The sequence below is a fragment of the Streptomyces sp. NPDC002671 genome (genome assembly GCF_053592475.1).
Map to the genome: position 1 here is coordinate 112,484 of NZ_JBSFVU010000007.1, position 112,537 is coordinate 225,020.

Consider the following 112,537-nt stretch of genomic DNA (forward strand, 5'->3'; position numbering starts at 1 on the left):
GCAGCGTCACGCTCGGTCAGCCGGTCAACGGACATTCCGTAGACGCGATCATGCAGAATCCCGATGGTAACGCGACCGCGGTGTTCCTTGACACAGGCCCTGACAACAGCAGCGATGCGGCACGCCATCTACGACTGACGCTGCGCCGCATGAAGCTGGTGAGCAACAGCCACGGCGGTGGCGACGCGGTGCGCTACGCCGCGTGCAAGCTCTACGACCTGGCCCAAGGCTGACTCAACGGTGATGGGCCTGATCGGCGCGCTGGGGGCCGGAAGGATCGGACGTCATCATCCGCTCATACTCCCCGTCTGGCAGGTACCGCCGCCGCGTCGTGTCCGAATCCGGCAGGGTGCCATGCCCGAACGAGCCGCTGCATAGGGTCCATTCCCACGATCATGTTCCAGTGCTCGTACGAGGCCGTGGAGTTGTTGTCCGAGCTGCCGCAATCGTCCTTGCGAGGTCGTCGATGCGCGCCGTGAGCGCCTGGGGCGGCAGAGACAGGTCCACCACATGCTGGTAGAGCATGATCGCACCGCCGGGAACGGGCACGCGTATCCCCGTGCCGTCCTCGTTCCCCGCGACGGATACGAGATGTCCTTCGGACAGTCCGAAGCAGGTGCAGTACGCCAGCATCTGGTACAGGTTGGCCCGCTTGACGCCGTCCTGGTACTTGGCGTCCACGAGGATGGCCGGGTGCAGGGCCCCGTCCTCACCCGGCAGTTTGTGCACGAGGTCCGGCAGGAGGGGGTACTCGCTCCGGTCGTCCAGGAAGTGAGTGTTCGCCTGAGCTTGGAAGCGCCCTCCGATCTGCCGTTCGAGTGCGGACCCGAGGGCCTTCGCGAGGAACTCCTCGAAGGCTTTCTCCATGTTGAGGAGGAGGCCGTCGACCCTGACCGGCCGGCCGTCGGTGTATTCGAAGGAAGCACCCTTGAGGATGATCTCGGCGAGGCGCAGAGCCGGGATGTAGTGGGCATTGAGTCTGCTAGGGGTCCACGCCGCCACGGGAGCTCCGAGCACCGGTGCGGTCACGCCGTCCAACAGGGCGTCCAGCCTCCGAAGTCTGGCACGGTCCTGCGACTGGACTTCTGGAAGCCGGGTGAGGCGGCGGGCCGCACCGAGCAGCAGTTGGTTTTCGGGGATGTCGGGGGTGTGTTCGTCGTATGAGATCTCCAGCGGAAGGGCGAGACCCGGGCGGCTGCGGAGCTGAGCGGCTGCGCGCAGCCGCCCGCGCAGCATCATCGAGGTATCCTCGCGCCCCCGGTATCCGGACAGCGGGCCGCGACGGAGTGCCTGTTCGGCTGCTCGAGCGAAAGTGTGGGCGATCGCCGGGAACAGTTCGTTCCGTACGGCCGCGTCGACCGGGTCGGGCTGCCAGCGCGCCCAGCGCGGCGCGTAGGCCAGCAGATATAGCAGCCGGTCCACCGTGACCTTCGGGGCGATACGCAGTTGGACGGCGCCCTCGGCCGTGCCGAGCCGGACCGCACCGACCGTCCGTCTGGCCCTCAGCTCCCAGCGGGAACGGTCCGTGCCCCGGCTGGCTGGACGAACCTCGATGAGCTTGCGGGCATCCTCGGAGCTGAGCGTGTCCACCTGTGCGGCGGTTAGGGTCCAGGCACTCCATCCGCCACCCTCGGCTACATCGACGGGGAAGGGGTCCCGACCGCGCCGAGCCGTTGTCACACCGGTGGCGCGCGGCACGGCCTCGACGGTGGCGCCGACAGGCGCCGTAAGAGCGGCCCGCACCGCGATGTCGGGCCGCTGCCGCCCGCTGACCTCCGTCACTCAGCGGCCCCTCGCGCCGCCGGAACGCCTTCGCCCGGCCCCTCCTCAGTGGCCGGGGTAGCGGTGGGTGCGCCGAGTCCGAGCTCCTCCCGCAGCCCTTCCAGGCCGTACTCGGATGAGATGTCCACGTCGTCCCCCCAGTGGAGCTCCTTGAGCAGAGGCAGGATCTGGTGGCGCCAGACCCGGTCGAGGCCCTTGGGGTGGGTGTGCACGGACGTGCGCATGAAGTAGGACGGGCCGATCCGGAAGTCGCGGTCGTCGAGCCGGGCCCGCTCGATGCGGTTGTTGAGGGCGTCGAGGAGACGAGCGGCATCCTGCGGGTACTGCTTCTTCGCCAGCCAGTCGGCGAGAACGGTTTCCACCGGCCCCTCGGACGGGTGCAGTTCCATGAAGGAGAAACGCCTGCGCATGGCCGCGTCCATGAGGGCGATCGAACGGTCCGTCGTGTTCATCGTGCCGAGGATGACCAGGTTGCGCGGCAGCCTGAAGCGGCGCCCCTTGTCCGAGCCGTACAGCAGGTGCACGAACTCACGGCGGTATTCGAGGAGGAAGTACAGCTCGCCGAAGACCTTGGCGAGATGGCCGCGGTTGATCTCGTCGATGACCAGGACGAAGTTCTCCCCGGGGTTATCGTCGGCCTTCTCGGCGAGGTTCTTGAGGGGGCCCGGGACCAGGTCGAAGACGATGCCGGACCCGGCGTCCGAGAGATCCTTTCCGGCGGGTCCTCCCGTCACGGCCTTCGGGCCGCTCCCGCTCTTGGTCTCCTCCGGCGCGAGAGGGACCGCGCGCGGGCGGAAGCCCTCGAAGAAGTCCTCGTACGAATAGGCCGGATGGAACTGCACCAGCTGGACGTTGGCCGACCGGCCCGCCGTGAGGTGGCGGGCCAGGGCGAGGGCCGCGAAGGTCTTTCCGGTGCCCGGCGGTCCGTGCAGGATCAACTGGGGCCGATCACGGAGCAGTTCCACGCAGTCCTGAAGCCATTCGGTGTCGCGCATGGTCAGTTCGTCGGCCAGCTCCTGTGTGGCGTCGGGCAGTTCGGCGGCGTCGACCGCACCCGTGGGGGTCTGCTCGGGGTCCTCGTCGAGAAAGACTTCGAGGTCGCCGGTGAACTCGGAGAGTTCGAGCAGGCCGGAGTTCGGGTTGCCCAGCGGGCCGGCAAGTGCCTCGGGCAGGTCGTCCATGGTGAGCGGGCTGTCCAGGTTGCTCCAGTCGACCGCCCTCTGCAGAACGGTCCCGTCCCCCGTGACGGTCGACACGGCCGGGCCCCTGACCTCACCGAGGTAGATCTGGTCGCCATCGGTGGTGACCACGATGTCGCTCTCCCTCATCCGTGACAGGAAGGCATAGAAGGCGGTGGCCGTTTCGGTGCGCCGGGACTGGCTGAGATCGGTGTAGTACAGGTCGACGACCTGCCGGACGTGCTCCGGTTCATCCCCCTCGGCCAGCCCGGGAAGCCGGTCCGCCGAGAGCGTGCAGACGCCCTTCTCCCGCCACAGCGAGCGGATCAGCGTCGCTCCCCTCCCATCGGTCCCACGGATGAGCCAGGCCCGCCGACGCGGCTTGTCCTCCGGGGCCGCGGCCTTGAGTTCCTGAGGAACGAGGTCCTGAAGCTCCTCCCCCCGGATTCTCTTCGTGAGCAGTGCGCGCACCGCATGTGCCCCTGAGGCAGCCGGGTCATAGACCCGACTCTCCTCAAGGAGTGTGCGCCACTCGTCGTACTCGTTCTCCGCCAGACCGAGTTGCTCGGGAACTTCCCCGTCCGCTCCCAGCGCGAGATGCCAGCCGGTCGGGCGATGACTCTGGAGCCATGCCCGCAGCGGCTCTTCGTCCAGGCCGACAGCCTGCGCCAGGTCGGCGATCTCCACCCACTGGTTGGCGTCCGGCAGGGTCTCAAGGATCTCCGCCGCCCGGTCGAAGGCCGCGCGCTCGGTACTCCAATACCCGTACCTCTCGTACGCGCGGGTCAGGAGTGCCGCCGGATCACCCTCGCACGCCAGGAACGCCTGACGTCCCGGGCCGGTCAGCCTCCACGTCCGGCCCGTCTTGCGCAGCCAGCCCGCCTTGCCAAGGTTGATGCTCTCGTACCGCAGCTTGGTTCTGATCGTGGTCGACAGGTCCGGGAAGGCCGCCTCCCAGTCCGCCTTCAACGACGGGTCCAGCTCCTGCACCCGCTCCCACACCTCGCGGAACGCCAGCCCATGACCTTTCGGCAGCTTGGCGAGCACCTGCATGGCGCCGTGCACCGCACGCGCGTTCAACTCGAAGACCACGGTCATGACATCCCCCAGCCCCTCCGTTCTCGCCCCACCCCGGCGCATACGCCCCGGTCACAGGCCGATCAACTCCAGCGCCACCAACATAGCGGCGCCCACTGACAATCCGGCGATCGGACGGTGTTCAAGCCTCGCCGAGATCCGGTCGGCGCGGACGGAGACAACGGCGGGTGCCTGCATCCGGGCGCGGTCGCCGGTGACGATGCCGCTCCGGCAGGAGCGGTGTACTTCCGGATCGCGCCGCACGCCCGGCGGCATGCCCTACCGCGCGGGTATCGCCGTTCAATTCTGGATCGGCTGAGCGGGCACGGGCACCCGGCAGCGCACCTGCTTCCCGATCGCCGACCGCCGTACCTGCCAGTCCGGCGCGAGCAGATCGACCAGGCCGAGCCCCCGCCCCGTCTCCGCCTCGGCACTGTCCAGCGGTGTCGCCCTTCGCCGTGGCAGGGCCCCGGGGTCCGGGTCGTGCACGTTCACCGCGATGCCGTACGACGTCACGTACACCTCCACGACGAGCGGTACGTGGTCTCCGCAGGCCCGCACCGAGTTGCCGACCAGCTCGGAGACGACGAGCTGCACGGCGTCGACGACGTCGGACCCCACGCCGTGCGCGAGCAGCGCGGAGCGCGTCAACGCCCTTACCCCGCAGAGGTTTTGAGGCGATGCACAGATGTGGGCGGCCAAGCCCTGGGGGCGGGGGCGGAGGTAGTAGCCAGGGGTGGTGGGGGCGAGTTCGGGGGGATCGGGGGTGGTTGTGGCGGGGGTGGCATGGGCGGGCGTGGCCTCGGTGGGGGTGGGGTGCATGGCGCCTCCTCGCGGCGACAGACGTGCCAAGCGCAGCAATTGCTAGCTGAGCACACCAACTTGACTTCAGCGTGACGCTTGAGCACCTGAACTCGCAACTTTGTCACCCGAATTGCATACTCGACCATTCGTTCCCATCGCCACACCTCAGCGGGTGGTGCCATGCTGCCGACATGCCAAACATGCGCCCCGTTCCGACCGTCCGCCGCCGACGCCTCGGGCAGGCCCTGCGCCAGTACCGCAACACGGCCGGTCTGAGCCTCGATGCTGCCGCCGCGACCGTGGGCTGGATCGGGCCGAAGCTCTCCCGCATCGAAACCGCCAACGGATACATCCGTCCCGGCGAGGTGGCTCCACTACTGAAGGCGTACGGCGCGCTCGACCCGGAAGTCGTGGCGGCGCTGGAGGCACTGGCCAAGGACGCCCGCAAGCAGGGCTGGTGGCAGACGTACAGCGGCATCGTCTCCCCGTCCTACGCCGACTACATCTCACTGGAATCGGATGCCGAGAGCATCCGCGAATTCGCCCCGCTGCTCATCCCGGGGCTGCTGCAGACCGCCGCGTACGCACGCGAGAGCATCGCGGCGAACGCGATCACGCGCACACCGGAAGAAGTGGCGGCCCTGGCCGAGGTGCGCCAGGCGCGGCAGTCCGTACTCACGCGCCCCGATGGCCCGCTGAAGCTTTGGGCGGTCATCCATGAGGCCGCCCTGCACCAGCGGTTCGCTCTCCGCCCCACGACCATGCGCGAGCAGTTGCAGCGGCTGCTCGATGTCGCCGACATGCCCCATGTGACTCTTCAGGTCATGCCGTTGGATGCCACACCGCACCCGGGGAATGTCGGCGGTTTCAGCCTGGTCAGCTTCCCTCCGCCGATGCCCGACGTGGTACTACTGGAGAATCTGATCGGCTCGTCCTACGTTGAGGGCGTCGGCGATGTTCGGACTTTCGCTGATGCCTTCGAACGCATCGTCGCGGCAGCGCTCCCGACCGATGACTCGTTGGCTCTGATCACGCGCATCGAGGAGAAACAGCGCAAGTGAACGGCAACCGCAAGTCGGACCTGTACGCCGTCGACCTGGCCACGGCGGTGTGGCGCAAGGCGTCAGCAAGCGGAGGGGAAGGGAACTGCGTAGAAGTCGCCCAACTCCCCAGCGGCGCCAGGGCCGTCCGGGATTCCAAGAACCCCGGACGGGAACCCCTGCGCTTCACGGCCTCGGAGTGGGCCGCCTTCCGGGAAGGGGTCATCGCCGGCGAACTGTGACCGGCGCTGATCCACCCGTGCCGCGCCTCAGCTCCAGAAGCCGAGCTGCTCGTCCACCCCTATGTCCGCCATGCCGAACAGGACGTCCTCCGCGTCAGGCCGACCCACGTCGGCGACCGCCCGCCCGCCCGAGTCCGGCGGCTCCGGGGCCGGGGGCACCGACCGGGTGAGTGGACTCGTGCCGGGCCCGTGCCGGCGGCCCCGGCCGGGAGCCGGGCTCAGCTCGGCATGGACGTACCGTGTGCCCTGCTCCGCCGCCTTCGCCATCTCGCGGTAGATCGCCAGGATCTCGTCCTTCGTACGTTGGAACAGCTCCGGCTTCTTGTTGCGAAACGCCCGGAAGCTGTCCAGCACGAGGGCGGCCTCCCCCTCGGACACGCCGTACAGGTGGAAGTACGCGGCGTCCAGCTCCGCCCGCATCAGGAAACGGCGTTCCTCGTCCCAGACGAACGGGGCTCCCTCGTCGCCCAGGTGGCGTGCGAAGGGCGCCAGTTCGTGGGAGGTGTAGGTGAGCTCGAGGACTCGGTCGCGGATCCAGGGGGCGGGGGGCTCGTTCGCGAGCCAGGGGGTGGGGCGCGCGTAAGCGTCGGGGTCGAGGACGGGGAGTTGTTCCACTACGAAGTACGTCAATGAAGCGCCGGCGTATTTCTGCCGAGCGGAGAAGTCGAGAACACGACTCGAAAGGTTCGCCAGCAGCAGCTCAGGCAGTTGCTTGGCCTGGAGCAGCGGGAGCTTGTGCCCCACCGCCGTCCGAGGCACCACCGAAGCGATCACCGTACGCTCGTCCGACGCTCGGCACACATCGCGCCAGCCCATCAGCCAGTCGTACGGCCACTCCGTCTCGGGCTTCAGCGGCTCCGCCGCGAGACGGGCGTCGACCAGCCTCTCCGACACCCAGTACCGGGGCAGCGGCACCGCATAGGGATCCTCATGCGCCCCCGTGTCCAGCCGGGGCAGCGTCCCCTTGTTCATCTGCGCCTGCGTCGCGTTCTCGTACGTCGCGAAACGCGAGTCGTAGTGGTGCACGAACTTGCCCTCGTAGAGCGGCAGGGCACGCTCGTCCTCGCGCACGAACGTAGTGCCTGCGCGAGTCCAGCCGTCGTTGAGCGCTATCTCGTCCGTCAGGAACCGCTTCGAGTCGCTAGCCATGTCGAACATACGCATGAACCGCAGCCCCCAAGCATTCCGCTCACCCCCCATCCCCTTGTCCGCCCACAGCACCGGCACCCGCTCATGAATCCCCCGCAGCACGCTCAGGTGCTCCGGGCTCTCGCACACAGGTGAGGTCCGTGTGTTGGGGTTGATGTCGCGGAAGCCCTGCGCGTCCAGTTCGAAGGTGCGGGCATCCAGCTGGTCGGGCCTGCGGGCCCGGAACGCGAGCCGCGCCCGCTCGTGCCGCCTGGCCGGACCGGAGATGGTGAACAGGCAGAAGCTGTACCGGTTGGTGACGTCGGGAAAGAGCTTCTCCTCGTTCTCCATGTCCAACACCGTCACCAACTGCCGCCGCTCCACCAGATCCCCGAAGAACCACGACGTCGTCATGTCCGTCGCGATCCCCGTCGGCAGCACAAGCCCCGACATGCCCTTCGGGGCAAGCAGCATCCGGGCGCGCTCGGCGAACACCGCGTACGTGTTGACGTCGCCGTGTCCGGTGAGCGGGAAGATGCCGGAGTTGCGGAGCATCAGCGTCGTACCGGCCGCCTCGCGCAGCGCCACCTGGAAGTCGTCGTAGTGCTCGCGGTCGACGGCGTCCTCGCTCGTCTGAAGCGCCGCGATGAGCTTCTTGCGCTCGTGGGCGTTCAGCGCGTCGGCGACGGTCTCATCGCGAGAGGCGAACCACTCCTTCTCCTGGATCTTGACGCGCTCCCAGGGCGGGTTGCCGAGGATGCAGTCGAAGCCGCCTTGCCAGCCGGTGTCCGGGTTGTGGTCGTCGTCTTCGTCGTTCTCGACGCGGAAGACGCGCGGGAACTCCAGGTGCCAGTGGAAGAACTGGTTGCGGGAGGCGATGTTCTGGAGGGTCTCGGTCTCCTCCTCGTCGAGGATGCCGCCGTCTGCCAGGTGCAGCAGGGTTGTGCTCGTGATCGCCGAGGGAGCGCCCTCGTACTTGGGCCACAGGAAGGCCGCGCACCATGCGTCCGCGACACGCTGATGGCGTTGGCGTTCCTCGGACTCCTGTACGAACTCCTCGTAGCGGCGGGCCTGTTCACGTACCTGGGACAGACTGCGGCCCGGCAGCTTGGCCAGTTCTTCGGCCTCCTGACGGAGTGCGCCCGTCCCGACCCGTAGCGGGCTGCGCCCCAGGGACGTCTGGATTCCGTCGCCGCCCGCGCGCTCCTTCTTGTTGGTCGCCTTGAGCCGCGTGAGGATCTTGCCGTCGTCGCCCGCGAGCTTCTTGAACGCGCCGTCCGGGATCGCCTCCGCGACAAGTTTCGGCGTCGTACCGAGCAGGGCGTTGCCCACCTTGACGCGGTCGTCGAGGAAGGCGAGGGGCCGACCGGGCTCCAGCGACTCCAGCCACAGGGAGACCTTGGCGATCTCCACCGCCATCGGGTTGATATCCACGCCGTGCACGCAGTGGCGTACGACCTCGGCGAGCGCGGCTCGCACCCGCTCCGGGGCCGGTTCTGGGTCCCCGGTGTCGAGCTGGGCGTAGCGGAGGGCGACGCGGCGCGCGGCAGCGACCAGGACGTGGCCCGAACCGCAGGCGGGATCGATGAACCTCAGGTCGAGGAGACGGCGTGGGTCCGTCGTCGCGAAGCCGTCTATGACCGGGTCGAGTGCCTCGTCCAGGAGTTTCTCGATGACGCTTACGGGCGTGTAGTAGGCGCCGGTCGTCTTGCGCTTGTTGCCGGCGAGGGTCTGGAGCCAGAACCGTTCCGGCTGGGCGCTGCGCCGGGGGCGCAGTTCCAGCAGGGACTCGTAGACGCTGCCGAGTTCGTCGGCGCCGAGGTGGCGGTAGTCGACGCGCTGCCAGCGGCGGTTCGCGTCCTGGACCTGGCACAGCAGCCGTACGGCCTCCAGAAGGCGGTCGTTGGGCAGCCTGGCGGTACGCAGCGGTTCGGCCGAGCCGAGCCGGGTGGCGGCGACGTCGTCCTCGTCCCGGACGTCCCGGAAGTACAAGCCGCCGAGTTCAGGCAGGGCGAGAGCGGGTGCCCCGCCGTCGGTGCCGAGGGCGTCGAGCACTCTGCACAGGGTGGGCCACAGGTCGGTGTTGCGGTCTCCGGGGCGGCGGAAGGCGATGCGGCGCAGGCGTCTGGTGGAGAAGTAGGCCATGTACCGCTTACGGGCGCGCGCCACCTCCTCGGACTCCTCCGGGTCGAGGAGAATGCCTCGGTCCTCGGCTACGAACAGGAAGATCAACTGGTAGGCGAGGCGCAGCAGTTCGTGGTGGAACTCCTCCAGGGTCTCCTGGCCGCCGCGTGCGACGGCGTCCCGCAGATGCTCGTTGGTGTCCAGGAAGCCGGTACCGAGCACGCCGAGGGCGTCGGCAACCTGGTCACGGAGGTGGTCGCGGGCGCGCAGGCCGGTCTCGACGGAGTGGGTGCGCAGCCACTCGATGCGGCAGTCGGCCGGGGTGAGGGCGGGGGCGTCGGGGTCCCCGGTCTCGTCGAGCGTCGGTTGCGCGGCCCCGCCGACCGCGTCGCCACGGGAGTCGTACTCGCCCTCGTCCTCCTCGCTGTCTCCTTCGTCGCTCTCGGACGTCTCCGCCGACTCCGGTTCTTCGGCGGCGTCGCCGTCCGGTTCCTCTCCCCCATCCCCGACGGCTCGCCCACGACCGCGTTTGCGCGGCTTGACCACCAGCTCGAAACGGGAGGCGTGCAGCAGGGAGTACAGGAGGACGAAGTCGGCGTACTGGTCGTTGTCGAAGATCGCTTCGAGGTCGAACTCCAGATACGCAGAACCGACGAGGGAGGTGGAGTCCCGCAGGACACGCAGGAGCTGGCCGTTGGAGAGGATGCCCCAAAGGTGGCCGGGCGAGACGTTGAGAAGTTCCTGGAGGACGGACTGCGGGGCGCGCCGGTTGCCCACCTTCCGGTCGAGCGGCTTGTCCCAGGCCAGCAGGTGCACCGGAAGGTGGTCCTGCCAGCGGTGGCTCGTGTGCAGCCGCTCGCCCCGGCCCGGGTGCTCGACGGTGACGCCGTCGGCGGCCAGCGGCCCGTAGCCGAGTTCCGTGAACAGACGCAGCAGCCACGCCCTGCGGGTGAGCGTGGTCGCGGACTTCTCTCCGGGCAGCCGGTCGAGGTCGTCGCGGAAGGCCCGGTAGGCGCCGGTGAGCGCCGTCCAAGCGCGGCCCGCCGCGTCGCCGATGCGTTCGCCGCGGTACAGGCCGTAGTCGGCGGGGGCGCAGCCGGGCAACTCGCGGTCCCCCGCGGTGACCCGGGCGAGCAGATCAGCCGTGAAGAGCCGGCCCTCGACCCGAACGGCGGACGTGGACGTGGACACGGAGGGGACGGCGGCCCGCGGGTCGGGCAGTACGGCGGTCAACGGCGGACTCCGGCGGGTACGAAGGCGTAGACGCCGAGCTCGTCGGGCGGCCCGGCAGGGGTGACGGTGATACGGCGGGCCGCGGCAGCACCGAGCGCACGACCACGCTCGCCCGCGGCCTCGCGCACCCGCAGATGCGCGGTGGTGAGCTGCGCGGCGAGCTGATCCCCGTAGGCGTGCAGATGGTCGCGCACCTCGGGAAGCCTCAGCTCGCCCAGGGCACGGCTGACGGCGCGCACGCGTTGCTCGGTGATGACGCTGCCCTTGGGTTCGGCAGCGAGGAGACGGGCGGTCTCCTCGTCGGTGAGCCATTCGATACCGCCGTCGTCGTCAGGGCGCCAGCCCAGCACACGGGCGTCCTCGGCGACCAGTTCCTTGGACTCGCCACTGCGCTTGAGGGGCAGTTTGAGCTGGAGGCGGTAGCGGGCCAGCAGGAGCACGGTGTAGGTGTCGACGGATTCCGTACGGATCACGCCGAGACGGCGGGCGGGCCGGTCCTCGGTCGATACGGCGGGGTCGAGTGCCGAGTCAAGGACGTAGCGGGCGATGGCGCGAACCGCGGGGTCGGTGCGTACCAGCGCGTGCTCGTTCGGCGGAACGGGCAGGTCCCGGTGGAAGACCAGGTCGCGGGGGCCGGACGCGGAACCTGCGGTCTTCTTCGGGGACTTGGTACTCCGAGGGGCCTTCGCCGTCGTTCGGCGCGCGGTCCTTCCGGTGCCGGCGGCAGCCGCCGCCTGGTCCTCGGTCTCGTACACGCCGAGCGAATGGCGCAGGCCGGCGGGGAGCGGGCCGGGCTGGGCGGCGAAGCCCGGAGCATGCGGGAGACTCCGCACCGGGGCGCGCAGCGCGGCGAGGGACTCCCGGGTGAACTCGACGATGTCGCCGGGTACGCCGAGGACCTGCCGCAGCGCGGTCAGCTCGTCCTCGACGTCCTGCGGCCGCATACCCGAGTGGGAGAACTTGGTCGGAATCCGTGACTCCCGTTCCGCGGCGCTCTCCCATTCGCGGTGCAGCGCGTCGCGAGCCGCCCCGATCTGTTCGTCCGCCCCGAAGTCGAAGGACATCTGGCCGACGGCCGCCGCTTCGGGCCGACCGCGCAGCAGCAGGCTGTTGGTGAGCGCCTCCAGGACGCGCTCACCCGCCTTGGGCACGGGCAGGGCGACACCGGTCTGCTGGGCGATGTCGCGGTGTTTGCGGATCAGGACGTCCAGGACGAGTCCGTCGATACCGGTGTCGGTCTCGTAGAGCGTGACGGCCATGACACGTTCGCTGCGCTGGCCGAACCGGTCGACCCGGCCCTCGCGCTGCTCGTGGCGGGTCGGGTTCCACGACAGGTCGTAGTGGAGGACGGCGCTGAAGCGCTCCTGGAGGTTGACGCCCTCGGACAGGCAGTCGGTGGCCACCAGGACCTGACGTCCGGGCCGTACGGTGAGCTCCGCGACGCGTGCCTCTCGCGCCTCGGGGGGCAGGTTGCCGGTGATCGCCTCGACGTGGGCTCGGCCACCGAGAGCATCGTGGAGGTGGGTACGGACGTAGTCGGCGGTGGGAATGTAGCGGCAGAACACGATGGGATCGTGGCCGTCGGCGATGAGTGCCTTGACCTCGTCGATCAGCAGGCGCAGCTTCGCGTCGTGCTCAGGGCCCGCGAGTTCGGCGGCACGCTGGGCGAACTCCTTCAGACGGCGGTCCGCCTTGCGAGGGCGGGTGGCCTCCTCGGGCGCCCCCGTGCTCGCCGCATCCTCGGTCTTCGCGTCCGTGACGGGCGGTTCCCCTCCATCGAGGAGTGTGCCGGGAACGGCGTCCAGGCCCTCCGACGCCTCCGCGTCCGGGGCTTCCAGGACCGCGTCGCGGCCGATGCGGTCGGCCTCCTGAGGGGTGCGTGCGGCGCCGACCGCGGAGCGGGTGGTCAGGGTCGCCCGGCCCGCCGCCGGGGAGGACAGCACACAGCGCAACAGCGCGAGGACGGACCACCAGCTCATGCGCTGGCGCAGCTCGCCGTCGGGCCGGCGGATCTGCTCACGGGCGTACGTGATCACGTCGGAGACGAACTCGGCGTACGAGGAATCGAGCCGGTACGGCACCTCCCGCAGCATGCGATCGGCCGGGAAGGGAGTGTCCTCGTCGAGGAAGTGGCGGATGTCGCGGCGGCGGCGCTGCACCAGGTGACGGGCGATCCGGTCGCGATGCGCGGGTACGGTCGGATCCAGCTGGGCGAGGCTCTCGTCGAGCAGGCCGGTGAGTTTGGCGAAGGCGTCGCGGTCCCCGCTGTGCGGGGTCGCGGTGATCAGGATCAGATGGCGGTCACGATCGGCGGCCAGGTCCTTCAGCAGCTCGTAGCGCTGCTGGCGGCCCGCACCGGCTCCGATGCAGGTGTGCGCCTCGTCCACGATCAGTAGGTCCGGGCAGGTGCGCAGGAAGGCGTCGCGGCGATCGCGTTGCTTGATGAAGTCCGTGGACACGATGGTGTACGGATACCGGTCGAAGATCGTCTGATCGGTCTCGATGATCGACCGCTCCAGCTTGCCGGCTGTGGAGGGCAGCACGAGTTCAGCATCGAGGCTGAACTTGTCGTGCAACTCGCGCTGCCACTGCTCGGCCAGCGCCGGGGAGCACAGCACGGCCATCTTCGTCGCGGAGCCCTGTTCGATGAGTTCCTTGGCGATCAGCGATGCCTCGACGGTCTTGCCGATCCCGACATCGTCTCCGATCAACAGCCGTACGGTGTCCATACGCAGAGCGGCCATCAGCGGCACCAGCTGGTACTGACGTGGCTGAACGGCGATTCCGGACAGACAGCGGAACGGGCCCGCACTGCTGGACGCCGATACCCGAAGGGCCGTACGCAACAAGGAAGCGGAGGCGAAGTCGCCGATGTCGTCGCTGTCGACAGCCTGGGGCCGACCCGTTCCGTCATCCTTGACCAGCAGCTCAGGGGCGGAGAAGTGCGGGTCGCCGGTCTCTTCGGGGAACAGTAGGGTGTCGAATTCGCTGTCGCCGTCGAGTGGGCGGGCCAGCACGAAGTCCGCCGTGGTGCCGGGCAGCACCACCCAGTCCCGGTTGCGAGCGCGGACCAGTGCACCGGGCGTGTAGAGGCTGGTCATCGCGGCGCCCGTCCCGGGCCGAAGACGTTCGGGTACGCGCGCACGGTGGTGTGCCACTCCTCTTCGCTTTCGTCGCTCATCTCGATCACGAGCCAGCCGCGGTTCTCCAGCCAGGTTCTGGCCTTGGTGTCGCGCGACTCGTCGGGGACGCCGTTGCCGGGCAGGTCCAGGAAGACCGCGACGTCGGCGTCGGGTAGACGGTAGACGAAATCGGGCACGGCCCGTGCCGAAGCCGTCTCCTCGCCGGTCTCATCCGGCAGCCGGTAGCCGTGGCCGCGCAGCCACTCCACGAATCCACCGCCGCTGTCGTGCGACGAACGCAGCGCCAGTGCTGCCGCGTGCTCGACGGGGCTCGCCGCCTGGGGCTGGTCCCTGACTGCCCGGCACTGAGCGAGTTCTTTCAGCACCTCGACGGCCGTCTGCCTGCGGATCATGGGGTGGAAGAGCTGGTTGTGGTAGGTGAGCAGGCAGTCGTAGCAGCCGAACTCACAGGTCTCGCGGGCTCCCCTGGCGTGCTTCCGGTCGTGCCACTGCCCGTCCTCCCACTCGTAGTGAATGATTTCCAGGGCTTTGGCGGCGACCTTGGCGATCGTCTCATGGTCGTCGTGCAGCAGCCTCAGCACTCCGGCGCCGCCCTCCGCACCCTCGACGAACAGCATGCGGGCCCGGTCCTCGGGATCGGGCAGGTCCTCGCTGTGCAGCTCGGCGTCCTCCAACTGGAAGTGCGCTTCGATGCCGCGCTCCAGCGCGTAGCGGAGCGTGACACGCGTGTAGTGGTCGACCGGGGTGGACAGCCGCAGCACGGCGATGTTCTTGCTGTCCTCCGCGTAGGGCACGACCTTCTCGGTCCGTGTGGTGAGCCGGAAGGTGCCGAGCGCCTCCTGCTCCGCCGAGGTCTCGGCGCGCTCGGCGGCCTTGGTGTCGCTCAGCCAGCGCCCCGAGACCGGGTCGAGCCAGAAGCCCTCGTCGCCAGGGGGGCGACGGGTCCGCCGCCCCAGGTTGATGACCTGCACCGCCGCGTCGCCATAGGTGAGTTCGGCGATCGCGCGCCCGGCGTCCGCGGTGCCGGGAAGGCAGAACCGGGCCGTGAGTTTGCCGTGGTGGAAGCGGTAGGCAGTCTTCAGGTGGAAGGGCTCCCGCAGGCGCTCCTCCTCGTCGGAGGAGATACGGCGTCGGGGTTCCGCGTACACGGTGGTCAGCTGCATCAACCGGCGCAGGACCGGTACGAGGCGGGCTCCGCAGCCGAGGCAGTCGTCACGCTTTTCCCGGGTGTCGTGCCAGTAGCCGCAGTCGCCGCACACCTTGGCGTCCACCGTGGCGATCCGGCCAGGGGTCTCCCCCATCGGGACCTGGACGTTGGAGACGGTGTAACGGCGGCCCTCGTGGTAGATCAAAGCTCCAGGACCGAATTCGCCGATGGCGATGAACCGCGGCCGCTGAATGTAGGCACCGCGCTTCTGACCGTACTTGCTCTCGCCGGGCTCTCCGGGAACGTACGCGGCAAGCGGCAGCCTCGGGAACGAATAGCCGGGCAGGAACCCCTCGGAGGCAAAGTAGCGGTAGGTGTAGAAGTCGGAGCGGGCGCCCTCGTTGTCATCCGAGTCGTTGCGTAGCAGGTCGAGCTGCTGCTCGGCCTGAATACGGCGGGACCTCGCCTGCCTGCGGTCCCGGGCGCCGATCGAGGAGTCGTTGGCGAGGCGGTCCTGCTCGTCACGTTCGTCGTGCGCGTTGCGGTACAGCCGACGCCAGCGGTCGCAGGCCCGGTCGAAGGTGCGCAGCGCGTCTCGTACCTGGTCCTCGATCCAGCCGTCATACCACCAGGCCGTGTCGGCGAGATCCCCCTGCAGCGGGGCGAGGATCCGTACGCAGCGTGCGATGGCGTTGCGGCGGTAGGCGTCGGTCTCCAGGGTCTTGCGCAGTTCCTTGTCGAGCGGCAGCGGAAGAGGGCCGCTCGCCGCGCTCGCGGGCGCGGCGACGTCGAGTACCTCCGTCATGCGGTGGCCCAGGCTGGCTCCCGTCTCGGCCAGCCACACCGCCTGTACATGGGAACGCAGCAGATCCTCGTTGGTGAGGTCGATACGCGGAGGTACCACACTGCCGGACACCATGAGTTCAGGACGGCGGAAGTAGTACTGATCATGGGCGCTGCCCGTCGAGCAGTACGTCGTCACCAAGGCCGGCTGACCCGACCGTCCGGCACGGCCCGAGCGCTGCGCGTAGTTGGCCGGGGTCGGCGGGACGTTACGCATGGTGACCGCGTTGAGTTCCGCGATGTCAACGCCCAACTCCATGGTGGGTGAGCAGAACAGCAGCGGAAGATCGCCGTCTCGGAATCCCCGCTCACGCTCCCGTCTCATCTCCGAGTCCACCTGAGCGGTGTGCTCCCTGGCCTCCAGCCCTCGCAGTTCGTCGGCCGCGTCCCGGTACAGGTCCCGGAAGAACGGATTCACCCGGGCTCCGGCGCCGGAGTCGAACGTCTTGCGTACGAGGTCCGGTTCGCCGGTCTCGCCGTCACCGGGCAGCCAGATCAAGGAAGAGACCTTGAGCTGGTGGCCGAGGCTGCCGTCGGACCGCTCGTCCACGACCTGAAGCAGACCGGCGGTGCGCAGTGCCCGGAGGAGGTCGCCGATGATGACATCGGCGTCAGCCTCACCGAGACGTTTGCCCGCTAGCTGCGGCAGTGCTCCGAACTCTCCCGGCCTGCGCAGATAGCGGCCGTAACCACCGCGGGCGCTGAAGTACACGGTGTCCGCTGTCGAGGAGCGCTTCGGCCGCGGCCCGGCGTACGCGATCCGGGCAGGTGTGCGCGGATCCGTGTCCGGCACGGCCCAGATACCGGCGAGGTGTTCCTTGCTGAGAGCAACCAGTTGCTCGTGTCCCAGCTGGGTCAGCCACTTCTCGTTGACGGCGAGAGCCCGGCGCAGTTCGTCGAGCAGGGTGCGCGCGATCTCCTGCCGGTGAGCGGGGTCGTCGTTCTCCAGAGCCCAGTGGGTGCCGCGCCAAAGGTCGGCGTCGGCGGCGATGTCAGCGAGCGAGGTGTAGTCGAAGCGCAGCAGGCCGGTCTGGGAGAGGTTGGGCATGGTCAGCCGCCAGCCACGCTCCAGGTCCGCGTAGATGCGGTAGGCCAGTGCGGAACGCAGGGCCGCCTGGGTGTCCTCCAGCGGCCCGTACTTGACCTGGGCGTTGCGGGCGTAGGCAGTCAGCGGCAGGTTCAGCGCCTCGGTGACGGCCTGAGGCAGCGCGTCGTGGCGCAGCCCCGCCGTACCCGCCTTGTCCAGGGCCCGGTACAGAGCGCCCCTGATCTGGGTGACCTGGACGAAGTCGTTGAAGTGGCCGGCCTGGAGACTGGCGTCCTGACGGTTATCGACGAACGTCAGCAGCTTCTGAGCGCGCTTGCCGAGGTCGGCTTGGCCACGCAGTGACCGCACTACGCTCGCGCTGACCAGGGACACCGCGGAACTGCGCCCTTCGGCCGAGAAGGTGGCGAGCTTGGCGAAGTCCCGGACGCGCAGCTGCTCGTATCCGACGCGGCAGCGGGGGCAGAAGCGGAACGGTGCCCTGATCCACCAGGCGCGCAGTCCGGTGCCGGGCTGCGCCCGCCGCCCGTCGGGGCTGATCCACACCTGTTCGGGAAGGTCGTCCTTGCGGGCTTTGACGACCGTGCGCTGTCCTTGGTCGTCCGTCTCGATCCAGCTTGCCGGAAGCCGGTCCAGGATCTCCTCGGGGTCGCTGGGCCAGGGACGTTCCTTGTCCACGTAGAGGTAGCCGTCACCTGCCTCGGCCGGGGCCTCGGGGTCCTTGCGTGCGAAGTAGCGCTCCTGCCGCCCGTCGTGGGTCACGGCCAGGTAGTCGTGTCCGCATTCACGGCAGAAGTGGAGCGGGACCAGCGGCCGATCCTGGTGTCCGGGTACCCGCAGCTGGTACTGACTCGTGAGATGGCGAGGGGCTGCGGGCGCCTCAAGGCTGGCGTAGACCGTGTCGCCCTTGGAGAGGAACTGGTGGAGCCTAAACGCGAACAGGGGGCGGCGGGTGCCGGAATCCTTCACCCGTGCGCCGGCCTCCAGCATCGCCTTGATCGCTTCCCTGCAGTCGGCCTCCGACACGGTCTGTTCACCGCACGCCCGGCGCAGGTCGACGGCAGCCCGCGGAATCGTGGTGGGACTGCGGCGGCGGAAGCGCCGCGGGGCTCCGTCCGTGGGGCCCGGCTCCAGTTCAAGGCCGAAGGCATGCTCGACCCAGACAGCGAGCGGATCACGGCTGAGGACCTGATACGAGGACGGCAGGGCATCGGGACCGGAGACCGCACGGCGCACAGCGGCGGCGAGGGCGACCGCATGTTCCTCGGGCGCGAGTGGCCGGCCGGGATCAGTGGCCCTCTCAAGCGTCTCTCCGATCACCCGGTCCGGGTCGACCGAGGTGCCGAAGAGCCGCGTGGCGACCTCGGCCACCGTCTCTTGGGCCTCGGCGAACGTCTCCGTCGTGGCCATGGTCGCGGACGTCCCGACGCAACGCAGATCCGTCGCCTCGCACGCCTCCCTGAGCCTACGCACCAGGATGCCCACGTCAGCTCCCTGGCGGCCGCGGTAGGTATGCAGCTCGTCCAGGACGAGGAAGCGCAGGCCCCTCGCCGCCTTGATCAGCTCCTTGCGCTCATCGGGGCGGGTGAGGAGGTACTCCAGCATCATGTAGTTCGTGAGCAGGATGTCCGGCTTGCTGTTGAGTACGGACTCCTTTTCCTTGCGCTTCTCCTGCCCGGTGTAGCGGGCGAAGGTGACGCGGCGGTCCTCGGAAGCCACCCCGTTCTCGAGATAGTGCTTGAGCTCGTCCATCTGGCTGTTGGCCAAGGCATTCATCGGATACACGATGATCGCGGAGATGCCGTCGGGGTTCGGGTTCTCAAGGACCTCGTTCACGATCGGAATCAGGTAACAGAGGCTCTTTCCAGACCCGGTTCCGGTGGTCAGGACGTACGAACTCTTCGATGCGGCGATCTCGATCGCCTGGCGCTGGTGGTAGTGCAGGGTAAGAGTGATGTCTTCGTCCGCGGCCGTATCACCCGCGCGGTTCTTGTTGCGGAAGTACTGCGCGCACAGGGGATGAAGGAGCCTGGTGTCATCGGATCCCGGTTCGGTCAGTTCCGCGACCGTTCCGCCCTTGCGGAATGTGGGATTGAGCGAGATCCATGGATCAGGCCACCTGGACTTTCTGTCCCGCTCCACCTTGAGGTGCTCACGAATGGCAGGATCCCTCACCCAGACCAGGGAACGCGTGAACTCGTCGTAGTCCTCGATGAGCCGCTCATGCGCGCCGAACACATCCATGGCGTTGCCAATCCCCCTCATGCACGACTCGTATCTCGCGGTACCGCTGCTCTTGCGTCTGGCTGATCACAACCGCACAACCACCCACCCTTGAGCCCGCCCGAGCAACCCTACCCGCGAGATCGACGGTGACAGCAGGGGGCGCAGACCCTGGCTTGATCAGGATCCGGTGTGCGCGGGCGGCTGGGCGACATTGCTGTTCGGCTGCAGCAGCCAGGCCGCCGAATCGAACACAGCAGTCCTTACTACCTTGAGTTCGCCAGGCCTGACCATGACCCCATCGGCAAGGAAGAAATCCAGACCAGACACGATCAGCCGCGACGCACCCGCGAGACGTATCAGTACGGACGTCGTGTGCCGTGTGCGCCACTGCAGCGGGCGACACCCTCGTTCCTCAGCAGCAACAAACGAACTATTCAGGCCACCGCGCCCGCAGTAGCAGCACGGCGGCCATTCCACCAAATCCGGTCAGGACCGGGAAGACGAAGTCGCCAGGCGCTCCTGAACCTTCCCCTTGCCCCAGGACACCCGAGGATTGGGACGTGAGCTTCCAGAGGAAGCAGTGCCAGGTGGGAAGCGAGAGCAACCGCAGCAGACCGTACACGGAGGGGTTCGAACGGAATGCGGTCGCGTTCGTGCGCTCGTCCGGGAAGCCCGTCACGATCGACCGTGGGCAGGGGGCGCCGGGAGAGCTGACGACCGAGCGTGAAGTGCTGCGCCGGCTGCGGAGGCTGGCCGCCGAGCGCTTGACCGCAAGTTCAAGTCCTGCCGAGGACTCCTACCCGCGCCCTTCACAGCCCGCAGCCCCACCCAACAGCACCCCACCTCCGGCACATCCAGTGCACAACCGCCCGAGAACTCCCAGGAAACCCCAGGTAGAAGCGGGCACTCCAGCCGGACACGGAAAGGCCCCGGCCAGGTTGTTTTCCCTGGTCAGGGCTCCAAATGGCAGACGAGTCGGGCTGTACGCCGGGTTCTGTTCCCCGGTGTCCTCGCGGACGCCGGGGCGACGGCCATCCATCTAGGGCCGACGTTGCCGTCGGCCTCGTGCGGTCTACCCGCGGACTCGGGCGGGCAGCCCTCGAACGTCCGCGCAGAGCGCGTTTTACGGCGCTCCTTTTGACCTTGCTCCGGGTGGGGTTTACCGAGCTGCCCAGGTCACCCTGGGCACTGGTGGTCTCTTACACCACCGTTTCACCCTTACCGAGGACTGAGGTCCCCGGCGGTCTGCTTTCTGTGGCACTGTCCCGCGGGTCACCCCGGGTGGCCGTTAGCCACCACCCTGCCCTGTGGAGCCCGGACGTTCCTCGGGAAGCCCCCTAGGGGGACTCCACGCGGCCGCCCGCCCGGCTCGTCTGCCGTGTCGACCATGGTACCCGGCCCGTGGTCCGGCGCGGACCGGCGGAGGCCGTCGCCAGGACCGAGCCGGCCAGGATGAGGGTGAAGGCCAGGAGGACGGTCGGGGTCAGTGGCTCGTCCAGGAACAGGGCGCCCGCCGCCACCGCGACGGCCGGGTTGACGTACGTGATCACCGTCGCCCGGGTCGGGCCCGCCTCCTTGATCAGTTCGAGGAAGGCCACGAACGCCACCGCCGTGCAGAGCACGCCCAGCGCGGCGAGGGCCGCCAGGACGGTGGCGGAGGGGACCGCGGACGGGTGGGTCAGCGCGGCTGCGGGGGCGTAGACGACCGCCGCCAGGGTCAGGCAGGCCGTCGTCAGGTGCAGGGACGGTACGTCCTTCATGCGGCGCGCGGCTATGAGGGGCGCGGTCGCGTAGCCCAGGACCGTGAGCAGCACCTCGGCCAGCGAGCGCGTGTCGCCGCCGGTGAGGTGCGGGAGGGTCAGGACGGTGACGCCGGCCAGGCCCAGGGCCAGGCCCGCGAGGCGCCGGGCGCCGAGGTGTTCCGCCCCGCCGAAGAAGCGGGACAGGAGCACGCCCGCTATCGGGACGCCCGCGATCAGCAGGCCGGCCGTCGAGCTGGACAGGTGCCGTTCGGCGTCGGTGAGGGTGAGCCAGGGGCCCATGATCTCCAGGCACGCGAAGGCCAGCAGGGGGCGCCAGTGGGCTCGTACGGTGTCGGCCAGGCCGCCCTGGCGCAGGGCGAACGGGAGCAGCAGGACCGCGCCGAGCGCGCAGCGCGTGAAGACCACGACCGGCGGGGACACCGCGTCCACCGCCACCTTGATCAGCAGATAGGGGATGCCCCAGACCACTCCCATCAGGGAGAACAGAAGCCAGCCGCGTGCAGTCATGCGCCGAGTTTCGGCCACTTCACCCGCGGGCGTCTTGAACGCTGTTGCGGTAGGCCGCCGGGGTCACCCCGAGCACCCGGCGGAACCAGCGGGTCAGGTGCGCCTGGTCGGCGAAGCCGACGAGGGTGGCCACCTCGGCGGGGCGCAGGCCCGCCTCCAGCAGGCCGCGGGCGCGGGCGACCCGGTGCTGGGCGAGCCAGGCGTACGGCGGTATGCCGAGCGTCGTACGGAAGGCCCGCAGGAGCTGGTAGCGGGACAGGCCGAGGTCGGCGGCGAGCAGGGCGAGGGAGGGCGGGGCGGTGAGTTCGTCGGCCAGGCGGTCGCGGACGGTGAGGGCGATGGCCTGGGCGCCGGGGATCCGGTCGGCGACGGGCCGGGCCGTGGAGTGGCGGCGGGCCAGCGCGGTCAGCAGCCAGGGGACACGGGACTCGGCCTCCAGCGGGTCGGGGCAGACGCTGAGTTCCGTGTGCGCGGCGCGCAGTGCGGCGGCCAGCTCCGGGTCGTCGAGGACGGGCTCGCGGAAGTGCGGGAGGCCGCCGAGGGTGCCTTCGGTCAGCAGGGCGGGGTCGGCGTACAGGGCGCGGTAGGCGTAGCCGTCGCCCGCGCTGCCGGGGCCGCCGGTGTGCATCTCGCCGGGGTCGAGGACGACGATCGAGCCGGGGCCGGTGCGGATGTGGCCGCCCCGGTAGTCGATCACCTCGGAGCCGCCGACGCAGACCCCTATCGTGAACTCCTCGTGGGCGTGCGGGGCGTAGACGTGCTTGTCGAAGGAGGCGGTCAGCAGGTCGAGCGGGGGTCCGCAGCGGCCCAGTCGCGCCCGTGTCCACAGCGCCCGTTCCGCCATGGCGCACCCCCTTGTCGTACCACTTGCTGCTTCCTTGGGGTGCAACGTCGTGAGGCCCCGCTTCCATGCCGGGCAAAACCTCACGCGGGGGCGAAAAGGATCTTCGTCGTACCCGGATCGGCCTGGGTGAGACGGACGCGGAGGCGTTCGCCCAGCGGCAGGCCCTCGCCCTCGATGCGGCCGACGACCGCCGGGGACTCCAGATGCACGGTGCCGACGGTCGGCCGGTGCTCGTCCAGGTCCACCACGCAACCGTCGAAGACCTCCCCGATCCGGTCCTTGAGCAGGGCCGCCTCCACGATGTCGACGCACTCCCGCTCGACCGTGCCCGCGAGCCGGGCGCCTTCGGCCATCTGCCGCGGCAGCTCGTCCAGCGCGGCGAGCACCCAGTAGGGCGGGGCCTGCCCGGCGACGGCCGCGAGACAGAGCTCGGCGGCGTAGCGGTCGGCGAGGCGGCGCAGCGGGGCGGTGCAGTGGGTGTAGGGGGCGGCGACCGCGGCGTGCGTGGTGATCGCGGGCAGGTCGCCGTCGCGGAACACGGTGTATCCGGCGCCGCGCAGCAGGGTCGTGCAGTCCTGGAGGAAGGCCGCGTGGCGGGGGTCGTGCGGGTCGAGCATGCGGATCAGGGCCGCGTACGACACGTGGTGCGGCCAGTCGATGCGCAGGGCGACGGCGGTGCGGCGCAGCCGGGCCACGGCGCCGTCCGGGGCGGCGGGCAGGGTGCGCAGGACGCCGGTGCCGTGCGCGAGCATCAGGTCGGCCGCGGCCATGCCGGTGAGCAGGGAGAGCTGGGCGTTCCAGCGCTCGGCGGGGAGGGGGGCGCGGTAGCCGAGGACGTAGGTGTGGTCCCGCGCCGTGATCTCCTGCTCGGGCACGTTGAGGGAGATGCCGCCGCGCTCGACCTCCAGCCGCTCCCGGGCCTCGCCGATCTCCTTCAGCAGCGCGACCGGCTCCTCGGCCGTCGCGGTGTCGAGCTGCTTCTGTACGCCGCCGTAGTCCAGCTTGGCGCGGCTGCGGACCAGGGCCCGGCGCACGTCGACGGCGGTGGTGCGGCCCTCCGCGTCGAGGTCGAGCGTCCACAGCACGGCCGGCCGCGTCCGGTCCGGCAGCAGGCTGGCCGCGCCCTCGCTGAGCACGGCGGGGTGCAGGGGCACCTTCTCGTCGGGGAAGTACAGGGTGTTCACCCGCTGGTGCGTCTCCGCGTCCAGCGGCCCGCCGGGTACGACGAAGGCGGCGGCGTCGGCGATGGCGTACCGGACCCGGTATCCGGTGCCCTGCCGGGACAGGTGGGCCGCCTGGTCGAGGTCGGTGGAGGTGGGAGGGTCGACGGTGAAGAAGGGGATGTCCGTGGCGTCGTATGCGGGGAGCGTGGGCGCCTCGGCGGAGCGTTCGGCCTCCTCCTGCACCTCGGCCGGGAAGCCCTCCGGGATGCCGAGTTCGGCCCGGAGCGCGGTGAGGGCGGCCCGGAGAGGCCCCTCGGGGGCGCCGGTCACGCGGATGTGGCGGCGGGGCATACAGCGAGCGTAGGACTGAGGCGCGGGCGCGGCACGCCGTACGCTGTCGCGGAGGTCTACGTAAGGAGTACGTGTTGCTGGTCCTGCTGCCGCCCTCCGAAGGCAAGGCGAGCCCGGGCAGGGGTGCCCCTGTGAAGCTGGAGTCGCTGTCCCTGCCGGGGCTGACCGGTGCGCGGGAAGCCGTGCTCGGGGAGCTGGTCGGGCTGTGCGCCGGAGACCCCGAGCACAACGAGAAGGCGCGCGAGGTGCTCGGGCTGAGCGAGGGGCTGCGCGGCGAGGTCGCGAAGAACGCGGGGCTGCGCACGGCCGCGGCCCGTCCGGCCGGGGAGATCTACACCGGTGTGCTCTACGACGCCCTCGGCCTGGCCTCGCTGGACGCGGCGGCGAAGAGGCGGGCGGCGCGCTCGCTGCTGGTCTTCTCGGGGCTGTGGGGCGCGGTGCGCGTGACGGACCGCATCCCCTCCTACCGCTGCTCGATGGGCGTGAAGCTGCCGGGTCTCGGCGCGCTGTCCGGGCACTGGCGCGCGCCGATGGCGGAGGCGCTGCCGGAGGCGGCCGGGGACGGGCTCGTGCTGGACCTGCGGTCCTCCGCGTACGCGGCGGCCTGGAAGCCGAAGGGCGAGGTGGCCGGGCGGACCGCGACCGTACGGGTGCTGCACGCGCCGACGCGGAAGGTCGTCAGCCACTTCAACAAGGCGACCAAGGGCCGGATCGTACGGAGCCTGCTGACCGCCGGGACCTCGCCGAAGAACCCCGCCGAACTGATCGACGCGCTGCGGGAACTGGGCTACGTCGTGGAGGCGGAGGCGCCGGACAGGGCCGGGAAGGCGTGGTCGCTGGACGTGCTGGTGGACGAGATCCACTGACGTCGATCGGGGCCCAGCAGGGCTTCCGCCCCTGGCGCGGGTCCGGGGTGCCGTTCCTGCCCGGGGCTCAGGGCCGCAGGTGGGACGTGTCGTTGAACAGCCGTACGCTCGCGTTGCCGTCGGCGTAGTACGCCACCGCCGACAGGGAGGCGGCGGAGAGCTCCATCCGGAACAGCGACTCGGGCGGAGCGCCGAGGGCGAGCCGGACGAGGGTCTTGATGGGCGTGACGTGCGTGACCAGCAGGACCGTACGGCCCCGGTGGGCCGCGACCAGCCTGTCGCGGGTGGCGGCCATCCTGGTGGCGGTCTCCGCGAAGCTCTCGCCACCGCCGGTGGGGTGGGCCTCGGGGTCGGCGAGCCAGGCGTTCAGGTCGTCCGGGTAGCGCTCGCGGACCTCGCCGAAGGTCAGTCCCTCCCAGGCGCCGAAGTCCGTCTCGCGCAGGCCGTCCTCGACGGTCACGTCCAGGCCGAGGCGGGCGGCGACGATGGCGGCGGTTTCGCGGGTGCGGGTGAGGGGGGAGGCGAGGACGGCCTGGATCGTGCCGCGCCGTGCGAGTGACTCTGCGGCTCGGTGGGCCTGCTCCCGTCCTGCGTCCGAGAGGGCGGGGTCGGTGCCGCCGCTGCCGGAGAAGCGTTTCTGGGGGGTGAGGGGGGTTTCGCCGTGGCGGAGGAGGACGAAGGTGGCGGGGGCGCCCAGGTCGGGGGCGGCGCTCCAGCCAGGGGCTGAGGTCGCGGGGGCCGGGGTCGTGGTCGGGCGCGGCTCGGTGGGGGTGGTCGGGCGCTGCTCGCTTCGAGGTGCCGCTTTCTGGGGGACGGGCGCCGCCCCAGCGGCACGACTGCCCGCGGCTGCGGCGGCTTCCAAGCCCGCCCGCGAGTCCGACGGCAACCACTGCTCGCCCTTCGCGCCCGCGTCCATCGCCTCGTTGGCCAAGCGGTCCGCGTGTTTGTTCTGCTCGCGGGGGATCCACTCGTACGTGACCTGGCCGGCGGCGAAGACGCGGTTGGACTCGGCGGCCAGGGGCTTCAGGTCGGGGTGTTTGATCTTCCAGCGGCCCGACATCTGCTCGACGACGAGCTTGGAGTCCATCCGGACGTGGACCGTGGCGGCCGGGTCGAGGGCGTGGGCGGCGCGCAGGCCGGCCAGCAGGCCCCGGTACTCGGCCACGTTGTTCGTGGCGACGCCGATGTACTCCGCGGCCTCGGCCAGGGTCTCCCCGGTCGCGGCGTCGCTCACCACGGCGCCGTAGCCCGCGGGCCCCGGGTTGCCCCGCGACCCGCCGTCCGCCTCGACGATGAACTCCCCCACGCCCAAAGCTCCTTACCGGTACCTACAGATCCCTACAGACCCGACTCGGCCGTGCGCACCAGGATGCGGCGGCAGTTCTCGCAGCGGACCACCACGTCCGGAGCCGCCGCGCGGATCTCGTTCAGCTCGGTGATGGCCAGCTCCTGGCGGCAGCCCTGGCAGGTGCGGGCGTACAGCTTGGCCGCGCCGATGCCGCCCTGCTGCTCGCGCAGCTTGTCGTACAGCTTGAGCAGGTCCGCCGGGACGGACGCGGCGACGACCTCGCGCTCCTTGGTCACCGTGGCGGCCTCGCCGTCGATCTCCTCGAAGGCCGCGTCCCGGCGCCCGGTGGCGTCGTCGATCTTCGACTGTACCGACGCGACCCGCGCGGTCAGCTCGGCCACCCGCTCCTGGGCGGCCTCGCGGCGCTCCATGACCTCCAGGACGACCTCCTCCAGGTCGCCCTGCCGCTTGGCGAGGGAGGTGATCTCGTGCTGGAGGTTGGACAGGTCCTTCGGCGAGGTGACGGCGCCGGAGTCCAGGCGCTGCTGGTCGCGGGTGGCGCGCTGGCGCACCTGGTCCACGTCCTGCTCGGCCTTGGTCTGCTCGCGGGCGCAGTCGCTCTCCTCGGTCTGCGCGGCCACCAGCAGGTCGCGCAGCTGGGTGAGGTCCTTGTTCAGCGACTCGATCGCCGCGTGCTCGGGCAGCGACTTCCGCTTGTGCGCGAGCTGCTGGAGGCGCACGTCCAGGGCCTGGACGTCGAGGAGTCGGATCTGGTCGGCGGGCGCGGCGTTCAGTTGGGGGCTCCAGGTGTTTCGGTGGTGGAGGACGCCGCGTGGGCGGTCCAGGGGTCGGTGACCGTCTTCGACACGTGGACGCGCAGGTCCCAGCCGTGGCGGTCGGAGAGCTCGTCGAGCTGGCTCGCGGCCAGCTCGCACCAGGGCCACTCGGTGGCCCAGTGTGCCGCGTCGAGCAGTGCGAGGGGGCTTTGCGCGCCAGCCGCCATGAATTCCGCGGCGGGGTGGTGGCGCAGGTCGGCGGTGAGGAAGGCGTCGACGCCGGCCGCGCGGACCTGGTCGAAGAGGCTGTCACCGGAGCCGCCGCTGACGGCGATCGTGCGGACCGTGGCCTCGGGGTCGCCGGCCACGCGGATGCCCTGCGCGGTGGCGGGCAGCCGCTCGGCGGCGCGGGCGGCCAGCTCGCGGACGGTGAGGGGGTGGTCCAGCTCGCAGATCCGGCCCAGGCCCCGGCGGCCCGCCGGGTCGCTCGGGTCCGGCACGAGGGGGCGTACGACCCGCAGGTCGAGCGCCGCGGCGAGCGCGTCGCTCACGCCCGGGTCGGCCGTGTCGGCGTTGGTGTGGGCGACGTGCAGCGCGATGTCGTTCTTGATCAGCGTGTGCACGACCCGGCCCTTGAAGTGCGTGGCCGCGACCGTGGTCGTTCCGCGCAGGTAGAGCGGGTGGTGGGTGACCAGCAGGTCGGCGCCGAGCTTGACCGCCTCGTCGACGATCTCCTGGACGGGGTCGACGGCGAACAGGACCCGGGTGACCTTCTGGTCGGGGTCGCCCACGACCGTGCCGACCGCGTCCCAGGACTCGGCCCGCTCGGCGGGCCACAGGTTCTCCAGCGCGGCGATGACTTCAGACAGACGGGGCACGGGAAAAGGCTACCTGGATGATCTGCCGGGCTGTACCGCCTCCGCTCCCCCGGGTCCCGTTCAGCACACATGCCCCGGTTTCCACGGGCGAATCGGTTCTGCGCCACACGTATGTGTGAAGCGGCCATCGGCCGGTCCCACGGCCGTGCGTACGAAAACTAGCTTCGTCGCCGGAGGTGACCGAACGATGACGGCCTGTGCGATCGAATCCCCTTCGACGGAATCCCCTTCGACCGGCGAGTCCGGGGAGTCCGGGGAATCCCGGGGATCCGGCGAGTCCTGGGAGTCCGGCGAGGACGACGGTGTGCCGGAGGCGGGGTGCACCCTCACGGCGGACGGCGCGTACGGCGCCCGGCTCGCGCTCTGCGGTGAGTCCTGGTTCCCGGAGCGCTGGACGCTGGACGGCCCCGAGCCGTACGCCGTCCCGCTGCCCGGCAACCAGCCGGAGGAGCCCGGCACCGAGGTGCAGCCGATGGCGGACGGACGGGTGCTGATCCACCGGCTGGTGGAGCGGCGGCACGCCTTCTCGCTGCTGTACCCGACCGGACCCGGCACCGGCGAGTTGCCGCTGGGCACGGTGGAGTGCCCCGAGCCCGACGCCCGGCTCACGCTGTTGCCGCCCGCGCCGGGGGGCGTGCGGGCGTACGCCCGCACCGTCGGCCCGAACTCCACGGCGGTGTGGCTGGTGGCGGGTGGCGCCCTGGGGCCGGAGCGGCTCGCGGTGATCCCGGGGCGCTGCTCGGGCGGGGTGTGGCTGGATCGCGCCGGGCGGTTGCTCGCGCTGGACCAGGAGCTGGCCGGGCGCACCAAGACGGTCGTGGTGGACCTGGAGCGCGGCGGCGAGATCTCACCTCTGCTCCAGATCACGGACGACAGCGACGACCGGCTGCTGCTCGCCGACCCCGACAGCGGGCTGCTGCTGATCTCCTCCGACGCGCCCTCCCCCGGGCGGGAACGACTGGGCTGGGGGGTCCTGGGCAGCACGCTGCCGGTCCGCTTCCCGGAGTGCCTGCGGGTGGCGGTCCCTCAGTCTCGGCTTCGCCCGACGGGGGGCGCCCCCATCGCGGTGACGCCGTTCGCGATCCAGCCGGGTCAGATGCTGATGCCGGAGAGCTGCGCGGTGGCGCTGCGCATCGACGGGCCGTCCGGCAGCTGGGTGGGGACGTGGCGGCCGGCCGAGCGGCAGGTACGGCATCTCCCGGCGCCCGATGGGTGGTTGACGGGGGCCGGGCTGTGGACGCGCGACGGGGTGCTGCGGCTGCCGTACGCCACGGAGGAAGTCCCGTGCGGCGTGGCGGAGCTGACGGCGCCCAGGGGGGAGCCGGCCCGGAAGAGGGCCGGGGTGGAGATGGGGGGACCGAAGCCGGGGGAACCGGGGGACATGGGCCCGGAGGATCCGGTCCGGGACGGCACCGCTCGCGAGACGCCACCCGTGGCGGCGCCTCGGGACGCGGCGGAACCGGATCCTCCGGCGCCTTCGGCGGTACGTCCTGTGCCGCTCGGGAAAGCACCCCTGGGACGTCTTGTAACGAACTAGTGCCGGTTGGCGTGTGCGCCTGGATTCGACCCGTGGTGTGCCGGTTACACTCGCCCGGCTGTACGAAAGATCATGTCTACGGGGTGAAATCGTCCGATGAGCGACACCAGCACGACGCAGCAGCTGTCTGCCAACTCGCAGAAGACCGCCGGCCACGGCCGGCACCGGGGTCCGGTCGCGGCCCACGACTCTGACGCGACTCCGCAAGGCCGGCACCGTAAGCCGTCCGCGGAGAAGGTCGAAGCGGCTGCCTGACACAAAAAGGCGTTACCAGGCGCCATAAAGGGGAGAGGGGCTTTCCGTCACCGGACGGGAAGCCCCTCTCTCGTTCCACCCGTTTCGATTCACCCGCGTTTGAGTCCCAGCACCTCCGCCGCCGCGAACGTCTCCCCCGGCGGCCGGTCCGCGTAGTGCGGGGTGAGCAGCGCGTCCAGCTCGTCGTACGTGAACGTGTCCTGCTTGCTGTCGAACTGCGCCCGGACCCGGGGCCGGTCGACGACGGCGACCATGCCGCCGTGCACGACGAGCAGCTGGCCGTTGACCCGGGCGGCGGCGGGCGAGGCCAGGTAGCCGACGAGCGGGGCGACATGCTCGGGGGCGAGCGGGTCGAGGCCCTCCTCGGGCCTGGCGAAGCCCGCGAAGACGTCCTCCGTCATGCGGGTGCGGGCGCGCGGGCAGATCGCGTTGGCGGTCACGCCGTACTTGGCGAGGGCGAGGGCGGTGGAGGTGGTGAGGCCGACGATTCCGCCCTTCGCCGCCGCGTAGTTGGGCTGCCCGGCGGATCCGGCGAGGAACGCCTCGGAGGAGGTGTTCACGATCCGCCCGTACACCGCTCCCCCGGCCGCCTTGGACCGCTCCCGCCAGTGCGCGGCGGCGAAGTGGGTGGTGTTGAAGTGTCCCTTGAGGTGGACGCGGATCACCGAGTCCCACTCGTCCTCGGTCATGGAGAAGACCATGCGGTCGCGCAGGATGCCCGCGTTGTTGACGAGGATGTCGAGCTTCCCGAACTCGGTGATTGCCAAGTCGACGAGTTCGCGGGCCTGTTGGAAGTCGGACACGTCTCCTTTGTGGGCGATTGCCCGGCCGCCGTCGGCGCGGATCGCGGCGGCGACCTCCTCGGCGGGTCCGGCCGACGCCTCGCCGGAGCCGTCGCGGCCCGGCCGGCCGTAGTCGTTGACGACGACGGCCGCGCCGAGCCGGGCGAGTTCCAGGGCCTCGGCCCGGCCGAGCCCGCGTCCGGCGCCGGTGACGACGGCGGACAGACCTTCAAGTGGCAGTGACATTCCAGGAGTCCTCACAGCCGCGTTGGATCTCTCAGATGTTGGATCTCACAGATATTGGATCTCTCAGATCTCGATGCACGTACGCAGGGCCGACCCGGTACGCATCTGGTCCAGCGCCTCGTTGATCTCCGCCAGGGGCACCCGGTGGGTGATCAGGCCCGCGAGGTCGACGCGGCCCGCGCGCCACAGGGCGATCGTGCGCTCGTAGGAGCGCAGCACGTCGCCGCCGCCGTACATGGACGGCAGGATGCGCTTCTCGTCGAAGAACAGCTCGAACATGTTGAGCTGGAGGAAGTCGTCCATGGCGCCCGCGCCGACCACGACGAGGGTGCCGCCGCGCCGGGTGTTCTCGTAGGCGGTGCGCGCGGTGGCGGAGCGGCCGACGACCTCGAAGACGTAGTCGAAGCCCTCGCCGCCGGTGACCTGCTGCTTGGCGTCGGCCAGCTCCTCCGGCGAAATCGCCCTCGTGGCACCGAACTTGAGCGCGGACTCGCGCCGGGAGGCGACCGGGTCGACGGCGACGATCTCGGCGGCGCCCTTCAGCCGCGCCCCCTGCACCGCCGAGATGCCGACGCCTCCGCACCCGATGACGGCGACGGACGAACCGGCCTGCACATCAGCGGTGTTGAGGGCAGCTCCGAGGCCGGTCGTCACCCCGCAGCCGATCAGCGCGGCGATGTCGAAGGGCACGTCGTCCGGGATCGGCACGGCGCAGCCCGCGTCCACGACGACCTCCTCGGCGAAGGTGCCGGTGCCCGCGAAGCCGAAGACGTCCCCGCCGGGGCGCCTGAAGTTGGGGCTGCCCGCGTTCATGAACCCGGCCAGGCACAGCTGGGTCTGGCCGCGCTTGCAGGCGGGGCAGGCGCCGCAGGCGGGCAGCCAGCAGATGACGACCCGGTCGCCGGGCTTCAGACCCCGTACTCCGTCGCCGACTTCGAGGATCTCGCCCGCACCCTCGTGGCCGGGCACGAACGGCGCCGGCTGCGGCAGCACGCCGTTCATCGCGGACAGGTCCGAGTGGCACAGCCCGGTGGCCCGCACCCGGACCCGCACCTTGCCGGGCCCGAATCCCGTCGCCTCGACGTCGTCGAGGACCTCCAGCTTTTCCTGGCCGATCTCGTGCAGTACGGCTGCGCGCATGGTGCGGCTCCCCTCGGAGGCTCTTCAGGAGTGCTGAACGATGGTGTCGGCCAGGACGGGCGCGTCGTCCCTCTCGACGGCGCTCACGGCGACCCGGACCTCGCCGTCCCGCCGCCACATGCGGATCCGCAGGGTCTCCCCCGGGTACACCACTCCGGCGAACCGGGTGGAGTAGGAGCGGACCCGGGTGACGTCCCCGCCGAGCAGCGTGTCCACGACCGCCTTGAGGGTGACGCCGTAGGTGCACAGCCCGTGCAGGATGGGCCGGTCGAACCCGGCGAGCTTGGCGAACTCGGGGTCGGCGTGCAGCGGGTTGTAGTCGCCGGAGAGGCGGTAGAGCAGGGCCTGGTCGGGACGGATCGGGCGCTCGACGGTCCGGTCGGGCTCGCCGGTGGGCGGTTCGAGGCGGGTGCTCGGACCGCGGTCGCCGCCCCAGCCGCCTTCCCCGCGTACGAAGATCTGGGCGTCGTTGGTCCACAACGGGCCCTCGGCGTCGGCGACTTCGGTGCGCATGACGAGGACGGCCGCCTTGCCCTTGTCGTACACGGCGGCGATGCGGTTGGTGGAGGTGGCGGTGCCCTCGGCCGGGATCGGCCGGTGGATCTCCAGGGTCTGGCCGCCGTGCAGGACCTTGGCCAGGTCGGCCTCGATGCCGGGCATGGACAGGCTGCTGATCACCCCGGGCGAACCGGCGCCCGCGACGGTGGCGAAGCTCGGCAGGACGTGCAGCCGGGACTCCAGGGTGTAGCGCAGTTCGTCGGGGTCGGTGGCGGGGCTGTCCTTGTCCGGGTCGGCGCCGGCGCCGATGCCGAGGTGGTAGAGCTGGACGTCCTTGACGGTCCAGCTGATCTCACGGATCCGGGGCTCGGCGGCGACGGCCTTGGCTGCGTCGATGGGCATGGGGCTCCTGACGGGTCTCAAGACCTCGGTGCGGACGTCCGCACCGTCGGCCGCACCGAGGTCGTCCACGGGGCGGATCTAGAACGCGTTCCAGTCCGGCGCCCCCTGTATAGCCGAGCGCTCCGCAGTTGTGAAGGCTCCTGACACTGTGTCAGCTGACGTGGGCCGTGACATTTGTACTGCCCGGGTCCGTACATGCGCATCTGCCGGAGACCGGGTCCGGATCCCTAGGTTCGTAGGCATGACACAGACGGAGAGTGCCGCCGTGTCCTTCACGGGGGCGGTCAAGACCTACGGCGCCGTACGCGCTGTCGACGGCATCGACCTGGAGATCGGGCGCGGCGAGACCGTGGCCCTGCTCGGCCGCAACGGCGCCGGCAAGTCCACCACGATCGCGCTGCTGCTCGGCCTGACCGAGCCGGACGCCGGGCGGGTGGAGCTGTTCGGCACCGGGCCGGAGCGGGCCGTACGCGCCGGGCGGGTGGGCGCCATGCTCCAGGAGGGGCGGCCGGTGCCGCGGGTCAGGGTCGGCGAGCTGGTCGGCTTCGTGGCCGGCCGCTATCCGGCGCCCATGCCGGTGGGGCGGGCCCTGGAGCTGGCCGGGATCGCGGACCTGGCCGGGCGGCGGGTGGACCGGCTGTCCGGCGGGCAGGTGCAGCGGGTGCGGTTCGCGGTCGCGCTGGCCGGTGATCCCGCCCTGCTGGTGCTGGACGAGCCGACGGCGGCGCTCGACGTGGAGGCGCGGCACGCCTTCTGGGAGTCGATGCGCGCCTACGCCCGGCGCGGCCACACCGTGCTGTTCTCCACGCACTACCTGGAGGAGGCGGACGCGTACGCCGACCGGATCGTGATCCTCGACCACGGGCGGATCGTCGCCGACGGCACCGGCGAGGAGCTGCGCCGGGCGGCGGGCGGCAACCTGGTCTCCGTCGAGCTGGCCGGGCACGACCCCGAGGCGCTGGCCCTGCTGCCCGGGGTCTGTTCGGTGGAGGTGCACGGCAGCCGGGCGCGGCTGCGCACCGACGACTCGGACGCGACCGTGATCGCCCTCGCCGCCCTCGGCGCGATCCGGGGCCTGGAGGTCGCCCCGGCCTCCCTGGACGACGCGTTCCTCGCTCTCACCTCCCGCACCCTGGAGGCGGTGTGATGCTCGACTACGTACGCCTGGAGGTCCGCCGTACGCTGCGGGACACGGGTTTCGTGATCAGCGGGATCGCGGTGCCGGTGATGATGTACCTGCTGTTCTCCAACCTCGGCGAGAACGACGGGGACTGGCGGACGGCCTCGATGGTCGGCATGGCCGCCTACGGCGCGGTCGGCTCGGCGCTGAACACCGGCGGCGCGGTCGCCGAGGACCGGGGCACCGGCTGGCTGCGGCAGCTGCGGGTGACGCCGCTGACCCCGCGCCAGGCGGTGACGGGGCGGGCGCTGACCGGCGCGGTGACGGTGCTGCCCGCGATCCTCGCGGTGCTCGCGGCGGGCGCTCTGGTCAACGGGGTGCGGCTGGCGCTCTGGCAGTGGGCGGCGATCGCGCTGCTGCTGTGGCTGGGTTCGATCCCTTTCACGCTGCTCGGCCTCGGCAACGGCTACCGGCTGACGGGCCCGGCGACGGGCGTGGCGAACCTGCTGTGCAACCTGGGGCTCTCGGTGGTGGGCGGACTCTGGTTCCCCATCAGCCTGTTCCCCCGCTGGCTGCGCGCCATTTCGGCGTACACCCCCACCCACCGCTTCGCCCAGCTCGGCACCACGGTCGCGGACGGGCATGCTCCGGGCGCTGGTGCGATCATCGTGCTGACGGCATGGCTGGGACTTTTCGGTTCGTACGCTGTGCTCTCGTACCGCCGTAGTGCGGAGACCATCTGATCGGGGGATACAGAGACATGACGACTTGGTGGCGGAGAAAGCGGGTACAGGCGCGGGCCTGGCAGGCGGCACGGCTCCAGTGGCGGGCGGACCTCCGGCGCTTCCAGGCCGCCCAGCGCGAGGCCCGGAAGAAGGGGGGCACCCCGGCCGACGACCACCCGGACCCGCCGGCCACCGGCTTCGCCCTGCTGCCCTGGCTGCTGATGGGCCTCGGGTCCTTCTCCAACCTGCTGGAGGGCAAGGCCTCGAACCCGTGGGTCGGCGGCCTGGGCCTGCTCGCCTTCAACTCCCTGTACATCTACGTCACTTTCCGCTGCTTCGTGCGCGAGACGCGCGAGGCGGTCTCCACCCGGGTCGCGCTGCTGCTCATGGGCCTGCTGACCACGGGCCTGGCCCTCGGGTACGGCGGCAACTGGCTGATGTTCTTCCCGCTGCTCGGCCTCGCCACGGGGGCCTCCCTGCGCGGCCCGTGGCTGGGACGCGCCGGCCTGCTGCTCGCCGGGTACGCCGGTGCCGTGTCCGCCGTCCGGGACGGCTGGGACGCGGTGAACATCGCCTACGGCACCTTTCTTTCGACCATGGTGACCGCCGCGATCCTCAGCCTGTCCGAGGCCGTGCGGGAACTGCGGGCCGCCCGGGAGGAGCTGGCCCGGCGAGCGGTGGAGAAGGAGCGGCTGCGCTTCTCCCGCGATCTGCACGACCTGCTCGGTCACACGCTGTCGGTGATCGTGGTGAAGTCGGAGGCGGCCCGGCGGCTGGCGCCGCGCGACATGGACGCGGCGCTCGCGCAGATCACCGACATCGAGTCCGTGGGCCGGCAGGCGCTGACCGAGATCCGCGAGGCGGTGACCGGCTACCGCCAGGGCAGCCTGGCCACCGAACTGACCCGGGCCCGCTCGGCGCTGTCCGCAGCGAGCGTGCGGCCGGTGGTCCGCCAGTCCGGGACGCCGCTGGCCCCGCAGAGCGAGGCGCTGCTCGGCTGGGTGGTGCGCGAGGCCGTCACCAACGTGGTCCGGCACAGCGACGCCACCTGCTGCGAGATCACCATCGAGGGCGCCGCCGAGCGGGTACGGCTCACCGTGTGCGACGACGGCACCGGCAAGGCCGTGGCCCGGCCCGGGGCCGCGGAGGGCATCGGCGGCACCGGCCTCATCGGGCTGACCGAGCGCCTCGCGGCGGCGGGCGGCTCCCTCACGGCCGGCCCGTCGCCGCGCGGCGGCTTCACGGTCACCGCGGAACTCCCGGTGGAGGAGGCGGAGTTCGTGGTGACCGGAGCGGGTGCAGGCGCGAGTGCGGGCGCGGGCGCGGGCGCGGGCCTGGCTACGGCGCCCGGGGGGTGCTGACCCCCCAGGTATCCGGCAGCACCCGGGACGACGCCAAGCTCCCGCCCCGGCGGGGGACCGGAGCTTGCCGTTCCCTCCGGGCCGGACCGTCCGCCGTACTCTGAGCGCATGAACGAGATGCCCCGGGACCACCGGACCGCCAAGTCCATCCGGGTTCTGCTCGCCGAGGACCAGGGCATGATGCGTGGCGCGCTCGCACTGCTGCTCGGCATGGAGGAGGACATCGAGGTCGTCTCCCAGGTGTCGTCCGGGGACGCCATCGTGGACGCCGCGCTGATCCACCGGCCGGACGTGGCTCTGCTGGACATCGAACTGCCGGGCATCAGCGGGCTCGACGCGGCGGCCGAGCTGCGCGAGCAGGCGCCCGACTGCCGGGTGCTGATCCTCACCACCTTCGGCCGGCCCGGCTACCTGCGCCGGGCGATGGAGGCCGGGGCTGCCGGGTTCCTCGTCAAGGACGGTCCCGTGGAGGAACTGGCCGCGGCCATCCGGCGCGTGCTCACCGGGGAGACCGTGGTCGATCCGGCGCTGGCCGCCGCCGCGCTCAGCGCCGGGCCCAATCCGCTGACCGCCCGGGAGTGCGAGGTGCTGAAGGCGTCCGTGGACGGGGCGACCGTCGCCGACATCGCGGCCCGGCTTCATCTGTCCGAGTCCACCGTGCGCAACTACCTTTCCTCCGCGATCGGCAAGACGGGGACGCGGAACCGGGCCGAGGCCGTGCGGGAGGCCCGGCAGCAGGGGTGGCTCTGAACTCCCGGCGGTGCTACTTCGTCACCTCCGCCGACGCGTAGGACGTCCCTGCCGGCGCCGTGCACACGAACCAGTTGGCCCCCTGGAAGCCGTCGACCGAGCGGATCGCCGATCCCATGTTGCGGAGGGAGAAGCCGTAGGCCCGCTCGGCCACAGCCGTCGTGCCGTCCTTCCAGTGGCAGGTGACCTGCCGGGCGGTCTTGGCGACCATGCCGATCACCAGTCGGCCGGAGGTCTCGCCGCCGTAACCCAGACGAGTCGCGATGGACTCCATGTCCGTGCCCGAGAACTGCTCGAACTTCTTGACCGTGTTGAACACCACCTGCTGCGGTCGGTTGTCACCCCAGCCCCGGGTCGCGAAGTACGAGATCTTGCCGATCAGGTCGGCGGGCTTGCGAACGTCCGCCGGCTTCAGGCCCAGCTCGGCCATGGCGTCGAACTGCCGGTCCGCCTCGGCCTCGTTGCGCGGTGCCCCCCACACCTGGACGCCGACGCTCCACTCCTTGCCCTGGTAGGTCCCCCGTCCGAGCTCGGTCCGCTGCGGCTCGTACACATGCCGCGCCTCCGCCGAAGCCGGCGGCTTCGCCACGTTCGCGTGCCGGTCCGCGTGCCCGTCTCCCGGCAGCCCGGTCACCGCCAGGGCACCCGTCGTCCCAGTCAGCACCAGTGCCGTCGTCGCCGTCACCGCCCAGCGCCGCGCCTTGCGACGCCGGCCGCCCCGCATGACCGCCTGGACGGGGGCTATGCCGATCTCGACCTCGTCCGCGGCGTCCGCGAGAAGGAGGGCGATGTCGGTCTGTGTCATGTCGTACTGCTCCCGGTCCGCGCTCATCACTTCCGCCCTCCGTACGTCACCGTCTCGGCCAGTCCCGGTATGGCACGCAGCTTCGCGATCCCCTTGGCCGCGTTGCTCTTGACCGTGCCGACCGAACAGCCCATCGCCTCCGCCGCCTGCGTCTCCGTCAGGTCCTCCCAGTAGCGCAGGACCACCGCCTCCCGCTGCCGCACGGGCAGTTGGGCGAGCGCCTTGAGCAGGGTGCTGCGGTCGTCGGCCTGCGCGATCCGGTCGCCGGTGTCGGCCACCTCGTGCAGCAGGCCGGAGTCGTCCTTCGGGGCGAGGAACTCCTTGAGTTTCCTTCTGTGCTTGCGCGCATGCATGTTGATCATCACGCGCCGCACGTACGCCTCCGGGTCGTCGGCCGAGCCGACTTTGCGCCAGGCCGCGAAGACCCGTTCGAGCGTCGACTGGACCAGGTCCTCGGCGGCGTGCTGCTCCCCCGTGAGAAGAAATGCCGTACGCATCAGCCGCGGCCAGCGGCCGACCATGAAGCTCTGGAACTCCTCGTTCCGAGCCCCCTTCCGATCCCCCATGGGCACCTCCTAGATGTCAAAAGGAGTCCATGAGGCATGTGGTTCGTTGCCTCCTCCTCCGCACAACTCACGGAAATTTTCCCGGCGGAGGAGGAGGCAGGGGACCGGCGGTGAGCTACACCGCCCTCAGCAGCGTCACCACCGCCGCCCCGCCCAGCCCGATGTTGTGCGCGAGCCCCACCCGGGCCCCCGCCACCTGCCGCTCGCCCGCCTCGCCGCGCAGCTGCCAGACCAGCTCGGCCGTCTGCGCCAGGCCGGTCGCGCCCAGCGGGTGGCCCTTGGAGATCAGCCCGCCCGACGGGTTCACCACCCACCGGCCGCCGTACGTCGTCGCCCCCGACTCCACGAGCTTGCCCGACTCCCCCGGCGCGCACATGCCGAGCGCCTCGTACGTCAGGAGTTCGTTGACCGAGAAGCAGTCGTGCAGTTCGACCACGTCCACGTCCTCGATGCCGAGCCCGGCCCGTTCGTACGCCTGCCGGGCCGCCGCCCGCGACATCGGCTGCCCGACCACGTCGATGCAGGAACCGGACGCGAAGGACTCCTCGGTGTCCGTGGTCATCGCCTGCCCGGCGATCTCGGCCAGGCCGGTCAGGGAGCGCTCCTCGGCGAAGCGTTCCGAGACGACCACGGCCGCCGCCGCGCCGTCCGAGGTGGGCGAGCACTGGAGCTTGGTCAGCGGCCGGTGCACCATGCGCGCGGCGAGGATGTCGGCCAGCTCGTACACGTCCCGGAACTGGGCGTAGGGGTTGTGCGCGGAGTGCCGGTGGTTCTTGGCGGCGACCGCGGCGAGCTGGGCCTCGGTGGTGCCGTACTTCTCCATGTGCTCGCGGGCCGCGGCGCCGAAGATCTGCGCGGTGGGCGGGTTCGCCTCGAAGCCGTGCCGGGCGGCCATGATCCCGTAGTGCCGGGCGACGGGGGAGGTGGAGCTCCAATCATCAGCGGCTCCGCCGCGGGCGCCTCCGTCGGCCCCGCCCCCCAGCGCGCCCTTCTTCATCTTCTCGAAGCCCAGCGCGAGCACGCAGTCGCAGGCGCCGCCCTCGACGAGCTGGCGGGCCAGCATGAGCGCGGTCGCGCCGGTCGCGCAGTTGTTGTTGACGTTGTAGACGGGGACGCCGGTCAGGCCGAGCTCGTAGGCGGCGCGCTGCCCCGCGGTCGAGGGCTGGAAGCAGTAGCCGACGGGAACCTGTTCCACATCGCCGTAGAAGATCCCGGCGTCCGCCAGCGCCGCGCTTCCGGCCTCCCGCACCATGTCCCAGTACTGCCAAGAGCGACTCTCGGGCTTCTCGAATCGGGTCATTCCGACCCCGGCGACATAGGCCTTCATGGCGGGCCAGATTAGAACGCGTTCCAGTAACTCACCACCCCCTGACGGAAGTTCAGATACCCATGAGCGGGTCAAAAATCCATTAGGGGCCCGAAGCAACGGAATAGTTGCCTGTGCATACGAGGTTTACCGAGCACTTATCTAACGGGAGGCCTCACTCAATGACCCACACGTCGACCGACCAGCCCGGCAGGAAGGTCAGCGGGGCCGTGGTCCCGGTGCTCGCCTTCGCGGGCATCACGGTCGCGGTGATGCAGACCCTGCTCGTGCCGGTCATCAAGGACCTGCCGCAGCTGCTGCACAGCGCGCCCAGCAACGCCACCTGGGTCCTGACCTCGACCCTCCTGTCCGGTGCCGTCGCGACCCCGATCATGGGCCGGCTCGGCGACCTGTACGGAAAGCGGCGCATGCTGATCCTCAGCCTCGCCGTGATGGTGGTCGGCGCCCTGGTCAGCGCGGTCACCAGCCAGCTGCTCACGATGATCGTGGGCCGTACCCTCCAGGGCTTCGCCATGGGCGCGATCCCGCTCGGCATCGGCCTGATGCGGGACATGCTGCCGCGCGAGAAGCTCGGCTCGGCCATGGCCCTGATGAGTTCCTCGATCGGCGTCGGCGGCGGCCTCGCCCTGCCCGCCGCGGCCCTGGTCGCCCAGCACACCGACTGGCACGCCCTGTTCTACGGCGCCGCCGGCCTCGGCGTGCTCTCCATCGCCCTGACCCTCCTCGTCGTCCCCGAGTCCCCGATGCGCGCGGAGGGCTCCTTCGACCTGCCCGGCGCGCTCGGCCTGTCCACCGGTCTGGTGCTGCTCCTGCTGCCGATCACCAAGGGCAGCGACTGGGGCTGGTCCTCCGGCACCACGCTCGGCATGTTCGCCGCGTCCGTCGTCGTGCTCGTCCTGTGGGGCATGTACGAGCTGCGCGTCGACGCCCCGCTGGTCGACCTGCGCACCACCGCCCGCCGTGAGGTGCTGCTCACCAACCTCGCCTCGATCATGGTCGGCGTCAGCTTCTACGTCGTCTCGCTGGTCCTGCCCCAGCTGCTGCAGCTGCCCACCGCCACCGGCTACGGCCTCGGCCAGTCCATGGTCGTCGCGGGCCTGTGCGTGGCCCCGCTGGGCCTGACGATGATGTTCACCGCACCGGTCTACGCCCGCCTGTCCGCCCGCTACGGCCCCAAGGTCACCCTGATCACCGGCCTGCTGATCATCGCCCTCGGCTACGCCGGCGGCCTCGGCCTGATGGACGCGGCCTGGCAGACGATCGTCACGTCCGTGGTCCTCGGCGCGGGCATCGGCCTCGCCTACTCCTCGCTGCCCGCGCTGATCGTCGGCGCGGTCCCGGCCTCGGAGACCGGCGCGGCCAACGGCCTGAACACGCTGATGCGCTCCATCGGTACGTCCGTCTCCAGCGCCGTCATCGGCATGGTGCTGGCCAACACGGCGAACAACGTGGGCGGGATCGAGATCCCGACCATGCACGGCTTCCGCGTCTCCTTCCTGATCGCCACGGCGGCGGTCGCGGTGGGCCTGCTGCTCGCGGTGTTCCTTCCGAAGGCCGCCCGGCCGGCTCCGCAGCAGCACACGCAGCTGCGGGCGAGCAGCGAGGAGGACGCGAACCTGGAGCACGCCGAGGAGGTTCTGCGCGGCTTCCGCGGCCGGGTCCTGGACGCCGACGGCGCGCCGGTCGCCCGCGCCAAGGTCACGCTGATCGACCGGCGGGGACGGCAGGCGGGCGCCACCGTCTCCGACGAGGACGGCAACTACGCCCTCGCAGTGCCCGCGCAGGGCGCGTACGTGCTGGCCGCGAAGGCCGCCGGACACGGACCGCTCGCCTCGTCGGCGACCCACCACGGTGAGGAGCGGACGGTCGACCTGGACCTCTCCCTTCCGGGCGAGACGGTCAGCGCCTGAGATCCATGCCATACGTACCCCCTGTCGCTTCGGCGGCAGGGGGTACGACAGCATGGGCGCCCAGAACGCCGTACAGCCGAGCCGTGCAGCCGAGCCGTACAGCCGAGACCGAGTCGTACGACCGAAAGGCCCCCATGCCCGCCACCGCCCCCAAGCCCGAGATCCTGGCCGCGTTCGAGGCGGCGAAGGGATTCATGCCCGTGGACGAGGGGCTGGCGCTGTACGCGGCGGCGGTGGAGGCCGGGCGGCTCGGGCTGCCGCTGCTGGAGGTGGGAACCTACTGCGGGCGGTCCACCGTCCTGCTCGCCGGCGCGGCCCGCGAGGCCGGGGTCACGGCGCTCACCGTCGACCACCACCGCGGCAGCGAGGAGCAGCAGCCGGGCTGGGACTACCACGACCCGGAGACCGTCGACCCCGAGCTCGGGCTGATGGACACGCTGCCGACGTTCCGCCGGACGCTGCACCGGGCGGGCCTGGAGGAGCACGTGGTGGCGCTCGTCGGCCGCTCCCCGCAGATCGCGGCGCTGTGGAACACGCCCCTCGGTCTCGTCTTCATCGACGGCGGCCACACCGACGAGCACGCGAGCGCCGACTACGAGGGCTGGGCGCCGCACGTCGCCGGGGGCGGCCTCCTCGTCATCCACGACGTCTTCCCGGAGCCGGAGGACGAGTTCACCGGGCAGGCGCCGTACCGGGTCTATCTGCGGGCGCTGGAGTCCGGCGCGTTCACGGAGGTCTCGGTCGCCGGGTCGCTGCGCGTCCTGCGGCGAACGGGAGCGGGATTCTGAGGCCGAGGTTAGAGTCGCAGACGTGTCGTACGTAGGCCCCGAGTTCGATTACCCCCAGCCGCGCCGCCCCCGGCGCGGCCCGCTGACCGTGGCGCTCGCCGTACTGGTGCCGGGCGCGCTGCTCGGGTGGGTGGTGTACGGGCAGGTGGGCGGCGGCGGTTCGGGGCACTCGGACCGTACGGCCGCCCCCGAGTCCTCCTCCCCCTCGACGTCGTCCTCCCCGTCGGCCGCCCCGAGCGACGACGCCAAGGGCCCGAACCAGTCACCCCCGGCCCCCGTGCCCGCCGGATCCAAGCCGCTCAAGGGCAAGGTCGTCGTCATCGACCCGGGGCACAACCCGAGCAACTTCCAGCATGCGACCGAGATCAACCGCAAGGTGAACATCGGGACGAACTGGAAGGAATGCGACACGACCGGGGCATCGACCAACTCCGGGTATTCCGAGGCCCGGTTCAGCATGGACGTCGCGCACCGGCTGCGCACGCTGCTGGAGAAGCTGGGTGCCACGGTGAAGCTGACCCATGACGGCACGAGTCCCGCCTGGGGGCCGTGCGTCGACGAGCGGGCGCGGATCGGGAACACCGCGCGCGCGGACGCGGCCATCTCCATCCACGCCGACGGCTCGGTGCAGGGCAACCGCGGATTCCACGTGATCCTGCCGGGCTCCGTGCACGCGGGCGCCGCCGACACCCGCCCGATCGTGGGCCCTTCGCGCGATCTCGGTGAGCGCGTTGCGGGCAACTTCCTCCGCGTCACGAGCGAGCCGCCCTCCAACTACCTTGGCGGCGGTACCGGTCTTGTCACACGTAAGGACCTGGGTGGTCTCAATCTGTCAACAGTGCCCAAGGTGTTCATCGAGTGCGGCAACATGCGGGATAGCAAGGACGCGGCACTGCTGACCAGCGGCGCCTGGCGGCAGCTCGCCGCGCGAGGGATCTCTGACGGAATCGTGAGTTTCCTGCGCGAGTCGTGACCGCGGGCGGATCCGGCCCTACACCGTGATCACGCGGACGATAGTGTCTACCGACGACGAGACGACCTACGAAGGACCTTTGAAGTGAATATCCGCTCCCTCACTAGAGGCGACGGCGTGGTGATCGGGGCAGCGGTATTGCTGTTCATCGCGTCGTTCCTCACCAACTACTCGTACGACGGCATCTCTGACAGCGACCTGCCGAACCTCTGGGAGAGCGGCCCGGTCCTGATGGGCGTCGTCCTGGCGGGGATCATCGGCGCCGCGCTAGTCGTGTTCTCCCGTGCGCTGCCGCAGCCGCCGAAGGTCGCGGGTCTCGAACTCGGCGCGTTCGGCGCCGCGTTCACGGTGTTCGCCGCGTGGAGCGCGCTGGGCAACGTCATCGACCCGGTCGGCGGTCTGAACAACGTCGGGGGCGGCTCGGACAGTCACGCGCCCGACGCCGGCACGGGCCTGATCCTCGCCCTCGTCGCCACGCTCATCATGGCTGCCGCCGCCGTCGCCACGCCGCTGGTCCCGGCCCTCAAGGCCGGGCTGGTCCCGGCCGCCAAGCCGCAGGCCCCGCAGCCGTACGGCGCCCAGCCGCCCGGCGGTTACGGCTACCCCGGCGCCCCGGCCGCCCCGCAGCAGCCGTACGGCGCCCAGCCGCAGCCGGGTCAGCCGTTCGGGCAGCCCGGCCCGCAGGCCGGTCCGCAGGCCGGTCCGCAGGCCGCCGCTCCGGCGCAGCCGCAGCCGGCCACCGCGGACTTCTCGCCGTTCTGGTTCGCCGTCCCGGCGGCCCGCCCGCTGTTCGCGGAGGACGGCTCGCCCAACGCGATCGCCGAACTGGCGCCCGGTACCTGGTACTTGGCGGTCGAGCAGCGCGGTGCCGCGCTGGTCGCGCAGACCCAGGACGGCCGCCGTGGCGTGCTCCAGGACACCTCCGGGATACAGCGCGGCTGACACGGGCAGCCAACTGCGCCACGGCCCCTCGCCCTTCCGGGTGGGGGGCCGTTGTCGTACAGTCGGCAGTCCCGAACTGACACCCCGTCAGGAGGCGTGACGCATGCGGCTCGGTCTGGCACTCGGTTACTGGGGACGCGGTCCGGGCGCGGACCATGTGGCGCTCGCGCAAGAGGCGGAGCGGCTCGGGTACGACTCCGTGTGGACGGCGGAGTCCTGGGGCTCGGACGCCTTCACCCCGCTCACCTGGATCGCGGCGCAGACCTCAAGGATCAGGCTGGGTACGGCGGTTGCGCAGATGGCGGCGCGCTCCCCGACCACCACCGCGATGCACGCGCTCACCCTGGACCATCTCTCGGGCGGGCGGATGCTGCTCGGGCTCGGCCTGTCGGGGCCGCAGGTGGTGGAGGGCTGGTACGGCCACCCGTTCCCGGAGTCGCCGCTGACCGCGACCAGGGAGTACGTGGACGTCGTACGACAGGTGCTGCGGCGCCAGGCGCCGGTGGTGTCCGACGGGCGGTTCCATCCGCTGCCGTACCGGGGGCCGGACGGCACGGGACTCGGCAAGCCGCTGAAGCCGATCACGCACCCGCTGCGCCGCGATCTGCCGGTGCTGCTGGGCGCGGAGGGGCCGAAGAACGTGGCGCAGACGGCCCGGATCGCCGACGGCTGGCTGCCGCTGTACTGGGCGCCGAGCCGGCCCGAGGTGTACGGAGAGGCGGTGCGGGAGCTGCCCGAGCAGTTCCTGGTGGCGCCGCTGGCCCAGGTGCGGGTCTGCGACGACGTGGCCGAGGGGCTGCTGCCGGTGAAGGCCATGCTCGGCTTCTACATCGGCGGCATGGGCCACGCGGCCCGCAACTTCCACGCCGACCTGATGGCGCGCATGGGGTACGAGCGGGAGGCGCGGCGGATCCAGGAGCTGTTCCTCGCCGGGCGGCGCGAGGAGGCCGTACTGGCCGTGCCGGACGCCTTCGCCGACGAGATCTCCCTGGTGGGCCCGCGCGGACGCATCGCCGAACGGCTGGAGTTGTGGCGCAAGGGCCCGGTGACGGACCTGCTGGCCCTGGCACCGGACCCCCACACCCTGCGGGTGCTGGCGGAGCTGAACTCCTAGGGCAGTCCTACCCCTTGGTCAGCTGGGAGGCGGACGGCACCTGGTCCTTGACCGGGGCGCCGACGCTCGCGCCCGCGTCCTTCACCTTGCCGATGACGTCGTTGAAGGAGCTGACCGCGCCGGCGTCGCCCGCGCGGAGCTTGGACGGCAGGTTCTTCAGGGCCTCGATGCCGGCGCTGAGCGGCGCGAGCGCCTTGGAGAGGGCCGGGTCACCCTTGGCGTTGCTGACGGCGGCCTTGAGCCGGTTGTAGGTGAAGGCGCCGGCGAGACCGGCCTTGACCAGGGCCGTCTTGCGGCCGTGGGCGCCCTTCTTGAACTTGCCCGCCTTCCAGGGCTTCACGATCCACTGGTAGGTCGCGCCGGCCGCGAGGGCCGCGTTCGCCACGAACCGGGTCTTGGCGAACTTCTGGCGCTCGGCGGACGTCGTCGGGCTGGGGGTGTCGGCGGCGGGCACGGCGGTCACCGCCGTCGCGTCCCGCGTACTGCTCTTCTCGCTGCTTCCGCATGCCGTGGAACCGGCCAGCAGGGCGCAGCACAGGGTGAGCGCCACGGCAAGGCGCCGTATCGGTACGGGCACGGGGTCCTCCCGACGTGTCCTCCCCGAGCGATTGCTTCCTCCGGCAGGCTCACCCGGCCGGCCGGTGTGTGCCACTCAGGGGAACCCGTTCGGGTCTGCCCGGAGGGAACCCGTTGAGGGTTTAATTATCCGTTTCGCGGTAATCAGGCAGGTATGACCCCTCGTTATCGCTACCGCGGCGAGAATCCGGCCGGGCGGGTCATCGCAGGCGTCGCCGACGTCGTGGCGCTGATCCTCGGTCTGTGGATCCTCCTGTACCTGGTGCACGCGAACCGGTCCAACGGTGTGGTCCGGTTCATCCACGACGTGGCCGTGCAGCTGGCGGGCTGGACCCAGGACATCTTCACCTTCGACCAGGAATGGGCTCGGGTGGTCGTCGGTTACGGCCTCGCCGCCGTGCTCTACCTGTTCGTGGGCCATGCCATCGCCAACCGGCTGCGCTGACTATGCGCAGCAGTCGGGGTCCAGGCCCGTCGGCAGGTGGTCGCCGCCGAACACCGCGCACGTGGCGTCGTGGCCGCCGAGGGCGGCGACGGCCAGCAGGAGGGAGCCGGCCGTCCACGTGGTGAGTTCGAGGGGCCAGATCGCGTCGTCGTCGAAGACGTACCCCGTCCAGTACAGGCCGCTGTCCGGATCGCGCAGGTGCTGGATGGACTGGAGGATGTCCAGGGCCCGGTCGGATTCGCCCATCGCCCACAGCGCCAGGGCGAGTTCGCTGGACTCGCCGCCGGTCACCCACGGGTTGGGCACCACGCAGCGCACGCCGTAGCCGGGGACGACGAAGCGCTCCCAGTCGGCCTCGATGCGGGCCTTGGCCTCCGCTCCGGTCAGCACGCCGCCGAGGACGGGGTAGTACCAGTCCATCGAGTAGCGGTCCTTGTCGAGGAACCGCTCCGGGTGCCGTCGGATCGCGTGCCGCAGCGCGCCGAGGGCCAACTCCCAGTCGGGCTGCGGCTCTTCACGCTGCTCGGCGATGGCCAGGGCGCAGCGCAGGGCGTGGTGGACGGAGGAGCTGCCGGTGAGCAGGGCGTCCGCGGTGGGCGTGCCGTCGTCCTCGCGCCGCCAGCCGATCTGGCCGCCCGGCTGCTGGAGCGCGAGCACCCACTCGACGGCCGCATAGACGGTGGGCCACATGCGGTCGAGGAACGTGTCGTCCCCGGTGGCGAGATAGTGGTGCCACACGCCGACGGCTATGTAGGCGACGAAGTTCGACTCGCGGGCGCGGTCGGTGACGTCGTCGTGGGCGCCGTCCGCGTAGGCGGCGTACCAGGAGCCGTCCTCGTTCTGGTGGCGCGCGAGCCAGCTGTACGCCCGCTCGGCCGCCTCGTGCTCGCCGGCCGCGTCCAGGGCCATGGCGGCCTCGGTGTGGTCCCACGGGTCGAGGTGGTGGCCCCGGAACCACGGGATCGCACCGTCCTCCCGCTGTACGGCGAGGATGCCGCGGACGGTAGCGGCGGCCTGCTCGGCGGTGAGGACCCCGGGCAGGACGAGGTGTTCTGTCCGGGGGGTGGTCACTTGGCGACCGCCTCGGAGGCCGCAACGGCCTCGGCGCTCTCGTCGACCCGGGGCAGGTGCGGCTTGGTCGCGTAGACCACGAAGCTCTTGCCCATCACCGGGTTCAGCGCCTGCTCGGCGATCCGGGTGGCCAGCGGCTTCTTCATGATGTCCCAGACCAGCAGCTTGTGGTACGCCCGCACGGGCAGCGCCTTGTCGTTGTCGACGCCGAACGCGCACTTCAGCCACCAGTACGGCGAGTGCAGGGCGTGCGCGTGGTGGCTGCCGTACGGCTTCAGGCCCGCCTCGCGGATCTTCGCCACCAGCTCGTCGGCCTTGTAGATGCGGATGTGGCCGCCCTCGACCTCGTGGTAGGCGTCGGACAGCGTCCAGCAGACCTTCTCGGGGCCGTACCGGGGCACGGTGACGGCTATGCGCCCGCCCGGCTTGAGCACGCGCACCATCTCGGCGAGGACACCCTTGTCGTCGGGGATGTGCTCCATCACCTCGGAGATGATGACGACGTCGAAGGACTCGTCCGGGAAGGGCAGCGCGAGCGCGTCGCCCTCCATGGCCGTGGCGGTGGCGCCCTCGGGGGCCTCGCCGGCCTCCTTCATCGCCGCGAACCACTTGGCGACCTCGCGGATCTCCTCGGCGTTCTGGTCGAGGGCCACGACCTGCGCGCCGCGCCGGTAACACTCGAAGGCGTGCCGGCCGGCCCCGCAGCCGAGGTCCAGGACACGGTCGCCCGGGGCGAGCGGGAACCGGGAGAAGTCGACGGTCAGCACGTGGCCCTGCTTTCGGTGTAGACGCCTGTGGTGGCCGCGGGACGGCCCTCGGTGTGCGGCTGGGGGCGCGGGCCGCCGGAGCCGGCGATGGCCTCGCGGTAGCGGGCCACGGTGCCCTCGGCGGCCCGGGCCCAGGTGAAGCGGTCGAGGACGCGCTGCCGGCCGGCCCGGCCGAGCCGTGCCCGCAGCTCCGGGTCGCCGAGCAGCCAGGTCAGCCCGGCGGCCAGCGCGTCCGCGTCGCCGGGCGGGACGGCCAGGCAGGTCTCGCCGTCGCGGCCCGCGACCTCGGGGATCGCGCCGCCGGTGGTGGCGACCAGCGGGGTCCCGGTGGCCATGGCCTCGGCGGCGGGCAGCGAGAAGCCCTCGTACAGGGAGGGCACGCAGGCGACCTCGGCCGAGCGGATCAGGTCGACCAGTTCGGCGTCGGAGATGCCCTTGACGAACTCGACGGCGCCTTCGAGGCCGTAGCGCTCCATGGCCTGGGCGACGGGGCCCTCGGTGGGGCGCTTGCCGACGACGACGAGGTGGGCGGCCGGGTGCTCGGTGCGCACCTTGGCGAGCGCCTCCACGAGGAAGACCAGGCCCTTGAGCGGCACGTCGGCGCTGGAGGTGGTGACGATCCGTCCGGGCACCTGGGGGACGGCCGGATTCGGCGCGAACAGGTCGGTGTCGGCGCCGATGTGGACGACGTGGATGCGGTCGTCGCGGACGCCGAGATGGTCCACGATCTCCTGGCGGGAGGTGCCGGAGACGGTGAGCACGGAGGGCAGGCGGCGGGCCACGCGCTTCTGCATCCGGGTGAAGGCGTACCAGCGGCGCACGGACAGGCGGCGCTTGCGGTCCTCGGCCGCGTCCAGCTCCAACTGCCGGTCCACGGTGATGGGGTGATGGATGGTGGTGACCAGGGGCGCGCCGACGTCGCCCAACAGCCCGTATCCGAGCGTCTGGTTGTCGTGGACGACGTCGAACTCACCTGCGCGGGCGCGCAGATGGCGGCGGGCACGCAGCGAGAAGGTGAGCGGCTCGGGGAAGCCGCCGGTCCACATGGTGGCGACCTCGAGGGCGTCGATCCAGTCCCGGTACTCGTCCCGCTTCGGGGTGCGGAAGGGGTCGGGCTGGCGGTAGAGGTCGAGGCTCGGCAGCTCGGTCAGGCTCAGCCGGCCGGCGTAGGCGTCGTTCTCGTCCAGTACGGGGTACGGCTGGGAGCCGATGACCTCGACGCGGTGGCCGAGGCGGGCCAGCTCACGCGACAGGTGGCGTACGTAGACCCCCTGGCCGCCGCAGAACGGGTTCCCTTTGTAGGTGAGGAGCGCGATGTCGAGCGGTCGCTCGCCGTCGGCCGCGGGGTCCCTGTGGGCGCCCGCGGCCCGGGCCTCAGCGGTCACTCTGTGCCCCCTTCTGCCTGCACTGTCCCGCGAGACTATGACGGGACGCTAATCTAGAACAAGTTTCAGACTTGATCGTTCAAGAGGCTCTGAATCTACCGGCAGGTAGGGGCACTGTGAGCAGTGGATCAGGTGATTCACGCCACGGCCGGAAGCCCTGCCCTGCTGTCTGATCACGTGCCCTACGGACGCCCTCACCGACTGTCACGGAACGGGACCCATGCCTGCGGAATCCAAGGGGGAAGCCAGTACGGTCCGGCCCGCCTCGCCGCCGCTCACCGCGCGGCAGGAGGCCCGCCGCCGCCGGATCCTGCACGCGTGCGCCCAGTTGGCCAGCCGGGGCGGTTTCGACGCGGTGCAGATGCGGGAGGTCGCGGAGTCCTCCCAGGTGGCCCTGGGCACGCTCTACCGCTACTTCCCGTCCAAGGTGCATCTGCTGGTCGCCACCATGCAGGACCAGCTGGAGCACATGCACGGCACCCTGCGGAAGAAGCCCCCGGCGGGCGACACGGCCGCCGAGCGGGTCGCGGAGACCCTGATGCGGGCCTTCCGCGCCCTGCAGCGCGAACCGCACCTGGCCGACGCCATGGTCCGCGCCCTCACCTTCGCCGACCGCAGCGTGAGCCCCGAGGTGGACCAGGTCTCCCGCCAGACGACCCTGATCATCCTGGACGCGATGGGCCTGGAACACCCCACCCCGGAACAGCTCTCGGCGGTCCGCGTCATCGAACACACCTGGCACTCGGCCCTCATCACCTGGCTCTCGGGTCGCGCCTCGATCGCCCAGGTGAAGATCGACATCGAGACGGTGTGCCGCCTGATCGACCTGACGGAGCCGGGAACGGCGCCCTGAAGCGCGGACTCCGCTACTCCTCCGGCGGGTAGACCTACTCCTCCGGCGGGTAGACCGGTTCGCCGCTGCCCAGCAGCGTGATCATGATCGCCTCCACCGGGCAGCTCTCGGCCGCCGCGAGGACCTGTTCGCTCGCGTCGGTGTCCGGCTCGGCGGGGTGGGACTGGCGGGCGGAGTCGAGGCGGAAGCCGCCCGGGGCGTGGTGGACGCACTGCGCCGAGCCGATGCAGACGGAACGGTCGACCTCCACGTGCCAGCGGTCGCCCATCCCCTACGCCCCCGCCGGCAGGTGGATCATCTTGTGTTCCAGGTACGCGCTGTACCCCTCGGGCCCGAACTCCCGCCCCAGGCCCGAGTTCTTGTAGCCGCCGAACGGGCCCAGCATGTCCAGGCTGAAGGTGTTGACGGAGTAGGTGCCGGTGCGGACCTGCCTGGCCACCTCGATGCCGCGCTCGACGTCCGAGGTCCACACGCTGCCGGACAGGCCGTAGTCGGAGTCGTTCGCGATCCTCACGGCCTCGGCCTCGTCGCCGTACGGCAGCAGGCAGATCACCGGGCCGAAGATCTCCTCGCGGGCGATGCGCATGCTGTTGTCCACGTCGCCGAAGAGGGTCGGTTCGACGTACCAGCCGCGGTCCAGGCCCGCCGGACGGCCGCCGCCGGTGAGGATCTTGGCGCCCTCCTCCTGGCCGATGCGGATGTAGTCGAGGCTGCGCCGTTGCTGCCGCTCGGCGACCAGCGGGCCGACCTGGGTCGCGGGGTCCAGCGGGTCGCCGACCTTCAGCGCGTTCGCCGCCTGCGCGAAGGCCTCGGCGAACTCGTCGTAGCGGGAGCGCGGGACGAGGATGCGGGTCTGGGCGACGCAGGCCTGCCCGTTGTTCATCCAGGCCGCCGGGACGATGCCCGACACGGCCGCCGTCAGGTCCGCGTCCGGCAGCACAACCGCCGCCGACTTGCCGCCCAACTCCAGCGTCACGCGGGTGAGGTGGCGGGCGGCGACCTCCATCACACGCTTGCCGGCCGCGACCGAGCCGGTGAAGGAGACCTTGTCGACGCCGGGGTGCCCGACCAGGTACTCGCTGACCTCGCGGTCGGCGGGGAGGATCGACAGAACACCCTCCGGCAGGCCGGCTTCCCGGGCGATCTCGCCCAGCAGGTACGCGTCCAGCGGGGACTCCGGGGACGGCTTCAGTACGACCGTGCAGCCGCTCAGCAGCGCGGGTGCGAGCTTGGCGGCGGCCACGAACTGCGGGACGTTCCAGGGGACGACCGCCGCGACCACGCCGACCGGCTCACGTCGGACCAGGATCGGGCCGAGGACCCCGTCCCGGCGCTCCTCGTGCGTGAACTCCCCCGCGACCCGGATCGCCGCGTCCCACACCATCATCGCGCCGAGCGCCTGGGCGAGGACGCTCCAGGAGTACGGGGAGCCGTTCTCGGCGGAGATCACCCGGGCGAGCTCCTCGTGCCGGGCGAGGATGCCGTCCTTGATGCGCGTGACGACCTCGATCCGCTCCGCCGACGAGGCGCGCGGCCACGGGCCTTCGTCGAAGGCACGGCGCGCCACGGCCACGGCCCGGTCCACGTCCGCACGCGCGGCGTGCGGCACCCGGCCGATGACCTCCTCGGTGTGCGGGGAGACCACCTCGATGACGTCCCCGCCCAGGGGATCGGTCAACTCCCCACCGATGAACAGCTGTCCGTGCTCCACGAACTCAGTCATGGCCGACACCCTTTCTGACACTGTTTCAGAACTGATACCAGTTCTAGTCAAACTAGGCCAGACCTAGGGCCGGATGGGCCCTGACCAGCGGCTGGGCCGCTGGTCAGGGCTGTCGCGTCACTTGGTGCAGCCCGGCTTCGGGAAGTCCGTCGTGCTCGCGGGGTGGCCTCCGCCCTCCATGTTGGTGAGGAGCTTGGGAGCCGGGCCGTAGGGGTTCACGATGCGGGCGACGAAGCCGGCGCTCTTCGGCAGCGCGGGGTGCGCGCGGTTGACGACCCCTCCGAAGCGCGTGCCGTCACCGGCGTCCTTGAAGAACGCCGACGGCCCGTCGAGGCCGTTGCTCAGCACGGCGACGCTGCCGGCCCCGATGAACTGCTCCGTGATGATGGTGCAGCCCCGCGCGTCGGGGGTGCCGACCTTGGGCAGAACGTTGGCGTGCGTGCTGCCGTCGGCCGTCACGCGGAGTGTGGGGGTGGAGCCGTTGACACTCACCAGGCGCAGGGACAGGCCGCGTTGTTCGGCCGTGGTGTGGTTGCGGTCGAGCTTGGCCAGGACGCGGTACATGTAGGCGTCGCCCTGGCGCCAGTGCGCCGGTACCGCGCGGATCCAGGCCTCGGGACCGCCGGCGTGGGGGTCGTTGCGCAGGACGGCCACCATGTGCTGGCCGAGGGGGACGGCCTTGCCCGCGTAGCGGGCCTCCGGGTTGGCGGTGGACGTGACGGTGGTGGCGGCGGAGGCGGTCGCCGCGGGCAGTACGGCGGTGGCGCCCAGAGCACTCACGAGTACCGAGGCGGCGAGGAGCGAGCGGCGGGGGCGGGCGAATGCGTTCAGCATGAGGAATCCCCTTGAGCAGTGACCGGAGTGGACGAAATGATCCTATTGAGTGGAACTTCATATTCAGACCGGTGAATTGTCACCGGATATCAACAGGAATCGGAATTCCGATCTCCGTCGACGGGGCGGCTCGGGGTACCCGCGGCGGCGGTTCGGCGGGCCGTCTTTGCCGTGGACAATCTGACGCCTCATCAGTTCTAGTTATAGTGAGCAACGGCCGTGGGGCGGAGGACAGATGACGACGACGTTCGATCACGGCGGGGGCGTGCGGTCCGTGGCGGTGCCCATCCCGGACAACCCCCTCGGCCACACACTGGTGTATGTCGTGGCGACCGACCGCGGCCCGGTGCTGGTCGACACCGGATGGGACGACCCCGCGTCCTGGAACGCGCTCACGGCGGGGCTGACCGCCTGCGGCACGACGGTGTCGGACGTGTACGGCGTCGTCATCACGCATCACCACCCGGACCACCACGGCCTGTCGGCCAAGGTGCGCGAGGCATCCAGCGCGTGGGTGGCGATGCACGCCGCCGACACCGCGGTCGTGCGGCGCACCCGGGAGGCCCGGCCGGAACGCTGGTTCACTTACATGAGCACCAAACTCGAGGCTGCCGGCGCCCCCGAGGCACACCTGGCGCCGCTCCGCACCCCCCGCCCCCTGCCCGGCCTCTCCCCCGCCCTCCCGGACCGGGAAATCGTCCCAGGCGAACTCCTCGACCTGCCCGGCCGCAGGCTGCGCGCGATCTGGACCCCGGGCCACACGCCCGGCCATGTCTGCCTGCACCTGGAGGAGGAGCATCCGGCCCAACTCCCCGGCCATGGGCGCCTGTTCAGTGGCGACCACGTCCTGCCGGAGATCAGTCCGCACATCGGCCTGTACGAGGACCCCGACGACGCGACCGAGACCGATCCCCTCGGGGACTACCTCGACTCCCTGGAGCGGGTGGGCCGCCTGAAGCCGGCCGAAGTCCTCCCGGCCCACCAGTACGCCTTCACCGATGCACCGGGCCGGGTGCGGGAGTTGCTGGCCCACCACGCCGACCGGCTGGACGGCCTGCTGGCACTGCTCTCCGAGCCGCTCACCCCCTGGCAGCTGGCCCAGCGCATGGAGTGGAACCGGCCCTGGCCCGAAATCCCGTACGGCTCACGGAACATCGCGGTTTCGGAGGCCGAGGCGCATCTGCGGCGCCTGGTGAAGCTGGGGAGGGCGGAGGCCGTGGCGGGGAGTGAGCCGGTGGCGTACCGGGCGGTGTAGTTCCGCCGCACGAGGTCCTCGTGTTCAGGCGCGGGGGGCCGGGCCTGCGGCGTCCCCCGCCCGCTCCGCGGAGATGATCATCTCGGCGAGGTCGGCGAGGGCCGTCAGCTGGCGGGGGTTCATCTGCGGGGCGCGTGCGGCGAGCCGGACCAGGCCGCACTCGCGCAGCCGCACCAGCGGGTCCGCCTCGGCCCCCAGACCCTGCAGCACCGGCTTCAGGGCCTCGCACAGCGCCTCCGGCTCGTCGGCGGTGAAGAAGCCCGCCGGCAGGCCGAAGTACCGGCGCAGCCGGTCGGTGTGTTCCAGGCCGGGCATGCCGCTCTTGCGCCACTCGCTCAGCCACTGCCGGCTGGTCCCGGCGATCCTGGCCAGCTCGTCCAGCGAGTACCGCTTGCCGTCGGGACGGCGCCGGGTCTCGCGGATGAAGTCCAGCCGCTGCCGCACCCGTTCGGCCAGACAGGCCTCGGGTGCCCGGCCGCCGGAGAGCAGCGCTACGACGACGCCGACCGGGATGCCGGTGCGATGGGAGAGATCGGAGACGTCGAGCACCTCGGGCAGCCGCCCGGGGCTACCGGTCAACTCCCCCAGCAGGTCGAGCACTTCTGCCAGCGGGGCATAGGCGTCACTCACCGAGGTCCCCCCTGGGCAACGTCGTAGTCGGTTCGGTGGCTGGGCTCACGCGAGGCTACCCGGTCGCCCGTCCCGCTACCAGGCGCGGCAGGTTTCCCTGCCCAAAGAGGCAGCAATTGTTGACAGTTGATGGTGCGACGGGTGAGGATCAAGACACACAGAGCAAGAACAGAGCATGATCTGGCCCGCCTCGGGTGCCGCCTATGGGGGAGCGGCATCCGGGGCGTCACTCTGTCCGCCTTCTCCCATGAAGGTGAGCACCGATGGCGCAGCCTGTCCTTCTCCTCGGTGCGGAACAACGGGCCGAATATGGCGAGTTCACCCTGGCACGGATCGCCGCGGCGCATCCGGTGGTGCTGGTCGGCACGGACCCGCCACCCTGGGCGCGGCCCCTCCTGTCCGGGCACATCGCGGCCGACCCGCGCCACGAGATCCGGACGGCCAACGCGGTCACCCGGTACGCGGCCCGGCATCCGGTGCGCGGCCTGCTGACCTGGGGCAGGGAGCATCTGGTCACGGCGGCGCGGATCACCGAGCGGCTGGGGCTGCCCGGACTGCCGTACGAGACGGCCGCGGCCTGCACCGACCGGGCGTCGTTGGGCACGCTGCTGACCCGGCTCAACGGGCCGTCGGCCGGGGCGGAGGACATGGCGGGGCCGCTGGTCTTCGCCGAGACCGTGGTCCTGGACGACGAGGTCCGCATCGCCGCGCTCACCCGTACGGCACTGGGCCCGCCGCCCGCCCGGCTGCCTCTGCGGCACCAAGTGCACGCCCACGACGGGCTGTTGCACAACCCGTTCTGCCGCCAGGCCGTCGAGCGGACCGTTCGCGCCCTCGGCCTCTCCCACACCGTCGTACGCGTCGGCCTGCGGCTCACCGAGCGCGGCCCGCGTGTCGCCGACGTCGTCCCGCACCTCCCCGGCGATCTGGTCCCGCTGCTGGTCGAGCTGGCCACCGGCGTGGGCCTCGTGCGGGCCGCCGCGACCCTGGCCACCGGCCGCCACCCGGACCTGACCCCCACCCGGCAGCGGGCCGCCGCGATCCAGTTCGCCTACCCGGCCGCCACCGGCCGGCTGGCCCGACTGGACCTGGACCCCGCCGTCGCGCACGAGCCGTCCGCCGAGCGCATGCTCCTCACCAAGCGGGCCGGCGACGCGGTGACGGCGGCCCCGCACGCGAACGTCACCGACCGGCTCGCCCACTGGGTGGTGAGCGGCGACGACACCGACGAATGCGCGGAGGCCCTGCGCCGCATGGCCGGCCATCTGACCGCCGCGATCCTCCCGACGTCCGACTTGTTCGCAGCCTAGTCCCTCCGAAAGGCCAGCGAGCGAATCAACTCCACGGCGTCTCCGAGGAGTTCGACCTCTCGGCGGGTCATGGTCGGATTGCCGGCCCGACGTCGGCGGGCCTCGGCCAGGCCCGTCTCGGTGAGGTCGGACGGGTCGGCGAGCAGCGCGGTGAGCAGCGCGCGGGCGGGGTCGGCCAGGGGCTCGTCACCGACGGCGACCTGGGCGAGGATCACCGCGGACATCCCCCAGTCCAGACCCGGATGCCCGTCCTCGGCGTTGGACCAGTCGATGACCCGCGGCCCGTCCGGGGTCAGCATCACATTGTCCGGATGGAGGTCCAGGTGCAACACGCGGGCGCCTGGGTCACCGGCGTCCCGGCCCGGTACGGCATGCAGTTGCCGCAGCAACCGGGCGAGCAGCGCGCCCGCCTCCGCCGCGCCCGCCCGGCCCTCCACGAGCGCGCCCAGCAGGGTCGGCCCGGACAGCCGCTCCAGCACCAGGTCGGTGCGCGACCCGTCGGTCCGTACCCTCGGCACCGGATACCCGTGCCGCCGCACGTACGCCATCACGTCCGCCTCGGCCGCCGCGTTCCCCCAGCCCTCCCGGTCCCGGCGCAGCACCCACGCGTCGTCGATCTCGTACACATCGGCCGAGCGGCCCGATCCGATCAGTTTCCCCGTCACCGTCATGAGCGTGACCGTACTGCCCCGGCCCGGTGTGGCCACAGCCACTCCGAGCTGCCGCGGAGCTGCCGGTAAAGTGGCGGGGTCGTCATCACACCCGTACAGGGGGAAGCCGGTGTAATTCCGTCGCTGACCCTTCCCCAGCGCTCGAATCCGCTCACGCCGGGGAGACCCCAATCGTGAACCGTCGTCGCACGGTCAGCCGGACTGCCTCGCACGGGACGTTGACCGGCTCACGTGCGTCGGCGGCCCGCCGCGCACGGCACCGTCGAGGTTTACGGAGCCGAGCCGCCCGGGGTGTTCCCGTGCGCCGCCGGCTCCCCCCAGGGAGAGGCAGTCGCCGACCATGAACGTACGCCGCAGTGCCGCGGCTCTCGCCGCCGTAGGCGTGTTGGCCGCCGCCGCGCCCGCCACGGCCGCCGGAGCGTCCCCGTCCCCGACCCCGAAGGTCACCGTCCCCGCCGGGCTGTTCGGCAAGGCTGACCCGACCTACGACGGCGTGTGGCGCCAGTCGCTGGCCCTGCTCGCCCAGAAGACCCTCGGCGAACGGCCGGCCGCCTCGGCCATCGACTGGCTGATCGAGCAGCAGTGCCCCGAAGGAGGGTTCGCCGCCTTCCGTGCCGACCCGGCCAAGCCCTGCGGGGGCAAGGGCGCCTCGGCCGACACCAACAGCACGGCCGCCGCCATCCAGGCCCTGAACGCGCTCGGCGAGCACGACGGAGAGGTCGAAAAGGCGGTGTACTGGCTGAAGGGAATGCAGAACAAGGACGGCGGCTGGGCCTACTCGCCGGGCGCCCCCAGCGACACGAACTCCACCTCCCTCGTCATCGGCGCGCTCACCGTGGCCGGCCAGGACACGGCCCGGCTGCCCAACGACGGCGGGACGCCGTACGAGGCGCTGGCGCAGCTGTCCATCCCCTGCGCCCAGGACGGCGGTGGCGCGTTCGCGTACCAGCCGGACAAGAAGGGCAAACTGGTCGCCAACGCGGACGCCACGGCCGCCGGTGTGCTCGGCGCGCTCGGCAAGGGCTTCGTGACGACGGCCGGGAAGGCGCCCGCGAAGACCGCCTGCGCCACCGCCAAGAAGCAGACCCCGGCGCAGCTCGCACAGAACGCCGCCACGTACCTGGCCGGCACGGTCGCCAAGACCGGCTACCTGAAGTCCGCCCTGCCCGGCGCCACCGCCCAGCCCGACTACGGCAACACCGCGGACACGGTCGTCGCGCTCGCCGCGGCCGGCCGCATCGAGCAGGCGAAGAAGTCGTACGCCTGGCTGGAGAAGAACGCCACGAAGTGGGCGCAGCAGAGCGGCCCGGCCGCGTACGCCCAGCTGATCCTCGCCGCGCACGCGACCGGCGCCGAGCCGCGCGACTTCGGCGGCACCGACCTGGTCCGCGCGCTCGACGCGACGGGCCCCGCGCCTCAGCAGGCGAAGGCCACGGCCAAGCCCGCGAAGGAGAAGCGGAACGAGGACAGCTCGAAGACGAGCGTCTGGTGGATCGTCGGCGTGAGCCTCGTCGCGGGCATCGGCGTCGGCTTCCTGCTCAGCGGGCGCCGGAAGAAGCAGCAGCCGTGACCGCCGTCCGCCGTGCCGCGACCCTGCTCGTCGCCGCCGTTCTCCTGCTCGCCGGCGCCGTACAGGCGCAGGCCACCGGGTACCGCTACTGGTCGTTCTGGGAGCGCTCGGGCAGCCACTGGACGTACGCCACGCAGGGGCCGTCGACCGCCCGCCCCGACGACGGCGCCGTCGAGGGCTTCCGGTTCGCGGTGAGCGAGGACTCGGCCGACGCCAGCCGGCCGCGCGGCACGGCGGACTTCATCACCATCTGCGCCCACACCCCGGCCAAGCCGGGCACCAAACGGGTGGCCCTGGTCATCGACTTCGGCACACCCGAGGACGCCCCGTCCGGCGAGACCCCGCCCGCCGGACGCACGGCCTGCGCGCGCGTCTCCCCCGACGCGACGACGGCCGAGGCCCTCGCCCAGGTCGCCAAGCCCCTGCGCTACGACACGAACGCCCTGCTGTGCGCGATCGCCGGGTATCCGGCGAAGGGGTGCGGGGAGCAGGTGTCGTCGGGAGAGACGGGCAAGAAGGGCAGTACGCCCGCGAAGAGGACCCCGGAGTCGTCCCCGAAGAAGGACAGCGGCCCTTCCCTGGGCCTGCCGATCGGAGCGGGCGTGGTCGCGCTGCTCGCGGGCGCGGCGATATGGCAGGCCCGCAGGCGCCGTCGTGCCTAGCCGTACGCCGTCGTACGTCCCCGGTCGCGGGCACAGCAGCACGGTTCACCCCGGCGCCTGGTGGCTCTGGGCCCTCTCGCTCGGTACCGCGGCCACCCGCACCACCAACCCCCTCCTCCTCGGCCTCCTCGTCGCCGCATCCGGCTACGTCGTGGCCACGCACCGCTCCAGCGCCCCCTGGTCCCGCTCCTACACGGCGTTCGCCAGGCTCGGCGCCGCCGTTCTGCTCATCCGCCTCGTCTTCGCGGTCGTCCTCGGCTCCCCCATCCCCGGCTCGCACATCCTCCTCACGCTCCCCGAAGTCCCGCTCCCGCACTGGGCGCAGGGCATCCGCCTGGGCGGCGAGGTCACCGCGGAGGCGCTCGTCTTCGCCTGCTACGACGGCCTGAAGCTGGCCACCCTCCTGATCTGCGTGGGCGCCGCGAACGCCCTCGCGAGCCCCACCCGGCTGCTGAAGTCCCTGCCCGGCGCGCTGTACGAGACGGGCGTGGCCGTGGTCGTCGCGCTCACCTTCGCGCCGCATCTCGTCGCCGACGTCCAGCGGTTGCGCGCCGCGCGCCGGCTGCGCGGCCGGCCGGACCGGGGCGTGCGCGGTCTGCTCCAGGTCGGACTGCCGGTCCTGGAGGGCGCGTTGGAGCGCTCGGTCGCGCTCGCCGCCGCGATGGAGGCCCGCGGCTACGGCCGCAGCGCAGACGTCCCCGCCGCCGTACGCCGTACGACGGCCGCGCTCACCCTCGGCGGGCTGCTCGGCGTGTGCGCGGGCACGTACGGGCTGCTCACCGCGGAGGGCGGCACGTACGGGCTGCCGGTGCTGCTGGCCGGGGTCGCCGCCGCGCTGGCGGGGCTGCGGCTGGGCGGTCGCCGCTCGCTGCGCACCCGGTACCGGCCCGACCCGTGGGGCGGGCGCGCCTGGCTGGTGGCGGGTTCGGGGGCCGCGGTCGCCGCGCTGCTCACGCTGGCCTCCGCCCAGGATCCGGACGCGCTGCATCCCGGGGTCGTACCCCTGGTCGCGCCGACCCTCCCCGTGTGGCCCGCCGCGGCCGTACTGCTCGCCCTGCTGCCCGCCTTCGTCGTCCCCCAGGGCCCCAAGGAGCCGTCGTGATCCGCTTCGAGGATGTCAGCGTGACGTACGAGGGCGCGGCCGAACCCACCGTGCGCGGCGTGGACTTCGAGGTGCCCGAGGGTGAACTCGTGCTGCTGGTCGGCCCGTCCGGGGTCGGGAAGTCGACCGTGCTGGGCGCGGTCAGCGGGCTGGTGCCGCACTTCACCGGCGGGACCCTGAGCGGCCGGGTCACCGTGGCCGGGCGGGACACCCGCACGCACAAGCCGCGCGAACTGGCCGACGTCGTCGGCACGGTGGGGCAGGATCCGCTCGCGCACTTCGTGACCGACACCGTGGAGGACGAACTCGCCTACGGCATGGAGTCGTTGGGCCTTGCCCCGGAGGTGATGCGGCGCCGGGTGGAGGAGACCCTCGACCTGCTGGGCCTGGCCGGGCTGCGCGACCGTCCGATCGCCACGCTGTCCGGCGGGCAGCGGCAGCGGGTCGCGATCGGCTCGGTCCTCACCCCGCACCCCCGGGTGCTGGTCCTCGACGAGCCGACCTCGGCACTCGACCCGGCCGCGGCCGAGGAGGTGCTGGCGGTGCTGCAACGCCTGGTCCACGACCTCGGCACGACGGTCCTGCTGGCCGAGCACCGTCTGGAGCGGGTCGTCCACTACGCCGACCGCGTCGTCCTGCTGCCCGCCCCCGGCGCGGCCTCGGTCCTCGGCACCCCGTCCGAGGTGATGGCCGTCTCCCCGGTGTGCCCACCGGTGGTGGACCTGGGCCGCCTCGCGGGCTGGGACCCCCTGCCCCTGACCGTCCGGGACGCCCGCCGCCGCGCGGGTGCCCTGCGGGCACGCCTCGCGGACCGGATCCCTTCCCAGGCCCGGCGCCCGACCGCCCCTCCCCCTGTCTCCGCCTCCGCCCCGCTCAAGCCGGCCCGCGCACGTCTCTTCCGGCGCGCCGTGCCCGAGCCGGAGCCCTCGCGGACCGCCGAGGTCCGCGCCCTCGCCGTCCGCCGGGGCGGGGTCGACGCCCTGCGACGGGTCGATCTGGCCGTGGCCCCTGGGGAGACGGTCGCGCTGATGGGCCGTAACGGGGCCGGGAAGTCCACGCTGCTCGGTTCCCTGGTCGGGCTGGTGGAGCCGACCTCGGGCACGGTCCGCGTCGGCGGAGCCGTACCGCACCGCACCGCGCCGCGCGAACTCGTGCGCCGGGTCGGTCTCGTCCCGCAGGAACCGCGCGACCTGCTGTACGCCGACACGGTGGGCGCCGAGTGCGAGGCCGCCGACCGGGACGCGGAGGCCGAGCCGGGCACCTGCCGGGCCCTGGTGTCCGAGCTGCTGCCGGGCATCACGGACGACACGCATCCGCGTGACCTCTCCGAGGGGCAGCGCCTGACGCTCGCCCTGGCCGTCGTCCTGACCGCGCGCCCGCCCCTGCTCCTGCTGGACGAGCCGACACGCGGCCTGGACTACGCGGCGAAGGCACGCCTGGTCGCCGTACTGCGCGAGCTGGCCGCCGCGGGGCACGCGATCGTGCTGGCCACCCATGACGTGGAACTGGCGGCCGAGCTCGCCCACCGGGTGGTGCTGCTCGCCGAGGGCGAGGTGATCGCCGACGGGCCGACGGCGGAGATAGTCGTGTCCTCCCCGTCCTTCGCCCCGCAGGTGACGAAGATCCTGGCCCCGCAGGAGTGGCTGACGGTCGCCGAGGTGCGGGAGGCGCTGGCGTGAGCACCGAGCGAGCCCGCGGCACCGAGCCGGCCCGCGCCGCCCGCCCCGTCCGCCTCGGCCCCCGCTCCGTCGCGGCCCTGGTCCTGACCGGCGCCGTCGGGGTCGTCGCCTTCGGCTGGCCGTTTCTCGCCCCGCCCGGCTCGCAACTGAGCGCTCACGCCCAGGACGCGCCCTGGCTGTTCGCGGGGCTGCTGGCGCTGCTGGTCGCGGTCGTGGCGGCGACGATCTCCGAGTCGGACCTCGGCCCGAAGGCCGTCGCCATGCTGGGCGTGCTGGCCGCGACCGGGGCCGCGCTGCGCCCGGTCGGCGCGGGCACGGCGGGGATCGAGCCGATGTTCTTCCTGATGGTGCTCAGCGGGCGGGTCCTGGGCCCGGGCTTCGGCTTCGCGCTGGGCTCGGTGACGATGTTCGCCTCCGCGCTGCTCACGGGCGGGGTGGGCCCGTGGCTGCCGTTCCAGATGCTGGCGATGGGCTGGTTCACCATGGGCGCCGGGCTGCTCCCGGCGCCGTACCGCCTGCGCGGTCGTGCCGAACTGCTCCTGCTCGCCGGGTACGGCGCTGTCGCCGCCCTCGCCTACGGCACGGTCATGAACCTGGCCGGCTGGCCCTTCATGGGCGCCCTGGCCTCGAACATCGCCTTCGACCCGCACGCCGCGGTCCCCGCCAACCTGGCCCGTTTCCTCGCGTACTGCCTGGCCACGTCCCTCGGCTGGGACCTGGGCCGGGCCGTCTGCACGGTGGTTCTCACGCTCGCGCTCGGCCCGGCGCTGCTGCGCGCGCTGCGCCGGGCCACGCGCCGGGCCGCTTTCGAGACCGCGGTCACATTCGACGCTCCCGGTGCGTGAGGGTCCGTATCCGGACGGTCGGCGAACCGGTGAAGCAGCCCACATGACGCACGTCACCTACGACCCGGGCTCGTAGTCCCATTTGTCCGATACATCCGTTCTGACACCTCGTCCGACCTGCACATTGAGACCCACGCCACACAACGGACGAGGCACGCCGATCCGGCCACAACTAGTAATAGGGGGCATTGCGGACCGGTCGCGAGCCTGTTTCTCTTGAGCTCGTCGCCAGGCGCCACGAGCCCAAACGGGCCGCGGCGCCGACGTATGGGACCACGGCACAACACCTGGTTCACGGCATACGGGCGATCCCCTGTCCCCGACGCAAGAGGTTCTCCGTGTCCGTCTCCTTCATCCGTCGCATCGCTTCCCCGAAGAAGGCCCTCACCACCGCCGCCGTGGCCGCCGCCACCGCCGGCCTGGCTCTGACCGCGGCGCCCGCCCAGGCCGCCACGACGTCGGCCTCCTCCGCCCAGGCGATCGCGCACAGGATGATCCCGGACGCCGCGCAGTACAACGCGTTCAGCAAGATCGTGGAGCACGAGAGTGGCTGGAACATCTCCGCCACCAACAGCTCCTCCGGCGCCTACGGCCTGGTCCAGGCCCTGCCGGGCTCCAAGATGTCCGCCGCCGGTTCCGACTGGAAGACCAACCCGGCCACCCAGATCAAGTGGGGCCTGGACTACATGAACTCCCGCTACGGCAGCCCGGCCCAGGCCTGGTCCTTCTGGCAGGCGAACGGCTGGTACTAAGCCGTTCCGCCGGCGAACCACCGAGCGATCTTCGGCAGCGCCGCGACGTACGACCCCACGTGGTCGACGTCCCCCTGATTCAGCACCCGCACCCTCGCACCCTCCTGGGCGAGGGTGCGCGCGCATGTCCGGGCGTTGCCGATCGGCACGTCCGTGTCCTTGTCACTCGCTGCTCCTTCACATGGGGGCGAGCTGCCGGACGTCCCTTTCCTCGTGGGCGACGACGGCGACGGCGACGACCGACGACGAGGAAGTAGGAGATTTGAAGTGCTCTCTCGGCTGAAGCCGGGAGATTCCCACCTACCTTGCGGCGACGGGCTTGACGCCACGAGTGCGCCTGACGACTGCCCTCCCGGCAGCCGGGATCGCCAGGTGGCCGATCCGGTACAGGTGCAAGATGTTCCGGGCTGCGTTCCAGTCGGCGTTCGCTTCAAAGCCGCAGTCGGGGTTCTTGTGCCGCCGCGCTGGGCCAGCTTGTACGTCAGCATCGCGACCGTGCGGCCCCACGCCTCTTGGCTGATGGAGCGGTTGAGCCCGGCCTTCTGTGCGACGTTCTTCCCCGGCTCTTCGACGGTGCCCCGGGCGGACTTGACCATGTTCGTGATGTTGAGCTGTTCGACCACCACGGTGCCGTACTGGTCGGCGATGCGGGTGGTGGTCTTGTGCTGCCAGTCAACGGCCCGGCGCGTGGCTGTTGCGCGGAGCTGCTTGATCTGGTCGTAGGTGTTGCGTAGGCGATTCGAGGTGCGTTTGCCCGGTTTGCGGAAGCTCTTGCGGTGCGCGGCGCGCTGCTCCAGGCACAGGAGCTTGGCCTTCTCCTGGGGGGTCAGCCACTTGTCGCGGTCGGCGGTGCCGTCCAGCGCGTCCTTCACCAGCCGTGCGCCGGTGATCCGGTTGTCCTTGTTGGCTCGTTTACCCACGGGGAGTGCCTTGGTCCAGCGGAAACGGACCCGGCCCACCTTGGGGATGTTGACCATGCCCCAGCGGCGGTGCACGCGGACGATGTTCAAGTCCCGGCCCTGCGGAACGTCCACCGACATGACGGAGTGGATGCGGGACTCGTTTGGTCTATGTCACCGCGATGGAATCCGAATCCCGACGTACGCACTGGCCGTCACGTTGCCTACGAGTGCACCTGCTGATGCACTACCCGCCCAAGGTTCAGCTCTCCAAGCTGGTCAACAGCCTCAAGGGTGTCTCGGCCCGCAGGCTCCGCCAGGAGTACGACAGCCTTGAGATGCGCTTCACCTCCGCCCTGGGCAGAGCACTACGCGAGATCAAAGGTAGAACAACCGCTGATGTCGTTGACCCGCCCGTCGGTGAGCGTGGGACCGAACACTATGGACACACGCTTCGCCGGGACATCCGATGATCCCCCGTCCGTGATGGGGTTGTCCTCACCCTGTCCGTCCGGCGACCCAGAGGAACGATGACGACACCTGCCACAGCACCCCCGGACCCGGACGCACGCGGGGTCCGCCTGGTGGCCGTACTCCTCGTACTGACCGTGGTGAGCGGCCTGATCGACGCGGCGAGCTACCTGGGCCTGGGCCACGTCTTCACGGCGAACATGACGGGCAACGTGGTGGTCCTGGGCTTCGCCGCGGCAGGCGCCCCCGGCTTCTCGGTCCCCCACACGGCAACGTCTCTTTCCTGCTTTCTCCTCGGCGCGGTGACCGGCGGCCGGGTGGCGGCCCGCTACGGCAAGGGCCTGCGCCGCACCTGGGCCCGCGTGACGCTGGCGGCGGAGGCGGTCCTGGTGGCCGCGTCGGCGGCGGTCGCCTTCACCTGGCCGTCCGCCCCGGCCACCCGCTACGCCCTGATCGCCCTGACGGCCTTCGCCATGGGCCTGCGCAACGCGACGATCCGCAAACTGGGCGTCCCCGACCTCACCACCACGGTCCTCACGATGACCCTGACCGGCCTGGCCTCCGACTCCCGCCTGGGCGACGGAACCGGCCACCGCTCCCCCCGCCGCACGGCCGCGGTACTCGCGATGGCGTCCGGCGGCTGCCTGGGCGCGTGGCTGGTCCTCCACCACGGCCTGGGCATCCCGCTGCTGCTCGCGGCGGCGCTGTCGGGGGTACTGGCGGTGGTGGCTTCGGGACGGGAGTGAGTACGGCAGATTCCGCCGGTGTGAGGCAAGTTGAAGCAGCAGCTGCCCGCCGCCGTCAAAGCCGCTGGATGATCGTCCCGGTGGCCAGTGCGCCGCCCGCGCACATCGTGATCAGCGCGAACTCCTTGTCCGTGCGCTCCAGTTCATGCAGGGCGGTGGTGATGAGGCGGGCGCCCGTCGCGCCGACCGGGTGGCCGAGGGCGATGGCGCCGCCGTTCACGTTGACCTTCGCCAGGTCCTGCTCGAAGACCCGGGTCCAGCTCAACACCACGGATGCGAAAGCCTCGTTGATCTCCACGAGGTCGATGTCCTTGAGGGACATGCCCGCCTTGCCCAGCACCGCACGGGTCGCGTCGATGGGGCCGTCCAGGTGGAAGTGCGGGTCGGCGCCCACCAGGGCCTGGGCGACGATCCGTGCCCTCGGCTTCAGCTTCAGGGCGCGGGCCATCCGCTTCGACGCCCACATGATCGCCGCGGCCCCGTCCGAGATCTGCGACGCGTTGCCCGCCGTGTGAATCGCCGTCGGCATGACCGGCTTCAGGCCCGCCAGCGCCTCCATCGACGTGTCCCGCAGCCCCTCGTCCTTGTCGACGAGCCGCCACATGCCCTGACCGGCGTGCTGCTCCTCCTCCGTCGTGGGCACCTGCACCGCGAAGGTCTCCCGCTTGAAACGTTCCTCCGCCCAGGCGTTGGCCGCCCGTTCCTGTGACAACACCCCCAGCGCGTCCACGTTCTCCCGCGTCAGGCCCCGGCGGCGGGCGATGCGTTCGGCCGCCTCGAACTGGTTGGGGAGGTCGACGTTCCACTCGTCCGGGAAGGGCTTGCCGGGGCCGTGCTTCGAGCCGGAGCCCAGCGGCACCCGCGACATCGCCTCGACCCCGCAGCTGATCCCCACGTCGATCACGCCCGCCGCGACCATGTTGGCCACCATGTGCGAGGCCTGCTGGGAGGAACCGCACTGGCAGTCGACCGTCGTCGCCGCCGTCTCGTAGGGCAGGCCCATCGCCAGCCAGGCGGTGCGCGCGGGATTCATGGACTGTTCGCCGGCGTGGGTCACGGTGCCGCCGACGATCTGCTCGACGGCGTCGGCGGGCATGCCCGTGCGGCCGAGGAGTTCACGGTAGGTCTCGCCCAGGAGGTAGGCGGGGTGCAGATTGGCGAGCGCGCCGCCGCGCTTGCCGATGGGGGTGCGTACGGCTTCGACGATCACGGGTTCGGCGGCCATGGGTGCGGGTCCTCTCCGAGAGGGCTCTCCTCCAGAACTGAAGAACTGGTACGTGTTCTAGTTCTTTAGTGCAGTCTGCTGACGTGATGTCCATCACCGCAAGGGTCTTGCAGGTGCCGAAGCCGCAATCTGCACGAATTCCGCACCGATTGGGGGCGCCGTACCTCTTGCCAGTTATAGAACCCGTTACTACCTTCACGGCACCCGCTGATGGACCGTCAGAACGGACGACGGGAGCCGCCGATGCACTGCCCCGCGCTGCCCGACGGGTTCGACCTCACCGACCCCGATCTGCTCCACCACCGCGTGCCCCTGCCGGAGTTCGCCGAACTGCGCCGCACCGAACCGGTCCGCTGGATCCCGCAGCCGCACGGCATCGCCGGCTTCGGCGACACCGGCTACTGGGCGGTGACCCGGCACGCGGACGTCAAGTACGTCTCCACGCACCCGGAACTCTTCTCCTCCTCCCTCAACACCGCGATCATCCGGTTCAACGAGCACATCGAACGGGACGCGATCGACGCGCAACGGCTGATTCTGCTCAACATGGACCCACCGGAACATACGCGCGTGCGGCAGATCGTGCAGCGCGGCTTCACGCCACGCTCGATACGGGCCCTGGAGGAGCGCCTGCGCGCCCGCGCCGAGTCGATCGTCGCCGCCGCCCGCGCCCGCTCGGGCCCCTTCGACTTCGTCACGGAAGTCGCCTGCGAACTCCCGCTCCAGGCCATCGCCGAGCTGATCGGCGTCCCGCAGGAGGACCGGTCCAAGATCTTCGACTGGTCCAACCGGATGATCGCCTACGACGACCCCGAGTACGCCATCACCGAGGAGGTCGGCGCCGAGTCGGCCACCGAGATCATCGCCTACGCGATGAACATGGCGGCCGAGCGCAAGCAGTGCCCGGCCCATGACATCGTCAGCACGCTGGTGGCGGCGGAGGACGAAGGCAACCTGAACTCCGACGAGTTCGGCTTCTTCGTGCTGATGCTCGCGGTGGCCGGCAACGAGACGACGCGGAACGCCATCACGCACGGCATGCACGCCTTCCTCACCCACCCCGGCCAGTGGGACCTCTTCAAGCGCGAGCGCCCCGCGACGAGCGCCGAGGAGATCGTCCGCTGGGCGACCCCGGTCAACGCCTTCCAGCGGACGGCGACCCAGGACACCGAACTGGGCGGAGTGGAGATCAGGAAGGGCGACCGCGTCGGCCTCTTCTACGCCTCCGCCAACCACGATCCGGAGGTCTTCACCGACCCCGACGCCTTCGACATCACCCGCGACCCCAACCCCCACCTCGGCTTCGGTGGCGGCGGCCCGCACTTCTGCCTGGGCAAGTCCCTCGCGGTGCTGGAGATCGACCTGATCTTCAACGCGATCGCCGACGCCATGCCCACCCTCCGCCTGGCCGGCGACCCCCGCCGGCTGCGCTCGGCCTGGATCAACGGCGTCAAGGAACTCCAGGTCACGACGGCCCCCTGACACAGTGCCCCGCCCGGGTGTAGACGAGCACCTGTGCTCCATGCACCCGGGTGCGCTCGCAGACCTCGAAGTGCCGCCGTAGCTCCTGCCGTTTGACCACTTCCTGCGGGTAGGGGTCGAGCGGCTGGCCGGCCGGATCGGCCAGCGCGACGATGCGGTGCGCTGCCCGGATGCGCTGCCGGATGGTGTCCGCGGGAAGCTCGGTGCCCTCCAGGGTGCCCGAGGCCACCGGGGACTCGGCCAGGGCCAGATCGTGCAGGCCGGCGTAGAGGGAGGGACTGGACAGCAGCCACTCGCGGCGCCGGGCGGGCAGGAACAGCACGTCGTCTCCGGGACGCGCGAAGCCCGCGACGGCTCTGGCTACGGCGACGGCGTCGTCCTTGCGGCTTTCCGGGGAGCGCACCCGCAGCGACCACGGCAGCAGGACCGCGACCGCCGCCACGGCGGCCAGGCAAGCCGTCAGGATCCGGGCGGCAGGCGGGAGCCGGTGTCGCAGCAGCCCGACCGCCCGGTCCAGCGCGGCTCCGACGAGCAGCGCCAGTCCGATCACGCCGTAGAGCACGTACCGGTCGACGTACCAGGGCTTGACCAAGGACACCGTCATCAGCAGCCCTGAGGGCGCCATCAGCAGCGGCAGGGCGAGCCGCACCAGAGCAGACCGGCCGGTGCCGGTCCCGCGCAGCACGAGACACGCCGACAGGACGCCCACCGCCACCAGTCCCGCGAACTGCAGCCACATCGACAGGCCGGGGCCGCGGAGCCAGCCCAGCTGCCGGTCCGCCTGCCTCGCGCTCACCAGCGCCAGCGGGGCCAGGGCCGCCAGCACCGCAGCCGCCGCCGCTCCCCAGCCCGACCACACCCGGCGCGGCACGCGCAGCCGCCACAGGGTCAGTGCATGGGCCCCCGGCACCAGGGCGGCGAACTCGTGCAGCCAGCACGTCAGGGCAAGGGCCGCCGCGTACGCGGTCCACCACCGGCGGCGCCCCGACTCGATGCCGCGCAGGAAGAGGTACGTGGCCCAGGTGACGCCGGCCGTGACCAGCGCGTAGGACCGGCCCTCCTGCGCGTACTGCTGCGTGACCGGCAGCACCGCGAAGACGAGCCCGGCGAGGACGCCGGCCCGGCGCCCCGCCAGCCGTGCGCCGATCGTCCCGACCCCCGCCGCCGCCAGGGCCATGGCCAGCGTCGAGGGCAGGCGCAGGGCCACCAGGCCGCCGTCCCACAGTGCGAACACCGCGTGCATGAGCAGGTAGTACAGGCCGTGCACGGCGTCGATGTGGCCGAGCAGGTGCCACAGCTGCCCGACGGAGCGATGTGCCACCTGATCGGTGACCGACTCGTCGCGCCACATGCTGTCGTGCCGGTCGATCCCCCACAGGCCGAGCGCCAGCGCCGCCACGGCCGGAAGGAGCGCCGGCAGGGCCCCTCCGGTGGCGCGGCCGTGCCGGTCCGCCCGATGAACGGTGATCCGCGAGCTCGCGACCCCGCGGGGTGCGCGCGTCGGATCGAGGTGCAGCGTGCTGATGGTGCCCTCCCTGAAGCCAGGGCGCGGCTCGTACACGTCGACCCGTGTCGTGCCGTCGCGCTCTGACCAGCAGTCAAGGGGGCGAAGGATTGTTGGTCAGGCCGCTCGCGGGCCGCCTATCAATCCCGGTTCACATACGGTGAGGGCCTCTTCGGCGGGCGCAAGGGCAGGGGGAGTCGTGGGCAAGGCCCGTCAGCCGGTCTCCCCCACCAGCTCCGGTTCCCTCTGCGCCGCCACCGCCGTGACCATCCGCGCCCGCGGCCCCTGGAACAGGTACGACAGCCCGAACCCCGCCGTCACCACCACCGCGCCGCCGACCGCGTCCAGCACCCAGTGGTTGCCGGTGGCGACGATGGCCGAGACGGTGAAGAAGGGGTGGAGCAGGCCGAGAGCCTTCATCCACCACCTGGGGGCGATGATCGCGATGACGACGCCGCACCACAGGGACCAGCCGAAGTGCAGGGACGGCATCGCCGCGTACTGGTTGGTCAGAGCCGTCAGCGTGCCGTAGTCCGGCTTGGAGAAGTCCTGGACACCGTGGACGGTGTCGATCATGCCGAGGGACGGCATCAGGCGCGGCGGGGCCAGCGGGAAGAGCCAGAAGCCGACCAGGGCGAGCAGGGTGGCGAAGCCGAGGGAGGCGCGGGCCCAGCGGTAGTCGACCGGGCGGCGCCAGTAGAGGACGCCGAGGATCGTGAGAGGCACTACGAAGTGGAAGGACTCGTAGTAGAAGTTGAAGAAGCTCCGCAGCCAGTCGATCTTCACCACGGCGTGGTTGACCGCGTGCTCGATGTCGATGTGCAGGAAACGTTCGAGGTCGAGTATGAGGTGGCCGTGGTGTTCGGCCGTCGCCCGGCCCTTGGAGTTGCTGCCGCCGGTCGCCGCCAGGCGGACCTGCTGGTAGGCCGCGTACGTGACGCGGATGAGGAGCAGCTCCAGGAGGAGGTTGGGGCGGGTGAGAACCCGGCGGAGGAAGGGCAGGAGGGGGACGCGGCGGAAGCGGGCCGGGACCTGCGGCGCGTACTCCGTCGGTATCGGCGTCTGGTAGTACGGCGACGTGCGCGACAGGAACGGTGCGGCCGTGGCGGCGGCGACGGCCGCGAGCACCACGATGTTGTCCCGCAGCGGATACAGCGTCGACATGTTCGGCAGCATCATCTTCGCCGGGAGGCTCGTCACCAGGATCACCGCCACCGGCCAGACGTAGCGGTCCGAGGCGCGCCTGCCGACCCGGCCGACCACCGCGAGCAGCACCCACAGCAGCTGGTGCTGCCAGGTGGTCGGGGACACGGCGACGGCCGCACAGCCGGTGATGGCGACGGCGAGCAGGAGCTGCCCGTCGTGGGCGTAGCGGACGGCTCGGCGCAGGGCGAGGGCGGCGACGGCGGCGCTCAGGAGAAGGAAGAGCGTGATCTCCAGGGGGCCGCTCAGGTGCAGGCGGAGCAGGGCGCCGTGCAGGGACTGGTTGCCGAGGGCGTCGGCCTTGCCGCCGAGGCCGACACCGGCCATGTGGTGGACCCAGTACGTGTACGAGTCGTGCGGCATCGCGGCCCAGGCGAGCGCGGTGCACGCGGCGAAGGCGGCGGCCGTGCCGAGGGTGGCCTTGCGGCGGCCGGTGAACCACAGCAGCGGGGTGAAGAGCAGGACGGTCGGCTGGAGCGCGGCGGCCACGCCTATGCACAGGCCGCTCGCGCGTTCGCCGCGCACGGTGAAGCAGCCGAGCAGCACCAGCAGCACCGGGATGATGCTGGTCTGGCCGAGCCAGAGGGCGTTGCGGACCGGCAGGGACAGCATGAGCAGGCTGACGGCGACCGGCGCGGCCAGCAGCGAGGTGCGGCGGCCGACGGGCTGGGGCAGCGCGCGGGCGGCGACCAGGCCGAGGGCCACGACCAGCAGCAACGAGCCGAAGGTCCAGCCCCAGCCGAGGGCGGCTTCGGCCGATCGGGTGAGCGGTTTGAGCACCCACCCGCCGAAGGGGGTGCCGGTGAACCGCGTCGAGTCGTACAGCGAGCCCTTCACGTGCAGCACGCCGTGCGGGCCGACCCAGGTCTCCAGGTCGGTGAGCCGTTCGCCGCGCGGGGTGGTGAGGACGACGGCCACCTGCCGTACCGCGAGGATGGCCGCCACCGCCCACAGCGCGAGCCGGGCGACGCGCAGGCGGGCTCCGACCGCCGCCGTCCCGAAGGCATCCGTCCCGAAGGCTTCCGTCGCTCGACCGCTGTGCTCCACGTTCGCCACGCCTCGTCGGCCTCCCGCCCCGTACGTCCCGGCACGCCGGATGCGGCCGGATTTCCTCTGCGGACCCCAAAAGGCTCGCAGACCCCCCCGGAGGGGGACGCAGGCAACCCCTGCTTCACCTGACGGCCGTCCTCCTTTTGTCCGGATGACGATAGTCCGAGGGGGTCCGGGTTGCGCCTCCGGGGCGCGAGAAGGATCACAGGCGGGGGAGGGAACGGCTCCGCGCGGGCGGGTGAGCACCGCGCCCCTTGCCGCCTCAGCCGATCTCTGCACCGTTCCGGCCGATCTCCGCACCGGTTCCGGCCGATCTCCGCGCCGTCAGAGCCGATCTCCGCGCCGATCGGCTGGGATAATGAGCCCGGACAGACACTCCGAAAGGCGGCAGGGGCATGACCGGGTCGCAGATCTGGGACGACGTCGACTTCTACTTTTCCAGCCATCTCTCACCCGATGACGAGGTGCTCCACGCCGCCCTGCGCGAGAGTGAGGCGGCGGGGCTGCCGAACATCAGCGTGACGGCCACGCAGGGCAAGCTCCTGCAACTACTCGCCCAGGTGCAGGGCGCCCGCACCATCCTGGAGATCGGCACCCTCGCCGGCTACAGCACGATCTGGCTGGCCCGCGCTCTCCCGGAGGACGGCAGGCTGGTCTCGCTGGAGTACAGCGCCAAGAACGCAGACGTCGCCATGCGCAACATCGCCCGCGCGGGCCTGGACCGGATCGTGGAGGTGCGGGTGGGCCCGGCCCTGGAGTCGCTGCCCAAGCTCGCCGACGAGAACCCCGCGCCCTTCGACCTCGTCTTCATCGACGCCGACAAGGCCAACAACGCCCACTACATGGAGTGGGCGCTGAAGCTCACCCGGGCGGGCAGCCTGATCATCCTGGACAACGTGGTGCGCGGCGGCGAGATCGTCGACGGCGAGAGCACCGACCCAGACATCATCGGCACCCGCGACGCGATCGAGCTGATCGCCTTGCACCCGAGACTGAGCGGCACGGCGGTGCAGACCGTGGGCAGCAAGGGCTACGACGGCTTCGCGCTGGCCCGGGTGCTCGGCTGAGCCCGGCCGGCCACGGGACCCGGGTCCGCCACGGGACCCGGGCCGCCGGGGCCTGAGGGCTCACATCTCGTGGTAGAAGCCGACGTTGACGCTGCGCGGCTCCACGCGGTCCTGGATCACCAGCTCGCCGGAGCCGCCGCGCGGCAGCCGCACGGAGCCGCCGTAGGCGACGAGCTGGGCGTACTCCCCGACGGTCAGCCGCACCTCGGAGGCCGGTTCCGCCTGCGAGCCGCGCAGCCAGGACACCTGCCAGACACCGTCGGGGCCGCACAGGAACTCCAGGTGGACGCGGGAGACGAACAGCCAGTCCTCGGGCGTGACCAGCCGGCACACGGCCGCGTCCCGGCCCACCCGCAGCACGGCATCCGGCTCGGTGGGCGCGTCGGCCATCGACATGCCGGCCGTGGCGCCCGCTTCCGCCCCGGAGACGGTGGCCATGGTGAGTTCGAGCACGCGTGTTCCCCTTGAAACGACCGGAACCTCTGCGAGGCCGGTGACCTTGTGACGCCCCTGCGCGGCGGCCGGGTGGCCATTCCGCCGCCGCATGATAAAACGCCCGGCCGGGCCCCGTCCGGCACAATGGGTTCATGACCGAGCGAAAGCCACCGGGCGTCCCGTTCGAGTCCTGGGCCGACAAGCAGATCCGCGATGCTCAGCGGCGCGGCGAGTTCGACCGGCTGCCGGGTGCGGGCGAGCCGCTGCCCGACGGCATCGACTCCGCCTACGACGAACTGTGGTGGGTCAAGCGGAAGTTGGTCCGCGAGGGCCTGGCCGTGCTGCCCCCGGCCCTGGCCCTGCGCAAGGAGGCCGAGGACGCGCTCGAGGCGGCCTGCGCGGCGCCCTCCGAGCGCATCGCACGGAAGATCATCGAGGACGTCAACGTCAAGATCCGCGACATGATGTTCAAACCCCCGCCCGGCCCGCCGCTGGGCAAGAAGCCGTACGACGTCGAAGAGGTCGTACGCGAGTGGCGGCGGCGCAGGGCCGGCGCCGGCGCCCGTGCCACCGGAAAACCGCACGCGGAAGACGCGCCCATGGGGGATCATGCGCGGCATGACGTGGACGATCGCCCCTGAGCCGTACGACTCCCCGGCCGCCGCCGCGCTGTGGCGGGCGTACTACACGGAGGTCAGCGACCGCTGGTACCTGCTGCACGAGAACCGGCGCACCGACCCGGCCGAGCTGGAGCGGGAGATCGCGGCCGGGACCGGCGCCGAACTCGCCCCGCCCGCCGGACAGTTGCTGATCGCGCGGTACGACGGCGAGCCGGCCGGTTCGGCGGGCGTACGGCTCCTGGACCCGGACACGGCGGAACTGACCCGGGTCTTCCTGTACGAGCGGATGCGCGGCCGGGGCGGTGCCGCGCCGCTCGTCGCCGCCGCCGAGGAAGCCGCCCGCGCCCTCGGTGCCAAGTGCCTCGTCCTCGACACCCGGTCCGACCTGGTGGAGGCCCGCGCCCTGTACGCCCGCCTCGGCTACACCGAGACCGGCCCGCACAACGACGACCAGTACGCCGAACACTGGTTCCGCAAGGACCTGTTGCCGCACAGCGCCGTCAACTGAGCTTGGCCGCAGGCCCGTCGTAGGGCTCTTCGCGCTCCGAGCCGCACATCTCGTCGCTGAGTTCCTTGACCAGCTTGACCAGGTCGGTCGGATGGCGCGGCTCCCACCAGTCACCGAGCAGTTCGGCCAGGGACTCCTCGCGGGCCGTGGCGAGCCGTTCGGCGGCCTCGCGGCCGGACTCGGTCAACACGAGGTCCAGGCCCTGGCGTTCGGCCAGCCGCCGCTCCTCGACCTGGCGGGCGGCGGCGATGACCCGGTGGAACGGGACGGGACCGCGCTCGGCGAGCACCCCCGGCTCCACCGAGCCGAACTTGCGCATGCGCAGCAGCAGCCAGCTGGCGGCGGGCAGCAGGTCGTACCCGGCCCGCTCGGTGATCTTCTGGTACACCTCGCGGCGCCCCTCGGTGGTGCCGAGCACGGACAGGGACCGGCAGCACTCGTCGTAGGAGGACCGCTCGACCGGGTTCGGCGCGATGGTCTCGGAGACGTCCGGCACGGTGACCGAGGCGCGCAGCCGGTCCTCCTTGAGGAACCAGGCGAGCAGGAAGCCGAGGGCGGCGACGGGCGCGGCGTACAGGAACACCTCCGTGATGGCGGACGCGTAGGCGTGCAGGGCCGCCGGGCGCAGGCCGGGCGGCAGGGCCGCGATCCCGCGCGGGTCGGCCTTGAGGGCGTCGGGGGTGGCGCCGGGCGGCAGGCGCACGCCCCGGAAGGCGGCGGCGAGCTTGTCGCCGAGGCGGCTCGCGAAGACGGTGCCGAAGACGGCCACGCCGAAGGAGGCGCCGATGGAGCGGAAGAAGGTGGCGCCGGAGGTGGCGACGCCCAGGTCCTCGTAGGCGACCGCGTTCTGCACGATGAGGATGAGGACCTGCATGACCAGGCCGAGGCCGAGGCCGAAGACGAAGAAGTAGACGCTCATCTCGGCGGTCGAGCTGTGCTCGTCGAGCCGGTGCAGGAGGAGCAGGCCGATGGTGGTCACGGCGGTTCCGGCGATCGGGAACACCTTCCAGCGGCCGGTGCGGCTGACGATCTGCCCGGAGATCGTGGAGGACAGCAGCAGCCCGATGACCATCGGCAGCATGTACACGCCCGACACGGTCGGGGAGATGCCGTGCACGACCTGGAGGAAGGTCGGCAGATAGGTCAACGCGCCGAACATGGCGAAGCCGATGATGAAGCTGATGACGGCGACCAGGCTGAACGTGCGCATGCGGAACAGCTTGAGCGGCAGGACGGGTTCGGCGGCCCGGCGTTCGACGCCGACGAAGACGACGGCGAGGACGACGCCCAGCACGCTGAGCCCGATGATCTGCGCCGAGCCCCAGGCCCAGGTCGTACCGCCGAGCGAGGCGACCAGCACCAGGCAGGTGGCGACGGAGGCGATCAGGAAGGTGCCGAGGTAGTCGATGACGTGGGGGGAGGTACGGCGCGGGATGTGCAGGGCGGCGGCGATCACGGCGAGCGCGACGACACCGACGGGCAAGTTGACGTAGAAGACCCAGCGCCAGCTCAGGTGCTCCGTGAACACCCCGCCGAGCAGCGGCCCGAGCACGCTGGTGACGCCGAACACGGCACCGAACATCCCCTGGTACCGGCCGCGTTCGCGCGGCGGTACGACATCGCCGACAATCGCCATGGACAGCACCATCAGCCCGCCGCCGCCCAGCCCCTGGAGCGCGCGGAAGCCGATGAGCTGGGACATGTTCTGCGCGGCCCCGCACAGCGCTGAGCCGACCAGGAAGATGACGATCGCGGTCTGGAACAGCCGCTTGCGCCCGTACTGGTCGCCGAGCTTGCCCCACAGCGGGGTCGCGGCGGTCGAGGCGAGCAGATAGGCGGTGACCACCCAGGACAGGTGCTCCAGTCCGCCGAGGTCGCTGACGATCGTCGGCAGCGCGGTCGACACGATGGTCTGGTCGAGGGCGGCGAGCAACAGACCGAGCATCAGAGCGCCGATCGAGACGAGCACATTGCCCGGGACGTGTTCGCTGTCCCTCGCGTCCCTCGCCGTGCCGTGCGTGTCCAGGGCCATGGAGACCTCCCGGGGCTCGGGTGCACGGGCTCAGGGTGCACCTCTTCCATCGTGGGCGGTGTCACCGCGTATGGCCTGTTGAGTTCACTGAGTGGCCGATTTGCCGCGTGTTCCGGTTCGGCAAATGTGGAGGAGGTCCGCATAAACTCGGGAGTTCCCGAGGGGAGGGGCGAACGCGTGACGGAACCGAGGGGCCACAGCTGCCCGGAATGCGGGGCACCGAGGGGGCCGGACAACACCCCGTCCTGCGACTGCACCCAGCGGGCCGCGGACGCTCTTCGCGAGGCCCGCATGGCTCAGGCGGCAGCGGCGGAGGACTTCGACCCGCTGCGCATACGCCCCTACATCGAGGTCCCGGAGCCGTCCGGGCCCGAGCCGGACCCCTCCGGCCTGCGGCTTTTCGAGGAGGATCCGGCGGTCTCCGGGAACGGCCCCGGCATGGCGGAGACGACGGTTGCGGCAGCGGCAGCGGCCGAGGAGGGACGGCCCCGCCACCGTGCCCGCCGCACAGCCCTGCTGGCGGTCGCGGGCGCGGGGGTCGCGGTCGTGGCGGGGGCCGGTTTCGCGAGCGGGCTGTTCGGCTACCAGGCGCCGTCCCGGGACCGGGCGGCCCAGGAGGTACGGCAGAGCATCCCGGAGGTGACGGCATCGGACACCCCGGCGTCGCCGTCGTCCGCGTTCTCCCCGCCCTCCACCGCGACCTGGCAGCCCACGCCGCCCCCGTCCCCGTCGGCCACCCCGAGCCGGTCGGCCACCCCGTCGCCGTCGGCGCTCACCCCGACGGTGTCCTCCTCGGCCTCCCCGAGTGCGTCGGAGACGGCCTCCGGCAGCCCGGACCTGGCGCCGGCTCCCGGTCCGGTGCTGCGGCGCGGCGACAAGGGTTCGGAGGTCACCGAACTCCAGTTGCGGCTGCGCCAGTTGAACCTCTACAGCGACGAAGTCAACGGCGTCTTCACCCGCTCGGTGGAGAACTCGGTGCGCAACTACCAGCTGGCCCGGGGCATCCGGGGCGACGACCTCGGGACGTACGGCCCGGCGACGCGGTCGAGCCTGGAGTCGGAGACGTCACAGCCCTGAGCCTGCCGTGTACGACGGCTCAGCCGATGTGGAGGCGGATCGTCCCGTCCGCCGAAGCCTCGACGCGCACCTCGGTGAGGTCGCGTACGACGACTTCGGGGCCGTGGACCGCGGCCCGCGGCCCGACCCCCACGACCGTCATGCCCGCGGCGCGCCCCGCCGCGATGCCCGCGCCGGAGTCCTCGAAGACGATGCAGTCCGCCGGGTCGACGCCCAGTTCGGCGGCGCCCTTCAGGAAGCCCTCGGGGTCGGGCTTGCTCGCGCCGACCGACTCGGCGGTGACGCGCACCTCGGGCAGCGGGAGGCCGGCGGCGGCCATGCGGGCCGTGGAGAGGGCGACGTCGGCGGAGGTCACCAGGGCGTGCGGAAGGCCGCGCAGGGCGGCGAGGAACGCGGTCGCGCCGGGGACCTCGACCACGCCGTCCATGTCGGCGGTCTCCTCCGCGAGCAGGCGGGCGTTGTCGGCGAAGTTCTGCTCGCTGGGCCGGTCGGGCAGCAGGACGGCCATCGAGGCGTGGCCCTGGCGACCGTGGACGACCCGCATCACCTCGTCGCCGTCCAGCCCGTGCCCCGCCGCCCAGCGCCGCCAGACGCGCTCGACCACGGTGTCCGAGTTGACGAGGGTGCCGTCCATGTCGAGCAGGAGGGCACGGGCGGTGAGGACGGTCGGCGTCGCGGCGGGCGTGGCAGTGGCCGGCATCGGCAGCTCCAAGAAGGGGTGCAAAGGGACAAGGCGGCCCCGCCCGCCGGTCAGGGAAAACGGGCGGGAGCCACTTTGTTTCTCTACGGTACAAAACCCGACCCCGTTCCCGCCACCGTCTCGGGCGAGGATTCACCGTTCGTTCGGCTTTGCGTTCGTTTTTGCGAAGATCAGCCCGCGATGGCCTCGTAGAGGCTCCACACGCCGAGGCCCAGCATCAGCAGCGCCGCGATCTGCGTGATCAGCCGCAGCGGAACCCGCTTCATCAGGGCCTTTCCGCCGACGATGCCGAGACCGGCGACGGCCCACAGGCCGAGCACCGCGCCGAGGCCGACGGAGATCGGGTCGTCGTAGCGGGCTGCGAGGTTGGCGGTCATGATCTGGGTGAGATCGCCGAACTCGGCGACCAGGATGAGCATGAAGCCCGTGCCCGCCACCTTCCAGAAGGACTGGTCGGCGGGCTTCTTGATCTCCTCCTCGCCCTCGTCCTTCTTCATCAGCAGCACGGCGGCGCCACCGAGGAAGAGGACGCCGGTGATCGCGTGCACGATCTGCTGCGGCAGCAGGGTCAGGACGCTGCCGGCCGCGACGGCGAGCACGACGTGCAGCAGGAAGGCGGCAGCGACGCCCGCGAAGACGTACGAGGCGCGGTAGCGGGTGCCGAGGACGAGACCGGCGAGCGCGGTCTTGTCCGGCAGTTCGGCAAGGAAGATGACGCCGAAGACGAGCGCCGTCACGGTGATGCTGATCAAGGGTCCTCAATCGGTCGGGGCCGCCCCACCGAGAGTGCTGCACTTCACATGAGACACCTCGGCACGGCAGCACACTCGGCGCCCGTGCCACGGGGCACGGGTGTGTACTGCTGGCCGAAGGTCTCGCTGGGCGGTCCGCACGGGATCCGCCTCCGGGCGCCGGCTCAGGCTGGCTGAGCAGTATGTCGACGGTCCGGCGAAGAGCTACTCCCCTTCTGCGCCGTCCATGGTACGCGACGCGAAAGCTGCGCCGCCAAGGCTTGTAATGTCATGGACACGTCATTAACTTCTTACCGAGCGCTCATCGTCCAGCCGCACCGCAGCGCGAGCATTCCCTGGCTCGTGCCCAATACCCCCACACCACAAGGGAGTTCGCATGTCGAAATTCTACGCGCGTCGACGAGTGGGCATACTCACGGCCCTCACGGGCCTGCTCGCCTCCGTCGCCCTGTTCAACTCCCCGAGCGCCTCCGCGGCCCTCCCGACGCCGGTCAGCGCCGCCACCGCGCGCAGCTACCTCTCCCAGCTCACCGTGGCCACCGAGAACCGCACCGGCTACAGCCGCTCGCTGTTCCCGACCTGGATCACCATCTCCGGCACCTGCAACACCCGCGAGTGGATCCTCAAGCGGGACGGCTCGAACGTCGTCACCGACTCCGCCTGCGTGGCCCGGAGCGGCAGCTGGTACTCCCCGTACGACGGCGCCACCTGGACCGCCGCGTCCGACCTCGACATCGACCACCTCGTCCCGCTCGCCGAGGCCTGGGACTCCGGCGCGAGCAGGTGGACCACCGCCCAGCGGCAGTCCTTCGCCAACGACGTCACCCGCCCGCAGCTCCTCGCGGTCACCGACAACGTCAACCAGGCCAAGGGCGACCAGGACCCGGCCACGTGGGTGCCGTCGCGCTCTGCGTACGTCTGCACGTACGTGCGGGCCTGGGTACAGGTGAAGTACTACTACAACCTGTCGGTCGACTCGGCCGAGAAGAGCGCGCTGACGAACTACCTGGCGAGCTGCTGAGCCACCTGGCGAGCCGCCGGTAAGCGCCGTAGGGCCTACCGGCGGTATGCCGGGTGCGGGCACAGTCGCGTCAGGAAGCCGGCTGACGGCGCATCATGTAGGCCGCCGCCGCGCCCGCCCCGAACAGGGCTGCCAGCGACACCCCCGTGGCCAGCCAGGTCGCGCCCAGCCACCGGGCGCCGAAGTAGCCGAGGGCCACGCTGTAGGCGGCCCAGGAGAGTCCGGCCAGGGCGGACCACGGCACGAAGTCGCGGGCGCGGCGGTGGGCGGCGCCCGCGCAGAAGGAGACGACCGAGCGGCCGGCCGGGGCGAAACGGGCCAGCACGACCAGCGCGCCGCCGCCCCGGGACAGGGCCTCGCCGAGACGTTCCTGCGCGGTGGTGAGCCGCCGCGAGCGGGCTATCGCACGGTCCAGCCGCTCCCCGCCGCGCCAGGCCAGCCGGTAGGCGACCAGGTCGCCGAGGACCGAGGCCGTGGCCGCGGACAGGATCAGGGCGGCGATGTCCGGCACCCCGTGCGAGACCCCGCCCGCCGCCGCGTCCGAACCCGCCGCCGCGGCGGTGCCCGCGGTGATGACGAGGACTCCGCTCGGCAGCACCGGCACGAACACGTCCAGCAGGACGGACAGCGCCACCATGGCGTAGATCCAAGGTCCGGCCACCAGTGACGTGGCTAGTGACCCCACGCTCTCCAACACGACAACTCCCCCGTTGCTCCCCCGACGACAGCCATACAGCGTACGCCGGGGGTGTGACAGGAGGTGCGTCGGGGGCGTTCAGCCAGGCGGCGGGCCCCCGGCCCGTACGGCGCTCACTTGCCTTCCAGCGCCGCCACCAGCTGCGGCAGGGCGCCGCCGGCCACGATCTGGGCAAGGTGGTCGTGGTAGGCCCGGCTGTGGACGATCAGGCCGTCGCGGACCCGCACCACCTGGATGTTGGAGACCTCGAAGGTCCGCTCGGTCACCCGGTGGTACACCTGGTAGTCGTACTCGGCGACGATCACCTCCGCGTCGTCGGTTTCCCGGATGACCACGTTCTTGGGGGTCAGCTCCACGGGCGTGCGGGCGGAGTTCTGGGCGAACCGCTCCTTGAGCGCGGCCCGTCCCTCGAGCCGGCGCGGACCGACCGGCTCGAAGACGGTTTCCACCACCGCGTCCTCGGCATAAAGTTCGGCCAGCTCCGTGAACCTTCCCGCGCCGGTGCCCTCGAGCAGCTTCTCGAAGACCTCGCGGGGTGACAGCGTTTCGGACATGATCAACCTCCAGTGTGACCTGCGATCAGAATCGGACTAGAGACTCCGGTTCCGAGGATACGGACTGACAACTCCGGTTGTCCAGGGCGTAGTTGGGCTGTCGACCGGGAGAGGTGAGAGGAATGAGCGACACTCGTGAGCGCCCGTTGCGGGCGGATGCGGCCCGCAACCGGGCCAGGCTGCTGGACGTCGCCACGGAGGTGTTCGTCACCCGCGGCATCGGCGTGCCGACCGAGGAGATCGCCCGGAGCGCCGGTGTCGGAGTCGGCACGCTCTTCCGGCACTTCCCGACCAAGGAGGCGCTGCTGGAGGCGGTCATGGTGCGAAGGGTGGAGGCCATGGCGGCCCAGACCGCACAGCTGGCCGCCGAGGCCGGGCCCGCCGAGGCGTTCTTCGCCTGCTTCCGCCTGCTCGTGGAACACTCCGCGGGCAAGGACGAGTTCACCCAGGCTCTTGCCGCGGCCGGGGTCGACGTCCATGCGTCTCTGCGGGAGCCGACCATGCAGATCCAGGCCCGGCTGGCCGAGCTGCTGGCCGGGGCGCAGGAGGCTGGGGCGGTCCGCCGGGAACTGGGCCTGCCGGAGCTCTTCGCCCTGCTGGCCGGCACGAGCAGGGCGATGGAACAACTGAAGGAACTGGAACAGCGGGGAGCGGACCCGGCACCCCGGGAGCGGATCTTCGAGGTGGTGTTCGACGGGCTGCGGCCACGTTGAACCAGGTCCCGCATCAGACCGCTGTCGGAGTCTTCTCCGCGGCCGGCTGCTGCTGCGTCGCCGTGCGCCGCGACAGCTCGCCGCCGTTCCGGTGGACGTCGAAGTAGGCGTACGCCATCGAGCCCGAAGCGACCAGCGCGGCCCCGCGGGTGCCGAGGCCGAGCAGCACCAGGCCGCCGCCGGCCAGCTGGATCACGGCCGCGTACCAGCCGGGCCAGGTACCGGCCGCGATCGTGCCGCCATCGGTGCCCACGGCGCCGCCGAGGCGAACCTAATCAATGCTTGCAAGTTCAACATCAGGTTGCGACGCCTGCCCCACCCTCGGTTCCGCTTGCGGTTCCGCTTCGGCCATGGCCGCACGCAGCACGGCCCGCGCCACCGCGTCGGCGTCCGAGAGCGTGACCGAGTCCACCCCCGGCCGGGCACCCGCAGCCGTCACCCAGTGCACCCCCTCCGTGGGGACACCGAAGGCGAACCTCCGTTCCTGCACCCGGCCTTGACGGTCGATCAGGTGATAGGGGCGCCGCGACACGTCCAGCCCCCCGGTCTCGTAACCGTCCACGGTGTGCGGCCGGCAGCCGCCGTCGGCGAGCAGCCGGACGAGCAACTCGTCGGCGGTGCGCCGCAGATCGGGTTCCGGAAGACGCGCCTCCACGAGGGTGGTCACACGGACGTCCGAGCCCGGCACCTCCGGCGAAGACGCCACCCACGCACCCTCCCCGGCACGCACGTCGAGACCCGGACCCAGCACCTCCACCACGCCCGCCTCCAGCAGAGCGGCCAGTTCCTCGATCCGGCGCCGGGGCGGGCCGATGGACAGGAAGGCGTTGAGCGGGGTGTACCAGCGGTCCAGGTGCGTACGGCGGGAGGCACCGGTCAGCCCGGCGTGGTCGACCACCAGCCGTATCTCGTTGCGCAGATCGCGCAGCACGTCGAGGGCCGCCTTGAGCGGGCCGCGCACATTGCCCAGGGCAGCCTGCGCGGCGTCCTTGCGCAGATACCCCAGCAGCCATGCCCGCCACTGGCCCGGATCGGCGAACTCCCGCTCCCCGTACGGCCGGGAGACCCGCTCCCAGCACCAGCGGTCGCCGCCGCTCACCCCGAACTCGTCCAGAAGCAAAGCCTCTTTCGGATCGCCATGGGGTACGGCGAGGAAACGGCCCGCGAAGTCCGACCGCCCGGTCAGGGCGCTGTAGTAGACCGTCTCCACCTCCTTCGCCACCAACGGCCATATCTCCGCGAGGAAATCGGGTGCGTCACCGGAGTCGGCGCGCTCACGGAAGCCCGCTGTCACCTCCGGGGTGAGCACCAGCGGGGTGTGCCGGCCGTACGGGCCCTTGGCGTTGTCGCCGCGGGCCTGGTACGGCACCCCGCGCCGCGACCCGGCGTACAGGCGCGGCTCCCGGCCCGAGGGCGCATAGCGCAGCGCGCCGTCCGCCGCCCGGCTGAAGCGACCGCCCCTGCCCGTGGTCAACAGGGCCATGTGATCGAAGAAGTTGAGGCCGAGGCCGCGCAGCAGCACCGGTTCGCCGGGCGCGAGCGCCGAGAGGTCGACGTCGGCCGGATTGGCGGGCGGGACGTGGCGCAGCCCGTGCCGGGCCGCGTGACCGGCCGTACGGCGCCCCTCCTCGTCCGCCGCCGCGGGCAGATGCCCCTGGGCCAGCACCACCGCCGCCAGGCCGGACAGCACCCGGTCGTCGTCGAGGGTGAGCACCTGGCGGCCGTCGGCGCTCTCGTCGAGCCGTACGGCACGGGCCCGATACGTCCGCACGCGCACCGCCGGGGGCGCCTCCCGGACGGTCTTGGCGAACACCCACTCCAGGTAACGGCCGTAGTGGGCGCGGGTCGGGTAGTCGTCGGGGCCGAGGGTGCCGCCCGCCCACTCGTACAGGCTGGGGCCCGGCCGGATCGGGCCCACGCAGGTCACGCCGGGGTCCGTGAACAGCGTCACCTGGCTCGCCACGGTGTTCATCAGCAGCTCGGCCGGCTGCGCGGTGCGCCACACCAGGCCGGGCCCGGGCGGCGCCGGGTCGATCACATGGACCGTCAGCCGGACACCGGGCGGGAGCAGCTCCGGCACGGAGGCGCAGAGACGTTCCAGCACGCTGGTGCCGCGCGGTCCGGCCCCGACCAGGGCGACGGAGACCGCGGGGAATTCCTGGGTCGGTGCAGACAAGGGCGCGCTCCCGGGCGATCGGCGTCCGCCGGCTCAAGCGGACGGGGCGCCTCATCTTGCCCTGTGCGGCTTAACGGCCTTGCATGTTGCCCGAGTTGTCTCTCTTGCCAGGGTGATTGGCGGATAATGCGAGGTTTCCCGCACCCCTTCGGGACGCGCGCCTACCCCCCGCTCCGCACCGACTGCCCTCGCACCTCCAGCCCCCCGAGCAGTTCCGCCGTCGCCTCGGCCACCGCCGCCACCGCCCGGTCGAACACCTCGCGGTTGTGGGCGGCGGGGGCGCGGAAGCCCGAGACCTTCCGTACGTACTGCAGCGCGGCGGCGTGAATGTCCTCGTCCGTCGCCTCACCAGGCAGTACGGGCGGACGCAGCGTCTTGATACTCCGGCACATGTCCCCAGTCTGGCCCAGCGGGCCCGACCCTGCGAAGATCATGGCCAAGGCGGCCACCGATCCCCGGGGCCGACCGACGAGAGGAACAGCCTCATGGCTCTCCAGAACACCGTGGCCATTCTGGGCCCCGGCGGCACGGGCGGCCTCCTCGCCGCCCTCCTGTCCCGCTCCGGCCATCGCGTCATCTGCCTGGCCCGCGAGGAGACGGCCGACACCCTGCGCGAGACCGGAATCCACGTCCGCAGCAGCCAGTTCGGCGACTTCACCGCCGCCGTCGAGGCGGACACCGAGCTGCGCGAGCCGGTGGACGCCTGCGTGATCGCCGTCAAGCACACGGCACTCGACGCTGCCCTGACCCGCATCCCGCCGGCCACCCTGGGCGACGCCCTGCTCGTACCGCTCCTGAACGGCGTCGAACACCCCGCGACACTGCGCGCCCGCTACCGCCCCGACCGCGTGGCCCCCGCCGTGATCCGCGTGGAGTCCACCCGGCTGGCCCCCGGAGTGATCGAACACGGCAGCCCGTTCACGGAGCTCGACCTGGCCGGGGAGGCCGTACCGCGCGCCAGCCTCGAATCCCTTGCGGCCCTGCTGGCCGCCGCCGGGACGACCGCCCGCGTGGTCGAGGACGAGACGGCCACCCTGTGGGCCAAGATGGCCTTCCTCGCCCCGTTCGCCCTGCTCACCACGCGGTACGGCGTCCCCCTCGGCGAGGTCCGCACCCGCCACCGCGAGGAGCTGGAAACCCTGGTCGCCGAGACCGCCGCGGTCAGCCGCGCCTGCGGCGCCCCCGCCGACCCGGCCCAGGCCCTCGCCCGCTACGACGCCTTCCCGCCCGCCGCCAAGTCCTCCATGCAACGCGACGCCGAGGCAGGCCGCCCGCTCGAACTGGACGCGATCGGCGGGGCCCTGCTCCGCGCGGCGGACCGCCACGGCGTCCCGGTGCCGCTGACGACCCGCCTGGTACGGGACCTGCACGAGGCCGGCCGCTAGGCGGCGGGCGGCTGAAGCACAGCTACCCCCTGGTCCGCGGCCACTCGGCCGCGGACCACTCCATCGACTGAACCTCACGGCGAACCCCCTGAGTGAACTCGCCTCTCAAAATCGAACAGGCGTAGCATTAGCGCGTGGCTACGACCTATGAATTCCCCAGTGACCTCCGCGCCGGTCAGGAGGAGCTGCATCAGGTCCGGGCCGAGCTGTCGGCCCTGCTCAAGCGGCTGCCCTGGTCGGTCGCGCCGATGGACGCGTTCACCGACGACACCAGCTGGCGCAGGGTCGAGCGGCCCGCCTCCCCCGGCTGGACGGAGGACGAGCAGGCCGAGGTGGAGAAGCTGCGACAGCGGGAGCACGAACTCGCGGTGTTCGTCAGCGGCCACCGCTACTGGGCCGAGGTCGCGGCAGCGGACCGAGTGGAGGCCCGCATGCGGCTCAAGCACGCCCACGAGGACCTGCCGGAAAAGTAAGGAGTAACGCAAAAGCCCCCGGCCACGATCGGCCGGGGGCTCCCGTCGGTGGGCGCGGACGGTTTCGAACCGCCGACATCCTGCTTGTAAGGCAGGCGCTCTACCCCTGAGCTACGCACCCGCACCCCGGGCAATGCACCCAGGACGATTCGACAGCCTACCTTGCCCGGGGCGGTGCACCGCAAACCCGTTACGTGCCCGTCCAGGCCCGACCGGGGGTTATCCCCACCCCCGATACGGAAGCCCGCCGGATCGCGGTCGCCGTCGTAGATCATTTAGTTTCACCCCTGTAAGAACGCAATCCGACCGCGTGCCGTCGCAGGCCGGTTCAGGGGGAGATGTCGTATGAGTCGTTCCGTTCCCGTTCGTCTGGCTGCTGTCGCCGTGCTGGTGGGGGGTGTGGTCGCGGGGGTCGGCGGCTGTGCGTCCGCCGGTGACGACCAGCACCCCGACCACCGGTCCTTCGCGCTGCACGGTCGTACGCTCACCATCGACTCCGACGACTCGGCGCTGGAGGTCGTGTCCGCCGCGTCGAACCGGGCCGGTACGGTCCGGGTCACCCGGTGGTTCGACGGGTCGGTGCTGGTCGGGAGTGGGCCGAAGGTCAGCTGGGCGATGAAGGGTGACCGGCTGGTGCTGCGCGTGAAGTGCTCCGGCCTGCTGGCCGACTGCTCCGCCAAGCACCGTATCGAGGTGCCGCGCGGGGTCGCCGTCAAGGTGGAGGACGGGGACGGCAGCATCAGCGCGCGGGGGTTCACTGATGCGCTCAGCGTGAGTACGGCCGACGGGTCCGTTCATGTCACCGACTCCACCGGGCCCCTCCGGCTGCACTCCGACGACGGTTCCCTGCGTGCGGAGGTCTCCTCCCGCCAGGTGCGGGCCAGCACCGCCGACGGCTCGATGGACCTGGAACTCGCCGCCGTGCCGGACCTGGTGGACGCCCGTGCCGCCGACGGCTCCGTCACCGTGGTCGTTCCGCGGGCCCCGTACCGGGTGTCGACGGAGACCGGTGACGGCGCCACCCATGTGTCCGTCCCCCGCGACGACAGCAGCAGCCATGTGGTGTCCGCCCACACCGCCGACGGAAGCATCACCGTGCGTACGGCGAACTGACCGGCCCGTGTGTTCGTCCTCTACGGGTGGGAGAATGACACCCGGCCAGAGCGAACCACAGCACGGGAGGGGAAGTGACGGCGACACCGGGCACGCAAGCCACGCAGCCGTACCCGCAGCCGCCGACCGACCGGCCCCGGCGCGGGCCCACCCCGCTGCGCGACGCCCTCACCCTCATGAGCCTGCCGGTGCTGGCCGCGCTCGCGCTGCCCGCCGCGTTCGCCGGTGGTGGCACCCGGCGCTGGTTCGGCGGGCGGGCGGAGAGCCAGCGGGCCGAGGCGCAGGCCGCGAAGGACGCCGCCGCGGCGGCGTTCTACGAACTCGACACCGCGCAGCGGGATCTGAGGATCTCCATCGAGACCATCACGGCGGTGGACGACTCCCCCGCCGCCCGGCGCGCCGTCTCCGACTTCGCCGCGCTCGGGCAGCGCATCGACGAGGTCAGCCACCGTTACATCGAGGCCGTCGACGCCCATGACCTCGATCGGGACGACCTGGAGGCCTCGACCGCGATACGGGCGCGCGGCGAGCTGACCGCGGCCAGGGACGAGCTGGTCCGGGTCAAGCAGGAGCTGGACCGGTTCGGCAGCTCGCTCGGGCCGCTGCTCGGCAAGGCCGAGACCCAGCTGGCCCGGCTGGCCCCGGCAGTGGAGCGGGCCCGGCAGGCGTTGCTGGCCGCCAGCAACGCCCTGGACGCCGTACGGGAGAAGCGGCTGCGGGCCGACGACCTCGCCGGGCGGCTCGCCGCGCTCTCCCCCGAGCTGACGAAGCTGAACCAGGGCGCCGGACAGCACGGCGTGGCCCAGACGCTGGAGCGGGCCGAGCGAGTGCAGCGGGAGGCCGGGGCCATCCGGGCCGAGGCCGAGCGGCTGCCCGGGAAGGCCGCCGAGATCGACCACCGGCTGGTCTCCCTGCGCACCCGCGCCCAGGCGCTGACCACCCGCGCCGGGCAGATCGACCCGGTCCTCAGCGAGCTGCGCCGGCGGTTCGCGGCGGCCTGCTGGCAGGACCTCCAGCACGTGCCCGAGCAGGCCGCGCAGAACGTGCAGCAGGCCGAGCTGAAGCTGCGCGAGGCGCAGGCCGCCCGGGACGCCCAGCGCTGGCCGGACGCCACCTCGCTGCTGTCGACCGTACGGGCCCTGCTCAACACCACCGACGAGGCCGTCTCGGCCGCCCGCGACCGGCTGGAGCGGCTGAACGCCGTGCAGAAGGATCCGCAGCAGGAGATCGAGCGGACCCGGTTCGCGATCCGGGACGCCCAGCGGCTGGCCATGACCGGGCGTACGTCCCCGGATCCGCGGCACGCCCGGCCGCTGGACGACGCGGTGGCCCGGCTGGAGCGGGCGGTCGGCACGCTGGAGGGCCGGCACCCGGACTACTGGCACTTCCTGACCGAGACGGACGCCGTACGCCAGACGGCGGCGCGGGTGGTGGCGCAGATCCGCGGGGAGCGCGGGGGCGGCCCCGCGCACTGAGCCAGGGGCCCGCACGGGGGCCTCGGGGGCTCGCGTGTTGCCGGGTGGTGCGGGGCGGCGGATATTGGGAGGGATGCATGGCCTCCGGCAGCACCCGAGGGAGGCGGACATGGCCACACACGCAGTGCACCCGAAGCACACGAGGCAGCGGTCCCGGATCCAGTTCGACCAGCACCTGCCCGTCGATCACCGGCTGAGCACGATCTACCGGATCGGCGCGGGGCTGATCGGAGTGTTCCTCGTCGTCTTCGGCATCCTCGGTGTGATCGACCACATCGGGTTCTTCAACACCGGCGGCCACACCGTGGCGGGCCTGAACAGCAACGGCGCGCTCAGCGTGCTGTCGATCTGCGTCGGCGCGGTGCTCCTCCTGGGCATGGCGATCGGCGGGAACGTCGCCTCCACGCTGAACATGGTCTTCGGAGCGCTGTTCGTGCTGAACGGCTTCCTGTTCCTGGGCCTGCTGGACACGTCCCAGAACTTCCTCGCGTTCAAGATCCAGAACGTGCTGTTCAGCTTCGTCGTCGGCATCCTGCTGATGACCTTCGGCATGTACGGCCGGGTCAGCTCGACCCTGCCGCACGACAACCCGTACTGGCGGGCCCGGCACCCCGGAACGGGCGGACAGGAGCAGACGCGGTCCGACCGTCCCGGCTAACCTGTGCTCATGCCTCGCTACGAGTACCGCTGCCGGACCTGCGGCGACACGTTCGAACTGAGCCGTCCCATGGCGGAGTCCGCCGCCCCTGCGGAGTGCCCTGCGGGGCATGACGACACGGTGAAGTTGCTGTCGGCGGTGGCTGTGGGCGGTACGGCGGCGGCGCCCGCCTCGGCGCCCCGGGCGGGCGGAGGCGGCGGCTGCTGCGGCGGGGGCTGCTGCGGGTAGCTCGCGCCCACGCGCGGAGCCGCATATCGATACAGCCCCGCGCCCCTCAGGGCGTTGCCCTGCGCGTCGCTTTCAAGAACTCCCGGAGGATCCGCTCCCCCGCCAAGACCCCCCGCTCCTGCAGCGCAGCGATCTCCGGTGCCGTCCAGCCCTGGTCCGCCAGTTCGCCATGGCCCGGGCGCCAGCCCCGGTCGGCGGCCAGGAGCAGGTCGGCGTCGAGGAGTGAGTCGCCGGCGGCCAGGGTCAGCTCCGCGCCGGTGCGGCGGGCCAGCTCGCGTACCGCCGCGCTCTTGGTGAGCGGCTGCGGGACGGCGTAGATCTTCCGGCCCTGGAGCGAGACGGTCCAGCCCCGGTGCTCCGCCCACACGGACAGTTCCTTCACCCACTCCTCGGGCAGCAGCTCGCGCTCGACGACGAGGTAGGCGAACAGGTCCTCGGCGACCCGGTGCTTGCGCACCCACGCGGGGTCGGCGGACGTCATCAGGTGTTCCTGCACCTCCGCCAGCGGCGCGCACTCCTCGGCGAGGCGGGCCTGCACCGTGGCGTGCCAGTCCGCGTCCGTCACCCCGTCGACCAGCAGGTGGCCGCCGTTGGCGCAGATCGCGTACTTCGGGGGCGGGCCGGGCAGGTTGATGCGCTGGTACTGCTTGCGGGTGCGGGTCGTGGTCGGCACGAAGACGGACGTGTCGCCGAGGTCGGTCAGCAGCTGGGCCGCGGTCTCGGTCATGTAGGAGAGCGGCTTGCTCTCGTGCACCTCGACGCAGAGCAGCCGGGGGGCGCGCGCGTCGGGCATGGTCAGCGCGAGGGCCGCCGAGGAGTAGATGAGCGTACGGTCGAGGTCGCTCGCCACCAGCACCGCCATCAGACACCCACCGCCTTGCCGTCGGCGCCGGTCGCCCCGCGCGTGTACTTCGGATGGATCAGGCCGACGCAGGTGTACGGCAGTTCGCCGACCTCCTCGACGGGGACGCCCCGCTGTTCGGCGAGCAGGCGTACATGGTCCAGGTCGGCGCCGGCCCCGGCGCGCGCGAGGATCTTCCAGGGGACCCGGCGCAGCAGCACCCGGGTGGTCTCGCCGACGCCCGGCTTGACGAGGTTGACGTCGTGGATGCCGTACTCCTCGCTGATCCGCTCGACCGCCTGCCAGCCGGCCCAGGTCGGTGTGCGGTCCTCGGCCATCAGTTCCTTGGCGGCCGTGGCGACGGCGTCGGCGACCTCCGGGAAGCGTGCGGAGACGGCGTCGAGGAAGGCCACGGAGACGTCGGCGCCGGCGAGTTCGCGGTAGAACTTGGCGCCGTGGAAGTCGTCCGGGCCGACCAGGTCGGCGCGCAGGACCGTACGCGAGATCAGGCCGGACACCGTGGAGTTGAGGCAGGCGGAGGGGATGAGGAAGTCCTCGCGGGTGCCGTAGGTGCGGACGCAGGAGCCGGGGTCGGCGAGGACGGCGATCTCCGGGTCGAAGCCGGTGATGCCCTCCTTCGCCTCGAACTCCTCGACGGCCTGGGCGAGTTCGCGGGTGATGGCGCCCTTGCCGGTCCAGCCGTCGACGAAGACGACGTCCCGGGGGTCGTGGTGCGCGGCGAGCCAGCGCAGCGCGTTGGCGTCGATGCCCCGGCCGCGGACGATCGAGACGGCGTAGTGGGGCAGGTCCAGCCCGTGGCGGTAGGCGGCCCAGCGGCGCATGAGGATGCCGACCGGGGTGCCCGCGCGGGCCAGGGACACCAGGACCGGGCGGGGCGACCGCTCCGCTATGACGGTCTCGGTCACGACGCCGACCGCCTGGGCGAGCCGGGCGGCGGAGGCGTCCAGGGCGGTGTGGAACAGCTCCTGGTACTGCCGGCTGGGCTGGTACTCCACCGGCAGCGACTCGGCGTAGTGGGCGCCGCCGCTCTGGATGGCCTCCTCGCGCTCCTCGGTCGGCGCCTCCAGCGTGACGTCCGAGAGGTCCTGGAGCAGCCAGCCGACCTCGTCGGGTGCGTACGAGGAGAAGGCGGGGCCGCGGAGGGGCTCGGACAGCATGACCGGCCTTTCGGAAGACGGGTGTGCGGGGACGTAGGACGGGACGACCGCCAGCAGGACGTGCGGTGCGTGTGCCGCGAGCCGGGCCAACAGGCCGTCGGGGGCGTGCAGTTCGGTGGTGTCGGCGGCCGAGTCGAGCACGGCGACGACGGCGTCGAAGCCGGCGCCCGCGACGTTGTAGGCGTAGCGCTCGCCGGGGCCGTCGGCGGGGTCGTCGTGGGCGGGGAAGGCCAGGCGGGTGCGGATCGCGTAGCCGGGGTCGTCCACCGCGAGGACGGGCGAGCGGGTGGTGGTGGAGAAGCGCACCTCGGCCGGTACGAGCTGCTCCAGCTCGCGGGCGAGCCGCAGCGGCGCGTACATCAGCTCTTCGAAGCCGAGGACCAGGACACGGCCGCGGCCGGCGTCGGCGGGGAGCGCGTCGGCGATCCGGGCGGCCATGGCGGGCAGCGCGGCCTCCAGGCGGGCCCGGTGGACGGGCGTGAAGCCGTGCCGGCCGCCGTCGGGCAGCCGGTGGGGCCAGCACAGGTCGACGCGGGTGATCCGGCCGTACGACGGCTCGGGCGCCTGCTGTGTGGCCTCGTGCTGGGCGACCAGCTCCTGCCCCTTCTCCAGGACGCCCTCGGGCAGCCGTACGGTCCCGGACGCGGCGGCGATCAGATCGACGCGGGCGCCGATCTCGGCGGCGAACCGCTCCATGCGGGCGGAGTCCTCCGGCGAGCGCATGTCGACCAGGGCGACCACGACGTACCGCCTGCGCGGATAGCGCTCGTGCAGGTCGCGGATGGTGTTCAGGACCGTGTTGCCGGTGGAGAACTCGTCGTCGACCAGGACCAGGGGCCCGTCGCCGGCCAGCAGAGCGGGGTCTTCCGGCAGCAGCAGATGAGACGTGGCGTGGGAGTGCGACTCCTCGAAGCCGCCCGCCCGGGCGACCCCGGCCACCGGCCGGCGCGTGGAGTGCAGATACGGCACCGCGCCGAGTCCGTCGGCGACGGCGTGGCCCAGCCCGGTCGCGGTCTCCGCGTAGCCGAGGACCACAGCGGTGGCCGCCTCGGCCTCGCCGAGCAGCGCGGCGGCCCGGCGGCCGAGGGCGACTCCGTGGCCGTACACCACGGCCGGCGACTGCGGTACGTGCTTGCCGAGCACGTGGGAGACCAGCAGATGCGCCCGCTTGGGGTTGCGGCGCAGCGCCAGCCCCAGCAGACCGGTCAGCTCCTGGTCGCCGACGAGCTCGACGCCGAGCCGCCGGGCGACCCAGCTGCCGGACCAGACCTGGTTGTTCACTGCCTTGTTCATCCGTCCCATGGGTTCAGCCGGGTATGCCGGCGGCGAGCAGTTCCACGAAGCCGACGTCCTCGTTGGCCACGCCGAACACCTCGGCGCGCAGCAGGGTGCGCTCGGCCCAGGCGCGGTGGGGCTTCACTTCGTTCATTTTGTTCGTGTAGGCGGACCGCAGGACGCCCCCGCCGTCGCGGTCCGGCCGCAGGATGTCCTGGGCGTCGCTGTACTCCTCGTGGCTGACGACGGACAGCGCGTGCACGGGCAGGACGTGGGAGGGGTGGATGCAGGTCTTGCCGAGCAGGCCGTTGGCGTGGTCCAGGGAGATCTCGCGCAGCAGTCCGTCCATGGCGTGCTCGATGAGCTTCTCGCGCAGTTCGACGGCCTGCATCTGGAGGAAGGGGCTCTGCCTGAGCTGCGGCTTGAACATGCGCTCGGAGGCGCGGAAGTACTCCCACACGGGCCCGGTCACGGTGAATCCGGTGCCGTCGGCCCGGCCGAGCATGTTGACGACGTCGGCGATCACGGAGGCGACGATCTGGACGTCGTACGCGGTCATGTCGGGGGCGCGGCGCAGCCCGTAGGAGGAGCAGAAGTCGGTGACGCCCAGGCGCAGGGCGAGGACCCGGTCGCGGTACTTGTCGACCGCGCGGGATATGCCCTCCAGGGTGTCCACACGGGATTCGCGGTAGAGCAGCTCGGGCGATTCCAGGACGGGCATGGCGAAGAGGCGGTGTCCGCTGTCGGCCTCGGCGTCGGCGAGGGCCTCCAGGAAGGGGATGCCGCGTTCCTCGGTGAACTTGGGCAGCACGAAGCCGGAGAGCAGCCGGGCGGCCGGGCCGAGCCGCCGTACGAGGTCGGGGATCTGCTCGGGGGTGCGGACGCGGATGAAGAGCAGGGGCGGCTCGGCTCCGGCGCAGGAGTCGTGATCGGCGCGGGCTGCGAGGCCGGCGAACTGCCGGACGAGGTTGTCCTCGCCGTCGGCGACGTCCGCGTCGTCTATGGAGTCCTCCAGGCACAGCACCATCGAGACCACGCCATTGTCGGCCTGCTTGACGATGTCGTCGGCAAGTCTGGGCCGGGTGGCGGGGCTGTAGAGCGTGGCGCCCAGGGCCGTGGCGAGCACCCTGGCCGGGGAGTCGGCAGAGAACGCGCACGGCTCCCGGTGGAAGAGGCGCTGTCGCACCTCGGGGGCGATGTGCCCGAAATGACGCATAGGACTCCCTCGATGGCGCGGGCCGAACCTCTGGATTGGGTAAAGGGTGGCCGGTAATAGTACGTAGGGATCCATGTCGGGAGTTCCCGTCGGGCATGAATTTCCGGTAACTCGCCTGTGTAGGCCGGAAACACCCCCGCATTGTCGTGACCAGGACCGAGAAGGCAGGATGACCGCATGACGCACGCGATGCTGAAGGGGTCGAACGTCCCGCTCGAGGCCACCACGGTGCGCGCCGTGCTGCGCTGGACCTCCGGGTCGGGGGTTCCGGACGTGGACGCCTCGGCGCTGCTGCTCGGTTCCGACGGCCGTGTGCGTTCCGACGAGGACTTCGTCTTCTACAACCAGCCCCGGCACCCCTCCGGGAAGGTCTGGCGGCTGGGCAAGAAGCGGATCGCCGAGGGACTGACGGACACGATCCAGACAGATCTGACCGGTGTCGAGCCCGGCATCAGCAGGATTCTGCTGGTCGCGTCGGCGGACGAGGTCTCCTTCGACCGGGTGCCCGGGCTGGGGATCGTGCTGTACGACGCCGCGGTCGCCGACGGGGAGCCGCTGGCCCGGTTCGACATCACGCCGGAGACCGGCGCGGAGACGGCACTCGTCTGCGGTGAGCTGTACCGGCGCGGGGAGGGCTGGAAGTTCCGTGCGCTGGGCGAGGGGTATTCGAACGGCCTGAAGGGCCTGGCCACGGACTACGGCATCTCGGTGGACGAGTCGGTGCCGGAGGAGGAGCCGTCCCAGCCCCGCCCGGAGCCGGTCACCTCCCAGCCGCTCCCCCCGGAACAGCCGACGGCAGCACTCCCGCACCAGCCGGCCTACGGCTATCCGCAGCCGGCGTACGGCTATCCCCAGCCGCCGACGTCCGCACCACCGGCGACGGCGCAGCCGGCGTACGGCTACCCGCAGCCCCATCCGGTCATGGCGGCCCCCGACCCGAACTTCCGCCTGCCGCCGCAGGGGCCGCAGTTCATCGGGCGGTAGCTACCGGTCCGCCTTGGTCTTGTAGCCCCGCCCCCACTGCAGCCCCCACCCGTAGAGCCGGTCCAGCTCCCCCTGGAAGCCGTACACGAACTTCACCTCGCGGCGGACGACCAGTTCGCCCTTCACGTTCTCGATCATCACCACCGCGCAGGAGCGGGCCTGCGGGTGCCGCTCGTCGAGGCCTATCTCGATGCGGGGGCCGTTGCTCGGGTACAGCGTGACGATCGCGTGCGTGCGGTCGAAGGCCGGTGTCTGGTCGTAGATGTAGACGAACACCAGCAGGCGCTTGATGGCGTCCCGGTGGTCGAGGTTGACGTACATCGTCTCGCCGGACCCCGAGCCGAACCGGTCGTCGCCGCTGAGCTTGATGTACGGCGGTGCGTTGACGTCGCCGAGGTAGCCGCCGAGCGGCTGGACGACCCCCTTGGTGCCGTCGGCCAGCTCGTACAGGCAGCCCAGGTCGAGGTCGACGTTGACCATGCTCTGCCCGTGCCCGAGCACCTGTGCCGGCTTGAACGCCCGGAAAGGGTGCCGGAAGAGACTCGTGCGCTGGGTGATGTCGAAGTCGGACGTACGCATCCGCCAGGCCAGGTTGACGCGCAGATGGCCGGTGGCCGCGTCCTGTTTGGTGAGGGACACCTGCTGGTGCCGCCTGGTCAGTTCGATCGCGTTGGTCGCGGCGCTGCCGGAGTCGAACTCGGCGCGTCCGCCCCGCAGCCCGTCGAAGAAACCCATTCCCGCCCCCAGGTACTCGTCATCGCACAGTCGTCGAACGCCGTCGGGGCGGCCGACCCGTGTCAGCCGCCCCGAACAGAGCGTTCCTCATCGCGCGGGGTGTCACACCCCGGAGGAGACCTCGGCCTTCTCGTCGGAGCCGGACTCCTCGGCCCCGAGCGCGCGGTTGCGGCGCACGGAGGACCAGAAGGACCAGGCGATCATGACGACGCCGACGAGGCCGGTGATGACCTCGTTGATCTCGTGCTGGATGGTGACCATGAGGATCAGGGCCAGGGCGCCGATCGCGTAGTGGGCGCCGTGCTCCAGGAAGACGTACTCGTCGAGGGTGCCCTGGCGGACCAGGTAGACCGTGAGCGAGCGGACGTACATCGCGCCGATGCCGAGGCCGAGGGCCATCAGGACGATGTCGTTGGTGATGGCGAAGGCGCCGATCACGCCGTCGAAGGAGAAGGACGCGTCCAGGACCTCCAGGTAGAGGAACATGAAGAACGCGGCCTGGCCGGCCAGCAGCACCGCCGACTTCGGCTTGCCGGTGCGGGCGGCCTCTTCCTCCTCCTCGTGCTCGCGCTCCTCCTCTTCCTCCAGCCGGTCCTCGAAGTAGCCGGAGAGGCCGCCGACGACCATGTAGGTGATCAGGCCGGCGATGCCGGCGATCAGGACCGTCTGCGCCTTGTCGGCGTGGGCGCCGCCGTGCTGGTGGGCGTGGGTGGCGAAGGTGAAGGAGGTGATCAGCAGGACGATCAGGGAGATGCAGACCGACAGCATGTCGACCTTGCCGAGCTTGGCGAGCGGGCGCTCGATCCAGCGCAGCCACTGGATGTCCCGGTCCTCGAAGATGAAGTCGAGGAAGATCATCAGCAGGAACATGCCACCGAAGGCGGCGATCGCCGGGTGCGCGTCGGTGACCAGCTGCTGGTAGCGGTCCTTGTTGTTGAACGCGAGGTTGACGGCCTCGATCGGGCCCATCTTGGCGGTGATCGCGACGATGACGACGGGGAAGACCAGCCTCATGCCGAAGACCGCGATGAGCACGCCGACCGTGAGGAAGATCTTCTGCCAGAAGGCGTTCATCTTCTTCAGGATTCCGGCGTTGACGACCGCGTTGTCGAACGACAGCGAGATCTCCAGGATGGAGAGGATCGCCACGACGCCGAAGGCCTCCCACCCCCCGTAGAGGACGGCTGCGACCAGACCGACCGCGGTGACCGCGAACGACCAGCCGAAGGTTTTCAGAAGCACTGGCTACCCAATCGTGTTGGTACGGGTCTCCCCCGAGCCGTACTCGGCTTTACGAAACGTTGACTCCAAAGTCTAGAGCGATGCCGCGCAGACCCGACGCGTACCCCTGACCGACGGCCCGGAACTTCCATTCGCCCTGGTAGCGGTAGAGCTCGCCGAAGATCATGGCCGTTTCGGTGGAGGCGTCCTCGCTGAGGTCGTAGCGGGCCAGCTCCTGCCCGTCGGCCTGGTTGACGACGCGGATGAACGCATTCGAGACCTGGCCGAAGGTCTGGCCGCGCTCGTCCGCCATGTGGATGGAGACCGGGAAGATGACCTTCTCGCACTGGGTCGGCACCTTGGTGAGGTCCACCAGGATCGACTCGTCGTCTCCCTCGCCCTCACCGGTGAGGTTGTCGCCGGTGTGCTCCACCGAGCCGTCGGGGCTCTTGAGCTGGTTGTAGAACACGAACCACTCGTCGCCCAGCACCCGGTTGCCGGCGTCGCACAGCAGCGCGCTGGCGTCGAGGTCGAAGGGGGCGCCGGTGGTCGAGCGCGCGTCCCAGCCGAGCCCGATCATGACGTTGGTGAGGTTCGGTGCGGCTTTGGAGAGGGAGACGTTGCCTCCCTTGGCGAGCGTGACGCCCATGATGCTGGTCCTCCCCTAGTGGTGCTTCCCTGTTGTCCTGCGCGTCCGGCGCCGCCCCCAAACGGGTGCGGCGCCGGACGTCGGCACAGCTGCCAGGTGTCGTAGCTCGACGTGTCAGACGTTGACGCCGAAGTCCTGCGCGATGCCGCGCAGACCCGAGGCGTAGCCCTGGCCGATGGCCCGGAACTTCCACTCCGCGCCGTGCCGGTACAGCTCACCGAAGACCATGGCGGTCTCGGTGGAGGCGTCCTCGCTCAGGTCGTAGCGGGCGATCTCCGCCTCGTTGGCCTGGTTCACGACGCGGATGAACGCGTTGCGGACCTGGCCGAAGGACTGCTGGCGGTTCTCGGCGTCGTAGATCGACACCGGGAACACGATCTTCTCCACGTCGGCCGGGACGCCGGCGAGGTTGACCTTGATCTGCTCGTCGTCGCCCTCGCCCTCACCGGTGATGTTGTCGCCGGTGTGCTCGACCGAGCCGTCGGGGCTCTTGAGGTTGTTGAAGAAGACGAAGTGCTGGTCGCTCGCGACCTTGCCGGAGTTGTTCAGCAGCAGCGCGCTGGCGTCGAGGTCGAAGTCCGTGCCGGTCGTGGTGCGCACGTCCCACCCCAGACCGACGATGACCGCGGTCAGGCCCGGGGCCTCCTTCGTCAGCGATACGTTGCCGCCCTTGCTGAGGCTGACTCCCACGGGTCCTCCATGTGGTGTTCTGGGGCGGGGAGCCCCGTCGTGCTTCGGATATGGGATCAACGTGCCGATCCTAGTGACGGGTTCCCGCCCCCCGCAGACCCTGGACCCGAAGATTCACAGGTGTCGGGCCCGCGGGCCCGATCACAGGGTGTCGAGCGCCTTCACGTACTCGTTCAGGTCGCGGGCGTCCGGCAGGCCGTTCATGACGGTCCAGCGCACGACGCCCTCCTTGTCGATGATGAAGGTGCCGCGGACGGCACAGCCCTTGTCCTCGTCGAAGACGCCGTAGGCGCGCGAGACGTTGCCGTGCGGCCAGAAGTCGCTCAGCAGCGGGTACTCCAGGCCCTCCTGGTCGGCGAAGACGCGCAGGGTGTGCATGGAGTCGTTGGAGACGGCGAGCACCTGGGTCTCGCGGTCGGAGAACTTCGGCAGGTTGTCGCGCAGTTCGCACAGCTCGCCGGTGCACACGCCGGTGAAGGCGAAGGGGTAGAAGAGCAGCACCACGTTCTTGTCGCCGCGGAAGTCCGAGAGCTTCACGGTGCGGCCGTGGTTGTCCTTGAGCTCGAAGTCGGGCGCTTTGTCGCCGACCTGGATCGCCATGGTCGTGCTTCCCTTCGGTGGGCTGTCGGGGTGAGAGCGAGCACACGCTCGGAACCACCCTACGCAGCGATCACCAGGGCACGTACGGCAGCCGGGCTGGGCTGTGCGGCCCAGCCCGGCGACACATCAATCGTGACTCACGGTCACTTCTTCGACTTGGCCGCCTTCGGCGTCGCCAGACGCGAGCCGCTCCAGTCCTTGCCGACGCTGACGCTCTTGGCCGCCGTCAGGCCCGCCGTCGTCGCGGCTTCCGAGATGTCGCTCGGCTCCACGTAGCCCGAACGGCCGGTCTTCGGCGTAAGGAGGAGGATGGCGCCGCCCTCTTCGATGTACGTGGTGGCGTCCACCAGCGCATCCGTGAGGTCGCCGTCGTCGTCACGGAACCACAGCACGACGGCGTCGGCCACGTCGTCGTATTCCTCGTCCATGAGGTCGGCCTCGATGGTTCCCTCAATGGCCTCGCGGAGCTCCTGATCGACGTCGTCGTCGTAGCCGATCTCCTGGACCACCTGCCCGGGCTGGAACCCCAGCCTGGCGGCAGGGTTCGTCCGCTCCTCCGCGTGGTCCGCGGTCGCGCTCACGGGTTGCCTCCTGATCATGTCTTGGATGGGGGTGCCCCCGAGCTCCTTAAGAGCTTGGGGGAATCTCAGCCACGCGCGTGCGCGAAGCATTGGCCGTAGTCCACACGGGCGGAACGGATCGCGCAAGTACCCGGCCCTCGGGACCGTCGAAACGGTGACGATCCCGGCCGTGTCGCCGTGGCTTCTGGCACCGTATCCCGATTCTGCACCGCCCACATCACACGGGTGTGCCCGCTTTGCGCGGTTCGGAATCATCCGGCGATACACGGCTCGAACAACTTTGCCATGCCCGTCACACCCCGGGGCGTATCGTTGCGTTTTGACCGGTAGAGATGACGTACGCCGCCCCTAGGTACACGATGGGGAGCGGTGCAGGCACGTACAGGCACGAGCGCGGCCCGGGCGCAGGTACGAGCGCAGGCAACACGAGCAAAGAACCGGCCCTCGACAGGTAAGGAACAGCGTGGCTTCCGGATCCGATCGCAATCCGATCATCATTGGCGGCCTTCCGAGTCAGGTTCCTGACTTCGATCCCGAAGAAACCCAGGAGTGGCTCGACTCCCTCGACGCGGCCGTGGACGAACGCGGCCGGGAGCGGGCACGTTACCTCATGCTGCGCCTGATCGAGCGGGCGCGCGAGAAGCGCGTGGCCGTGCCCGAGATGCGCAGCACGGACTACGTGAACACGATCCCCACCCGGGCGGAGCCGTTCTTCCCGGGCAACGAGGAGATCGAGCGCAAGGTCCTGAACGCGACCCGCTGGAACGCAGCCGTGATGGTCTCGCGCGCGCAGCGCCCCGGCATCGGCGTCGGCGGCCACATCGCCACGTTCGCCTCCTCCGCCTCGCTCTACGACGTCGGCTTCAACCACTTCTTCCGCGGCAAGGACGAGGGCGACGGCGGTGACCAGGTCTTCTTCCAGGGCCACGCCTCCCCCGGCATCTACGCGCGCGCTTACCTGCTCGACCGCCTCACCGAGGACCAGCTGGACGGCTTCCGCCAGGAGAAGTCGAAGTACCCGAACGGCCTGTCCAGCTACCCGCACCCGCGCTCCATGCCGGACTTCTGGGAGTTCCCGACGGTCTCCATGGGCCTCGGCCCGCTCGCCGCGATCTACCAGGCGCGGATGAACCGCTACATGCAGGCGCGCGGAATCGCGGACACCTCCAGGTCGCACGTGTGGGCGTTCCTCGGCGACGGCGAGATGGACGAGCCGGAGTCGCTCGGCCAGCTGTCCATCGCCGCGCGCGAGGGCCTGGACAACCTGACCTTCGTGGTCAACTGCAACCTGCAGCGCCTGGACGGCCCGGTGCGCGGCAACGGCAAGATCATCCAGGAGCTGGAGTCGATCTTCCGGGGCGCCGGCTGGAACGTGATCAAGCTGATCTGGGACCGCACCTGGGACCCGCTGCTCGCGCAGGACCGGGACGGCATCCTCGTCAACAAGATGAACAGGACCCCGGACGGCCAGTTCCAGACGTACGCCACCGAGTCGGGTGCGTACATCCGGGAGCACTTCTTCGGCGACGACCAGCGGCTGCGCGCGATGGTCGCGAACATGACCGACGACCAGATCCTGCACCTGGGCCGCGGCGGTCACGACCACCGCAAGATCTACGCGGCCTTCAAGGCGGCCCAGGAGCACAAGGGCCAGCCGACGGTCATCCTGGCCAAGACGGTCAAGGGCTGGACGCTCGGCCCGAACTTCGAGGGCCGCAACGCCACGCACCAGATGAAGAAGCTGACGGTCGACGACCTCAAGCGCTTCCGCGACCGGCTGCACCTGCCGATCTCCGACAAGGAGCTGGAGTCCGGCCTGCCGCCGTACTACCACCCGGGCCGGAACTCGGAGGAGATCCAGTACATGCACGACCGGCGCAAGTCGCACGGCGGGTACGTCCCGACGCGCGTCGTGCGCTCCGAGCCGCTCGCGCTGCCGGACGACAAGACGTACGCGACCGTGAAGAAGGGCACCGGTCAACAGTCCATCGCGACGACCATGGCCTTCGTACGTCTCCTCAAGGACCTCATGCGGGACAAGGAGATCGGCAGGCGGTTCGTGCTGATCGCGCCCGACGAGTACCGCACGTTCGGCATGGACTCCTTCTTCCCGAGCGCGAAGATCTACAACCCGCTGGGCCAGCAGTACGAGGCGGTCGACCGGGACCTGCTCCTGGCCTACAAGGAGTCGCCGACCGGCCAGATGCTGCACGACGGCATCTCGGAGGCGGGCTGCACGGCGTCGCTGATCGCGGCGGGCTCGGCGTACGCGACGCACGGCGAACCGCTCATCCCGGTCTACGTCTTCTACTCGATGTTCGGTTTCCAGCGCACGGGTGACCAGTTCTGGCAGATGGCCGACCAGCTGGCGCGCGGATTCGTCCTGGGCGCGACCGCGGGTCGTACGACCCTGACCGGCGAGGGCCTCCAGCACGCGGACGGCCACTCGCAGCTGCTCGCCTCGACCAACCCGGCGTGCGTGGCCTACGACCCGGCGTACGCCTACGAGATCGCGCACATCGTGCAGGACGGCCTGCGCCGCATGTACGGCGGCGATGCCGAGCACCCGCACGGCGAGGACGTCTTCTACTACCTGACCGTCTACAACGAGCCGATCCAGCACCCGGCCGAGCCGGCGGGCGTGGACGTCGAGGGCATCCTCAAAGGCATCCACCGGATCGGCGTGGGCACGTCCGGCTCGATTCCGGCGCAGATCATGGCGTCGGGCGTGGCGGTCCCGTGGGCACTGGAGGCGCAGCGGATCCTCGGCGAGGAGTGGAACGTCCGGGCGGACGTCTGGTCGGCGACCTCCTGGAACGAGCTGCGCCGCGAGGCCGTGCAGTGCGAGGAGCACAACCTGCTGCACCCGGACGAGGAGCAGCGGGTGCCGTACGTGACGCGGAAACTCGGCGGCTCCGAGGGGCCGTTCGTGGCCGTGTCCGACTGGATGCGGTCGGTTCCGGACCAGATCGCGCGGTGGGTGCCGGGCACGTACCAGTCGCTGGGCGCGGACGGCTTCGGCTTCGCCGACACCCGGGGCGCGGCGCGCCGCTACTTCCACATCGACGCCCAGTCGATCGTGGTCGCGGTCCTGACCGAACTGGCCCGCGAGGGCAAGGTCGACCGCTCCGTACTGAAGCAGGCCATCGACCGGTACCAGCTGCTGGATGTGACGGCGGCGCATCCGGGAGCGGCGGGCGGCGACGCGTAGCGCTGCGCCGGGCTTGAGCAGTACGACTGCCCGCAGCTGGGCAGGTGAGCCGACCTGCGCGCGCCGCCCCCCTCCGGCGGCGCGCGCCTCGGCTTGTCCGTCCCCCCTGTCCTGCGGAGGACTTCACCCACTGTGACCTGCGGCGTGTGCCGGGGTCGAGGGATCTTCAGGGGCGTCACCCTGATAGGCGAAATGGGCTGACTCAGCCGGGGACACGGACCCTCGTCCCCGGCCTGCCGTGGCGGCCTTCGGCGGGGTGACAAGGGTCACCGACCGGCAGTGGAGCGCGGGCGGCGGCGTCGGTGCGGAAGCGATCCGCGCGCCGACCGGGGCGTACGTCGGCCAGGTGGGTCCTGCGCTCACCGGGAACTGGCGCAGCACCGGAGATCACCCTTGAGATCACTGCGGGTTGGCCGAGTGAGATCACTACGGGACGTTCGAGGCCTTCACGAAACGTGAGACCGATCACTCTGTTACCGCGAGACCCTCCCGTTCTCCTAGTGTGTCCTCCCAGTGACTTCCTTCGACACCTCCCCGCAACTGAACGCCTGGCGCATGACGCTCGCGCTGGCCGTGGTGTTCGTGATGCTCGCGACCACCGGCTGGACCGCCCTGCGTACCCACCGGGAGTCGTCCGCCCTGCAGGCCTCGCTCACCGCGTGGAAGCACGGCCACGTCCACGGCCATCAGCTGCCGGACCCGGAGTCCTCCCCGGCGCGGCTCGCCCGCTTCTTCGACTCGCTCACCCCGCACGAGCAGAACCGTCTCGCCCACCGCTACGCGCTGGCGGTCGGCAACATGAACGGCGCCCCCGTCGACCTGCGCTACCGGGCCAACCACATCGCGCTGGACAAGGCCCGCAGGGTCGAGAAGAAGCGCATGCACGACAACCGGCTCAGCGCGGCCGGCCAGCAGGACGCGGGCCGCCGTATGCACCGCTACGAGGCGCTGCTGACCCCTGACCGGCAGATCCTCGCCTTCGACCCCGAGGGCTCGGGCCGGGTCGCCGAGGTGTTCGGGAACCTCGACAAGGCCGAGCGGATCTCCGTCGTCGTCCCCGGCGTCGACACCGATCTGCTCACCTTCCAGAGGACGAACCGCGAGTACAGCGCCCCGGTCGGCATGGCCAAGGCGCTGTACGCGACCGAGCGCACGGAGCGCCCCACGACCCGTACGGCCGTGATCGCCTGGGCCGACTACACCGCCCCCGCCGGGCTCGGCGTGGACGCGGCCACGGGGCTGCGCGCCGCGGAGGGCTCCCTCCGGCTGAACGCGCTGCTGCGCGCCCTGCCGGGCCGCGCCCCGGTGGCGATGGTCTGCCACAGCTACGGCTCGGTGCTCTGCGGGGTCGCCGCGCACGACATGCCGCGCCGAGTGTCCGACATAGCCGTGGCCGCGAGCCCGGGTATGCGGGTCTCCAAGGCCTCCCATCTGGGCACCTCCGCCCGGGTGTGGGCGATGCGGGACGCCAGCGACTGGGTGCGGGACGTGCCCTACCTGGAGCTGGGCGGGCTCGGGCACGGCGCCGACCCGGTGTCCTCCGGCTTCGGGGCGCGGGTGCTGTCCGCCCGGGACGCGAAGGGTCACAGCGGCTATTTCCAGCCGGGCACGGACAGCCTGCGCAACCTCGCCGACGTCGCGGTGGGGGCGTACGACGACGTGACGTGCGCGCGCGAGAACGACGCGTGCCGTGCCGGTCTGCCCGGCACCCCGGCGACCGAACGCGCGTAGAAACAGCAGGAAGTGCGGTCTGCGCGGGTGGCGACGGAGAAGCACGTGCCGCATACGATGAGCCGCATGGGTGACGTACTGGCGGGTTTTCATGCCGTCTGGGAGTTCGAGTCCGACTCCGTGCTCATCCGCTACGAACGGGGGATTCGAACACCTAAGCTCTTCCAGGCGCTGGGCGAACGGCGGATCCCGCTGCGCGCGATCGAGGGCGTGACCCTCACACCGGGCAGGCGCGGCAGCGTCGTTCTGCGGATCCAGCCACGGGCCGGCGCCGATCCGCTGATGGAGGCCGCGGCCGGGCAGCTGCGGGAGGGCACCGACCCCTACCGGCTGGTCCTGCCGGCCGAGCGGGAGACCCTCGCCGAGTACTACGCCGACGAGCTCTCGGCACTCCTCGACGAGTCCGGGGCGGCCGACCGCTATCTGGTGGCCGCGCCCGAGACGCCGCTGCACTTCAAGGCGTACGACGGCAAGGCGTCCTTCGACGGGACGTCCGTGCAGTTCCGCTGGTCGTGGACGGGCGCGTCCTCCGCCAAGTGGAAGGCGGGCGACCAGAGCTTTCCGGTGGCCGATCTCAGCGGGGTGGAGTGGCGCTCGCCGGAGGTCTTCGAGGGGCATCTGCGGCTGCTGACACGTGCGGCCGACTCCTCGGGGAACGTACAGCCGGACCAGGATCCGGCGGCGGTCGTCTTCGGGCTCGGCTACGGACCCGTGCACGAGTCGCTGCCGTTCGCCGCGGCGGTACTGGCGGCGGTCCGGACCCGGCCGACGTCCGCGGTGCCGGTGCCGGCCCGGCGGGACCCCGCCGACATCGCCGAACGGATCCGGCATCTCGGAGAGCTGCACCAGGCCGGGCTGGTCACGGACGAGGAGTTCTCGTCGAAGAAGGCGGAACTGCTGGCCGAGCTGTAGTGGCTCTTCTCGGGACGCTAACGCTCCTGCGCGTAGAAGCTGATCTTCCGGTCCAGCACCGCCAGGGTGTCGTGCAGTTCGGCGATCCGGCTCAGCACGTCCCGGCGCGTCGCCTCCAGCAGCTCCTGCCGTTCCGCGTACGTCGCCTCACCCTCCCGCACCAGCTCCGCGTACCGCACCATGTCGGCCACCGGCATGCCGGTCAGCCGCAGCTTGGTCACCAGGTCCAGCCAGTCCAGGTCACGGTTGGTGTAGCGGCGCTGGCCGGTGTGGGAGCGGTCGACGTGCGGCATCAGACCGATCCGCTCGTACCAGCGCAGCGTGTGCGCGGTCAGGCCGGTGCATACGACGACCTCACTGATCGTGTAGCGGTCCTGGCCGTCGGGGCGGGGATGCCGGGGTGGGGCGGAGCAGAGGTCGGCGGGGGTGTCGTGCTCGGTGTCCGCTGGCGTGGTCTGCATCACCGTCATAACCACACGCTATGGCCTTGGAGTGCACTCCAGGCAAGCGGTTCCGGTAAGAAAACCACAGGACGGGTTCCGGGTGCGGTCGTTAGCGTCCGCTCATGAGCCTCGTACGCCGGGCCCTGCCCGAGGATGCCGTGGAAGTGCTGCGCCTGCGCCAGGTCATGATCGACTCCGTGTTCGGGCCGAGAGGGGTGGGCGGCTCGACCGACTGGCACGCCGAGTCCCTGCCGACCCTGCGGGAACGGCTCGCGGAGCCGGACGCGAACTTCGCGGCCTTCGTCATCGACCATCCGGATCCGGACCGGCCCGGAGAGCTGGCCGCGCTGGCCGCCGGGAGCCTGGAGTACCGCATCGGCCGCGCCGGGAACCCGCACGGGCGGGTCGGGCACGTCTTCAGCGTCGCCACCGACCCGGACGCCCGACGGCGCGGATACGCGCGGGCGTGCATGGAGGAGCTGCTGGACTGGTTCCGGGAACAGGGAGCCGTAAATGTCGACCTGAACGCGTCCGAGGAGGCTGAGCCGCTGTACGCCTCGCTCGGCTTCGTACGCAAGCCCGACCCCTCGATGCGGCTCCAGCTCTGAGCCGCATAGGCTCATTGCCATGTCGTTGCAGAGCTTGGCGCTGATAGAGAGCTGGCCCGTGCCCACCGCCGCGGCGGGCGTCGTACGGGCCGACGGAACCGTCCTCGGCACCCACGGGCCCGTCGGGCACCGCTTCCCGCTGGCCTCGGTGACCAAGCCGCTGGCGGCCTATGCGGCGCTCGTCGCGTACGAGGAGGGTGCGGTCGAGCTGGACGAGCCGGCCGGTCCCCCTGGATCCACGGTCCGCCACCTCCTCGCACACACCTCCGGCCTCGCCTTCGACGAGCACCGGGTCATGGCCCCCGCCGGGGACCGCCGGCTGTACTCCAACGCCGGGTTCGAGCAGCTCGGCGACCACATCGCCAAGGCGACGGACATCCCGTTCGCCGAGTACCTGCGGCAGGCCGTGCTGGAGCCGCTGGGCATGACCTCAACCTCGCTGGAGGGCTCCCCCGCGGCGGCCGGTGTGTCGACGGTCGAGGACCTGCTGCGCTTCGCGGCGGAGGTCCAGGCCCCGCGACTGCTGGACCCGCGGACGGTCGCCGAGGCGATGACCGTCCAGTACCCGGGCACGAAGGGCGTCCTGCCCGGCTACGGCCACCAGAACCCGAACGACTGGGGGCTGGGCTTCGAGATCCGGGACGGCAAGTCGCCGCACTGGACGGGTTCTTCGTCCTCGCCGCGTACGTTCGGGCACTTCGGACAGTCCGGTACGTTCCTGTGGATCGACCCGGACGCGGGGGTGGCCACGGTCGCCCTGGCCGACCGCGCCTTCGGGCCCTGGGCGATCGAGGCGTGGCCGGCGTTCACGGATGCGGTGCTCCGGGAGCTGCGGGGCTGAGGCACTCGAACCAGACCGTCTTGCCGCTTCCGTCGGGGTATGGCGTCACACCCCAGCGGTCGGTGAACGCCGTGACGAGAAGCAGGCCGCGTCCACTGTCGGCGAGCGGGTTCCCGCTCCCCGGGACCGGCAGCCGCGGGCAGCTGTCGGAGACCTCCACCCGCACCGCGCCCGGCAGGAGCAGGAAGCAGATACCGCAGCGGCGGCCGGGCACGTGCCGGACGACGTTGGCGAGCAGTTCCGTCAGCGCCAGTTCAGCCGCGTCGGCCACTTCGGGCAGGCCCAAGCCCTTGAGGTAGAGCCGCAGAACGCGGCGCAGATGCCGTGCCGAGTGCTCGCCCAACGCGAACTCGGCACGGTAGCGCGGCTGAAAGTCGGTGGCCTGCGGGTCAGTTGCGTGATTCACATCACCAGAGTGCGACCCTCTGAGTACGCTCGGCTACGCAACGAAACGAACGCCCTGAGGCGTTGCAGGCCGGAGGTACCGCTGTGGCCAACATCCACACCCTCGACCCGACCGCATCCCCGCTCGACTACTACGGCTGGGAACTGCGCCGCCACCGCGAGGCCCACGGCCTGAACCAGGGCCAGCTCGGCGACATCATCTTCTGCACGGGCTCGCTGATCGGCCAGATCGAGACCACGAAGAAGGTCCCCACCCGCGACTTCTCCGAACGCGTCGACGCCGCCCTCGGCACGGACGGCCTCTTCTCCCGCCTGGTCGGCCTGGTCCTGCGCAGCCAACTGCCCACCTGGTTCCAGCCGTACGCGGAGATGGAGGCGAAGGCGACGTACATCTCCACGTACCAGGCGCAGTTGGTGTACGGGCTGCTACAGACGGAGGAGTACGCGCGGGCACTGCTCGGAGTCGACCACCCTGACAAGCTTGACGAGATGGTGGCAGCCCGCCTGGAGCGCCAGCGCATCCTGGGTCGCGACCAGCCACCGGCCCTGTGGGTCGTGCTGAGCGAGGCCGCACTGCTCCAGGAAGTCGGCGGCCGTGACGTCATGCGCAGGCAACTGGCTCGCCTGTTGGACTTCCGCGAGGCCCCGTGGGTGCAGATCCAGGTGCTTCCGTTCTCCGTCGGCCAGCACACGGGAATGATGGGGTCGTTCAACCTCCTCAGGTTCGACGACGACCCCGACCTGTTCTACGTGGAGAGCTACGATCAGGGCCACATGACCGCCAACCCGCAAGTGATCAAAGAGCGTTCAGTCGGTTACGCTCGCCTGCAAGCCACAGCCCTCTCGCCGGAGGACTCGACGGCACTGATCACTCGTGTGATGGAGGAACGCTATGGGGATCAGCCATGACCTGACCGGAGCCCGGTGGCGGAAGTCGTCGTACAGCGGCACCAGCGGCGGTGATTGCGTCGAGGTGGCCGACGGCTGCCCCACCGGCGCCGTCCCGGTGCGCGACAGCAAGAACTCGTCCGGCCCCGTCGTGATCGTCGGTGCGCCCGCCTGGCAGGCGTTCGTGGACGGACTCCGTTAGACCGCGGGCCGGTTTGGCCCGTAGAGATCGTCAGGGATCTCCCGGCCGTAGACGTCCTTCTTGCCCAGCTCCGGCCGGTAGCCCTCCACGTCCACGTTCAGCCGAACCCGGCGCACACGGTGCGGCGCGAGGAAGCCGTCCTCGACGGCAGGCTCGAAGCGCACGATGACGATTTGGAAAGCCGGGCGACCAGCTGAAGGGCCGGCATCGTCTTGCCCGTCCCGGTAGCCAGCACCAGCAGGATGCGGCGCTCATCGCGAGCGAGGGCACCGCTCGACGGGCCTGATGACCGGCTTCTCTGCGTTGAAGTCAATCTCTACGATGTTCCGCAACCGCACCACTACGTCCGCTCGCTGTGTTGGTGGAGTGCTGGGCTGCGTTCAGGGGCGTTCACCTGCGTTCATGGGCGGCTGGCCCGCCGGCCGAGCCTGACTTGCGGTCCCACCTGAACGGCCGTGAATGGGGCTGAATGAGACGGAAAGTGAGACGGCCCGGCGTTGCGCCGGGCCGTCTCGTGGGTGGCGTGACCTTCTGATCCGTGGCTCTGTCTGGATCGGACCCTGACGGTCATACCGGTTGCACCGCCCTGGTCAGCGGCTGGCGCTCCGGCTACTTGTTCAACCAGTCAGTGGGGGTCACGGCCTGGCCCCTGACGACCTGGAGGTTCTTTCCGTCGGCGGCGTCGACTATGTAGGTGCTGTGGGTGTAGTCGAAGTCGTCCATGGCGGAGAAGGCGATCCGGGTGCCGTCGGGCGAGAAGACGGGGCCCTGGATGCCGCTGAGCGGGGTAGTCCAGCTGCTCTGCAGCTCGGTGACGGCGCCGGTCGCCACATCGACGACACTCAAGCCGTTCTCGGTGACGTAGACGATGCGCTGCCCGTCGGGGGACCAGTCGACGGGCGTGGACAGCGCGTTGCGAGTGGTGCTGATCTGGTGCACCTCCCGGGTGGCGGTGTCCATGACCCAGACGTCCCTGCCGTACTCCCAGCCGTCGGACGTCTCATATGTGGTGGTCCTCACGAAGGCGATGCTCTTGCCGTCGGGCGAGAAGGTGCCTGCGCCGCCGGTCGTAGTGAGCACCTCCTGTCCAGTGCCGTCGCTGTTGATCCACTCCATGCCGCGCGGGCTGTCGTAGACGATCTGCTTGCCGTCCGGGGACCAGTCGGGGTGCCCGACATAGGGAGCCTCGTTGGTTTCGGGTGCGATACCCCGGACCAGAACGTGCTGGTTACTGCCATCGGCCTCGGCAACCATCAGGTTCCGGGCGTACATACAGCCCTCAGCCCGAGGAATGCAGGTGTCGGCGCGTTGGATGTACGCCACGGTGGAGCCCTTGGGAGAGAGGACGCCGTCCTCGGCGTTCTGCGCGAAGGTCCCGATGACGTCGCCGCTCATGGGGTCGAGCGAGACCAGAGCGGGAGAGGCAGAGGAATAATCAGTGGCGGTGATCTGGCCGGCCCCTGTCCCCTCTTCCGCCGCGGCGGTCCCTGCCATCGGTAGACCAGCGGCGACGACTATCCCAACGGCCAACACGGCACGCTTGAAAAGCACTTGACCCCTCCTAGGAAACCGGGAACCGGCGTTCCCGGTCCCCAGCACATGAGCGCAGCTGGATCAAGAAACGTCACAGGGCGGGGTGAGGCCCATCAGATCCTGGACCAACGCCTCAGCTTGGGAAGCTTGGGTGATTCAGGGGCGGGAACCCTGGCTTCGGCCCGGTCCACAACCGTCCCTCTGGCGGCCGGGACTGCCGCTGCGGCATCCGGCACGAAGAAACATTGCTCACGCCGCCCCCACGGCCAGGACGAAGGCCAACCATCTGGTATTCGGTACGGGCCCACTACGACGGGAAGGGCACTGCGCTGCCGTGGCGGAAAAGATGCTCAACGGTACGGTGCGGCTCAGCTTCAAAGTTGACAAGGTTTGACGCAGGGCTGATACGTACAAATTCCGGGAAGTTGGGGCGGGGTTGTGAAGGAGCTGGTGGACTTCGTGGTGATCGCCTCGGCCGCGTCGGTCCTCGCGATCGCCCTGCGGGGTCTCGGCCGCCGCCGCCCCAGGGCTTCCAGTACGACGGGCCGTTCCGTGTCGCCGCTCGTTGCGCTGGCGGTCACCACCGCGCTCATCTACGTCAACCAGGTGCTGTTCACGGTGTACGTGCTGCGCGTTCATGGCGGCGACGCGTCGTTCATCGCACGCTACCTGCCGACCGGGTGGTTCGACCTGGCCACACACAACCCCGTGCTGCGATCGCTCGGTCGTGTCTTTCCCGCGCCGGGTCTACTCGCTCCGTCCGTGCTGCGCGTGCAGGCTTTCCTGGAACTGCCCTTCGTGCTCACCGCGTTCGCGACGGTTGCGCGTTGGTTCGACGCCGACCTGTATCGGCGGATCGCCTGCTCCGCGCTGCTTCCGTTGGCATCCGTGTCGTACACAGTCGTGTTCTGTCTGGTCGAGTGGGATCTACGGAATCCCTATACGAACGATGACCTGGTCATACGGGCCTTGTCCGGCGTGATCACGCCCCTCCTCCTGGCCCGTTGGGCGGCGTGGGACGAGGGGGCGCCCCGGGCGGCCGTCTCCGTGCGGGGGCTTTTGGTGTTCATCGGGTCGCTCGGCGCCCTGGGCGTGCTCGTTCTCGTCGTGTACGACACCGCCCTGCTCTACAACCTGGGGCGCCTGGACGACCGTCTTCCGATCACGTTGGTGGCCGGTGCCGCGCTGATCGGGTTGCGCCGGGCCAGTCCGCTCCCGGTCTGTCCTCGGCCTTCGTGTGGCAGGTGCTCCGCCACTGGCTGGCGCTCTTCTTCGTGCCCGCACTGGCGTTGCGTTACGCGGTCATGTTCGGGACTCCCCAACTGGCCGCGGGAGCTGGGGCATTGATAGCTGCCGCTGCCGTTGTACTGGCCGGGCGGGACGTGATGGCGGCTTCGGGCGGAGGTTGGCGGCTCGCGCTGGTGCTGGCCGGCCGGGTCGGGGGTGCGGTCCTGGCCGGATCGGTCGCCGCGTACGGGGTCGCCGCGCTGACTCCCCCGTCGTACTACGAGGTCACGCTGCTGACGTCGGCGGCTGCGTTCTTGGTGACGGGCGTTGTGGTGTGCGGGCTCTTGGATTCCAGAGACCACGCGCACGGCGGCACCAGTGTCAGTGGTGCGAACTAGTGTGCGGGAAGTGGTCGGAACGCTTCCCTCCACACCACTGACAAAGGGAGACTCGTATGCCCGCCGGTCGCTTGACCCGCAGAAGAGCACTGCCCGTCGTCCTCCTGTCCACCGTCGCCCTGCTGGGCGCCGGGAACGCCCCGGCCGTTGCGGACAGCAGCGTCCCGCTGCCGATATCCTCGGCCTCGGACATCGTGGTGGACAGTGTCCATCAGCACCTTTTCATCAGCGACCCTGCTGACAGCAGTGTCCTGGTCACCAACTACGACGGCTCCGTCGTCACCGAGATCCCTTCGCAGTCCGGCGCGGCGGGGCTCGCGTTGTCGGGGGATTCGCGGGATTTGATCTACGTCGCGTTGCCGGATGCCAACGCCATCTCGGTGATCAACACGTCCACACTTCAAGAGATAACCCGCCGTTCCACCGGCGTCGGCATCCAGCCTCGGCACCTGGCCTTCGTGGCCGGCAAACTGTGGTTCGGCTACGACACCTCGCTTCAGGGCAAGCTCGGTTCCCTCGACCCCGCCGGCTGGTACATGGCACTCAATCAGGACGGAAGCCACTCGTGGAAGTCGGCGCCGCTCCTCGCGTCTTCTTCGGGGGCTTCAGGAATGCTGGCGGCTGGAGCCACCGGACCGAGCTCGACCGAGCTGCAGATCTACGACGTCTCGTCCGGCAGCCCGGTGTCGACGGCATACGCCTCGGACCCCGGCGGTCAGAGCAGCGGCAACCTGTCGGACATGGCCCTCACCCTCGACGGCAAGGAACTCGTCACTGCCGGTACTTCGCCCCAGTCCGCCCCGGTCCTCCGGACCTCGGACCTGAGCGTAGACGGCACTTACGCAACCAGCGGCTCACCGAACGCCGTGGCCGTCTCCCCGGACGGCAGGGTCGCCACCGGCATGGCCGGGCCGGCCTCGCCGGACCTTTCCGTCTTCCTGCCCGGCAACTCCACCGCCCTGCAGAACACCGATCTGTCCGACGACCTGGTGCCTGCCGGGCTCACGTGGGATCCGTTCGACAACCGCCTCTTCGCCCTCACCCAGCCCAGCGGCGGTGGCCCCGTCACGCTGCACGTGGAAACG

General features: G+C 70.9%; 103 protein-coding genes, 1 tRNA gene, 1 other RNA gene and 4 pseudogenes (1 of these 109 only partly in view). 51 read left to right on the forward strand and 58 right to left on the reverse strand.

The features are described 5' to 3' along the window. The first annotated feature begins 80 nt into the window (after positions 1–80). On the forward strand, positions 81–233 hold the full coding sequence (locus tag ACWD35_RS12730) for a hypothetical protein (RefSeq protein ID WP_451351206.1): 153 nt from the start codon (positions 81–83) through the stop codon (positions 231–233). A gap of 160 nt (positions 234–393) precedes the next feature. Here ACWD35_RS12730 and ACWD35_RS12735 read toward each other — a convergent pair whose 3' ends face one another. From ACWD35_RS12735 to ACWD35_RS12750, 4 genes are read right to left on the reverse strand one after another with little or no spacing between them, the layout of a single operon-like run. Beyond that, positions 394–1,782, reverse strand: coding sequence for an McrC family protein (locus tag ACWD35_RS12735; RefSeq protein ID WP_451351207.1), 1,389 nt, complete (start codon positions 1,780–1,782; stop codon positions 394–396). Continuing rightward, the gene (locus ACWD35_RS12740; protein WP_451351208.1) at positions 1,779–4,058 is read right to left on the reverse strand and encodes an McrB family protein; all 2,280 of its coding nucleotides are present in this window, start codon (positions 4,056–4,058) and stop codon (positions 1,779–1,781) included. Before ACWD35_RS12740 ends, ACWD35_RS12735 begins: the two co-directional genes overlap by 4 nt. Before the next feature lie 51 nt (positions 4,059–4,109). Continuing rightward, positions 4,110–4,301 carry a hypothetical protein gene (locus ACWD35_RS12745; protein ID WP_451351209.1) on the reverse strand — a complete coding sequence of 64 codons (192 nt, stop codon included), beginning with the start codon at positions 4,299–4,301 and terminating at the stop codon, positions 4,110–4,112. 36 nt (positions 4,302–4,337) lie between these two features. Continuing rightward, on the reverse strand, positions 4,338–4,859 hold the full coding sequence (locus tag ACWD35_RS12750) for an ATP-binding protein (RefSeq protein WP_451351210.1): 522 nt from the start codon (positions 4,857–4,859) through the stop codon (positions 4,338–4,340). 173 nt (positions 4,860–5,032) lie between these two features. Between ACWD35_RS12750 and ACWD35_RS12755 the strand changes: the two genes are divergently transcribed. Both ACWD35_RS12755 and ACWD35_RS12760 read left to right on the forward strand, forming a co-directional pair. Beyond that, the gene (locus ACWD35_RS12755; RefSeq protein ID WP_451351424.1) at positions 5,033–5,902 is read left to right on the forward strand and encodes a helix-turn-helix domain-containing protein; all 870 of its coding nucleotides are present in this window, start codon (positions 5,033–5,035) and stop codon (positions 5,900–5,902) included. Then, positions 5,899–6,123 (forward strand): DUF397 domain-containing protein, encoded by a 225-nt coding sequence (locus tag ACWD35_RS12760; protein ID WP_451351211.1) that lies wholly within the window; start codon positions 5,899–5,901, stop codon positions 6,121–6,123. Before ACWD35_RS12755 ends, ACWD35_RS12760 begins: the two co-directional genes overlap by 4 nt. Positions 6,124–6,150: 27 nt before the next feature. On the opposite strand, the gene ACWD35_RS12765 is transcribed toward ACWD35_RS12760, so the two are convergent. From ACWD35_RS12765 to ACWD35_RS12795, 7 genes and pseudogenes are all read right to left on the reverse strand, one after another. After that, positions 6,151–10,608: an Eco57I restriction-modification methylase domain-containing protein gene (locus tag ACWD35_RS12765; protein WP_451351212.1), complete on the reverse strand. Its 4,458-nt coding sequence runs from the start codon at positions 10,606–10,608 to the stop codon at positions 6,151–6,153. Next, positions 10,605–13,709: a helicase-related protein gene (locus ACWD35_RS12770; RefSeq protein ID WP_451351213.1), complete on the reverse strand. Its 3,105-nt coding sequence runs from the start codon at positions 13,707–13,709 to the stop codon at positions 10,605–10,607. Before ACWD35_RS12770 ends, ACWD35_RS12765 begins: the two co-directional genes overlap by 4 nt. After that, complete coding sequence (locus ACWD35_RS12775; protein ID WP_451351214.1) at positions 13,706–19,051, reverse strand: DEAD/DEAH box helicase; 5,346 nt, start codon at positions 19,049–19,051, stop codon at positions 13,706–13,708. The genes ACWD35_RS12770 and ACWD35_RS12775 overlap by 4 nt, the downstream gene beginning before the upstream one ends. Positions 19,052–19,979: 928 nt before the next feature. Beyond that, an RNA gene (gene rnpB / locus ACWD35_RS12780) (RNase P RNA component class A) lies at positions 19,980–20,384 on the reverse strand. A 118-nt stretch (positions 20,385–20,502) separates the two neighbouring features. Next, positions 20,503–21,282, reverse strand: a pseudogene (locus tag ACWD35_RS12785) (DMT family transporter); the annotation flags it as partial. A gap of 19 nt (positions 21,283–21,301) precedes the next feature. Continuing rightward, positions 21,302–22,126, reverse strand: coding sequence for an AraC family transcriptional regulator (locus ACWD35_RS12790; protein ID WP_451351215.1), 825 nt, complete (start codon positions 22,124–22,126; stop codon positions 21,302–21,304). Between the two features lie 80 nt (positions 22,127–22,206). After that, positions 22,207–23,640, reverse strand: coding sequence for an RNB domain-containing ribonuclease (locus ACWD35_RS12795; RefSeq protein WP_451351216.1), 1,434 nt, complete (start codon positions 23,638–23,640; stop codon positions 22,207–22,209). A gap of 74 nt (positions 23,641–23,714) precedes the next feature. Here ACWD35_RS12795 and yaaA point away from each other — a divergent pair, with 74 nt between their 5' ends. After that, on the forward strand, positions 23,715–24,506 hold the full coding sequence (yaaA, locus tag ACWD35_RS12800) for a peroxide stress protein YaaA (protein ID WP_451351217.1): 792 nt from the start codon (positions 23,715–23,717) through the stop codon (positions 24,504–24,506). Between the two features lie 67 nt (positions 24,507–24,573). Here the strand turns inward: yaaA and ACWD35_RS12805 are convergent, their stop codons facing one another. From ACWD35_RS12805 to ACWD35_RS12815, 3 genes are read right to left on the reverse strand one after another with little or no spacing between them, the layout of a single operon-like run. Further along, on the reverse strand, positions 24,574–25,812 hold the full coding sequence (locus ACWD35_RS12805; protein WP_451351218.1) for a bifunctional RNase H/acid phosphatase: 1,239 nt from the start codon (positions 25,810–25,812) through the stop codon (positions 24,574–24,576). 32 nt (positions 25,813–25,844) lie between these two features. Beyond that, positions 25,845–26,588 (reverse strand): zinc ribbon domain-containing protein, encoded by a 744-nt coding sequence (locus ACWD35_RS12810; RefSeq protein WP_451351425.1) that lies wholly within the window; start codon positions 26,586–26,588, stop codon positions 25,845–25,847. Beyond that, a complete protein-coding gene (locus tag ACWD35_RS12815) occupies positions 26,585–27,448 on the reverse strand; it encodes a Nif3-like dinuclear metal center hexameric protein (RefSeq protein ID WP_451351219.1) in 864 nt (287 codons plus the stop codon). The genes ACWD35_RS12810 and ACWD35_RS12815 overlap by 4 nt, the downstream gene beginning before the upstream one ends. A 187-nt stretch (positions 27,449–27,635) precedes the next feature. On the opposite strand from ACWD35_RS12815, the gene ACWD35_RS12820 reads away from it, so the two are divergent. Beyond that, on the forward strand, positions 27,636–28,985 hold the full coding sequence (locus tag ACWD35_RS12820) for a hypothetical protein (RefSeq protein ID WP_451351220.1): 1,350 nt from the start codon (positions 27,636–27,638) through the stop codon (positions 28,983–28,985). 96 nt (positions 28,986–29,081) lie between these two features. Then, on the forward strand, positions 29,082–29,240 hold the full coding sequence (locus ACWD35_RS12825; protein ID WP_451351221.1) for a hypothetical protein: 159 nt from the start codon (positions 29,082–29,084) through the stop codon (positions 29,238–29,240). A gap of 89 nt (positions 29,241–29,329) precedes the next feature. Here the strand turns inward: ACWD35_RS12825 and ACWD35_RS12830 are convergent, their stop codons facing one another. The 3 genes from ACWD35_RS12830 to ACWD35_RS12840 form a co-directional block, all read right to left on the reverse strand. Next, complete coding sequence (locus ACWD35_RS12830; protein WP_451351222.1) at positions 29,330–30,268, reverse strand: 3-oxoacyl-ACP reductase; 939 nt, start codon at positions 30,266–30,268, stop codon at positions 29,330–29,332. Between the two features lie 63 nt (positions 30,269–30,331). Next, positions 30,332–31,408, reverse strand: coding sequence for a Zn-dependent alcohol dehydrogenase (locus tag ACWD35_RS12835; RefSeq protein WP_451351223.1), 1,077 nt, complete (start codon positions 31,406–31,408; stop codon positions 30,332–30,334). Positions 31,409–31,432: 24 nt separating this feature from the next. Further along, positions 31,433–32,308: a MaoC/PaaZ C-terminal domain-containing protein gene (locus ACWD35_RS12840; protein WP_451351224.1), complete on the reverse strand. Its 876-nt coding sequence runs from the start codon at positions 32,306–32,308 to the stop codon at positions 31,433–31,435. A gap of 241 nt (positions 32,309–32,549) precedes the next feature. Here ACWD35_RS12840 and ACWD35_RS12845 point away from each other — a divergent pair, with 241 nt between their 5' ends. The 4 genes from ACWD35_RS12845 to ACWD35_RS12860 all read left to right on the forward strand — a co-directional run bounded on the left by ACWD35_RS12845 (position 32,550) and on the right by ACWD35_RS12860 (position 36,264). Continuing rightward, positions 32,550–33,455 carry an ABC transporter ATP-binding protein gene (locus ACWD35_RS12845; protein WP_451351225.1) on the forward strand — a complete coding sequence of 302 codons (906 nt, stop codon included), beginning with the start codon at positions 32,550–32,552 and terminating at the stop codon, positions 33,453–33,455. Then, a complete protein-coding gene (locus ACWD35_RS12850) occupies positions 33,455–34,171 on the forward strand; it encodes an ABC transporter permease (RefSeq protein WP_451351226.1) in 717 nt (238 codons plus the stop codon). The genes ACWD35_RS12845 and ACWD35_RS12850 overlap by 1 nt, the downstream gene beginning before the upstream one ends. Before the next feature lie 17 nt (positions 34,172–34,188). Beyond that, a complete protein-coding gene (locus ACWD35_RS12855; RefSeq protein ID WP_451351227.1) occupies positions 34,189–35,514 on the forward strand; it encodes a sensor histidine kinase in 1,326 nt (441 codons plus the stop codon). A 117-nt stretch (positions 35,515–35,631) separates the two neighbouring features. Then, positions 35,632–36,264, forward strand: coding sequence for a response regulator (locus tag ACWD35_RS12860; RefSeq protein ID WP_451351426.1), 633 nt, complete (start codon positions 35,632–35,634; stop codon positions 36,262–36,264). Between the two features lie 13 nt (positions 36,265–36,277). On the opposite strand, the gene ACWD35_RS12865 is transcribed toward ACWD35_RS12860, so the two are convergent. The 3 genes from ACWD35_RS12865 to ACWD35_RS12875 all read right to left on the reverse strand — a co-directional run bounded on the left by ACWD35_RS12865 (position 36,278) and on the right by ACWD35_RS12875 (position 38,962). Continuing rightward, entirely contained in the window at positions 36,278–37,096 is an 819-nt protein-coding gene (locus tag ACWD35_RS12865; protein WP_451351228.1) for a hypothetical protein, read from the reverse strand. Then, entirely contained in the window at positions 37,096–37,635 is a 540-nt protein-coding gene (locus ACWD35_RS12870; protein ID WP_451351229.1) for a SigE family RNA polymerase sigma factor, read from the reverse strand. The genes ACWD35_RS12865 and ACWD35_RS12870 overlap by 1 nt, the downstream gene beginning before the upstream one ends. Before the next feature lie 115 nt (positions 37,636–37,750). Next, positions 37,751–38,962: a lipid-transfer protein gene (locus ACWD35_RS12875; protein WP_451351230.1), complete on the reverse strand. Its 1,212-nt coding sequence runs from the start codon at positions 38,960–38,962 to the stop codon at positions 37,751–37,753. 161 nt (positions 38,963–39,123) lie between these two features. Here ACWD35_RS12875 and ACWD35_RS12880 point away from each other — a divergent pair, with 161 nt between their 5' ends. From ACWD35_RS12880 to ACWD35_RS12900, 5 genes are all read left to right on the forward strand, one after another. Beyond that, entirely contained in the window at positions 39,124–40,872 is a 1,749-nt protein-coding gene (locus ACWD35_RS12880) for an MFS transporter (RefSeq protein WP_451351231.1), read from the forward strand. A 134-nt stretch (positions 40,873–41,006) separates the two neighbouring features. Next, positions 41,007–41,660 (forward strand): class I SAM-dependent methyltransferase, encoded by a 654-nt coding sequence (locus tag ACWD35_RS12885; protein ID WP_451351427.1) that lies wholly within the window; start codon positions 41,007–41,009, stop codon positions 41,658–41,660. Positions 41,661–41,682: 22 nt separating this feature from the next. Next, positions 41,683–42,633, forward strand: a complete 951-nt coding sequence (locus ACWD35_RS12890) for an N-acetylmuramoyl-L-alanine amidase (RefSeq protein WP_451351232.1) — start codon at positions 41,683–41,685, stop codon at positions 42,631–42,633. Between the two features lie 84 nt (positions 42,634–42,717). Then, positions 42,718–43,575, forward strand: coding sequence for a DUF5336 domain-containing protein (locus ACWD35_RS12895; RefSeq protein ID WP_451351233.1), 858 nt, complete (start codon positions 42,718–42,720; stop codon positions 43,573–43,575). Between the two features lie 103 nt (positions 43,576–43,678). Beyond that, on the forward strand, positions 43,679–44,689 hold the full coding sequence (locus tag ACWD35_RS12900) for an LLM class F420-dependent oxidoreductase (protein WP_451351234.1): 1,011 nt from the start codon (positions 43,679–43,681) through the stop codon (positions 44,687–44,689). A 7-nt stretch (positions 44,690–44,696) separates the two neighbouring features. Here ACWD35_RS12900 and ACWD35_RS12905 read toward each other — a convergent pair whose 3' ends face one another. After that, the gene (locus ACWD35_RS12905) at positions 44,697–45,266 is read right to left on the reverse strand and encodes a hypothetical protein (protein ID WP_451351235.1); all 570 of its coding nucleotides are present in this window, start codon (positions 45,264–45,266) and stop codon (positions 44,697–44,699) included. Between the two features lie 153 nt (positions 45,267–45,419). On the opposite strand from ACWD35_RS12905, the gene ACWD35_RS12910 reads away from it, so the two are divergent. After that, on the forward strand, positions 45,420–45,710 hold the full coding sequence (locus ACWD35_RS12910) for a hypothetical protein (RefSeq protein ID WP_451351236.1): 291 nt from the start codon (positions 45,420–45,422) through the stop codon (positions 45,708–45,710). On the opposite strand, the gene ACWD35_RS12915 is transcribed toward ACWD35_RS12910, so the two are convergent. Genes ACWD35_RS12915 through ACWD35_RS12925 form a run of 3 tightly spaced genes read right to left on the reverse strand, consistent with a single transcriptional unit; the run spans position 45,711 to position 48,933 of the window. Next, positions 45,711–46,781, reverse strand: coding sequence for a prenyltransferase/squalene oxidase repeat-containing protein (locus ACWD35_RS12915; protein ID WP_451351237.1), 1,071 nt, complete (start codon positions 46,779–46,781; stop codon positions 45,711–45,713). Beyond that, positions 46,778–47,548, reverse strand: a complete 771-nt coding sequence (locus ACWD35_RS12920; protein ID WP_451351238.1) for a class I SAM-dependent methyltransferase — start codon at positions 47,546–47,548, stop codon at positions 46,778–46,780. The genes ACWD35_RS12915 and ACWD35_RS12920 overlap by 4 nt, the downstream gene beginning before the upstream one ends. Continuing rightward, the gene (locus tag ACWD35_RS12925) at positions 47,542–48,933 is read right to left on the reverse strand and encodes a glycosyltransferase family 4 protein (RefSeq protein ID WP_451351239.1); all 1,392 of its coding nucleotides are present in this window, start codon (positions 48,931–48,933) and stop codon (positions 47,542–47,544) included. Before ACWD35_RS12925 ends, ACWD35_RS12920 begins: the two co-directional genes overlap by 7 nt. Before the next feature lie 220 nt (positions 48,934–49,153). Here ACWD35_RS12925 and ACWD35_RS12930 point away from each other — a divergent pair, with 220 nt between their 5' ends. Next, the gene (locus ACWD35_RS12930) at positions 49,154–49,786 is read left to right on the forward strand and encodes a TetR family transcriptional regulator (RefSeq protein ID WP_451351240.1); all 633 of its coding nucleotides are present in this window, start codon (positions 49,154–49,156) and stop codon (positions 49,784–49,786) included. 34 nt (positions 49,787–49,820) lie between these two features. Here the strand turns inward: ACWD35_RS12930 and ACWD35_RS12935 are convergent, their stop codons facing one another. The 3 genes from ACWD35_RS12935 to ACWD35_RS12945 form a co-directional block, all read right to left on the reverse strand. Then, positions 49,821–50,054, reverse strand: coding sequence for a ferredoxin (locus tag ACWD35_RS12935; protein WP_451351241.1), 234 nt, complete (start codon positions 50,052–50,054; stop codon positions 49,821–49,823). Positions 50,055–50,057: 3 nt separating this feature from the next. Continuing rightward, positions 50,058–51,509, reverse strand: coding sequence for an aldehyde dehydrogenase (locus ACWD35_RS12940; RefSeq protein WP_451351242.1), 1,452 nt, complete (start codon positions 51,507–51,509; stop codon positions 50,058–50,060). Positions 51,510–51,626: 117 nt separating this feature from the next. After that, positions 51,627–52,343 (reverse strand): hypothetical protein, encoded by a 717-nt coding sequence (locus ACWD35_RS12945; protein WP_451351243.1) that lies wholly within the window; start codon positions 52,341–52,343, stop codon positions 51,627–51,629. A gap of 235 nt (positions 52,344–52,578) precedes the next feature. Between ACWD35_RS12945 and ACWD35_RS12950 the strand changes: the two genes are divergently transcribed. Continuing rightward, on the forward strand, positions 52,579–53,598 hold the full coding sequence (locus tag ACWD35_RS12950; protein ID WP_451351244.1) for an MBL fold metallo-hydrolase: 1,020 nt from the start codon (positions 52,579–52,581) through the stop codon (positions 53,596–53,598). 24 nt (positions 53,599–53,622) lie between these two features. On the opposite strand, the gene ACWD35_RS12955 is transcribed toward ACWD35_RS12950, so the two are convergent. Then, the gene (locus tag ACWD35_RS12955; RefSeq protein ID WP_451351245.1) at positions 53,623–54,228 is read right to left on the reverse strand and encodes an XRE family transcriptional regulator; all 606 of its coding nucleotides are present in this window, start codon (positions 54,226–54,228) and stop codon (positions 53,623–53,625) included. Positions 54,229–54,491: 263 nt separating this feature from the next. On the opposite strand from ACWD35_RS12955, the gene ACWD35_RS12960 reads away from it, so the two are divergent. Continuing rightward, positions 54,492–55,538: a hypothetical protein gene (locus ACWD35_RS12960; protein WP_451351246.1), complete on the forward strand. Its 1,047-nt coding sequence runs from the start codon at positions 54,492–54,494 to the stop codon at positions 55,536–55,538. Here the strand turns inward: ACWD35_RS12960 and ACWD35_RS12965 are convergent. After that, complete coding sequence (locus ACWD35_RS12965) at positions 55,535–56,209, reverse strand: phosphotransferase (RefSeq protein WP_451351247.1); 675 nt, start codon at positions 56,207–56,209, stop codon at positions 55,535–55,537. The two genes, ACWD35_RS12960 and ACWD35_RS12965, sit on opposite strands and share 4 nt — an antisense overlap. A 340-nt stretch (positions 56,210–56,549) precedes the next feature. On the opposite strand from ACWD35_RS12965, the gene ACWD35_RS12970 reads away from it, so the two are divergent. From ACWD35_RS12970 to ACWD35_RS12995, 6 genes are all read left to right on the forward strand, one after another. Beyond that, the gene (locus tag ACWD35_RS12970) at positions 56,550–57,779 is read left to right on the forward strand and encodes a prenyltransferase/squalene oxidase repeat-containing protein (RefSeq protein WP_451351248.1); all 1,230 of its coding nucleotides are present in this window, start codon (positions 56,550–56,552) and stop codon (positions 57,777–57,779) included. Beyond that, positions 57,776–58,441: an SCO2322 family protein gene (locus tag ACWD35_RS12975; RefSeq protein ID WP_451351249.1), complete on the forward strand. Its 666-nt coding sequence runs from the start codon at positions 57,776–57,778 to the stop codon at positions 58,439–58,441. The genes ACWD35_RS12970 and ACWD35_RS12975 overlap by 4 nt, the downstream gene beginning before the upstream one ends. After that, positions 58,434–59,543 carry an energy-coupling factor transporter transmembrane component T gene (locus ACWD35_RS12980; protein ID WP_451351250.1) on the forward strand — a complete coding sequence of 370 codons (1,110 nt, stop codon included), beginning with the start codon at positions 58,434–58,436 and terminating at the stop codon, positions 59,541–59,543. Before ACWD35_RS12975 ends, ACWD35_RS12980 begins: the two co-directional genes overlap by 8 nt. After that, positions 59,540–61,222 carry an ABC transporter ATP-binding protein gene (locus tag ACWD35_RS12985; protein WP_451351251.1) on the forward strand — a complete coding sequence of 561 codons (1,683 nt, stop codon included), beginning with the start codon at positions 59,540–59,542 and terminating at the stop codon, positions 61,220–61,222. The genes ACWD35_RS12980 and ACWD35_RS12985 overlap by 4 nt, the downstream gene beginning before the upstream one ends. Continuing rightward, on the forward strand, positions 61,219–62,067 hold the full coding sequence (locus tag ACWD35_RS12990; RefSeq protein WP_451351252.1) for an ECF transporter S component: 849 nt from the start codon (positions 61,219–61,221) through the stop codon (positions 62,065–62,067). The genes ACWD35_RS12985 and ACWD35_RS12990 overlap by 4 nt, the downstream gene beginning before the upstream one ends. Before the next feature lie 338 nt (positions 62,068–62,405). Further along, entirely contained in the window at positions 62,406–62,819 is a 414-nt protein-coding gene (locus ACWD35_RS12995; RefSeq protein ID WP_451351253.1) for an aggregation-promoting factor C-terminal-like domain-containing protein, read from the forward strand. Here the strand turns inward: ACWD35_RS12995 and ACWD35_RS13000 are convergent. Together ACWD35_RS13000 and ACWD35_RS13005 are read right to left on the reverse strand one after the other, a co-directional pair. Then, on the reverse strand, positions 62,816–62,968 hold the full coding sequence (locus ACWD35_RS13000) for a hypothetical protein (RefSeq protein ID WP_451351254.1): 153 nt from the start codon (positions 62,966–62,968) through the stop codon (positions 62,816–62,818). The two genes, ACWD35_RS12995 and ACWD35_RS13000, sit on opposite strands and share 4 nt — an antisense overlap. Before the next feature lie 151 nt (positions 62,969–63,119). Continuing rightward, a pseudogene (locus tag ACWD35_RS13005) lies at positions 63,120–63,886 on the reverse strand (RNA-guided endonuclease TnpB family protein); the annotation flags it as partial. Positions 63,887–63,948: 62 nt separating this feature from the next. On the opposite strand from ACWD35_RS13005, the pseudogene ACWD35_RS13010 reads away from it, so the two are divergent. Both ACWD35_RS13010 and ACWD35_RS13015 read left to right on the forward strand, forming a co-directional pair. Further along, positions 63,949–64,044, forward strand: a pseudogene (locus tag ACWD35_RS13010) (transposase); the annotation flags it as partial. 204 nt (positions 64,045–64,248) lie between these two features. Further along, complete coding sequence (locus ACWD35_RS13015) at positions 64,249–64,935, forward strand: YoaK family protein (protein WP_451351255.1); 687 nt, start codon at positions 64,249–64,251, stop codon at positions 64,933–64,935. Between the two features lie 55 nt (positions 64,936–64,990). Here the strand turns inward: ACWD35_RS13015 and ACWD35_RS13020 are convergent, their stop codons facing one another. After that, on the reverse strand, positions 64,991–66,160 hold the full coding sequence (locus tag ACWD35_RS13020; RefSeq protein WP_451351256.1) for a steroid 3-ketoacyl-CoA thiolase: 1,170 nt from the start codon (positions 66,158–66,160) through the stop codon (positions 64,991–64,993). 243 nt (positions 66,161–66,403) lie between these two features. Here ACWD35_RS13020 and ACWD35_RS13025 point away from each other — a divergent pair, with 243 nt between their 5' ends. Then, complete coding sequence (locus ACWD35_RS13025; RefSeq protein ID WP_451351257.1) at positions 66,404–67,642, forward strand: cytochrome P450; 1,239 nt, start codon at positions 66,404–66,406, stop codon at positions 67,640–67,642. Here the strand turns inward: ACWD35_RS13025 and ACWD35_RS13030 are convergent. Both ACWD35_RS13030 and ACWD35_RS13035 read right to left on the reverse strand, forming a co-directional pair. Next, on the reverse strand, positions 67,626–69,203 hold the full coding sequence (locus ACWD35_RS13030; RefSeq protein WP_451351258.1) for a glycosyltransferase family 39 protein: 1,578 nt from the start codon (positions 69,201–69,203) through the stop codon (positions 67,626–67,628). The two genes, ACWD35_RS13025 and ACWD35_RS13030, sit on opposite strands and share 17 nt — an antisense overlap. 156 nt (positions 69,204–69,359) lie before the next feature. Further along, positions 69,360–71,405: a bifunctional glycosyltransferase 87/phosphatase PAP2 family protein gene (locus tag ACWD35_RS13035; protein ID WP_451351259.1), complete on the reverse strand. Its 2,046-nt coding sequence runs from the start codon at positions 71,403–71,405 to the stop codon at positions 69,360–69,362. 389 nt (positions 71,406–71,794) lie between these two features. Here ACWD35_RS13035 and ACWD35_RS13040 point away from each other — a divergent pair, with 389 nt between their 5' ends. After that, entirely contained in the window at positions 71,795–72,466 is a 672-nt protein-coding gene (locus ACWD35_RS13040) for an O-methyltransferase (RefSeq protein ID WP_451351260.1), read from the forward strand. 60 nt (positions 72,467–72,526) lie between these two features. Here ACWD35_RS13040 and ACWD35_RS13045 read toward each other — a convergent pair whose 3' ends face one another. After that, the gene (locus ACWD35_RS13045; RefSeq protein ID WP_451351261.1) at positions 72,527–72,919 is read right to left on the reverse strand and encodes a hypothetical protein; all 393 of its coding nucleotides are present in this window, start codon (positions 72,917–72,919) and stop codon (positions 72,527–72,529) included. Positions 72,920–73,053: 134 nt separating this feature from the next. Here ACWD35_RS13045 and ACWD35_RS13050 point away from each other — a divergent pair, with 134 nt between their 5' ends. Beyond that, positions 73,054–73,542 carry a DnaJ family domain-containing protein gene (locus ACWD35_RS13050; RefSeq protein WP_451351262.1) on the forward strand — a complete coding sequence of 163 codons (489 nt, stop codon included), beginning with the start codon at positions 73,054–73,056 and terminating at the stop codon, positions 73,540–73,542. Further along, positions 73,520–74,029, forward strand: a complete 510-nt coding sequence (locus ACWD35_RS13055; protein WP_451351263.1) for a GNAT family N-acetyltransferase — start codon at positions 73,520–73,522, stop codon at positions 74,027–74,029. Before ACWD35_RS13050 ends, ACWD35_RS13055 begins: the two co-directional genes overlap by 23 nt. On the opposite strand, the gene ACWD35_RS13060 is transcribed toward ACWD35_RS13055, so the two are convergent. Then, positions 74,022–76,061, reverse strand: coding sequence for an MDR family MFS transporter (locus ACWD35_RS13060; protein WP_451351264.1), 2,040 nt, complete (start codon positions 76,059–76,061; stop codon positions 74,022–74,024). The two genes, ACWD35_RS13055 and ACWD35_RS13060, sit on opposite strands and share 8 nt — an antisense overlap. Before the next feature lie 177 nt (positions 76,062–76,238). Between ACWD35_RS13060 and ACWD35_RS13065 the strand changes: the two genes are divergently transcribed. Continuing rightward, positions 76,239–77,138, forward strand: a complete 900-nt coding sequence (locus tag ACWD35_RS13065; protein ID WP_451351265.1) for a peptidoglycan-binding domain-containing protein — start codon at positions 76,239–76,241, stop codon at positions 77,136–77,138. A gap of 19 nt (positions 77,139–77,157) precedes the next feature. On the opposite strand, the gene ACWD35_RS13070 is transcribed toward ACWD35_RS13065, so the two are convergent. Then, entirely contained in the window at positions 77,158–77,838 is a 681-nt protein-coding gene (locus tag ACWD35_RS13070; RefSeq protein ID WP_451351266.1) for an HAD-IA family hydrolase, read from the reverse strand. A gap of 170 nt (positions 77,839–78,008) precedes the next feature. Then, positions 78,009–78,590, reverse strand: a complete 582-nt coding sequence (locus ACWD35_RS13075) for a TMEM165/GDT1 family protein (RefSeq protein WP_451351267.1) — start codon at positions 78,588–78,590, stop codon at positions 78,009–78,011. Positions 78,591–78,966: 376 nt separating this feature from the next. Here ACWD35_RS13075 and ACWD35_RS13080 point away from each other — a divergent pair, with 376 nt between their 5' ends. Beyond that, positions 78,967–79,611, forward strand: a complete 645-nt coding sequence (locus tag ACWD35_RS13080; RefSeq protein WP_451351268.1) for an HNH endonuclease family protein — start codon at positions 78,967–78,969, stop codon at positions 79,609–79,611. Positions 79,612–79,681: 70 nt separating this feature from the next. Here ACWD35_RS13080 and ACWD35_RS13085 read toward each other — a convergent pair whose 3' ends face one another. Both ACWD35_RS13085 and ACWD35_RS13090 read right to left on the reverse strand, forming a co-directional pair. Continuing rightward, complete coding sequence (locus ACWD35_RS13085; protein ID WP_451351269.1) at positions 79,682–80,308, reverse strand: DedA family protein; 627 nt, start codon at positions 80,306–80,308, stop codon at positions 79,682–79,684. A 113-nt stretch (positions 80,309–80,421) separates the two neighbouring features. Continuing rightward, a complete protein-coding gene (locus tag ACWD35_RS13090; RefSeq protein WP_451351270.1) occupies positions 80,422–80,862 on the reverse strand; it encodes a nuclear transport factor 2 family protein in 441 nt (146 codons plus the stop codon). Positions 80,863–80,984: 122 nt separating this feature from the next. On the opposite strand from ACWD35_RS13090, the gene ACWD35_RS13095 reads away from it, so the two are divergent. Then, positions 80,985–81,575, forward strand: coding sequence for a TetR/AcrR family transcriptional regulator (locus ACWD35_RS13095; protein WP_451351271.1), 591 nt, complete (start codon positions 80,985–80,987; stop codon positions 81,573–81,575). 13 nt (positions 81,576–81,588) lie between these two features. Here ACWD35_RS13095 and ACWD35_RS13100 read toward each other — a convergent pair. The 3 genes and pseudogenes from ACWD35_RS13100 to ACWD35_RS13110 form a co-directional block, all read right to left on the reverse strand. Beyond that, positions 81,589–81,840: pseudogene (locus ACWD35_RS13100) on the reverse strand (DoxX family membrane protein); the annotation flags it as partial. 6 nt (positions 81,841–81,846) lie between these two features. Beyond that, positions 81,847–83,751: an FAD/NAD(P)-binding protein gene (locus ACWD35_RS13105; RefSeq protein WP_451351272.1), complete on the reverse strand. Its 1,905-nt coding sequence runs from the start codon at positions 83,749–83,751 to the stop codon at positions 81,847–81,849. 161 nt (positions 83,752–83,912) lie between these two features. Continuing rightward, the gene (locus ACWD35_RS13110; RefSeq protein ID WP_451351273.1) at positions 83,913–84,143 is read right to left on the reverse strand and encodes a DUF2277 domain-containing protein; all 231 of its coding nucleotides are present in this window, start codon (positions 84,141–84,143) and stop codon (positions 83,913–83,915) included. Positions 84,144–84,236: 93 nt separating this feature from the next. Here ACWD35_RS13110 and ACWD35_RS13115 point away from each other — a divergent pair, with 93 nt between their 5' ends. After that, entirely contained in the window at positions 84,237–85,136 is a 900-nt protein-coding gene (locus ACWD35_RS13115; RefSeq protein ID WP_451351274.1) for a ketopantoate reductase family protein, read from the forward strand. Between the two features lie 134 nt (positions 85,137–85,270). After that, positions 85,271–85,609 carry a hypothetical protein gene (locus ACWD35_RS13120; protein ID WP_451351275.1) on the forward strand — a complete coding sequence of 113 codons (339 nt, stop codon included), beginning with the start codon at positions 85,271–85,273 and terminating at the stop codon, positions 85,607–85,609. A gap of 49 nt (positions 85,610–85,658) precedes the next feature. Here ACWD35_RS13120 and ACWD35_RS13125 read toward each other — a convergent pair. Continuing rightward, positions 85,659–85,730, reverse strand: a tRNA-Val gene (locus ACWD35_RS13125). Positions 85,731–85,954: 224 nt separating this feature from the next. Between ACWD35_RS13125 and ACWD35_RS13130 the strand changes: the two genes are divergently transcribed. From ACWD35_RS13130 to ACWD35_RS13145, 4 genes are all read left to right on the forward strand, one after another. Beyond that, positions 85,955–86,722: a DUF4097 family beta strand repeat-containing protein gene (locus ACWD35_RS13130; protein WP_451351276.1), complete on the forward strand. Its 768-nt coding sequence runs from the start codon at positions 85,955–85,957 to the stop codon at positions 86,720–86,722. A gap of 74 nt (positions 86,723–86,796) precedes the next feature. Continuing rightward, positions 86,797–88,197, forward strand: a complete 1,401-nt coding sequence (locus tag ACWD35_RS13135) for a hypothetical protein (RefSeq protein ID WP_451351277.1) — start codon at positions 86,797–86,799, stop codon at positions 88,195–88,197. 109 nt (positions 88,198–88,306) lie between these two features. Further along, positions 88,307–88,855 carry a DUF4383 domain-containing protein gene (locus tag ACWD35_RS13140; RefSeq protein WP_451351278.1) on the forward strand — a complete coding sequence of 183 codons (549 nt, stop codon included), beginning with the start codon at positions 88,307–88,309 and terminating at the stop codon, positions 88,853–88,855. Between the two features lie 9 nt (positions 88,856–88,864). Beyond that, entirely contained in the window at positions 88,865–89,083 is a 219-nt protein-coding gene (locus ACWD35_RS13145; protein WP_451351279.1) for an FmdB family zinc ribbon protein, read from the forward strand. Between the two features lie 46 nt (positions 89,084–89,129). Here ACWD35_RS13145 and ACWD35_RS13150 read toward each other — a convergent pair whose 3' ends face one another. From ACWD35_RS13150 to ACWD35_RS13160, 3 genes are read right to left on the reverse strand one after another with little or no spacing between them, the layout of a single operon-like run. Continuing rightward, positions 89,130–89,945, reverse strand: a complete 816-nt coding sequence (locus ACWD35_RS13150) for an HAD family hydrolase (RefSeq protein WP_451351280.1) — start codon at positions 89,943–89,945, stop codon at positions 89,130–89,132. Beyond that, positions 89,945–92,395 carry a phosphoribosyltransferase gene (locus ACWD35_RS13155; RefSeq protein ID WP_451351281.1) on the reverse strand — a complete coding sequence of 817 codons (2,451 nt, stop codon included), beginning with the start codon at positions 92,393–92,395 and terminating at the stop codon, positions 89,945–89,947. Before ACWD35_RS13155 ends, ACWD35_RS13150 begins: the two co-directional genes overlap by 1 nt. Positions 92,396–92,408: 13 nt before the next feature. Further along, positions 92,409–93,593 (reverse strand): HpcH/HpaI aldolase/citrate lyase family protein, encoded by a 1,185-nt coding sequence (locus ACWD35_RS13160; protein ID WP_451351282.1) that lies wholly within the window; start codon positions 93,591–93,593, stop codon positions 92,409–92,411. A 177-nt stretch (positions 93,594–93,770) separates the two neighbouring features. Between ACWD35_RS13160 and ACWD35_RS13165 the strand changes: the two genes are divergently transcribed. Then, complete coding sequence (locus ACWD35_RS13165; RefSeq protein WP_451351283.1) at positions 93,771–94,577, forward strand: TerD family protein; 807 nt, start codon at positions 93,771–93,773, stop codon at positions 94,575–94,577. Here ACWD35_RS13165 and ACWD35_RS13170 read toward each other — a convergent pair whose 3' ends face one another. The 6 genes from ACWD35_RS13170 to ACWD35_RS13195 form a co-directional block, all read right to left on the reverse strand. Next, positions 94,578–95,312, reverse strand: a complete 735-nt coding sequence (locus tag ACWD35_RS13170) for a TerD family protein (protein WP_451351284.1) — start codon at positions 95,310–95,312, stop codon at positions 94,578–94,580. A gap of 102 nt (positions 95,313–95,414) precedes the next feature. Further along, the gene (locus ACWD35_RS13175) at positions 95,415–96,554 is read right to left on the reverse strand and encodes a DUF475 domain-containing protein (RefSeq protein ID WP_451351285.1); all 1,140 of its coding nucleotides are present in this window, start codon (positions 96,552–96,554) and stop codon (positions 95,415–95,417) included. A gap of 49 nt (positions 96,555–96,603) precedes the next feature. Beyond that, on the reverse strand, positions 96,604–97,182 hold the full coding sequence (locus ACWD35_RS13180) for a TerD family protein (protein WP_451351286.1): 579 nt from the start codon (positions 97,180–97,182) through the stop codon (positions 96,604–96,606). A 114-nt stretch (positions 97,183–97,296) separates the two neighbouring features. Next, entirely contained in the window at positions 97,297–97,872 is a 576-nt protein-coding gene (locus tag ACWD35_RS13185) for a calcium homeostasis/redox stress adaptation protein (protein WP_451351287.1), read from the reverse strand. Positions 97,873–98,013: 141 nt separating this feature from the next. Beyond that, complete coding sequence (locus ACWD35_RS13190) at positions 98,014–98,472, reverse strand: peroxiredoxin (protein ID WP_451351288.1); 459 nt, start codon at positions 98,470–98,472, stop codon at positions 98,014–98,016. Between the two features lie 143 nt (positions 98,473–98,615). Continuing rightward, positions 98,616–99,053, reverse strand: coding sequence for a DUF3052 domain-containing protein (locus tag ACWD35_RS13195; RefSeq protein WP_451351289.1), 438 nt, complete (start codon positions 99,051–99,053; stop codon positions 98,616–98,618). 463 nt (positions 99,054–99,516) lie between these two features. Between ACWD35_RS13195 and aceE the strand changes: the two genes are divergently transcribed. The 3 genes from aceE to ACWD35_RS13210 all read left to right on the forward strand — a co-directional run bounded on the left by aceE (position 99,517) and on the right by ACWD35_RS13210 (position 104,907). Beyond that, positions 99,517–102,264, forward strand: a complete 2,748-nt coding sequence (gene aceE / locus ACWD35_RS13200; RefSeq protein ID WP_451351290.1) for a pyruvate dehydrogenase (acetyl-transferring), homodimeric type — start codon at positions 99,517–99,519, stop codon at positions 102,262–102,264. Positions 102,265–102,777: 513 nt separating this feature from the next. After that, positions 102,778–103,995, forward strand: a complete 1,218-nt coding sequence (locus ACWD35_RS13205) for an alpha/beta hydrolase (protein WP_451351291.1) — start codon at positions 102,778–102,780, stop codon at positions 103,993–103,995. Between the two features lie 66 nt (positions 103,996–104,061). Beyond that, the gene (locus tag ACWD35_RS13210) at positions 104,062–104,907 is read left to right on the forward strand and encodes a DUF4429 domain-containing protein (RefSeq protein WP_451351292.1); all 846 of its coding nucleotides are present in this window, start codon (positions 104,062–104,064) and stop codon (positions 104,905–104,907) included. Positions 104,908–104,924: 17 nt separating this feature from the next. Here the strand turns inward: ACWD35_RS13210 and ACWD35_RS13215 are convergent, their stop codons facing one another. Beyond that, entirely contained in the window at positions 104,925–105,377 is a 453-nt protein-coding gene (locus ACWD35_RS13215) for a MerR family transcriptional regulator (RefSeq protein WP_451351293.1), read from the reverse strand. 95 nt (positions 105,378–105,472) lie between these two features. On the opposite strand from ACWD35_RS13215, the gene ACWD35_RS13220 reads away from it, so the two are divergent. Then, on the forward strand, positions 105,473–105,958 hold the full coding sequence (locus ACWD35_RS13220) for a GNAT family N-acetyltransferase (protein WP_451351294.1): 486 nt from the start codon (positions 105,473–105,475) through the stop codon (positions 105,956–105,958). Positions 105,959–105,977: 19 nt separating this feature from the next. Next, positions 105,978–106,799 carry a serine hydrolase domain-containing protein gene (locus tag ACWD35_RS13225; protein ID WP_451351295.1) on the forward strand — a complete coding sequence of 274 codons (822 nt, stop codon included), beginning with the start codon at positions 105,978–105,980 and terminating at the stop codon, positions 106,797–106,799. Here the strand turns inward: ACWD35_RS13225 and ACWD35_RS13230 are convergent. Continuing rightward, a complete protein-coding gene (locus ACWD35_RS13230) occupies positions 106,765–107,205 on the reverse strand; it encodes an ATP-binding protein (RefSeq protein ID WP_451351296.1) in 441 nt (146 codons plus the stop codon). The genes ACWD35_RS13225 and ACWD35_RS13230 overlap by 35 nt on opposite strands. An 83-nt stretch (positions 107,206–107,288) precedes the next feature. Between ACWD35_RS13230 and ACWD35_RS13235 the strand changes: the two genes are divergently transcribed. Together ACWD35_RS13235 and ACWD35_RS13240 are read left to right on the forward strand one after the other, a co-directional pair. Continuing rightward, positions 107,289–108,113 carry a helix-turn-helix domain-containing protein gene (locus tag ACWD35_RS13235; RefSeq protein ID WP_451351297.1) on the forward strand — a complete coding sequence of 275 codons (825 nt, stop codon included), beginning with the start codon at positions 107,289–107,291 and terminating at the stop codon, positions 108,111–108,113. Then, entirely contained in the window at positions 108,097–108,294 is a 198-nt protein-coding gene (locus tag ACWD35_RS13240; RefSeq protein ID WP_451351298.1) for a DUF397 domain-containing protein, read from the forward strand. Before ACWD35_RS13235 ends, ACWD35_RS13240 begins: the two co-directional genes overlap by 17 nt. On the opposite strand, the gene ACWD35_RS13245 is transcribed toward ACWD35_RS13240, so the two are convergent. The 3 genes from ACWD35_RS13245 to ACWD35_RS13255 all read right to left on the reverse strand — a co-directional run bounded on the left by ACWD35_RS13245 (position 108,291) and on the right by ACWD35_RS13255 (position 109,788). Beyond that, the gene (locus ACWD35_RS13245) at positions 108,291–108,458 is read right to left on the reverse strand and encodes a hypothetical protein (protein WP_451351432.1); all 168 of its coding nucleotides are present in this window, start codon (positions 108,456–108,458) and stop codon (positions 108,291–108,293) included. The genes ACWD35_RS13240 and ACWD35_RS13245 overlap by 4 nt on opposite strands. Beyond that, positions 108,392–108,607: a DEAD/DEAH box helicase family protein gene (locus tag ACWD35_RS13250; protein WP_451351299.1), complete on the reverse strand. Its 216-nt coding sequence runs from the start codon at positions 108,605–108,607 to the stop codon at positions 108,392–108,394. Before ACWD35_RS13250 ends, ACWD35_RS13245 begins: the two co-directional genes overlap by 67 nt. A 296-nt stretch (positions 108,608–108,903) precedes the next feature. Continuing rightward, on the reverse strand, positions 108,904–109,788 hold the full coding sequence (locus ACWD35_RS13255; protein ID WP_451351300.1) for a DPP IV N-terminal domain-containing protein: 885 nt from the start codon (positions 109,786–109,788) through the stop codon (positions 108,904–108,906). 489 nt (positions 109,789–110,277) lie between these two features. Between ACWD35_RS13255 and ACWD35_RS13260 the strand changes: the two genes are divergently transcribed. The 3 genes in view from ACWD35_RS13260 to ACWD35_RS13270 are tightly spaced (at most 56 nt apart) and all read left to right on the forward strand, a layout consistent with a single transcriptional unit that may run on beyond the window. After that, complete coding sequence (locus tag ACWD35_RS13260; protein ID WP_451351301.1) at positions 110,278–111,174, forward strand: hypothetical protein; 897 nt, start codon at positions 110,278–110,280, stop codon at positions 111,172–111,174. Then, a complete protein-coding gene (locus ACWD35_RS13265) occupies positions 111,171–111,452 on the forward strand; it encodes a hypothetical protein (RefSeq protein ID WP_451351302.1) in 282 nt (93 codons plus the stop codon). The genes ACWD35_RS13260 and ACWD35_RS13265 overlap by 4 nt, the downstream gene beginning before the upstream one ends. Before the next feature lie 56 nt (positions 111,453–111,508). After that, a protein-coding gene (locus ACWD35_RS13270) for a hypothetical protein (RefSeq protein WP_451351303.1) crosses the window boundary here: on the forward strand, positions 111,509–112,537 show its 5' portion. The gene runs 312 nt beyond the window's last position; only the first 1,029 of its 1,341 coding nucleotides appear in the window; it begins with the start codon at positions 111,509–111,511; its stop codon lies beyond the right edge, outside the window.

What these genes read in the sequence shown, in the direction of transcription:
- ACWD35_RS12740 (WP_451351208.1), bottom strand. Translation starts at nt 4,058, where the DNA reads ATGACCGTGGTCTTCGAGTTGAACGCGCGTGCGGTGCACGGCGCCATG.
- ACWD35_RS12750 (WP_451351210.1), bottom strand. Translation starts at nt 4,859, where the DNA reads ATGCACCCCACCCCCACCGAGGCCACGCCCGCCCATGCCACCCCCGCC.
- ACWD35_RS12755 (WP_451351424.1), top strand. Translation starts at nt 5,033, where the DNA reads ATGCCAAACATGCGCCCCGTTCCGACCGTCCGCCGCCGACGCCTCGGG.
- ACWD35_RS12770 (WP_451351213.1), bottom strand. Translation starts at nt 13,709, where the DNA reads ATGACCAGCCTCTACACGCCCGGTGCACTGGTCCGCGCTCGCAACCGG.
- ACWD35_RS12775 (WP_451351214.1), bottom strand. Translation starts at nt 19,051, where the DNA reads ATGAGGGGGATTGGCAACGCCATGGATGTGTTCGGCGCGCATGAGCGG.
- ACWD35_RS12790 (WP_451351215.1), bottom strand. Translation starts at nt 22,126, where the DNA reads ATGGCGGAACGGGCGCTGTGGACACGGGCGCGACTGGGCCGCTGCGGA.
- ACWD35_RS12795 (WP_451351216.1), bottom strand. Translation starts at nt 23,640, where the DNA reads ATGCCCCGCCGCCACATCCGCGTGACCGGCGCCCCCGAGGGGCCTCTC.
- ACWD35_RS12820 (WP_451351220.1), top strand. Translation starts at nt 27,636, where the DNA reads ATGACGGCCTGTGCGATCGAATCCCCTTCGACGGAATCCCCTTCGACC.
- ACWD35_RS12825 (WP_451351221.1), top strand. Translation starts at nt 29,082, where the DNA reads ATGAGCGACACCAGCACGACGCAGCAGCTGTCTGCCAACTCGCAGAAG.
- ACWD35_RS12830 (WP_451351222.1), bottom strand. Translation starts at nt 30,268, where the DNA reads ATGTCACTGCCACTTGAAGGTCTGTCCGCCGTCGTCACCGGCGCCGGA.
- ACWD35_RS12835 (WP_451351223.1), bottom strand. Translation starts at nt 31,408, where the DNA reads ATGCGCGCAGCCGTACTGCACGAGATCGGCCAGGAAAAGCTGGAGGTC.
- ACWD35_RS12840 (WP_451351224.1), bottom strand. Translation starts at nt 32,308, where the DNA reads ATGCCCATCGACGCAGCCAAGGCCGTCGCCGCCGAGCCCCGGATCCGT.
- ACWD35_RS12845 (WP_451351225.1), top strand. Translation starts at nt 32,550, where the DNA reads ATGACACAGACGGAGAGTGCCGCCGTGTCCTTCACGGGGGCGGTCAAG.
- ACWD35_RS12850 (WP_451351226.1), top strand. Translation starts at nt 33,455, where the DNA reads ATGCTCGACTACGTACGCCTGGAGGTCCGCCGTACGCTGCGGGACACG.
- ACWD35_RS12855 (WP_451351227.1), top strand. Translation starts at nt 34,189, where the DNA reads ATGACGACTTGGTGGCGGAGAAAGCGGGTACAGGCGCGGGCCTGGCAG.
- ACWD35_RS12860 (WP_451351426.1), top strand. Translation starts at nt 35,632, where the DNA reads ATGCCCCGGGACCACCGGACCGCCAAGTCCATCCGGGTTCTGCTCGCC.
- ACWD35_RS12865 (WP_451351228.1), bottom strand. Translation starts at nt 37,096, where the DNA reads ATGAGCGCGGACCGGGAGCAGTACGACATGACACAGACCGACATCGCC.
- ACWD35_RS12870 (WP_451351229.1), bottom strand. Translation starts at nt 37,635, where the DNA reads ATGGGGGATCGGAAGGGGGCTCGGAACGAGGAGTTCCAGAGCTTCATG.
- ACWD35_RS12875 (WP_451351230.1), bottom strand. Translation starts at nt 38,962, where the DNA reads ATGAAGGCCTATGTCGCCGGGGTCGGAATGACCCGATTCGAGAAGCCC.
- ACWD35_RS12880 (WP_451351231.1), top strand. Translation starts at nt 39,124, where the DNA reads ATGACCCACACGTCGACCGACCAGCCCGGCAGGAAGGTCAGCGGGGCC.
- ACWD35_RS12885 (WP_451351427.1), top strand. Translation starts at nt 41,007, where the DNA reads ATGCCCGCCACCGCCCCCAAGCCCGAGATCCTGGCCGCGTTCGAGGCG.
- ACWD35_RS12900 (WP_451351234.1), top strand. Translation starts at nt 43,679, where the DNA reads ATGCGGCTCGGTCTGGCACTCGGTTACTGGGGACGCGGTCCGGGCGCG.
- ACWD35_RS12910 (WP_451351236.1), top strand. Translation starts at nt 45,420, where the DNA reads ATGACCCCTCGTTATCGCTACCGCGGCGAGAATCCGGCCGGGCGGGTC.
- ACWD35_RS12930 (WP_451351240.1), top strand. Translation starts at nt 49,154, where the DNA reads ATGCCTGCGGAATCCAAGGGGGAAGCCAGTACGGTCCGGCCCGCCTCG.
- ACWD35_RS12935 (WP_451351241.1), bottom strand. Translation starts at nt 50,054, where the DNA reads ATGGGCGACCGCTGGCACGTGGAGGTCGACCGTTCCGTCTGCATCGGC.
- ACWD35_RS12940 (WP_451351242.1), bottom strand. Translation starts at nt 51,509, where the DNA reads ATGACTGAGTTCGTGGAGCACGGACAGCTGTTCATCGGTGGGGAGTTG.
- ACWD35_RS12945 (WP_451351243.1), bottom strand. Translation starts at nt 52,343, where the DNA reads ATGCTGAACGCATTCGCCCGCCCCCGCCGCTCGCTCCTCGCCGCCTCG.
- ACWD35_RS12950 (WP_451351244.1), top strand. Translation starts at nt 52,579, where the DNA reads ATGACGACGACGTTCGATCACGGCGGGGGCGTGCGGTCCGTGGCGGTG.
- ACWD35_RS12960 (WP_451351246.1), top strand. Translation starts at nt 54,492, where the DNA reads ATGGCGCAGCCTGTCCTTCTCCTCGGTGCGGAACAACGGGCCGAATAT.
- ACWD35_RS12965 (WP_451351247.1), bottom strand. Translation starts at nt 56,209, where the DNA reads ATGACGGTGACGGGGAAACTGATCGGATCGGGCCGCTCGGCCGATGTG.
- ACWD35_RS12970 (WP_451351248.1), top strand. Translation starts at nt 56,550, where the DNA reads ATGAACGTACGCCGCAGTGCCGCGGCTCTCGCCGCCGTAGGCGTGTTG.
- ACWD35_RS13015 (WP_451351255.1), top strand. Translation starts at nt 64,249, where the DNA reads ATGACGACACCTGCCACAGCACCCCCGGACCCGGACGCACGCGGGGTC.
- ACWD35_RS13020 (WP_451351256.1), bottom strand. Translation starts at nt 66,160, where the DNA reads ATGGCCGCCGAACCCGTGATCGTCGAAGCCGTACGCACCCCCATCGGC.
- ACWD35_RS13025 (WP_451351257.1), top strand. Translation starts at nt 66,404, where the DNA reads ATGCACTGCCCCGCGCTGCCCGACGGGTTCGACCTCACCGACCCCGAT.
- ACWD35_RS13040 (WP_451351260.1), top strand. Translation starts at nt 71,795, where the DNA reads ATGACCGGGTCGCAGATCTGGGACGACGTCGACTTCTACTTTTCCAGC.
- ACWD35_RS13050 (WP_451351262.1), top strand. Translation starts at nt 73,054, where the DNA reads ATGACCGAGCGAAAGCCACCGGGCGTCCCGTTCGAGTCCTGGGCCGAC.
- ACWD35_RS13055 (WP_451351263.1), top strand. Translation starts at nt 73,520, where the DNA reads ATGACGTGGACGATCGCCCCTGAGCCGTACGACTCCCCGGCCGCCGCC.
- ACWD35_RS13060 (WP_451351264.1), bottom strand. Translation starts at nt 76,061, where the DNA reads ATGGCCCTGGACACGCACGGCACGGCGAGGGACGCGAGGGACAGCGAA.
- ACWD35_RS13070 (WP_451351266.1), bottom strand. Translation starts at nt 77,838, where the DNA reads ATGCCGGCCACTGCCACGCCCGCCGCGACGCCGACCGTCCTCACCGCC.
- ACWD35_RS13080 (WP_451351268.1), top strand. Translation starts at nt 78,967, where the DNA reads ATGTCGAAATTCTACGCGCGTCGACGAGTGGGCATACTCACGGCCCTC.
- ACWD35_RS13090 (WP_451351270.1), bottom strand. Translation starts at nt 80,862, where the DNA reads ATGTCCGAAACGCTGTCACCCCGCGAGGTCTTCGAGAAGCTGCTCGAG.
- ACWD35_RS13095 (WP_451351271.1), top strand. Translation starts at nt 80,985, where the DNA reads ATGAGCGACACTCGTGAGCGCCCGTTGCGGGCGGATGCGGCCCGCAAC.
- ACWD35_RS13110 (WP_451351273.1), bottom strand. Translation starts at nt 84,143, where the DNA reads ATGTGCCGGAGTATCAAGACGCTGCGTCCGCCCGTACTGCCTGGTGAG.
- ACWD35_RS13115 (WP_451351274.1), top strand. Translation starts at nt 84,237, where the DNA reads ATGGCTCTCCAGAACACCGTGGCCATTCTGGGCCCCGGCGGCACGGGC.
- ACWD35_RS13130 (WP_451351276.1), top strand. Translation starts at nt 85,955, where the DNA reads ATGAGTCGTTCCGTTCCCGTTCGTCTGGCTGCTGTCGCCGTGCTGGTG.
- ACWD35_RS13140 (WP_451351278.1), top strand. Translation starts at nt 88,307, where the DNA reads ATGGCCACACACGCAGTGCACCCGAAGCACACGAGGCAGCGGTCCCGG.
- ACWD35_RS13145 (WP_451351279.1), top strand. Translation starts at nt 88,865, where the DNA reads ATGCCTCGCTACGAGTACCGCTGCCGGACCTGCGGCGACACGTTCGAA.
- ACWD35_RS13150 (WP_451351280.1), bottom strand. Translation starts at nt 89,945, where the DNA reads ATGGCGGTGCTGGTGGCGAGCGACCTCGACCGTACGCTCATCTACTCC.
- ACWD35_RS13155 (WP_451351281.1), bottom strand. Translation starts at nt 92,395, where the DNA reads ATGAACAAGGCAGTGAACAACCAGGTCTGGTCCGGCAGCTGGGTCGCC.
- ACWD35_RS13160 (WP_451351282.1), bottom strand. Translation starts at nt 93,593, where the DNA reads ATGCGTCATTTCGGGCACATCGCCCCCGAGGTGCGACAGCGCCTCTTC.
- ACWD35_RS13165 (WP_451351283.1), top strand. Translation starts at nt 93,771, where the DNA reads ATGACGCACGCGATGCTGAAGGGGTCGAACGTCCCGCTCGAGGCCACC.
- ACWD35_RS13170 (WP_451351284.1), bottom strand. Translation starts at nt 95,312, where the DNA reads ATGGGTTTCTTCGACGGGCTGCGGGGCGGACGCGCCGAGTTCGACTCC.
- ACWD35_RS13180 (WP_451351286.1), bottom strand. Translation starts at nt 97,182, where the DNA reads ATGGGCGTCACGCTCGCCAAGGGAGGCAACGTCTCCCTCTCCAAAGCC.
- ACWD35_RS13190 (WP_451351288.1), bottom strand. Translation starts at nt 98,472, where the DNA reads ATGGCGATCCAGGTCGGCGACAAAGCGCCCGACTTCGAGCTCAAGGAC.
- ACWD35_RS13210 (WP_451351292.1), top strand. Translation starts at nt 104,062, where the DNA reads ATGGGTGACGTACTGGCGGGTTTTCATGCCGTCTGGGAGTTCGAGTCC.
- ACWD35_RS13215 (WP_451351293.1), bottom strand. Translation starts at nt 105,377, where the DNA reads ATGACGGTGATGCAGACCACGCCAGCGGACACCGAGCACGACACCCCC.
- ACWD35_RS13220 (WP_451351294.1), top strand. Translation starts at nt 105,473, where the DNA reads ATGAGCCTCGTACGCCGGGCCCTGCCCGAGGATGCCGTGGAAGTGCTG.
- ACWD35_RS13225 (WP_451351295.1), top strand. Translation starts at nt 105,978, where the DNA reads ATGTCGTTGCAGAGCTTGGCGCTGATAGAGAGCTGGCCCGTGCCCACC.
- ACWD35_RS13240 (WP_451351298.1), top strand. Translation starts at nt 108,097, where the DNA reads ATGGGGATCAGCCATGACCTGACCGGAGCCCGGTGGCGGAAGTCGTCG.
- ACWD35_RS13255 (WP_451351300.1), bottom strand. Translation starts at nt 109,788, where the DNA reads ATGGCAGGGACCGCCGCGGCGGAAGAGGGGACAGGGGCCGGCCAGATC.